General features: G+C 29.5%; 96 protein-coding genes, 8 tRNA genes, 3 riboswitches and 4 other annotated features (1 of these 111 running past the window's edge). Of the genes, 18 read left to right on the forward strand and 86 right to left on the reverse strand.

Features of this window, described 5'->3' with window-relative positions; translation table 11 throughout:
* Window positions 1-421: 421 nt before the first annotated feature.
* Window positions 422-1798, reverse strand: coding sequence for a UDP-N-acetylmuramoyl-L-alanine--D-glutamate ligase (gene murD / locus OIF33_RS13055; RefSeq protein WP_322504707.1), 1377 nt, complete (start codon window positions 1796-1798; stop codon window positions 422-424).
* A 305-nt stretch (window positions 1799-2103) separates the two neighbouring features.
* Between murD and hydE the strand changes: the two genes are divergently transcribed.
* Window positions 2104-3147 (forward strand): [FeFe] hydrogenase H-cluster radical SAM maturase HydE, encoded by a 1044-nt coding sequence (hydE, locus tag OIF33_RS13060; RefSeq protein ID WP_322504708.1) that lies wholly within the window; start codon window positions 2104-2106, stop codon window positions 3145-3147.
* Window positions 3148-3368: 221 nt separating this feature from the next.
* Here the strand turns inward: hydE and OIF33_RS13065 are convergent, their stop codons facing one another.
* The 40 genes from OIF33_RS13065 to purR all read right to left on the reverse strand — a co-directional run bounded on the left by OIF33_RS13065 (window position 3369) and on the right by purR (window position 42451).
* A complete protein-coding gene (locus OIF33_RS13065; protein WP_322504709.1) occupies window positions 3369-4610 on the reverse strand; it encodes an NAD(P)-dependent oxidoreductase in 1242 nt (413 codons plus the stop codon).
* 92 nt (window positions 4611-4702) lie between these two features.
* Entirely contained in the window at window positions 4703-5569 is an 867-nt protein-coding gene (locus tag OIF33_RS13070) for a S66 peptidase family protein (protein WP_322504710.1), read from the reverse strand.
* 222 nt (window positions 5570-5791) lie between these two features.
* Window positions 5792-6910 carry a M20/M25/M40 family metallo-hydrolase gene (locus tag OIF33_RS13075; RefSeq protein WP_322504711.1) on the reverse strand — a complete coding sequence of 373 codons (1119 nt, stop codon included), beginning with the start codon at window positions 6908-6910 and terminating at the stop codon, window positions 5792-5794.
* Window positions 6911-7235: 325 nt separating this feature from the next.
* The gene (locus OIF33_RS13080; RefSeq protein ID WP_322504712.1) at window positions 7236-8639 is read right to left on the reverse strand and encodes a glycine--tRNA ligase; all 1404 of its coding nucleotides are present in this window, start codon (window positions 8637-8639) and stop codon (window positions 7236-7238) included.
* A gap of 170 nt (window positions 8640-8809) precedes the next feature.
* Window positions 8810-8979 (reverse strand) — a binding site (T-box leader).
* Between the two features lie 119 nt (window positions 8980-9098).
* Window positions 9099-9173 (reverse strand) — tRNA-Asn (locus OIF33_RS13085).
* 165 nt (window positions 9174-9338) lie between these two features.
* Window positions 9339-10844 (reverse strand): lysine--tRNA ligase, encoded by a 1506-nt coding sequence (gene lysS, locus OIF33_RS13090; protein WP_322504713.1) that lies wholly within the window; start codon window positions 10842-10844, stop codon window positions 9339-9341.
* Window positions 10845-10869: 25 nt separating this feature from the next.
* Complete coding sequence (gene greA, locus OIF33_RS13095; RefSeq protein WP_322504714.1) at window positions 10870-11346, reverse strand: transcription elongation factor GreA; 477 nt, start codon at window positions 11344-11346, stop codon at window positions 10870-10872.
* 278 nt (window positions 11347-11624) lie between these two features.
* Window positions 11625-12605, reverse strand: a complete 981-nt coding sequence (dusB, locus tag OIF33_RS13100; RefSeq protein WP_322504715.1) for a tRNA dihydrouridine synthase DusB — start codon at window positions 12603-12605, stop codon at window positions 11625-11627.
* 6 nt (window positions 12606-12611) lie between these two features.
* Window positions 12612-13391, reverse strand: coding sequence for a type III pantothenate kinase (locus tag OIF33_RS13105; RefSeq protein WP_322504716.1), 780 nt, complete (start codon window positions 13389-13391; stop codon window positions 12612-12614).
* 201 nt (window positions 13392-13592) lie between these two features.
* Window positions 13593-15263 carry a formate--tetrahydrofolate ligase gene (locus OIF33_RS13110; protein WP_322504717.1) on the reverse strand — a complete coding sequence of 557 codons (1671 nt, stop codon included), beginning with the start codon at window positions 15261-15263 and terminating at the stop codon, window positions 13593-13595.
* Window positions 15264-15463: 200 nt separating this feature from the next.
* Window positions 15464-17269 carry an ATP-dependent zinc metalloprotease FtsH gene (ftsH, locus tag OIF33_RS13115; protein ID WP_322504718.1) on the reverse strand — a complete coding sequence of 602 codons (1806 nt, stop codon included), beginning with the start codon at window positions 17267-17269 and terminating at the stop codon, window positions 15464-15466.
* A 74-nt stretch (window positions 17270-17343) separates the two neighbouring features.
* Complete coding sequence (gene hpt, locus OIF33_RS13120) at window positions 17344-17895, reverse strand: hypoxanthine phosphoribosyltransferase (protein ID WP_322504719.1); 552 nt, start codon at window positions 17893-17895, stop codon at window positions 17344-17346.
* A 2-nt stretch (window positions 17896-17897) separates the two neighbouring features.
* On the reverse strand, window positions 17898-19307 hold the full coding sequence (gene tilS, locus OIF33_RS13125; protein ID WP_322504720.1) for a tRNA lysidine(34) synthetase TilS: 1410 nt from the start codon (window positions 19305-19307) through the stop codon (window positions 17898-17900).
* Between the two features lie 218 nt (window positions 19308-19525).
* Entirely contained in the window at window positions 19526-21916 is a 2391-nt protein-coding gene (gene spoIIE, locus OIF33_RS13130; RefSeq protein ID WP_322504721.1) for a stage II sporulation protein E, read from the reverse strand.
* Between the two features lie 335 nt (window positions 21917-22251).
* A tRNA-Leu gene (locus tag OIF33_RS13135) sits at window positions 22252-22340 on the reverse strand.
* 16 nt (window positions 22341-22356) lie between these two features.
* Window positions 22357-22433 (reverse strand) — tRNA-Met (locus tag OIF33_RS13140).
* Between the two features lie 3 nt (window positions 22434-22436).
* Window positions 22437-22512, reverse strand: a tRNA-Met gene (locus tag OIF33_RS13145).
* A gap of 7 nt (window positions 22513-22519) precedes the next feature.
* Window positions 22520-22608, reverse strand: a tRNA-Leu gene (locus OIF33_RS13150).
* Window positions 22609-22624: 16 nt separating this feature from the next.
* Window positions 22625-22701: transfer RNA gene (locus OIF33_RS13155), tRNA-Met, on the reverse strand.
* Window positions 22702-22704: 3 nt separating this feature from the next.
* Window positions 22705-22780 (reverse strand) — tRNA-Met (locus OIF33_RS13160).
* 6 nt (window positions 22781-22786) lie between these two features.
* Window positions 22787-22875: transfer RNA gene (locus OIF33_RS13165), tRNA-Leu, on the reverse strand.
* Window positions 22876-23200: 325 nt separating this feature from the next.
* Window positions 23201-23605, reverse strand: coding sequence for a S1 domain-containing RNA-binding protein (locus OIF33_RS13170; RefSeq protein WP_322504722.1), 405 nt, complete (start codon window positions 23603-23605; stop codon window positions 23201-23203).
* Between the two features lie 59 nt (window positions 23606-23664).
* Complete coding sequence (locus OIF33_RS13175) at window positions 23665-23985, reverse strand: septum formation initiator family protein (protein WP_322504723.1); 321 nt, start codon at window positions 23983-23985, stop codon at window positions 23665-23667.
* Window positions 23986-24079: 94 nt separating this feature from the next.
* Entirely contained in the window at window positions 24080-24454 is a 375-nt protein-coding gene (gene yabQ, locus OIF33_RS13180; RefSeq protein ID WP_322504724.1) for a spore cortex biosynthesis protein YabQ, read from the reverse strand.
* A 9-nt stretch (window positions 24455-24463) separates the two neighbouring features.
* Entirely contained in the window at window positions 24464-24763 is a 300-nt protein-coding gene (gene yabP, locus OIF33_RS13185) for a sporulation protein YabP (protein WP_322504725.1), read from the reverse strand.
* Between the two features lie 131 nt (window positions 24764-24894).
* A complete protein-coding gene (locus tag OIF33_RS13190; RefSeq protein WP_322504726.1) occupies window positions 24895-25155 on the reverse strand; it encodes an RNA-binding S4 domain-containing protein in 261 nt (86 codons plus the stop codon).
* 119 nt (window positions 25156-25274) lie between these two features.
* Window positions 25275-25550 (reverse strand): HU family DNA-binding protein, encoded by a 276-nt coding sequence (locus OIF33_RS13195; protein WP_322504727.1) that lies wholly within the window; start codon window positions 25548-25550, stop codon window positions 25275-25277.
* 216 nt (window positions 25551-25766) lie between these two features.
* Complete coding sequence (gene mazG, locus OIF33_RS13200; RefSeq protein ID WP_322504728.1) at window positions 25767-27218, reverse strand: nucleoside triphosphate pyrophosphohydrolase; 1452 nt, start codon at window positions 27216-27218, stop codon at window positions 25767-25769.
* A gap of 29 nt (window positions 27219-27247) precedes the next feature.
* Window positions 27248-28780, reverse strand: a complete 1533-nt coding sequence (locus OIF33_RS13205) for a polysaccharide biosynthesis protein (protein ID WP_322504729.1) — start codon at window positions 28778-28780, stop codon at window positions 27248-27250.
* Between the two features lie 211 nt (window positions 28781-28991).
* Window positions 28992-29540 carry a stage V sporulation protein T gene (spoVT, locus tag OIF33_RS13210; RefSeq protein ID WP_322504730.1) on the reverse strand — a complete coding sequence of 183 codons (549 nt, stop codon included), beginning with the start codon at window positions 29538-29540 and terminating at the stop codon, window positions 28992-28994.
* A 200-nt stretch (window positions 29541-29740) separates the two neighbouring features.
* Window positions 29741-30766, reverse strand: coding sequence for a peptidylprolyl isomerase (locus tag OIF33_RS13215; protein ID WP_322504731.1), 1026 nt, complete (start codon window positions 30764-30766; stop codon window positions 29741-29743).
* A gap of 100 nt (window positions 30767-30866) precedes the next feature.
* Window positions 30867-34376, reverse strand: a complete 3510-nt coding sequence (gene mfd, locus OIF33_RS13220; protein WP_322504732.1) for a transcription-repair coupling factor — start codon at window positions 34374-34376, stop codon at window positions 30867-30869.
* A 26-nt stretch (window positions 34377-34402) separates the two neighbouring features.
* Window positions 34403-34969 carry an aminoacyl-tRNA hydrolase gene (gene pth, locus OIF33_RS13225; RefSeq protein WP_322504733.1) on the reverse strand — a complete coding sequence of 189 codons (567 nt, stop codon included), beginning with the start codon at window positions 34967-34969 and terminating at the stop codon, window positions 34403-34405.
* A gap of 141 nt (window positions 34970-35110) precedes the next feature.
* Window positions 35111-36268 carry a S1C family serine protease gene (locus tag OIF33_RS13230; RefSeq protein ID WP_322504734.1) on the reverse strand — a complete coding sequence of 386 codons (1158 nt, stop codon included), beginning with the start codon at window positions 36266-36268 and terminating at the stop codon, window positions 35111-35113.
* A 21-nt stretch (window positions 36269-36289) separates the two neighbouring features.
* The gene (locus OIF33_RS13235) at window positions 36290-37699 is read right to left on the reverse strand and encodes a HAMP domain-containing sensor histidine kinase (protein WP_322504735.1); all 1410 of its coding nucleotides are present in this window, start codon (window positions 37697-37699) and stop codon (window positions 36290-36292) included.
* Entirely contained in the window at window positions 37699-38385 is a 687-nt protein-coding gene (locus OIF33_RS13240; RefSeq protein ID WP_300348576.1) for a response regulator transcription factor, read from the reverse strand. The genes OIF33_RS13235 and OIF33_RS13240 overlap by 1 nt, the downstream gene beginning before the upstream one ends.
* A gap of 285 nt (window positions 38386-38670) precedes the next feature.
* Window positions 38671-39630, reverse strand: a complete 960-nt coding sequence (locus OIF33_RS13245; RefSeq protein WP_322504736.1) for a ribose-phosphate diphosphokinase — start codon at window positions 39628-39630, stop codon at window positions 38671-38673.
* 56 nt (window positions 39631-39686) lie between these two features.
* A complete protein-coding gene (glmU, locus tag OIF33_RS13250) occupies window positions 39687-41051 on the reverse strand; it encodes a bifunctional UDP-N-acetylglucosamine diphosphorylase/glucosamine-1-phosphate N-acetyltransferase GlmU (protein WP_322504737.1) in 1365 nt (454 codons plus the stop codon).
* 211 nt (window positions 41052-41262) lie between these two features.
* Complete coding sequence (gene spoVG, locus OIF33_RS13255; RefSeq protein ID WP_003450704.1) at window positions 41263-41535, reverse strand: septation regulator SpoVG; 273 nt, start codon at window positions 41533-41535, stop codon at window positions 41263-41265.
* Window positions 41536-41647: 112 nt separating this feature from the next.
* Window positions 41648-42451, reverse strand: coding sequence for a pur operon repressor (gene purR / locus OIF33_RS13260; RefSeq protein WP_322504738.1), 804 nt, complete (start codon window positions 42449-42451; stop codon window positions 41648-41650).
* A gap of 369 nt (window positions 42452-42820) precedes the next feature.
* Here purR and murC point away from each other — a divergent pair, with 369 nt between their 5' ends.
* The 4 genes from murC (at window position 42821) to OIF33_RS13280 (ending at window position 47701) form a co-directional block, all read left to right on the forward strand.
* Window positions 42821-44194, forward strand: a complete 1374-nt coding sequence (murC, locus tag OIF33_RS13265) for a UDP-N-acetylmuramate--L-alanine ligase (RefSeq protein WP_322504739.1) — start codon at window positions 42821-42823, stop codon at window positions 44192-44194.
* Between the two features lie 236 nt (window positions 44195-44430).
* A complete protein-coding gene (locus OIF33_RS13270) occupies window positions 44431-45450 on the forward strand; it encodes a LacI family DNA-binding transcriptional regulator (RefSeq protein ID WP_322504740.1) in 1020 nt (339 codons plus the stop codon).
* Between the two features lie 114 nt (window positions 45451-45564).
* A complete protein-coding gene (locus OIF33_RS13275; protein ID WP_322504741.1) occupies window positions 45565-46383 on the forward strand; it encodes a purine-nucleoside phosphorylase in 819 nt (272 codons plus the stop codon).
* A gap of 91 nt (window positions 46384-46474) precedes the next feature.
* Complete coding sequence (locus tag OIF33_RS13280; RefSeq protein WP_322504742.1) at window positions 46475-47701, forward strand: NupC/NupG family nucleoside CNT transporter; 1227 nt, start codon at window positions 46475-46477, stop codon at window positions 47699-47701.
* Between the two features lie 82 nt (window positions 47702-47783).
* On the opposite strand, the gene OIF33_RS13285 is transcribed toward OIF33_RS13280, so the two are convergent.
* Window positions 47784-48860, reverse strand: coding sequence for a Xaa-Pro peptidase family protein (locus OIF33_RS13285; RefSeq protein ID WP_322504743.1), 1077 nt, complete (start codon window positions 48858-48860; stop codon window positions 47784-47786).
* 198 nt (window positions 48861-49058) lie between these two features.
* Between OIF33_RS13285 and OIF33_RS13290 the strand changes: the two genes are divergently transcribed.
* Window positions 49059-49757, forward strand: coding sequence for a metallophosphoesterase family protein (locus OIF33_RS13290; protein ID WP_322504744.1), 699 nt, complete (start codon window positions 49059-49061; stop codon window positions 49755-49757).
* A 37-nt stretch (window positions 49758-49794) separates the two neighbouring features.
* Here OIF33_RS13290 and OIF33_RS13295 read toward each other — a convergent pair whose 3' ends face one another.
* Entirely contained in the window at window positions 49795-51009 is a 1215-nt protein-coding gene (locus OIF33_RS13295; protein ID WP_322504745.1) for a cytochrome b5 domain-containing protein, read from the reverse strand.
* 106 nt (window positions 51010-51115) lie between these two features.
* Window positions 51116-51357 (forward strand) — a binding site (T-box leader).
* Window positions 51358-51424: 67 nt separating this feature from the next.
* On the opposite strand from OIF33_RS13295, the gene asnS reads away from it, so the two are divergent.
* Window positions 51425-52822: an asparagine--tRNA ligase gene (gene asnS / locus OIF33_RS13300; RefSeq protein WP_322504746.1), complete on the forward strand. Its 1398-nt coding sequence runs from the start codon at window positions 51425-51427 to the stop codon at window positions 52820-52822.
* A gap of 71 nt (window positions 52823-52893) precedes the next feature.
* On the opposite strand, the gene OIF33_RS13305 is transcribed toward asnS, so the two are convergent.
* The 3 genes from OIF33_RS13305 to nrdG form a co-directional block, all read right to left on the reverse strand.
* Complete coding sequence (locus OIF33_RS13305; protein ID WP_322504747.1) at window positions 52894-54375, reverse strand: leucyl aminopeptidase; 1482 nt, start codon at window positions 54373-54375, stop codon at window positions 52894-52896.
* Window positions 54376-54568: 193 nt separating this feature from the next.
* Entirely contained in the window at window positions 54569-55120 is a 552-nt protein-coding gene (locus tag OIF33_RS13310; RefSeq protein ID WP_322504748.1) for a YcxB family protein, read from the reverse strand.
* 133 nt (window positions 55121-55253) lie between these two features.
* Window positions 55254-55763, reverse strand: a complete 510-nt coding sequence (nrdG, locus tag OIF33_RS13315) for an anaerobic ribonucleoside-triphosphate reductase activating protein (protein WP_322504749.1) — start codon at window positions 55761-55763, stop codon at window positions 55254-55256.
* A gap of 108 nt (window positions 55764-55871) precedes the next feature.
* Here nrdG and OIF33_RS13320 point away from each other — a divergent pair, with 108 nt between their 5' ends.
* Complete coding sequence (locus OIF33_RS13320; protein ID WP_322504750.1) at window positions 55872-56480, forward strand: HD domain-containing protein; 609 nt, start codon at window positions 55872-55874, stop codon at window positions 56478-56480.
* A 56-nt stretch (window positions 56481-56536) separates the two neighbouring features.
* Here OIF33_RS13320 and OIF33_RS13325 read toward each other — a convergent pair whose 3' ends face one another.
* From OIF33_RS13325 to OIF33_RS13350, 6 genes are all read right to left on the reverse strand, one after another.
* On the reverse strand, window positions 56537-57892 hold the full coding sequence (locus OIF33_RS13325) for an MATE family efflux transporter (RefSeq protein ID WP_322504942.1): 1356 nt from the start codon (window positions 57890-57892) through the stop codon (window positions 56537-56539).
* Window positions 57893-58311: 419 nt separating this feature from the next.
* Window positions 58312-59307: an isocitrate/isopropylmalate dehydrogenase family protein gene (locus OIF33_RS13330; protein ID WP_322504751.1), complete on the reverse strand. Its 996-nt coding sequence runs from the start codon at window positions 59305-59307 to the stop codon at window positions 58312-58314.
* Window positions 59308-59325: 18 nt separating this feature from the next.
* Complete coding sequence (locus OIF33_RS13335) at window positions 59326-61245, reverse strand: aconitate hydratase (protein ID WP_322504752.1); 1920 nt, start codon at window positions 61243-61245, stop codon at window positions 59326-59328.
* A gap of 108 nt (window positions 61246-61353) precedes the next feature.
* Window positions 61354-62499, reverse strand: coding sequence for a homocitrate synthase (gene nifV / locus OIF33_RS13340; RefSeq protein WP_322504753.1), 1146 nt, complete (start codon window positions 62497-62499; stop codon window positions 61354-61356).
* Between the two features lie 138 nt (window positions 62500-62637).
* The gene (gene add, locus OIF33_RS13345) at window positions 62638-63630 is read right to left on the reverse strand and encodes an adenosine deaminase (RefSeq protein ID WP_322504754.1); all 993 of its coding nucleotides are present in this window, start codon (window positions 63628-63630) and stop codon (window positions 62638-62640) included.
* Between the two features lie 156 nt (window positions 63631-63786).
* A riboswitch (purine riboswitch) is annotated at window positions 63787-63886 on the reverse strand.
* A 220-nt stretch (window positions 63887-64106) separates the two neighbouring features.
* The gene (locus tag OIF33_RS13350) at window positions 64107-66224 is read right to left on the reverse strand and encodes an anaerobic ribonucleoside triphosphate reductase (protein ID WP_322504755.1); all 2118 of its coding nucleotides are present in this window, start codon (window positions 66222-66224) and stop codon (window positions 64107-64109) included.
* A 259-nt stretch (window positions 66225-66483) separates the two neighbouring features.
* Between OIF33_RS13350 and OIF33_RS13355 the strand changes: the two genes are divergently transcribed.
* The 3 genes from OIF33_RS13355 (at window position 66484) to OIF33_RS13365 (ending at window position 69141) form a co-directional block, all read left to right on the forward strand.
* Window positions 66484-67551 carry a DUF3048 domain-containing protein gene (locus OIF33_RS13355; protein ID WP_322504756.1) on the forward strand — a complete coding sequence of 356 codons (1068 nt, stop codon included), beginning with the start codon at window positions 66484-66486 and terminating at the stop codon, window positions 67549-67551.
* 286 nt (window positions 67552-67837) lie between these two features.
* The gene (locus tag OIF33_RS13360; RefSeq protein ID WP_322504757.1) at window positions 67838-68683 is read left to right on the forward strand and encodes a DegV family protein; all 846 of its coding nucleotides are present in this window, start codon (window positions 67838-67840) and stop codon (window positions 68681-68683) included.
* Between the two features lie 2 nt (window positions 68684-68685).
* A complete protein-coding gene (locus OIF33_RS13365; RefSeq protein WP_322504758.1) occupies window positions 68686-69141 on the forward strand; it encodes a PadR family transcriptional regulator in 456 nt (151 codons plus the stop codon).
* A 42-nt stretch (window positions 69142-69183) separates the two neighbouring features.
* Here OIF33_RS13365 and OIF33_RS13370 read toward each other — a convergent pair whose 3' ends face one another.
* The 11 genes from OIF33_RS13370 to OIF33_RS13420 form a co-directional block, all read right to left on the reverse strand.
* A complete protein-coding gene (locus OIF33_RS13370) occupies window positions 69184-69372 on the reverse strand; it encodes a ferredoxin (protein ID WP_322504759.1) in 189 nt (62 codons plus the stop codon).
* A gap of 143 nt (window positions 69373-69515) precedes the next feature.
* Window positions 69516-70370, reverse strand: coding sequence for an Mrp/NBP35 family ATP-binding protein (locus OIF33_RS13375; RefSeq protein ID WP_322504760.1), 855 nt, complete (start codon window positions 70368-70370; stop codon window positions 69516-69518).
* A gap of 20 nt (window positions 70371-70390) precedes the next feature.
* Window positions 70391-71230, reverse strand: coding sequence for a hypothetical protein (locus tag OIF33_RS13380; protein ID WP_322504761.1), 840 nt, complete (start codon window positions 71228-71230; stop codon window positions 70391-70393).
* Window positions 71220-71990 (reverse strand): prolipoprotein diacylglyceryl transferase, encoded by a 771-nt coding sequence (locus tag OIF33_RS13385; protein WP_322504762.1) that lies wholly within the window; start codon window positions 71988-71990, stop codon window positions 71220-71222. Before OIF33_RS13385 ends, OIF33_RS13380 begins: the two co-directional genes overlap by 11 nt.
* Before the next feature lie 102 nt (window positions 71991-72092).
* Complete coding sequence (locus OIF33_RS13390; protein WP_416173362.1) at window positions 72093-72674, reverse strand: hypothetical protein; 582 nt, start codon at window positions 72672-72674, stop codon at window positions 72093-72095.
* Window positions 72675-72816: 142 nt separating this feature from the next.
* Complete coding sequence (locus OIF33_RS13395) at window positions 72817-74457, reverse strand: hypothetical protein (RefSeq protein ID WP_322504764.1); 1641 nt, start codon at window positions 74455-74457, stop codon at window positions 72817-72819.
* A 98-nt stretch (window positions 74458-74555) separates the two neighbouring features.
* Entirely contained in the window at window positions 74556-75413 is an 858-nt protein-coding gene (gene rsmA / locus OIF33_RS13400; protein WP_322504765.1) for a 16S rRNA (adenine(1518)-N(6)/adenine(1519)-N(6))-dimethyltransferase RsmA, read from the reverse strand.
* Between the two features lie 11 nt (window positions 75414-75424).
* Window positions 75425-75973, reverse strand: a complete 549-nt coding sequence (gene rnmV / locus OIF33_RS13405) for a ribonuclease M5 (protein WP_322504766.1) — start codon at window positions 75971-75973, stop codon at window positions 75425-75427.
* A 232-nt stretch (window positions 75974-76205) separates the two neighbouring features.
* A complete protein-coding gene (locus tag OIF33_RS13410; RefSeq protein ID WP_322504767.1) occupies window positions 76206-77228 on the reverse strand; it encodes a ubiquitin-like domain-containing protein in 1023 nt (340 codons plus the stop codon).
* A gap of 237 nt (window positions 77229-77465) precedes the next feature.
* Window positions 77466-78239 (reverse strand): TatD family hydrolase, encoded by a 774-nt coding sequence (locus OIF33_RS13415; protein ID WP_322504768.1) that lies wholly within the window; start codon window positions 78237-78239, stop codon window positions 77466-77468.
* 18 nt (window positions 78240-78257) lie between these two features.
* The gene (locus OIF33_RS13420; RefSeq protein WP_322504769.1) at window positions 78258-79757 is read right to left on the reverse strand and encodes a DUF445 family protein; all 1500 of its coding nucleotides are present in this window, start codon (window positions 79755-79757) and stop codon (window positions 78258-78260) included.
* Between the two features lie 101 nt (window positions 79758-79858).
* Between OIF33_RS13420 and OIF33_RS13425 the strand changes: the two genes are divergently transcribed.
* Entirely contained in the window at window positions 79859-80539 is a 681-nt protein-coding gene (locus OIF33_RS13425; protein ID WP_322504770.1) for a Crp/Fnr family transcriptional regulator, read from the forward strand.
* A 260-nt stretch (window positions 80540-80799) separates the two neighbouring features.
* On the opposite strand, the gene metG (OIF33_RS13430) is transcribed toward OIF33_RS13425, so the two are convergent.
* The gene (metG, locus tag OIF33_RS13430) at window positions 80800-82344 is read right to left on the reverse strand and encodes a methionine--tRNA ligase (protein WP_322504771.1); all 1545 of its coding nucleotides are present in this window, start codon (window positions 82342-82344) and stop codon (window positions 80800-80802) included.
* A gap of 100 nt (window positions 82345-82444) precedes the next feature.
* Window positions 82445-84382, reverse strand: a complete 1938-nt coding sequence (gene metG, locus OIF33_RS13435; protein WP_322504772.1) for a methionine--tRNA ligase — start codon at window positions 84380-84382, stop codon at window positions 82445-82447.
* A 77-nt stretch (window positions 84383-84459) separates the two neighbouring features.
* Window positions 84460-84715: a binding site (T-box leader), on the reverse strand.
* Between the two features lie 157 nt (window positions 84716-84872).
* On the opposite strand from metG (OIF33_RS13435), the gene OIF33_RS13440 reads away from it, so the two are divergent.
* Window positions 84873-85454, forward strand: a complete 582-nt coding sequence (locus OIF33_RS13440) for an FUSC family protein (protein ID WP_322504773.1) — start codon at window positions 84873-84875, stop codon at window positions 85452-85454.
* Window positions 85455-85475: 21 nt separating this feature from the next.
* The gene (locus tag OIF33_RS13445) at window positions 85476-85985 is read left to right on the forward strand and encodes an FUSC family protein (RefSeq protein ID WP_322504774.1); all 510 of its coding nucleotides are present in this window, start codon (window positions 85476-85478) and stop codon (window positions 85983-85985) included.
* A 53-nt stretch (window positions 85986-86038) separates the two neighbouring features.
* Here OIF33_RS13445 and OIF33_RS13450 read toward each other — a convergent pair whose 3' ends face one another.
* The 7 genes from OIF33_RS13450 to OIF33_RS13480 all read right to left on the reverse strand — a co-directional run bounded on the left by OIF33_RS13450 (window position 86039) and on the right by OIF33_RS13480 (window position 95975).
* Window positions 86039-87754 (reverse strand): Na+/H+ antiporter NhaC family protein, encoded by a 1716-nt coding sequence (locus tag OIF33_RS13450; RefSeq protein WP_322504775.1) that lies wholly within the window; start codon window positions 87752-87754, stop codon window positions 86039-86041.
* Between the two features lie 164 nt (window positions 87755-87918).
* Window positions 87919-88093, reverse strand: a riboswitch (Lysine riboswitch).
* Between the two features lie 93 nt (window positions 88094-88186).
* Window positions 88187-89800, reverse strand: a complete 1614-nt coding sequence (locus OIF33_RS13455; RefSeq protein ID WP_322504776.1) for an AarF/ABC1/UbiB kinase family protein — start codon at window positions 89798-89800, stop codon at window positions 88187-88189.
* 182 nt (window positions 89801-89982) lie between these two features.
* On the reverse strand, window positions 89983-90321 hold the full coding sequence (locus tag OIF33_RS13460; RefSeq protein WP_322504777.1) for a hypothetical protein: 339 nt from the start codon (window positions 90319-90321) through the stop codon (window positions 89983-89985).
* A 108-nt stretch (window positions 90322-90429) separates the two neighbouring features.
* The gene (locus OIF33_RS13465; RefSeq protein WP_322504778.1) at window positions 90430-91674 is read right to left on the reverse strand and encodes an aminopeptidase P family protein; all 1245 of its coding nucleotides are present in this window, start codon (window positions 91672-91674) and stop codon (window positions 90430-90432) included.
* 156 nt (window positions 91675-91830) lie between these two features.
* On the reverse strand, window positions 91831-94428 hold the full coding sequence (gene adhE / locus OIF33_RS13470; RefSeq protein WP_322504779.1) for a bifunctional acetaldehyde-CoA/alcohol dehydrogenase: 2598 nt from the start codon (window positions 94426-94428) through the stop codon (window positions 91831-91833).
* Between the two features lie 438 nt (window positions 94429-94866).
* Window positions 94867-95385 carry a spore maturation protein gene (locus OIF33_RS13475; protein WP_322504780.1) on the reverse strand — a complete coding sequence of 173 codons (519 nt, stop codon included), beginning with the start codon at window positions 95383-95385 and terminating at the stop codon, window positions 94867-94869.
* 11 nt (window positions 95386-95396) lie between these two features.
* Entirely contained in the window at window positions 95397-95975 is a 579-nt protein-coding gene (locus OIF33_RS13480; protein WP_322504781.1) for a nucleoside recognition domain-containing protein, read from the reverse strand.
* A 113-nt stretch (window positions 95976-96088) separates the two neighbouring features.
* On the opposite strand from OIF33_RS13480, the gene OIF33_RS13485 reads away from it, so the two are divergent.
* Window positions 96089-96274 carry a hypothetical protein gene (locus tag OIF33_RS13485; protein WP_322504782.1) on the forward strand — a complete coding sequence of 62 codons (186 nt, stop codon included), beginning with the start codon at window positions 96089-96091 and terminating at the stop codon, window positions 96272-96274.
* A 40-nt stretch (window positions 96275-96314) separates the two neighbouring features.
* On the opposite strand, the gene OIF33_RS13490 is transcribed toward OIF33_RS13485, so the two are convergent.
* The 5 genes from OIF33_RS13490 to OIF33_RS13510 form a co-directional block, all read right to left on the reverse strand.
* Window positions 96315-97685 (reverse strand): MATE family efflux transporter, encoded by a 1371-nt coding sequence (locus tag OIF33_RS13490; RefSeq protein WP_322504783.1) that lies wholly within the window; start codon window positions 97683-97685, stop codon window positions 96315-96317.
* Window positions 97686-97873: 188 nt separating this feature from the next.
* Window positions 97874-98506 (reverse strand): hypothetical protein, encoded by a 633-nt coding sequence (locus OIF33_RS13495; RefSeq protein ID WP_322504784.1) that lies wholly within the window; start codon window positions 98504-98506, stop codon window positions 97874-97876.
* A gap of 120 nt (window positions 98507-98626) precedes the next feature.
* Window positions 98627-99319, reverse strand: a complete 693-nt coding sequence (locus OIF33_RS13500) for a cytochrome c biogenesis CcdA family protein (RefSeq protein ID WP_322504785.1) — start codon at window positions 99317-99319, stop codon at window positions 98627-98629.
* Between the two features lie 4 nt (window positions 99320-99323).
* Window positions 99324-99752, reverse strand: a complete 429-nt coding sequence (locus OIF33_RS13505) for a thioredoxin family protein (protein WP_322504786.1) — start codon at window positions 99750-99752, stop codon at window positions 99324-99326.
* A gap of 97 nt (window positions 99753-99849) precedes the next feature.
* Entirely contained in the window at window positions 99850-100848 is a 999-nt protein-coding gene (locus OIF33_RS13510) for a LacI family DNA-binding transcriptional regulator (RefSeq protein WP_322504787.1), read from the reverse strand.
* A gap of 331 nt (window positions 100849-101179) precedes the next feature.
* Between OIF33_RS13510 and OIF33_RS13515 the strand changes: the two genes are divergently transcribed.
* Window positions 101180-101509 (forward strand): rhodanese-like domain-containing protein, encoded by a 330-nt coding sequence (locus OIF33_RS13515; RefSeq protein WP_322504788.1) that lies wholly within the window; start codon window positions 101180-101182, stop codon window positions 101507-101509.
* Window positions 101510-101607: 98 nt separating this feature from the next.
* Here the strand turns inward: OIF33_RS13515 and ileS are convergent, their stop codons facing one another.
* On the reverse strand, window positions 101608-104727 hold the full coding sequence (gene ileS, locus OIF33_RS13520) for an isoleucine--tRNA ligase (protein ID WP_322504789.1): 3120 nt from the start codon (window positions 104725-104727) through the stop codon (window positions 101608-101610).
* Window positions 104728-104824: 97 nt separating this feature from the next.
* Window positions 104825-105106 (reverse strand) — a binding site (T-box leader).
* A 284-nt stretch (window positions 105107-105390) separates the two neighbouring features.
* On the opposite strand from ileS, the gene OIF33_RS13525 reads away from it, so the two are divergent.
* Entirely contained in the window at window positions 105391-105606 is a 216-nt protein-coding gene (locus OIF33_RS13525) for a (2Fe-2S)-binding protein (protein ID WP_322504790.1), read from the forward strand.
* A 201-nt stretch (window positions 105607-105807) separates the two neighbouring features.
* On the opposite strand, the gene OIF33_RS13530 is transcribed toward OIF33_RS13525, so the two are convergent.
* The 5 genes from OIF33_RS13530 to OIF33_RS13550 form a co-directional block, all read right to left on the reverse strand.
* Window positions 105808-106416, reverse strand: coding sequence for a DUF1643 domain-containing protein (locus OIF33_RS13530; RefSeq protein WP_322504791.1), 609 nt, complete (start codon window positions 106414-106416; stop codon window positions 105808-105810).
* Window positions 106417-106560: 144 nt separating this feature from the next.
* On the reverse strand, window positions 106561-108489 hold the full coding sequence (locus OIF33_RS13535; protein ID WP_322504792.1) for an ABC-F family ATP-binding cassette domain-containing protein: 1929 nt from the start codon (window positions 108487-108489) through the stop codon (window positions 106561-106563).
* A gap of 343 nt (window positions 108490-108832) precedes the next feature.
* A complete protein-coding gene (gene thiT, locus OIF33_RS13540) occupies window positions 108833-109441 on the reverse strand; it encodes an energy-coupled thiamine transporter ThiT (RefSeq protein WP_322504793.1) in 609 nt (202 codons plus the stop codon).
* Window positions 109441-110106 (reverse strand): thiaminase II, encoded by a 666-nt coding sequence (tenA, locus tag OIF33_RS13545; RefSeq protein WP_322504794.1) that lies wholly within the window; start codon window positions 110104-110106, stop codon window positions 109441-109443. The genes thiT and tenA overlap by 1 nt, the downstream gene beginning before the upstream one ends.
* Before the next feature lie 314 nt (window positions 110107-110420).
* Window positions 110421-110523, reverse strand: a riboswitch (TPP riboswitch).
* Between the two features lie 67 nt (window positions 110524-110590).
* Complete coding sequence (locus OIF33_RS13550) at window positions 110591-110905, reverse strand: hypothetical protein (protein WP_322504795.1); 315 nt, start codon at window positions 110903-110905, stop codon at window positions 110591-110593.
* 238 nt (window positions 110906-111143) lie between these two features.
* Between OIF33_RS13550 and OIF33_RS13555 the strand changes: the two genes are divergently transcribed.
* Window positions 111144-112319, forward strand: a complete 1176-nt coding sequence (locus OIF33_RS13555) for a class I SAM-dependent rRNA methyltransferase (protein ID WP_322504796.1) — start codon at window positions 111144-111146, stop codon at window positions 112317-112319.
* 445 nt (window positions 112320-112764) lie between these two features.
* Here OIF33_RS13555 and OIF33_RS13560 read toward each other — a convergent pair whose 3' ends face one another.
* The 3 genes in view from OIF33_RS13560 to OIF33_RS13570 are tightly spaced (at most 13 nt apart) and all read right to left on the reverse strand, a layout consistent with a single transcriptional unit that may run on beyond the window.
* The gene (locus tag OIF33_RS13560) at window positions 112765-113112 is read right to left on the reverse strand and encodes a DUF1667 domain-containing protein (RefSeq protein WP_322504797.1); all 348 of its coding nucleotides are present in this window, start codon (window positions 113110-113112) and stop codon (window positions 112765-112767) included.
* Between the two features lie 2 nt (window positions 113113-113114).
* The gene (locus OIF33_RS13565; RefSeq protein ID WP_322504798.1) at window positions 113115-114368 is read right to left on the reverse strand and encodes an FAD-dependent oxidoreductase; all 1254 of its coding nucleotides are present in this window, start codon (window positions 114366-114368) and stop codon (window positions 113115-113117) included.
* 13 nt (window positions 114369-114381) lie between these two features.
* Window positions 114382-115343 carry the 3' portion of an NAD(P)/FAD-dependent oxidoreductase gene (locus OIF33_RS13570; protein WP_322504799.1) on the reverse strand. 469 nt of this gene lie beyond the right edge of the window, so the window shows 962 of its 1431 coding nt (coding positions 470-1431); its start codon lies beyond the right edge, outside the window; the stop codon is at window positions 114382-114384.

Raw genomic sequence — 115343 nt, forward strand, 5'->3', positions numbered from 1 at the left:
TCTTCGTCGCCCTCAAGCGACTTACTTAGTTTAACATCACTTCGAAACTTTGTCAACAACTTTTTTTAAAAACTTTTAATTTGTTTTGTTAAGTTGTTTTTGGTGTGTCTCAGCGACAAGGATTATCTTATCACCATAAACATTATTATTCCACTATTAACAATTAGCTTTTTAAAATTTATCCCCAAAATACTTTATTTTTCTTCTTTTTATTACATTTTTTATGTATTGATACTCCTGGTCACGTTTTTATCTATTTTTTACTACTTTATATATTATTACTGGTTTTAAAATATTTTATTCAAAATTTCAATAAAAAATAATAAATAAAAAATGAGCTATATTAAAATTTTTGTTCTAATATTTTCTAAAGTAATATTAGATTTATTTTTAATATAACTCATTTTAATTTTTTATATTATTATAGGGAGTTTACTATATCCTTAAACTTATCCCCTCTTACTTCAAAGTTTTTAAACATATCAAAACTTGCACAAGCAGGTGAAAGTGTTATTATATCTCCATCCTTAGCTATAGATTTAGCTATATTTACTACTTCTTCTAATGAATCTCCTGAATATGTTGGAATTTCAATTCCTTTTTCTTCTTTTAATTTTTTAAAGGCAGCTTCTATTTTTTCTTTTGTTAATCCAAATAATACTATAGCTTTAATTTTTTCATATCCTTCATAAGCTAATGGTTCAAAAGGAACATGTTTATCATATCCTCCAGCTAAAAGTATAACTGGTTGTTCAAATGCTTTTAATCCTGCTAAAGTTCTTGTTGGAGTTGATGCTATAGAATCATTATAGTATTTAACTCCATCAACTTCTCTAATAAATTCACATCTATGATGAACTCCACCAAAAGTTTCTGCTACTATTTTCATTGATTCTATTGATACTTCATCATAAACAGCTAAAAATGCTGCTAAATAGTTTTCAACATTATGCATACCTTTTATAACTATATCATCTTTTTTACATACTTCTTTCCCATGAACATATAGCTTTCCATCTTTATAGTATGCATCTTCACCTTCTGTTTTCTTTGAACTAAATCTAACAACTTTACCTTTTGCTTCTTTATCTAAATTTTTAGTTATATCATTTTCATCATTTATTACTAAAAGATCATTTTCTTTTTGGTATTTTAAAACATTTTTCTTAGCATCAATATACTCTTGCATATCTTTATGCATATCTAAATGATTTGGAGTTATATTAGTAACTATTGCTACATCAATTTCAACATCCATAGTCATAAGTTGGAAACTTGATAATTCCAATACAACTTTGTCCTCTTCTTTTATTTCTTCTATGTTTGAAAATAATGGAGTCCCTATATTTCCTCCTGTCCAAGTTTTGTATCCTTCTTGTGATAATAACTTAGACACAATGGTTGTAGTTGTTGTTTTACCATCACTACCAGTTACCCCATAAACTTTACCTTTGCAATATCTTACGAATTCCTCCATTTCTGAAGTAATATACGCACCTTGATTTTTACATCTTACTAAAGCTTCACTGTCTATTCTCATAGATGGTGTTTTAAATATAACCTCAAAGCCAGTTAATCTATCTAAGTAACCTTCTCCAAGCTCTAATTTTACTCCAAACTCTTCAAATTCTTTTGAAACTTTTCCTAATTCTTCAGCAGATTTCATATCAAAAGCAGTTACTTTAGCCCCTAGTTTAACTAAAAACTTTATAAGAGGTATATTACTTACCCCAATGCCTACAACAGCTACATTTTTTCCCTTTATAAATTCTTTAAACTCATTAAAGTCTCTCTTCATTTTGTGGCCTCCAAAATTTTCACCAATATTATAATGGTCTTTATAAATTATATCCTATTTCTTTCTAATTATAACACTATGGAATTCCCCATTCCATATCATTATAACTTATTCAGAGTCATTCTATTTTGTTCTAGTGATGATTTTCTAAAAATATTCATGTTATAATAATTATTAATCTATTTTTAACTATATTGTTTAAAACAAGTTGTTCAATTATAATTATTAATTAATAACAATTTTAGGTTATAAAGATATATTCTTAATAACTAAAATCCTTATACAAATTAATTAGGAGGATTAATATGAATAGTATTATACAAAAAGCAAAAGAAACTCATGAACTTTCAAGAGAAGAAATCATAGCATTATTAAAAGATGATTCTATTAATGAAGAACTTTTTAAAGCTGCTGATGAAGTTAGAAAAAAATATCTTGGTGATGAAGTACATTTAAGAGGACTTATAGAATTCACTAACATATGTAAAAGAAACTGCATGTATTGTGGACTTAGAAGAGATAATAAAAATCTTAATAGATATAGACTTTCCCATGAAGAAATTATAGATTTTGCAAAAAAAGCCGTTGGTTATGGATATAAAACTTTAGTTCTTCAAGGTGGTGAAGATGATTATTTCACCGTTGAACGTTTAATTCCTATAGTTAAAGATCTTAAAGCCTTAGGTGTTGCTTTGACATTAAGTATAGGTGAAAGACCTTTTAAAGAATATAAAATGTTAAAAGAAGCTGGAGCTGATAGATTCCTTTTAAGAATTGAAACAACAGATAAAAAACTATATGAAGAACTTGATCCTGGTATGAGCCATGAAAATAGAATTCAATGCCTTAAAAACTTAAGAGAACTTGGATATGAAGTTGGAAGCGGTTGTCTAATTGGATTACCAGGACAAACAATAGAATCTATAGCTGATGATATCTTATTTTTTAAGGAACTTGATGTAGATATGAATGGTATAGGACCATTTATTCCAAATGAAGATACTCCTCTTAAAGATTCCGAAGGTGGAACATTTGAAATGGCATTAAAGGTAACAGCTCTAGTTAGATTACTTTTACCAGATATAAATATTCCAGCAACAACAGCTATAGAATCATTAAATAAACAAGGTAGAGTGATTGCTCTTCAAAGTGGCGCCAATGTAGTAATGCCTAATGTTACTGAAGGAGAATATAGAAAACTTTATGCTCTTTATCCAGGTAAAATATGTACAGGCGATACTCCAGCTCACTGTAGAGGATGTATTACTGGTAAAATTAGAGGAATAGGAAGAATAGTTTCTGATGGTCCTGGATTTAGAGCTAATGGATTCAAACCAAAAGATCGTTAATTATCATGACTCAAAGAACTTATAAATAGACTCCGAGAATTACTGAATTTTACTAACAATTTATAACTTTTATTATGGAGGCTTATATAAAAAAACTCTAGAACAATTTAGCATTTGCTAAATTAAATTCTAGAGTTTTTTCTTTAATTCAATATATAAACCTAAAACTTAAAATTAATAAACGAAACTTAATTAAAAAATCAGATGTATTTATCTATTATTTAATTATTCTTACAGAATTTATCTATTGCTTCAGCAACTTCCTTACTATTTGCAACTGCTTCTACAACAGTTTTGGGTCCACTAACAACGTCTCCTGAAGCAAATACTCCTTCAAGTGTAGTACTACCATTCTCATCTGTTACTAATAATCCATATTTATCTGTTGATATTTCTTTAGTCTTTGATACAATATTATCTCTTGGTGCCTGACTAATAGCAACAATTATTGAATCACATTTGAATATACCTTCACTGTCTTCTAAAGTTTTAAATGATACTCTGCCATCTTCAGAAATCACTCTTTCTGTCTGTACGTACTTTATACCATCTTCACAAACTTCTACAGGCGCTTTATAAAGTTCAAACTTAACTCCATCTTCTTTTGCTTCTTCTATTTCAACCTTTGTAGCTGGCATATCCTCAAAGCTTTTTCTATAAAGAACATAAGTATCCGCACCATTTCTCTTAGCAGTTCTAGCTGCATCCATAGCAACATTTCCAGCTCCAATTATAACTACTTTTTCTCCAAGGTTATATGATTTTGGGGCTTTTAAGTAGTCTATAGCATAATGAACATTTCCTAATGTTTCTCCTTTAACATTTAAAGTTTTAGGATTCCAAACTCCTGTTGCTATAAATATGGCTTTATAACCATCATTTTTTAACATATCTAAAGTAATTACTGATCCTATTAAAGTATTTGGTCTTATCTTAACATTTAATTTAATAAGTGCCTCTTCATATTTATCTATTATATCTCTAGAAAGTCTAAAATCAGGAATTCCATATCTTAATACTCCACCAATTTTATCATTTTCTTCAAATATAGTTACTTGATATCCCTTTTTAGCTAATATAAACGCTGCTGTTATTCCTGCAGGACCTCCACCTATTATAGCAATTTTATCTTCTAAAATAGTTTCTTGAGTAAGATCTAAATTAGCTAAGAACTCTGATGATATTTCTCTCTCTATTTCACTAAAGTTTACAGGTGTTTCCTTTATTCCTTTTATACAATTTCCTTTACATTGATCTTCATGTGGACATACTATAGAACAAACAACTGATAAAGGATTGTTTTTAAATAAGATTTCCCCAGCCTCTTTAATTTTATCTTCTTTAAATAAACCTATTATCTCAGGAATAGGCGTGCTTATTGGACAATTAGCTTTACATCTTGGATTCTTGCACATTAAGCATCTTAAAGCTTCTTCTTTTAAGTTTTGCTTATTTGATGTCATTTTAATAAACCCCCTGCTTTCTTAACAATTTATACAAATTCTTTATTGCTTGCATAATATATTATCTTATCAAAATAATTTAATCAAGTCATTTATTTAAAACTTAAGTATTTTCCTATAGAAATACATTTTGCATCTGATCCATGACCAAGCTCACTAGTTTTTAATATCGGAATATTAAATTCTCCTAAAGCTCTTTTTAGAATTTCTATTATATTAGGTGAGCAATTATCTCTTTCCATTTCAGTAAACTCTCCTAATATTATTCCTTTTATATCATTAAAGACACCTATATTTTTATATTGAGTAATATATGTAGCCATCTTTGCTGAATTTCCACTAAAACTTTCTAAAAATAATATTTTATCCTTAAAATTAGGCATATATTTAGTTCCTGCTAATTTTAAAAGACATCTTATATTGCCACCTACAACAACACCTTCAAGAGAATCTCCATTTATCCATTGATAATCTAAATTAAAGATATCATCTTTTCCTTCTATAAAAGAATCCTTGAAGTTTTTTAATTGCTCTTTTTGAAACTTCCCAACTAAGTTTCTTAATTGATAGTTATATGTAGTAATTTCACATTGAGAATAAATAGCATTAAGAATTACTGTTAAATCGCTATATCCAAAGAAAGGCTTAGAATTATTTTTTATTAAATCAAAATCTAAGTATTCTAAAACTTCATTTGCCAAATCTCCACCAGAAATATCAAAAATCATTTTTACCTCATCATTTAAAAATAATTCTTCTAAAGACTTAGCCCTTTCTTTTCCAGTTCCACTAAAAAGATTATATTCCTTAGCATATAGAGTTTCTGCTTCAACAATATCTATATCAATACTATTTAAATTATATTTTAATACTTCTATTATTTCCTTATTTTTCATACTCAAGCCATTAGAACAGCTTATTATTCCAATTTTATCTTTTTTATTTAAAAAACTACTCATAAAAAACCTCCAAAAAAATAAATGTTATTTACATAATAACATTTATTTTTCTTATTCATATTTTAAAATACTTCTATTAAATTAACCCCTATATTTTTAATAATATAAACTTTTATTAACTAACTTACCTAACTAAATACATATAAGAAAAAGATTTTTAGATATCTTTTGAATAAACATAAAAAATAGGTGAAGAAATATTCTTCACCTGTTTTTATTTAATTACTTGGCTATACTCTCTTTTATTAATTCAAGTACAACTTTTGATAATGTTCCTAAATCCTCGATTTTCATATGTTCTTCTAAAGTATGAGGTTTTCTCTCTCCACTTGAAAGATTAACTGCTTTTATTCCATTACAGTTAAATATATTTGTATCACTTCCACCACCTGAAGCTTTAGTTTTTCCTTCTATTTCTAAGTTTTTAAATGCTCTTTTTGCATGTAAAACTATGTCATCATTATCATCTACAACAAATGGTCCATACATTCTATTTACTTGAATATCAATTTCTCCACCAAATTTCTCAGCAGAAGCTTTAAAAGTTTCTACCATATGGTTTGTTTGAGCATCTAATTTCTCTGTAACTGTACTTCTTGCCTCTGCATCTATTATTACTTCAGGACAAACTACGTTGTTAGCAACACCACCTGAAATTTTACCTATGTTAGCTGTAGTATCTTCATCTATTCTTAAAAGTTTCATGTTTGATATAGCATCTGAAGCTATTTGAATTGCACTTATTCCAGACTCTGGTGAAACTCCAGCATGGGCAGGTTTCCCTTTTATAACCACCTTTAAAGTATCATGAGCTGGTCCTACTGTAGTTATAAACCCTGGATCTCCACTTGTATCAAAAAGGAATGCTTTTTTAGCTTTTATTTTTGAATAATCTAAGTTTTTAGCTCCTAAAAGACCTGTTTCCTCAGCTATTGTAAATACAACCTCTATATCCGCATGATCTATATTATTTTCTTTTATAATTCTTAGTGCTTCAACAATGGCAGCTATTCCACCTTTATCATCTCCACCTAATATAGTTGTTCCATCACTATATATAACACCATCTTTTATTACTGGTTTTATTCCTTTACCAGGTTTAACAGTATCCATATGACATGCAAAAAGTATTGTTTCACCCTCTACATTTCCTTTTAATCTAGCTATTAGGTTTCCTGAACTTGATCCTACTTTTTCTCCAGCATTATCAAATTCAACTTCTAATCCTGCATCAACTAAATCTTTTTCTAATCTTTTAGCAAAATCACCTTCACTATATGTTTCACTATCTATTTGTATATAATCTAAAAAACTATCTAAAACTCTTTTTTCATTTATCATTATATTCAAGCCTCCCTTAAAGCAATTCAATAAATTTTATCTAAATTATACCATAAAAATACACTTGTCCATAATAAAGAAACATAAAAAAGCCCTAAAAACACATAAACACTTATAAGTAGATGTAGAAAATATCTGGATGAGCTTTTGAATTTAAAATATTACGTAGAAGGATTTGTGTTAAAAAGCGAAGATTGTTCGACGTGAAGCTAGTTATCGTAGCTTTAACAAATCCTTCATAGTAATATTTATAAATTCTTAGCGAAATCCAGTAATTTTAGTAATCTACTTATAAGTGTTTTAGTTTTTAAGACTCAAAGATTTCTTAGAATTCTAAGCTTTTTTCTATTATAGCTCTTACGTCTTCTATTTTAACTCTTTGTTGTTCCATGTTATCTCTGTCTCTTACAGTTACACATCCATCTTCTAAAGTATCGAAGTCAACTGTTATGCAGAATGGAGTTCCTATTTCATCTTGTCTTCTATATCTCTTACCGATACTTCCTGTCTCATCATAATCAACATTGAAGTGTTTGCTTAATTCAGCATATACTTCATCAGCTTTTTCTGATAATTTCTTAGAAAGTGGTAATATAGCAGCTTTAAATGGTGCTAAAGCTGGGTGTAAGTGCATTACAGTTCTTACATCAACTTTTCCATTAGCTCCTTCTAATTCTTCTTCATCATAAGCTTCAACTAAGAATGCTAAAGCAACTCTGTCAGCTCCTAATGATGGTTCTATAACATATGGTACATATTTTTCATTTGTTGTTGGGTCTAAGTAAGTCATGTCTTGACCTGAATGCTCAGCATGCTTATTTAAGTCATAGTCTGTTCTATCAGCTATTCCCCAAAGTTCTCCCCATCCGAATGGGAATAAGTATTCTATATCTGAAGTTGCATTTGAGTAGAAGCTTAATTCTTCTTCTCCATGATCTCTCATTCTTATGTTATCTTTATTCATTCCTAAGTTTAATAGGAAGTTCCAACAACTTTCTTTCCAGAAGTTGAACCATTCTAAATCAGTTCCTGGTTTACAGAAGAACTCAAGCTCCATTTGTTCAAACTCTCTAGTTCTGAAAGTGAAGTTACCTGGAGTTATTTCGTTTCTGAAAGACTTACCAATTTGAGCTATACCAAATGGTACTTTCTTTCTTGTAGTTCTTTGTACTGATTTAAAGTTTACGAATATACCTTGAGCAGTTTCTGGTCTTAAGAATACTTCGTTTTTACTATCCTCAGTTATTCCTTGGAAAGTTTTAAACATTAAGTTGAACTTTCTGATTTCTGTGTAGTTCATTTTTCCACATTTAGGACAAACTATGTTGTTCTTAGTTATGTAGTCCATTAACTCTTCATTAGTCCATCCATCAGCTGTAGCTACTTCTACACCACTTTCAGTCATATGATCTTCAACTAATTTATCAGCTCTAAATCTAGCTTTACACTCTTTACAATCCATTAAAGGATCTGAGAATCCACCAACGTGACCTGATGCAACCCAAACTTCTCTATTCATTAATATAGCTGAATCTAATCCAACATTATATTTGCTCTCTTGAACGAATTTTTTCCACCAAGCTCTTTTAACGTTATTTTTGAATTCAACTCCTAGTGGGCCGTAATCCCATGAGTTCGCAAGTCCACCATATATTTCTGAACCTGGGAATATGAATCCTCTATTTTTACATAAGGCTACTATTTTATCCATAGTTTTTTCTACTGCCATTTCAATTACCTCCATTTATATTAAATAACTTGTTTTATATTAATTCTTCACTTTATAAAGAACTTTAAACCTTCCCGAAGAAATATTTCTAACAGTTTTAACTGCTAGAAATACTCATGTAGATTAACAGTATAAGGGCTTTGTTATAAAATAAAAAAAGCCATTACATTCAAAGGGACGAAATAAAATTCCGCGGTTCCACCCTTTTTAGCAAAAGCTCATCTCTCTTAAAACAATTGTACTCAAAAGCTCCCTTCATTTTAAATCTCTAATAACTTTCACCAACCGTTATCTCTCTAAAAAAGATTTTAAAACTACTCTTCTTTATCACAGTACATATTTAGTTATACTCTTAATTTTATCAAAACTAAATTATATGTCAATAAAAAAAGAATTTATAAATATATAAAAATTTATATATTTATAAATTCCTTCTTAATTAATTTTGAATAAAAAAAATGGCTCCTCGGAGAGGACTCGAACCTCCAACCTATCGGTTAACAGCCGAGTGCTCCACCATTGAGCTACCGAGGAACATTTACAATTTTATTATAGCATACTTTAAATAAAATACAATACTTTTTTTAACTAAATTTCAAGAAATATTTAGAAATTTTTTCTGAATATTTCTCTTTAACACCAGTATAGATTTATAAAAAAAATAGAAGTTTACTATTGAGTAAACTTCTATTATAAAAACTATTTTTGTGGTTTCATTGTTGGGAATAATATAACGTCTCTTATTGATGAAGAATCAGTTAAGAACATTATCATTCTGTCTATTCCTATTCCTAATCCACCTGTTGGAGGCATACCAGTTTCTAAAGCACTCATGAATTCTTCATCTAACATGTATGCCTCATCATCTCCGTATTCTCTTTCCTTAGCTTGTTGTTCAAATCTTTCTCTTTGAACTATTGGATCGTTAAGTTCTGAGTATGCATTACATACCTCTCTACCATATACGAAACCTTCAAATCTTTCAGTGAACATTTCATTTCCTCTCTTCTTCTTAGTAAGAGGTGAAATTTCAACTGGATAATCTACTAAGAAAGTAGGTTGGATTAATTTCTCTTCACCGTATTCTTCGAATAACATATTTAGAACTTCACCTTTAGTAACCTTATCTAATGGTTTAGGGAATTCTAAGTTTTTCTCTTTAGCTATAGCTTGTGCTTCTTCATCACTCTTAATTTCGTTAAAGTCTATTCCAGCGAATTCTTTAACAGCATCAACCATAGTTATTCTTCTCCATGGTGGTGTGAAGTCTATTTCAGTTCCTTCATAAGTAACTTTAGTTGATCCGTTTACTTTTTCACAAACATATGCAATCATGTTTTCCATGATTTCCATCATATCATTATAGTCAGCATATGCTTCATATAATTCTATAGCAGTGAACTCTGGATTATGTCTTACTGAAACTCCTTCATTTCTGAAGTTTTTACCCATTTCATAAACTTTTTCAAATCCAGCAACTATTAATCTCTTTAAGTATAACTCTGTAGCAATTCTTAAGTACATATCTATGTCTAAAGCATTGTGATGAGTTATGAATGGTCTAGCCGCAGCTCCACCAGCTATTGGTGAAAGAATTGGTGTATCAACTTCTAAGAATCCTCTATTGTCTAAGAACTCTCTTATAGCTTTTACTATTTGAGATCTCTTAATAAAAGTATCTTTAACTTCTGGGTTTGTTATTATATCAACTTCTCTTTGTCTGTATCTTAAATCTGGATCTTTTAATCCATGCCATTTTTCTGGTAATGGTTTTAAAGATTTACAGATTAATTCAAATGAAGTTACTTTTACTGAAACCTCACCCATTTTTGTTTTAAATACTTCTCCAGTTGCAGCAACCCAGTCACCTAAATCGAATGTTTTAAATTCTTTTAAAGCTTCTTCTCCAACATTATCAATTTTGATAAATAATTGAATTTTACCAGCTAAATCTGCTAAATCAGCGAATACAACTTTACCTTGACCTCTTTTTGACATAAGTCTTCCAGCAATTTTAACTTCTTTACCTTCTAACTCCTCAAAATTATTTTTTACATCAGCAGAAGAGTGTGTTCTCTCCACCTTGTATACATCAAATGGGTCCTTACCAGCTTCCTGTAATTCAGCAAGCTTTTGTCTTCTTAACATCTCTTGTTCACTTAATTGAGCTTCTGCTTCGTGAATATTCATTTCCTCATTTGACATTTAAAAATCCCTCCATCTATAATATCTATCTTCTTATTCCAAGAACTTCGAACTTAGTAGTTCCTCCTGGTACTTCTATCTCTATAACATCTCCAACTTTTTTACCCATTAAACCTTCACCAACTGGTGACTCGTTTGATATCTTAAAGTTCATTGGATCTGCTTCTGCTGAACCAACTATTGTATATTCAATTTCTTCGTCAAAATCAAAGTCCATAACTTTAACTATTGATCCAACTGTAACTATATCTGTTGATATTTCTGATTCGTCAACAACAACAGCATTTTTAAGCATATTTTCTAACTGAAGTATTCTTCCTTCAGTGAAAGCTTGCTCATTTTTAGCTTCATCATACTCAGAGTTCTCACTTAAATCTCCGTATCCTAAAGCAACTTTTATTTTTTCAGTTATTTCTTTTCTCTTTACTGTTTTAAGATATTCTAATTCGTCTTCTAATTTTTTAACACCTTCATATGTCATTATATGCTTCTTTTCGCTCATTTTCTTTCTCCCCTTTGAACATATTATTATAATATCATATTTAAACTTAACCTGTTAATATACAATTCATAAAAACTTTAAGATTATTAAGCCTGATTATTCAAATTATTATAATTCTTAAAGATTATTATGTCAAACCATATATTACATAAGATAGAATCTACTAAATAAAAAAACATTATTTAGCTTTCATTCTCACCTTTATTTGTATAAATTAAACATCTAATATTTGATTGATGCTTTATTATATCCAGTTATATTTCCATTTATGATAAATATTATAAGTTATTTTGCATTAAATATTCTTTATACTCTTTAAGAATATCCATAATTTTTTCTGGATTAGCTTCTAAGTTTAATTTGTTCTTAATTTCAGTACAATTATTTAAACCTTTTATATACCAAGCTGCATGTTTTCTCATTTCTCTTACAGCTTTATAATCTCCATCATATTTAAGTGCTAAGTTATAGTGTCTTATGCACATATCTATTTTTTCATCAGGAGTTGGCATATAAACCTCTTTTCCATTTAATTTCTGAACTATTTGCTTAAAAATCCAAGGGTTTCCCATACTTCCCCTTGCAACCATGATTCCATCACAGTTAGTTTCATTTTTAAGTCTTAAGGCATCATCTGCATTAAAAACATCACCATTACCTATAACAGGAACATTAACTGCTTCCTTTACTTGTCTGATTATATCCCAGTCAGCCTTTCCTTCATACATTTGAGCTCTAGTTCTTCCATGTACAGCAATAGCGTCTGCTCCTGCTTCTTCCATGATTTTAGCAAACTCAACAGCATTTATGTTATTCTCATCAAAGCCCATTCTAAACTTAACTGTTACAGGCTTTGTTGCAACTTTTTTTATGCTACTTATAATATCGTAAGCTAATTTAGGATCTTTCATTAAGGCTGAACCTTCACCATTTTTAACAATCTTAGGTGCAGGACATCCCATATTAACATCTATTATACATATATCTTCATTTGTATTGAAATGTTTCTCCGTAACATAAGCCATTATTTCCGGATCATTTCCAAACATCTGACAAGATACCGGTTTTTCTTCATCTGCAATTCTCATTAATTCTTTTGTATTTTCACTTCCATAGTACAATGCCTTTGCACTAACCATCTCAGTGCAAACAATCCCTGCACCCATCTCCTTACATAATCCTCTAAAAGAGATATCCGTAACTCCAGCCATTGGTGCTAAGAAAACATTATTTTCTAAAACTATGTTTGATATTTTCATCAGTTTCTACTCCTTGTTTTTTTCGTAAAGAACTTTAAGTCCTTCTAAAGTTAATTTACGATCTACTTCATCAATTACATCCGTTTCGCTATAAACAAGTTTAGCTAACCCTCCTGTAGCTAATACAAATGGTTCCTTTTCTCCTAAGTCCATCATTTCCTTTTTCATACGTTTAACTATATATTCAACTTTTCCAATATACCCATAAATTATTCCAGCTTGCATACTTGTAACTGTATTTTTACAGATTAAACTCTTTGGCTTTTCAAGCTCTATTCTTGGAAGCTTTGCAGCCCTTTCAAATAAAGCATCTGCTGAAATTTGAATTCCTGGACATATATTTCCACCTAAATAATCACCTTTTTCAGTAATAGCACAGAATGTTGTTGCTGTTCCAAAATCAATTATTATCATAGGTTTTTTATGCTTATCAAAAGCAGCTACAGCATTTACTATCCTATCTGCTCCAACTTCTTTAGGATTATCATATTTTATATTAATTCCAGTTTTTATTCCAGGCCCTACTATAATTGGTTCTTTACAGAAACATTTTCTAACCATATTCTCTAAAGAATGCATTATATTTGGAACTACTGAAGAAATTATTATTCCTTCGACTTCTTCTGGATTTAGTTTTGCTTGATTAAATAGTTGCATAACTTGTATTGAATATTCATCTGATGTTTTCTTAGAATCTGTAGATATTCTCCATGACGCTATATATTTTTCACCATCATGAACCCCTAAAACTATATTTGTATTACCTACATCTATTAATAAAATCATGTGTTTTACACCACCTTAATATAATTAAAGACAGCCAATAAAGCTGCCCGGAAAATACCATGTACCCTTTATATAACAATATTAATTTTAACAACTACTATCCATTTGTCAAGCAATTACAATTACTAGATTTTAAATAAAAAAAGCTTACACAACTATTTTTTCTCAATAGCCATGTAAACCTTGAAATTATCTAAACTTTTAGAATAATCCTACTATTTCTCCATTGTCTTTTATGTCCATTCTATTAGCTGCTGGAATCTTTGGTAAACCTGGCATAGTCATAACATCTCCAGTTAAAATAACTATAAATCCAGCTCCATTTGAAACTCTAACCTCTTTAACCGTTATATCAAAGTTTTCTGGTCTTCCTAAAAGACTTGGGTTATCTGATAATGAATATTGAGTTTTAGCCATACATATTGGAAGCTTATCTAGATTAAACTTCTCAATTTCAGCTATTTGTTTAAGAGCTTGCGGAGTATAGTTTACACCTTTTCCACCATATATAGTTTGAACAATTTTTAATATTTTATCCTTTATTGATTCCTCTGAATCATAAATCATTTTAAAGTTTGAAGGTTCATTTTCAATTGTCTTTATAACTTTATTAGCTAAGTCAATTCCACCTTCTCCACCTTTTTCCCAAACTTCTGTTAAGCTAACTTCTACACCTAAATTTTTACAGAAACCTTCTATAGCTTTAACCTCTTCATCTGAATCAGTTATGAATTTATTTATAGCTACAACTACAGGTACTCCATAAGCTTTTATATTTTCTATTTGCTTTTCTAAGTTTTCCATTCCTTTATTTAAAGCATCTACATTTGATATGTTTAATTCATCTTTCTTAATTCCACCGTGATGCTTTAAAGCTCTTATAGTTGCTACTAAAACTACACAATCAGGATTTAAGTTACCATATCTACATTTTATATCTAAGAATTTTTCTGCTCCTAAGTCTGCTCCAAAACCAGCCTCTGTTATAGTTATATCACTCATTTTTAAAGCTGTCTTAGTTGCTATTATAGAGTTACATCCATGAGCTATATTAGCAAAGGGTCCACCATGAATGATAGCCGGTGTATTTTCTAAAGTTTGAACAAGATTTGGTTTTATAGCATCTTTCATAAGTAATGCCATAGCTCCTTGCACTTCTAACTCCTTAGCATAAACTGGCTCTCCATCTAAGTTGTATGCAATTAAGATATTACCCATTCTTTCTTTTAGATCTTCTAAGTCTTTAGCCATACATAATATAGCCATTATCTCTGATGCAACAGTGATCATAAAACCATCTTCTCTTAAGAAGCCATTTATTTTACCACCCATTCCAACAACTATATTTCTTAAAGCTCTATCATTCATATCCATAACTCTTTTAAACACAATTCTTCTTGAATCTATTCTTAATGGATTTCCTTGATGAATATGATTGTCGATTGCTGCACATAAAAGATTATTAGCTGAAGTTATGGCATGCATATCTCCTGTGAAATGTAAGTTTATATCTTCCATAGGAACTACCTGTGAATATCCACCACCTGCAGCTCCACCTTTTATTCCAAAAACTGGTCCTAAAGATGGCTCTCTTAATGCTATAACAGTATTTTTACCTATCTTATTTAAAGCCTGTCCTAATCCTACTGTAACAGTTGATTTTCCTTCCCCTGCTGGTGTTGGGTTTATAGCCGTAACTAAAACAAGCTTACCATCTTCATTATTTTCTAGTCTATCTATTGCCTCTAAAGATATTTTACATTTATATTTTCCATAAAGCTCAATATCATCTTCTCCAAGGCCTATTTTCTTAGCAATATTTATTATTGGCTCCATTTTAGCACTTTGTGCTATTTCAATATCATTTTTCATAATTCCGCACCTCATTCCAAACTAATATATTTAATATTATAACCATAATTTCTTAAAAAACAAAGAGTTTTATCGAACATTTTTAATTATTTAATTTAAAACATTCGTATAATTCACTATTCTTTAGTCAATTATAATATAAAATAACCGTTAATTAAATATTAATATAAAAAAAAGAGGCATTAATTGCCTCTTTCTTATTAAGAATTTTTAAATATTTCTCTAAACTCATCACCATCAATCTTTTCTTTTTGAAGTAAGACATCAGTTACTGCGTTTAACTTATTAATATTCTCTTTTAAGATAGATTCTGCTCTATTATAAGCTTCATCAATTAATTTCTTAATTTCTTCATCAATTCTAGCACTAGTTTCTTCACTTATATTGCTACTTTTTCCAATATCTCTACCTAAGAACACTTCGCCACCATCACTATTACCAAATGATATAGGACCGATAACATCACTCATTCCATATTCCATAACCATACTTCTAGCAATGTGACTTGCTCTATCTATATCATTTTTTGCTCCAGCACTTATATCTCCAATAACTAATTTCTCAGCTACTCTTCCACCTAAAAGTTCAACCATTTTATCCTTAAGCTGTTTCTTAGATGTATGTGTTCTATCTTCTTCTGGTAAATTCATTGTATAACCAGCAGCCATTCCTCTTTGTATTATACTAATTTCATGAACTGGATCTGCATATTCTAAAACATTACTTACAACGGCATGACCTGATTCATGAACAGCAGTGATTCTTCTATCGTATTCACTTACAACTCTACTCTTCTTCTCTGGGCCAGCTATTACTCTTGTTATAGCTTCTTCTATATCTTTCATATCAATGCTACTTTTATTATTTCTAACAGCCAATAAAGCTGCTTCATTAGTTAAGTTTTCTAAGTCTGCACCACTAAATCCTGGTGTCATCTTTGCTAAAACTTTTAAGTCTACATCTTCTGATAGATTTTTATTTCTAGTATGAACTTTTAATACTTCTTCTCTTCCTTTAACATCAGGCGCACCAACTAAGATTCTTCTATCAAATCTTCCTGGTCTTAATAAGGCTGGATCTAAGATATCAGGTCTATTTGTAGCCGCTATCATGATAATACCTTCATTAACACCAAAACCATCCATCTCAACTAGAAGTTGGTTTAATGTTTGTTCTCTTTCATCATGACCACCACCAAGTCCAGCACCTCTTTGTCTACCAACTGCATCAATTTCGTCTATAAATATAATACATGGAGCATTTTTCTTAGCTTGCTCAAATAAGTCTCTTACTCTTGAAGCTCCAACCCCAACAAACATTTCAACAAAATCTGAACCTGATATACTAAAGAAAGGAACGCCAGCTTCACCTGCTATAGCCTTAGCAAGAAGCGTTTTACCTGTTCCTGGAGGTCCTACTAAAAGAACTCCCTTAGGTATTCTTGCACCCATTTCGATATACCTCTTAGGTTGCTTTAAGAAATCAACAATTTCCTCTAACTCACCTTTTTCTTCATCAGCACCTGCTACATCTTTAAATGTAACTTTCTTTGCATCTAAATTTGCCATCTTTGCTTTACTTTTTCCAAAATTCATTACTCCTCTATTTCCGCCACCGCTTTGAGCTTGTTGCGTAAACATAAAGAAAACAAAGAATAGCACACCTACTATAAGTAAAGTCGGAATAAAACTAATCCAAATACTCATATTGTTAGGTGGATTATATTTTATTTTAGTTTCTATCCCTTGAGTGTTTTGTAAAAGATGATCTAACATTTGATCTGAAACATATGCTGTAAATTTCTTTCCATCTTTAAGAACTCCCTCAACGGACATCTTATCTTCCTTGATTGTCATTGTTTCTATTTGATTGTCTACATATGCTTGTTGAAAATCACTGTATGATATTACTTTTCCTTGAGTCCCATTTCTATAAAAAGCAAATGCGAATAGAATTATTACAGCGAAAACAGCTATGTAAGTAATCACGCCTTGTATTTTTTTCATCTCTATGGCCCCCCTCTCTGACTATCATTTTTAAGAATTTTATCATAAGAAATATTATTTTACAATATTTTGAATTACTTCTTGTAAACTTCTTCTTTTAAAGCACCAATGAATGGTAAGTTTCTATACTTTTCAGCATAATCTATTCCGTATCCAACTATAAATTCATCTGGAACATCAAATCCTTTATATTTAGTTGAAACATTTGAAGTTCTTCTAGCTTCTTTGTCTAATAAAGCAACTATTTCTATACTTGCTGCCTTTCTAGCTTTTAAGTACTCTAAAAGATAGCTTAAAGTAGTACCTGTATCAACGATATCTTCAACTATAAGAACATGTTTATTTTCTATATCACTATCTAAATCTTTTAATATTCTAACAACACCTGAAGTTTGAGCAGAGTTGCCATAGCTTGAAACAGCCATAAAATCTATTTCACATGGTATGCTTATATTTTTTATAAGATCTGAAGTAAATACTACTGAACCTTTTAATATCCCTACAACTAATAAATCTTTTCCACAATAGTCTTCACTTATTTCCTCAGCCATTTCTTTTACACGTTTAGCTAACTGTTCCTCTGAATATAAAACCTCTTTAATATCATCTCTTATGTCTTTTTTCATAATTAATTTTCCTTTCCTCCAAAAGTAATTTTAATTACCTTTTTAGTTTTATTTGTAACTTTAAATGTTTCACTAACATTAGATCCTACAATCCATGCTATTTCATTATTAAACAGCACTAAGGGAATAAAATCTCTTTCTTCTTTAGGTATCTTATTATTTATAAATATATCTTTTATCTTTTTACTACTTTTCATTCCTAAAGGAATTATTTTATCTCCATTTTGTCTAAATCTAATCTCTATATTGGAAATTTTATCATAATCAAAAGACTTTATAAATCTATCTTTTGAAAATTTTTCACCTTTTTTAAAATCTTCTACTATTAGTTCATATTTTCCTAAAATTTTATCTTCTATTATAACTTTTTTCTTTTCATCTAACTCATTTTTAATATTTTCTAAATTTAAAACTTTATTCTCTTTAATCTTTGAAATATCAACTAACTTTATTCTTATTTGTCCATATTCATTTAAAGCAACTACGCCATTAGTTATATTTATTTGTTTACCTGTTCCTTTATCCTTTAAAGCAATTATGTCATATATATGTTTTAGTTCAAAGTTATTATGCTTTGAACTAACCTCAAACAAAGCTTTTTTTATTATTCTTGTTAATATGGTTTCCTTTTCATTAAATGCTTCTTCTTTAATGACTATGCTATTATTTTCTCTTACACACAATTTAGGAAATCTCTTTTCAACCTCTTCCTGTATGAACTCTACATCCTTACTACAACTATAAGCTAACCTATTTAATGCAGTTACTATATCAGGATTAAAGTTTTTTTCTATAAATGGTATAGCCTTTAACCTTATTTTATTTCTTGAATATATTTCTTCTAAATTAGTTTCATCTATTCTAGGTTTTAGATTGTTTATTTCACAGTATTCTTCAATTTCGTTTCTTCTTAAAATTAATATAGGTCTTATGAAAATCTCATCTCTAACTGGCCTAATTCCAACTAAACCTTCTATTCCAGTTCCTCTTAAAGCTCTCATAATAAGTGTTTCAGCTTGATCATTAGCGTTATGTGCTATAGCAATCTTATCTAATGAGTGTTCAGTTTTTAATTTTTCAAAAAACTTATATCGCTCTTCTCTTCCAGCCATTTCCGTGGAAATATTTCTTTCTTCACTTATTTTATTTATATCAACTCTCTTTATAAAACATTCTATATTTAAGCTTTTGCAAAGCTCCTCAACATAAGCTTCATCTTTTAAAGCACTTTCTCCTCTTAAACAATGGTTAACATGTGCTGCATATACTTCTATATGTAATAAATCTCTCAACTCACTTAAAATATGTAGTAGACATACTGAATCTGGTCCACCTGATAAAGCCACTAAAACCTTATCTCCACTTTTAATCATGGAGTTCTCTTGTATAAAATCTATAACTTTTTTCTTCATTGTAACTCACTCCATAAATATTATATTTTGCCCTAATATTATAACACATAAAAAAATCCATTAGGTTATAAAAAAAGTTCGTATAATTCATTTAAAATAATAAATTTAATAGTTTACTTAAAAATAAAAGAAAGTGCATAAGAACTTTTACTTTTAAATAAAACCTATAAATAACATATAAATATAGATTTTATTTTGTTCTTACCCACTCTCCTTTCTTAATTTATTCCAAAAACCTTAGATACAACAACAGTCATATCATCCTTGGCTTTTCCACCACTTAACTCTTTTGCCTTTTCTAAAATAGCCACTGATAACTCTTTAGGTTGTCTATACTTGGTATTTTTTAAGAATTCAATTAACCATGTTGTATCAAAGCTTCCATCATTTTTCACATCTAAAATTCCATCACTTATACTAACTATAACATCACCATTTCCTACTTGTTTTTCAACAGTATCTATATCAGGCTCCTCCAACACTCCAAAAGGAAGTGTATTAGAATTTATAACTTCTATCTTATTTCCTCTCTTTATAAAACTCTCTATAGCCCCAACCTTCATAAATTTAGCATCACCAGTGTATAAATCTATCTTATTCATATCTAATGTAGAAAACTTCTCATCTTCGCTAAATTTTATACTCATTATTGCATTCACTGCATCAATTGCTATTTTTTCATCAAAACCGACTTCCATAAATTTCTCTATTATTTCAACAGAAACTTTACTTTCTAATCCAGCTTCAGGTCCTGATCCCATACCATCTGATATTACAGTAATATAATTTCCATCTTTAGTTCTACCATATGAATATGAGTCTCCAGTAAATTTTTCTCCTTCCTTAGTTGCGACTGCAACATGAGAAGTAACATGATATTTAGGAGATTCTTCAATAACTACTTCACACATATTGTTTTTACTATTTATGTTACATCCTTCACTTCCAATGCTCATATTTTTTCCTATGGATTCACTTATTATAGGAAGTACAGTTTTAATACAGTTTTGAGCTCCCATACAATTTTCCATTTGCATTTTCACTTTAATTCTTCCATTTTTATCGTTATAACATATTAAACTTCCAAATTTAATTCCGTATTTCAAAAGAGATTTCTTTATATTTTTTTCTATATCTGTACATAAATGAAGTTCATTTCCAAACTCATCAACTATCTCACCGATTGTAACTGACATATTATTTATATGATTTGATAATATTTTTCTTCCTTCTCCTAATCTATTTCTCAATGTTTCATTAATCATATGGATATTCATTATATCTTCTAAATTTTTCATTAAAGCATATTTTTTAATACATTTTTTCTCAAGCTCATGAGGAAAAGTTCCTGAGTTGTTTTCATAGTTTATTATAAGCTCTGAAAAAGCATTATATGTTTGATGAAGTTCTCTCTTCCAACACATATATCTCATATCACACTCACTACAAGTTCTATCAGATAAATTTTCCACTAAAGCATTTCCTTTATTTTTTATAGCTAATTTATCATTGCTTACTAAATTGTTTAAAGATTTGCCCATTATAGATAAAACATCAGTAAAATCTTTAAGTCTATCAGTTAACTCATCCTTAATCTTACTAAATCTGACTTCACTAAAATAATCAACCTTTTTATCTTTATTTATTTCTAGAGAAACTTTATTGTATAATTTTTTAGGAATTAGAAGGAATATCCCTGTACCCACTAATACTTCAATAAATAGAATATTATTAAATATTCCTGAATATAAAGTTACTATTACAAAAATTATGTTAAATGATAGAGCCGTAAAAAACTTTCCTGATTCTCTAAAAATTCCAGCTACCAAACCACAAGCTCCATAAATAGCTATACTTTCCATAAGATTTCCTGTGGTAAATCCTAATATTATTCCCATAGTGATACCAGCGCTAGCTCCCATATTTGTATCTGAAATAAATGCTAAAGCTATAATGAAAAGTATCGCTACTATATTTCTAAAACTCACATCATATACTGATACAGTTCCGATACCAACAATTAGTAAACATAAAAATAATTCTATGCTAACTATTTCATCTATAGAGAAAAAATGTTGAGTATTTATTTCTTCTACACATTTTAATGTATAACTTACAACATAATATATAGGAAATGCTAAAGCTGTAACCGAAGCCGCGTTTATTAAATATAAAATGAAATCAGATTTTCCTACTAAAACCCCATAGGCAAATAATATAGAAAATATAATAATAAAACTTATTATATTTCTAGTTTTCTTGGCTACTTTACTCATAGAAATTATGGTAATTATAGCTGCTATTATTATGTAAGCTGGAAAACTTATAGGCTTATTAAACAAAGTAGCGTATCCCACTACTACGCCTAAACTAGAAGCTAGTATATATTTTTTTTCATAATTTGTTATTGCGATTAAATATGCTAATCCAAATGGAGCTAATACTTGTACTACTCCAAAGGTCATATCTAAATACACTCTACTTATTAATATCCCTGCAACCATAGACATAATAAGACCAACAGTAGAAGCTTCTATTTTTATATTATTTTTTACCTTTTCTGAATCCTTTACTCTTTTGTAATTATCAATTTTAACTCCATATTGCATATTTATCCTCCTAACCTTCTATCTTTATCAACATTATAGCAAGATTAAAAGGAAATATTTGTAAATTAATGGTGCTGTTTTTTTATTTTTTTAAGACATAATCAAACAAAAATTTTTAGGAAATTTATTTTTTTATACTATATTTATAATTTTATTTCCAGTTTAATGGAAATAATTGAATTTCTATAATCTTTTAAAGGATATATTATCTTTTTTTAGAATCTAATAAATATATTTTTGTTGAATAAAGTAATTTTTTATCTATTTAAAAAGATAATTAATTTAGAAAAAAAGAAGTGTAAAACAAAAAAACTCATCTTAATTAAGATGAGTTTTGGTGCCGAAGACCGGAATCGAACCGGTACGGTGTGTTAGCACCGCAGGATTTTAAGTCCTGTGCGTCTGCCAGTTCCGCCACTTCGGCATATATTAAGTTTAAATGGTAGCGGGAACAAGATTCGAACTTGCGACCCTTCGGGTATGAACCGAATGCTCTAGCCAGCTGAGCTATCCCGCCATGTGGTTGCGGGGGCAGGACTTGAACCTACGACCTTCGGGTTATGAGCCCGACGAGCTACCAGCTGCTCCACCCCGCGATATTATTGGTGCCGAAGACCGGAATCGAACCGGTACGATGTGTTAGCATCGCAGGATTTTAAGTCCTGTGCGTCTGCCAGTTCCGCCACTTCGGCATATATTAAGTTTAAATGGTAGCGGGAACAAGATTCGAACTTGCGACCCTTCGGGTATGAACCGAATGCTCTAGCCAGCTGAGCTATCCCGCCATGTGGTTGCGGGGGCAGGACTTGAACCTACGACCTTCGGGTTATGAGCCCGACGAGCTACCAGCTGCTCCACCCCGCGATGTTGTGGTGCCGAAGACCGGAATCGAACCGGTACGGTGTGTTAGCACCGCAGGATTTTAAGTCCTGTGCGTCTGCCAGTTCCGCCACTTCGGCATGTCATCGTGTTTCCCAACGACAAGATTTATTATACATAAGCATTAGGATACTGTCAACATATTTTTTAAAGTTTTTTATAAAAATTATTATAAATATTAACAAAAGCCCATGAAATCTAGCATATAACTTAAAAATATTAGAAAAAAACCTCTATAATTTTCCCTATCTTTTTTAAAACTAATAAGAAAAATAATAAAAATCTCTTCTAAAAACCTTTAATATATTTCTAAAATTTATTTTTACAATCATCATTTTCATATAACTTTCTATTATAAAATTTAAAATCCCTTAGAAAACTTCTAAGAGATTTTAAAAAATACTATTAAATTGATTTTCTTTTTCTTTGTTTAACGTCTTGATGTTTCTTTACATCTTGAAGTCTTTCTTCACTATCTTTTAAGAATTTTGACATTATATCCTCAAAGTTTTGCTTTGGCTTAGCTTTCTTTTCATTCTTCCACTCAAAATCTGCAGGTTTAACAGATTTCTTTTTTGGTGGCATAGCTTGCTTTATTGATAAGCTTATTTTGCCTTTATCATCAACTGATATTACTTTAACTTTAACTTTGTCATCCTCTTTAAGATGCTCTCTTATATCTTTAACATAAGTATCTGCTACTTCAGATATATGAACTAAACCTGTTTTTCCTTCCACTTCAACAAACGCACCAAAGTTTGTGATGTTAATTATTCTACCCTCTAATATGTTTCCTGCCATTAAGGTCATGTTTAAAAGATTCCTCCTTAAATTTATAAATAAAATATATGTTATTTTTAATAATAACCTTATTTATCTTGATTGTTTTTTGTTTCAGTATTATTTTGTTTGTCTTGAGGTGAATCTGAGTTTGTAATAACTTTCTCGCCTTCTTTAATCATACCTAATCTTTCTCTAGCCATTCTTTCTATGTATTCGTCTGTTGAAGATTGGTTTACCTCATTTTGTAACTTTTTATTTTTATCTTGAAGCTCATTAAGCTGAGTTTGCTTAGCTTCTATGTCTTTTTGTATTTTATTCATTGCAAGTTCTTGTCTCACATATGATATGCAGAATATAGCAATCAATATAATTATCACCAAATTCTTTAAATTCATTCTTTTCTTCACTCTTATACCCCCATACTTAGAATGGTATGTATAAGTCTATTGTAAACACTATTATACCTTAATTCAAGAAATTTTTCCCTTGCAAATTAACTTTTTAATTTGTGAATGTATTTTTTAAGACATATCTTATATTTTTAAATATTATTCTCATATTCTTTAATAGTATAGCTAAAATTCTATGTTGTATTCTTCTAAAGTATTTAGATAAACATTTTAAATAAATCAATAAAGTTATTCCCATAAATACATATACATATGCACCTAAAAATGCATAATTATATTTTAATAAAAATATGAATATAACTAAGCTACACCATATCCAAAATAAGATATCTTCTATTGTTATTAATATTTTATTTTTGCAAGCTCCCCTAAACTCTCTATAAATATCAAACAAAAATCCGACTATCAGTCCAGATATTATTGCAAAAATAACAATTCTAAATTGAATATTTATATCTAAAAGCATATCTACCACCTATTTAAATATTTTAGAAATTAAATTTCTACTTTTTTTCACTTTATTCTTTTTATTTAAATAATTAATGTTACTAATAAATCCTCCTATTATAACCTCCCCATTTTGAACATCTAATTTGTTCATCTTTAATCCAGACCCCTTAATCAATAATGGACCTAAATTTGTTTTTAAACTAATCTTTTCCTCATCAAAGTTTATAACTTCCTTTACTCCTGTAAGTGATAAAAGTTTTCTATTTTCTAAGAATAAGTTACTGGTACATTCTGTAGTTTTATTTTCATCTTTTTTATCAATCATAAGAAAGCCTCCTATGTAAAAAAATATTTTTCCTAACTTATGCTTATTCAATTGCATACAAAAAAATGACTAATATAACTTTTTCAAATTATATTAGTCATCCTATATAATAAATATTTAATTTAAACATATTACTCTTTATCTTCTTCGCCTTCTAAGATCTCGTACATCTCTTTAGCATTTTCTTTTCTAACATGCTCAGCAATATTTATAACTCTTGCTTTTAAAGTTCTGTTACCAAATAATATTTCTATTATATCTCCTTCTTTTATATCATTTGAAGGTTTAGCAAATTTACCATTTATTATTACTCTCCCACTCTCACAAGCTTCTTTAGCAACTGTTCTTCTTTTAATTATTCTAGAAACTTTTAAATACTTGTCTAATCTCATATCCTATCCTCCATATTAAAAATCCTATATTTGATTTAAATTCCTCAATATTGATAAAAAAGCCCGAGTAAGACTCGGGCTTCTTTAAAGTTCAATTAACACAACTTATTTATTATAAATTAAGCGTTAACTTTTTCTTTTAATTCTTTACCTGGCTTGAATACTGGAGCTATTGAAGCAGGTATTTTTATAACTTCTTTAGTTCTTGGGTTTCTTCCTTCTCTTTCAGCTCTTACTCTAGTTTCGAAAGTTCCAAATCCAACTAATTGAACTTTATCTCCATTAGCTAAAGTTTCGCTAACGCTTTCTATGAATGCTTTTAAAGCTAATTCAGCATCTTTTTTAGTTAAGTTGCTTTTTTCAGCCATGCTTGTTATTAATTCTGCTTTATTCACTTTTACATCCTCCTTAAAATTCCAGTTAATTTACTGCAATAATTGTTTACCAGTTATTAAACTCAACTAGTATCAACTTATATTATCATAATATATATTTCTTTCTTTGTATAGTCAATACTTTCAATTTTTGCCCTAAAAATACTGATATTTTTGCATTTTTTTTAAAATTTATGTTTTTTTGCATCTTAATAAACCATAAATTTCTAAAAACACTTATTTTTCACTTGTTTTAGCATCTTCCCATAGTTTATCCATCTCTTCTAAAGTCATATCCTTTAGGTTTTTATTATTCTTTATTGCCTCATTCTCGATGTAAGAGAATCTGTTTATAAACTTTTTAATAGTCTTATCTAAAGCTAATTCTCCATCAACTTCTAAGAATCTAGCTACGTTTATACAAGCAAAAAGTAAGTCACCTACTTCACCTTCTATTATTGACTTATCTTCACAATTATAAACATCTTTTATTTCATTTAATTCTTCTTTTACTTTATCCATAGCACAATTTATATCATCCCAGTCAAACCCAACCTTTTTAGCTTTCTTTTGAACCTTATAAGCTCTTGTTGTTGCTGGAAGAGATTTTGCTATGTTTTTCATTTCCTCTGTTAAAGTTTCAATTCCTTTTTCTTTTTTCTTTATTTCATCCCAATTAGCTAAAACTTCCTCTGAGTTTTCAGCTTCTCCATTTGAAAATACGTGAGGATGTCTATTTATCATCTTTCCTGAAATAGCACCTATTACGTCCATAATGTCAAAATATCCATCTTCTTTACCTATGGAAGCATGGAAAATAACCTGCAATAAGACATCTCCAAGTTCTTCTATTAAAGCATCATCATCTTCATTTTCAATTGCATCTATTACTTCATAGCACTCTTCAATAAGAGCACTCTTTAAACTTTCATGAGTTTGTTCCCTATCCCAAGGACATCCTCCTGGATTTCTTAGAGTTTCTATAATATCTAATAAATCTTGAAAATCCTTTTTATTCTCTAAATCTTTAGGTATATAAATTGAAGTTAAATAATCTATATCTTCTTGCCAATCTAACTCATATAAAGGTATTTTCCTTATACTTTCTAATCCTTCAATACCAGCTGCCCTTACAAAGATTATTTCAGTATCATCTTTGTATCCTTCTAAAAGTCTTAATTTAACTTCTGAAGCTATAAAATTATTATAAACCTGAGTTATTATAGTTCCAACACGCTTATCTAATATTTGATTCTTCATATCAAAAGCATCAACTATTTTTACACCTTCTATTGGATCTACTTGTAAGGCTTCCATCATAGCATCTACAAAACTAACTGCTGGTAATACTTCATATTGAATATCATTTTCCTTACATAAATTAATTAGATTTATTACAGACTTTTCAGCTACTAAAGGATGTCCTGGCACTGCATATATTAAATCTTCATCATCCTTAATCTTAGCTATTAAATCCTCTGCAATGTATCTATAAACATCATCAAAGCTATCATATTTTTCATATGCATGATCATATGATTCAAACTTAATTCCCTCTTCTTTTAAAAAATCTACTGTAGGATGTTTTTCTGTCCTAAAATATATATTCTTATTGTTTTTTAGTTCTTTCAAAGCACCTATTGTTAAAGCTTCATAGGCACCTGGTCCTAAACCCATTATCTTAAGCATTCCATACTCTCCTTCGCAATTTATAAAACTTAACTTCTTAGTCGTCCCTTTATTTCATCTACATTAAAAATTTTAAGCACTACCAATGATATCATATATATAATAATACCCATAAATATGGCTATTAAGCAAGCTATACTGTTACTTCCGCTATATTTCAAAGCCTGTGAATATAAATATAAAACTGTACCAATCATTAAAATTGATGCAAATATAGGTTTTACTAATACATTTTTTATATTAGGAGAATATTTAAATTTCTTGGACATGTATATTAAATTCAATACTAATACCACAGAATAAGATATTATTGTTGCTATTACAGCACCATAAATATTTAAAGATTTTATAGGTATTAAACTCATTGTTAAGATTACTTTTAAAATACATCCTATTAACAAATGAACTACTGGTCTATAATAATATCCCATACCTTGTAATATTGATGTTGTTATCTGAGTTCCAACTAAAAATGGAACACTTATTGATAAATACTTCAATATCATAAAGCCTTCTGATTTCCCTGGAAATAAAAGGTTCATTATAGGTTCAGCCATGAAAAATAATCCTAAAAAACATGGGATAGCAACTATCATACATAATTTCATTGTAGTATCTATTTTTTCTTTAACCTGAACTTTATTTTTAAGAACATATAATTCAGAAATTATAGGTATTATAGACGCTGCTAATGCAGTTGCTAAAGTCATTGGAACATTAGTAAACACAGTAGCTTTACCTGTTAACTGAGCATATAAAACAGTAGCCTCCTGCCCTGTAAATCCAGCCTGTAAAAGCTTTTGCGGAACTAAAACAGAATCTATAACTCCCATAATGCTTCCTACAGCAGCCCCTATAGATATAGGAAGTGCTATATTTATTATCTCCATAAATATTTTATGGCTACCTTTTATTTTTCCTAAATTAAAACTCTTCTTTATTTTTCTATACTTAGGTATTAAATATAATGCAGCTACAAAAGCTCCAGCTACAGCCCCAAAGGATGCTCCTCCTGCTGAGTACTCAATCCCTTTATCAATTAATATATAAGCTAGTCCAACACCAACTATCACTCTTCCAATTTGTTCTAAAATCTGAGATATTGCCGTTGGCGTCATATTCTGAAACCCTTGAAAAAAGCCTCTAATAGGTGTTATCAATCCTATTAATGTAGGAGCTAAACAGATACCTAAAATAGAATAATAAGCCTTATCATCCCATTTTAAAAATGGTAAAAGAAACTTTCCGCCTATGGCTAAAAATATGCTTGTCCCTATACCTAACAAAACCATTACTTTTAAAGCTTCTTTTATTACTTGAAAACTTTCCTCATATTTTCCTAAAGCATTTTTTTCCGATACCAACTTAGATACTGCTATAGGAATTCCTGCTGCAATAGCTACAAAAAGCATATATAAAGGATACGTCATCTGATAATAACCTAATCCTTCATCTCCTATAAGCATTATTAATGGCCATCTAAAAAACAAGCCAAGAAATTTGGCTAATATACCAGCACAAGCAAGCACAAGACTACCTTTTATAAGGGATTGTTTCTTCATAAAATACCTCCAAATTTTAAATAACTACTTTACCTTAAGATACTAGATTTATTTATGCTTAATTAAAAATTCCGCTAAACTTCTAGATATTACTTTAAAATTCAGAGGGAGCATTACTCTCTCTGAATTAAGTCTCATTTTATATTATTGTAAATTCAGAGGTATTATTACTATTTGAAATACAAATATTAAATTATGATAACTGGTTTGTTTATTGTTCCATTTGTTTTCCTAAAAAGGCTGCTGCTGTTTCTGCTAGCTTTTGTTCAACTTCTCCTAAAGTTTTTCCTTCTTTAGAAAGAATAACTACAGCCCCAATTGTATCTCCTTCTGCTAATATTGGTGCTATAACTTGACTGCTGTACTTACTTTCATCATCATCTCCATGCATTGGTATGATGTTTTTGTTATTAACACCTAGTATTACTGATTTTCTCTTATCCATTATATCTTCTAACTCATCACTTATTTTTCTTTCCATAAATTCTTTCTTGGATGTTCCACTTACAGATATAAATGCATCGTTATCTGATATGAGAATTATATGACCTGTAGATTGTTGTAAGGCTTCTGCATATTCCTTTGAAAAGTCTGTTAACTCTCCTATTGGTGAATATTTTTTAAGTATTACTCCACCTTCTCTATCAGTAAAAATCTCTAAAGGATCTCCTTCTCTTATTCTTAAAGTTCTTCTTATTTCTTTAGGTATTACAACTCTACCTAAATCATCAATACGTCTTACTATTCCAGTGGCTTTCATTTATATGTACCTCCCTTATATAAATACTAATCACTAATCTTTGTCTACAATAATAGTATTTAATTTATTTGAAATTTTATACACATTGATTATATTTATGTTATCTTTTAATTTAATAACCAATTAAAGAAAACTTTTATGAAAACTCTATAAAAAAAAGACTTATGGATTAACTTCCATAAGTCTTTCTTTTTTTTAAATTATTTGCTTAAATTTAAGCCTTCTTTTAATTTGTCATCATAAGTTTTAACATTTAAATCTTTTTTCCATTGATCTAAATCTTTTTGATAAGCTTCTTTTTTCTTTTGGTTTTCTAAAGCTGTTGTTATTTGATCTTTAGCTTGATCTAATGTTAATTGTGTTTCTTTATCAGTAACATTGTTAACTTGAATTATATGATATCCAAATGAACTCTTAACAGGTTTTGAAATTTCACCATCTTTTAATGGTTTTAATCCTTCCATAAATGCAGGATCAAAATTTGAATTATTGTAATCTACTCTTCCTAAATTTTCTGCTATTGGCTCTTTCTTAGGATCTGTGTTTTTCTCATATTTATTAAATAAATCATCAAAAGTTGTTGCTCCTGATTGTATTTCATCATATGCTTTTTGAGCTTCTTCCTCAGTTGGGAATAATAAGTGTTTTGCATCAGCACCAGCTTGAACTACAAACTGTTGTTTATTTTCATCATAATATTTTTGTATATCTTCGTTAGTTACTTTTACATCTTTAGTAGCATAATCTACTGTTGCTTCGGCTATAACTTGATCTTTTAAGAATGCTTTAAAAGTATCTTCTGTATATCCTTCTGCCTCTAAAGCTTTATTAAAGTTATCTCCCATACTAGTCTTTATCTTATCGAATTGTTCATTAACTTTTTTATTAATTTCATCTTCTGATGGTGTTATTCCTAATTTGCCCGCTTCAATAACTAAAACTTTATCAGTTACTAAACCATTTAACACACTTTGTCTTTGTTGTAAAATTTGTTGTGCAACTTGAGGATCTTCCATGTATTTATCCCCATATTGAGTTTGTAACTGAGTAAACATTCCTTTTAAGTGTGAATCAACCTCTCCTAAAGTTATCTTCTCTCCATTAACTGTAGCTACAGTAGTCTTATCAATAGCTGCTTGAGTTTTTTCTACCATGTTACATCCAACAGCTGTGAACATTAAAACTCCAACTAACGCAGATGCTACTAATTTTTTTACACTTACCATTTTAATACCTCGCCTTTCTCCGATTATAATTTACATAATATTCTAGTCAGATTCCATTTTAGTATATCAATGTTACAATAATATTTCAATTTATAAATTATTAATTATTTAACACCAATATATCGTCTAACATTTCTTTGAAAGTAGCTAATATATCCTCTTTTTTCTTATCTTTTCCTCTATATAAGAATGTTGGTTTATCACCGAACTCAATTAATATATCATCTCTATAGTTTTCTAAAAGCATCTTAAATATCTTCTTATTTGTTCTTTCTCTACTTTCAAAGATAAATATTATGTCATCATTTTTCTCTTTTATTTCTTCAATATTTAAAAGCTTAGCTTTACTCTTTATATAAGCTATATCCATAAGGTTATAAACCATATTTGGTATATTAGAGAATCTATCCTCTAACTCTTCTTTCACATATGCATAATCCTCTTCATTTTCTATAGCTGCAATCTTCTTGTATACTTCAATCTTTTGAATCTCATCTTTTATATAACTTGAAGGAATAAACGCATCGACCTTTAAATCTACAATAGTCTCAACAGGTTCTCTTTCTATTTCACCTTTTATAATTTTTATTGTATCCTCTAACATTCTACAATATAAATCATATCCTATAGATGCCATATGTCCATGTTGAGCTGAGCCCATCATATTTCCAGCACCTCTTATTTCAAGGTCTCTCATAGCTATTTTGAAGCCTGAACCAAGCTCTGTAAAATCCTTTAGTGCTTTAAGTCTTTTCTCTGCTACTTCAGTTAAAACTTTGTCCCTCTGGTATAAGAAATATGCATAAGCAACCTTATTACTTCTACCAACTCTTCCTCTTAACTGATAAAGCTGAGAAAGTCCCATTTTATCTGCATTATTTACAATCATGGTATTAACATTTGGAATATCTATTCCTGTTTCTATTATGGAAGTACATACTAATACGTCATATTTTCTTTCCATAAAATCTATCATTTCAGTTTCTAATTGTCTCTCTGTCATTTGACCATGTATAACTGTGGCTTTGCATTCTGGGACAAGTTCCTGTATATAACTAGCCACTTCTTGAATACTTTCAACTCTGTTATGAACAAAGTACACTTGACCCTCTCTATTTATTTCTCTTAAAATAGCATCTCTTATAAGTTGATCATTTTGTTCTACAACATATGTTTGTATAGGATATCTATTTTCTGGCGGAGTCTCTATTACAGATATATCTCTTACTCCAGTAAGTGACATGTGAAGAGTTCTTGGAATAGGCGTTGCACTTAAAGTAAGAACATCAACATTCTTTTTGAAACTCTTTATCTTTTCCTTTTGTGCCACTCCAAATCTCTGTTCTTCATCAACAATAAGAAGACCTAAATCCTTAAATTGAATATCCTTAGAAACAAGTCTATGCGTTCCTATCAGTATATCTACATTTCCTTCTTTTAAAGCTTTCAATGTTTCTGTTTGTTGCTTCTTAGTTCTAAATCTACTTATCATGTCTATAGTTATAGGGAACCCTGCAAATCTCTTCTTCATATTTTTATAATGCTGTTCTGCAAGTATTGTTGTAGGAACTAGGAATGCTACTTGTTTTCCATCCATTACAGCCTTAAAGGCAGCTCTTACAGCAACCTCTGTTTTACCATAACCAACATCTCCGCAAAGCAATCTATCCATAACTTTAGTTGCTTCCATATCTTCTTTTATATCTTCAAGAGCTGTTAATTGATCTGGTGTTTCTTCATAAGGGAATTCATCCTCAAATTGTTTTTGCCATTGAGTATCCTTAGAGAATCTATATCCTTTTACTGTTGATCTCTCAGCATATAATTTAACTAAGTCTCCAGCAATATCATTTATAGATTTTCTTACTTTAGCCTTAGCTTTTTGCCACTCATTGCCTCCAAGCTTACTTATCTTAGGTGAAGCACTATCTGAGCCAATATATTTTTGTACTAAATCTAATTGTTCAACAGGTACATAAAGCTTATCCCCTTTTGAATATTCAATATCTAAATAATCTCTCTTATGTCCTTGAACTTCTATTTGTTTTATCCCTTTATAAACACCTATACCGCTATTCACATGAACTACATAATCTCCAGGTTTTAATTCTGCAAAACTTTTAATTTTTGAAACACCTTTTGATTTTTTCTTCTTTGTCTTTTTAGCTCTTTTAGCATCTCCAAAGATACTTTTATCTGATATTAAACAAGTTTTCATATCAGGATATTCAAATCCTTTATTTTGATTTCCAAAGGTTATAACAACCTCTCCACCTTTTATTTCCTTAACATCATCCTTATAAACACTTTCTATTTCTAACTCTCTTAAGGTATCAACTAACCTTTCACCTCTTGGTCTTGTTCCTGAAAGTATTAATGTCTTAAATCCATTTTTCTTTTTTTCTCTTATGTCATCTATAAGCATATCAAGTTGTCCCTGATATCCACTCATAGTACTTTGCTTTAATTCAACCTTATTGAAGGACTCTATAAATCCTCCACCTCCACCAAATGGCACTAAGTTTATTAAGTTATTGCCCTTAAATAACTCTTGTACTTCTTCAGCACTTAAACTTAAATTTATTTGAGAAGGAAGGATATTTCCTCTTTCTAAAAAGGCTTCATAGTTTTCATTAAATTCAAAAATAGTGCTTTCTAACTTTCCCTTACATCTTTTGGCATCATCAATTATAAAAGTATAATTCTTTAAATAATCAAATAATGTGGCTGGTTTATCAAAGAAAAACGGAAGATAACTGTCTATGGTTTCAAAGCTCCAGTTTTCCTGTAAAGACTCTATATTTCTGTCTATTATCTTTCTTAATCTATACCTTATCTCTTTATCTGAAACCTTATCCTCAAAGTCTGAAAGCTCTTTTCTCATTTTATCTATAGCATAATCTATAGTTTCTTTATTTAATATTATTTCCTTAGCAGGGAATATTTCAGCCTTCTTAACTTTTTCTATACTTCTTTGAGACTCTACATTAAATGTTCTAATAGAATCAACTTCATCTCCAAAAAGCTCTATTCTAAAAGGATTAACTGAATTAGGAGGAAATACATCTAATATTCCTCCTCTTAATGAAAATTCACCCTTACCTTCAACAGTTTCTAATCTTTCATATCCTGATTCAACAAGCTTATTCGCAAGTTCTTTTAAATCAACTTCATCTCCAACTTTAACCTTTAATATGTGACTTTTATAAAGTTCCTTAGGTGTGTAAGTCGCTGCAAAAGCATCTATGGAAGTAACTATTATCTTTTTATTACTTCTTAACATCTCTTTTATAACTTTTAACCTTGCCCATCTTACATCTCCAGAAATAGCATCTATATTGTAAAATACAATTTCTCTTGAAGGTAAGTAATATACATTCGGTAGATAAAATGATAAATCTTCATATATATTTCTAGCTTCAATATCATTATGTGTAACAACAACTATAGGCTTATCTGACTCCTCATACACCCCATTTATAAAATAAGACTTACCTGAATCTGATAACCCATTCACCATTACTGGATAACTCCCGCTTTCCATAAAAGATTTAACCTTTTGAAAAGCATCACTATTTAATAAAGGAGTCATTAACCCCTGTAACCTCAATCTAAACACCGCCATTCTAAAATAAATTAATCTATCTTAACTCCATTAAACTTATTCATTGATTCCTTAGCATCATTTTTAACAATTTCAACAATTGCATCACTTACTACTGGAATAACTTTTTCTACATGTTCTCTATCTTCTTTTGAAAATTTTCCCAAAACATGATTTACTAAATTATCTTTAGGTTGTCCTACCCCAACTTTAACTCTTGGGAATTCATCTCCACCAAGGTTTTGTATTATGCTCTTGATTCCATTATGACCTCCAGCACTACCTTTTTCTCTTATTCTTAATTTTCCAATATCTAAACTTATGTCATCATAAACTACTATGATTTCATCATTTTCTAATTTATAAAAATTAGCAAGTTCTCTTATACTTTCTCCACTTAAGTTCATATATGTTAAAGGTTTTAATAAAATAACCTTATTATTTTCTATAAAACCTTCTCCACAAAGACCTTTAAATTTTTCCCTATTTACATCAATATTATACTTATTTGCCATATAATCAATTACATCAAATCCGATATTATGTCTAGTTTGTTCGTATTGTTTTCCTGGGTTGCCTAATCCAACTATTAAAATCATATTGTCCTCCATTATAATTATATAATTACGTTTCTAAATTATTTTAATTAAATCATTCTTTAATTATACTTTTACTATTAGTATAAAACAATAAAAAACCCTTCACCAAATTACGTGAAGGGTTATATTTCTTTTTTATAATTATTTTAAAGTTACAGAAATATCTTTTACAGATTCTCCTCTAATAACTTTAATCTTAACTATATCTCCTACAGAATGTTTTTTTAGTAAATCAGCTAAACTTTCTATATTTTTAACCTTTTTACCATCTACTTCAACTATTATATCCGTAGGCTTTATTCCTGCATTAAATGCATTGCTACCTTTATCAACATCTTCTACATAAATTCCATAAACATTATGTTTTTCATCTGCAACAGTAGTCCCTGTAACACCTAATGTTGTTCCAGTAGTAACACTACCTTCTCTTATTATAGAGTCAGCTATTCTTAAAGCATCATTTATTTCTAAGGCATAATATACTCCTGGTTTTGAAAACTTATTGGTAAAATATAAACTATTTATTCCAACAACTTTTCCATTGTAGTCACATAATATACCACTATTATTAGCTTCATTTATTAGTGAACTAGTCTCTATAACATCGACTACCTTTGAATCTGAATGATCTTCTTCACCTATAGTTACCTTCTTAATCGGTGCACTTACTATTCCATTAGCTACAAAACCTAACGGCTCTTCACATATTATATTTCCTAATGTTGCGACTCTTTCTCCTGTTTCTAAAACTTCAAGTTCAGAGGTTGATATACTCTTTAATCCATTGGATTCTACCTTTAATACTGCTATGTCAGTATCTTTATCGAATCCAACCAGTACTGCTTGGAAAGGACTTATATCATTACTTGATATTTTTACATATATCTCTGGAAAATCCTTTATAGCACTATAGCTAGTAATTATGTATCCATCAGTTCTAATAACAATTCCAGATATATTTTTATCATTATTTTCACCTATAGATAAATTCTTCTTATTATCTCCAACAGTAACAATACCACTTGCAGATTTATTAACTAAATTAGTTATGTCATATCTCCCATCTTTTATCTCATTTAAAAGATTAGTATTTTGACTCTCTATAGTTAAATCCTTAGTATAGTGCTTAAAAGCTATAAAGCTTGTAACTATAACTAACATAATAAAACTTGCTAACCTTAAAAAGCTTTTTATCCAGAATCTTTTCTTATCTTTTTTAATCACTATATTGTCATAGTTTTTTTCACTTAATTCATGGAGATCCTTCCCATTTTTAGAGTGCTTAAAAAACTTCCCCATAAAGACCTCCTATGCAATATTTTATTTAACCTTAGTCAACGTAAAATTAAATCTAACACCTTTTATATTTTCATTCTTATCTTTAACATTTTCAGCCCAAATATCTTCCTCTAGTTGCAGTATTATATTTCTAACAATGGATAATCCTAGCCCTGTACTAGTTTTATTACTTCTTGCCTTATCAACTTTGTAGAATCTATCCCAAATATGAGTTAAGTCATATTCGTCTATTCCCTTACTAGTGTTAAATATACTAACAACAATCTTACTTCCCTTTGTTTTAGTTGATATTTTTACTTCACCATTTTCATCACAATATTTTATAGCATTATCAACCAAATTAGTAATAACTTGTATTAACCTATCATTATCGCCATAAACATATACTCTTTCACTTTCTAAAAGAACTTCAATTTTTATGTTTTTACTTGCAGCTTTTTGATTCATTTTTAATACAGTTGTTTCTATTATTCTGTTTAATTCTAACTCACCTATGTTAAATTCTAATTTTCCTGCTTGCATAGCAGATAGATCTAACAAATCATTTATTAGTCTAGTTAATCTACTTATCTCATCATTTACTATTACAAGATAGTATTCTTCCTTATCCTTAGGAATAACTCCATCTAATATGGCCGTTATAAATCCTTTAATAGAAGTCATAGGTGATCTCAATTCATGAGATACATTAGAAATAAACTCTCTTCTATTGAGCTCTGCTTCCTCAATAGATGTGGCCATTATATTAAATGACTCAGCTAATTCACCAACTTCATCATCATAAGAAACATTAACTCTATTTCCTATTTCTCCACTGGCAATTTTCTTAGCAGCGTTATTTATAACATTTAAAGGTTTGATTATAATCTTTTTTGATATAAAGTATATTGCTAATCCAGAAAATATTATAGCTATGGCTACACACATCCAGACGATTTGATTCATTCTAACTAAAGAAGCAGAAAGAGTACTTAAAGGAGTAACTATAGAAACCGCTCCCGTAAAATATCCTTTATAGAAGATAGGTTTAGAATATATATATTCCTTTTTATTCTTCTGTTCTATTACTTGATTTTCTCTTAATGTTTTCATGTCTTCGTCATCTATTTTAGTACGTTTTAAATAATCATACTGCTCATTAGAAACTGAATATATGTATCCATAACTATCAATTACATAAACATCTACTTTTAATGAATCAGCTATAAATGATATAGACTTATTTAATTCATCTAAAGTAATTTTACTGTCCATGTATGAATTAACAACTTGCTCTATAACGTCTGCTTCTCCAGATAGACTATTTAATCTTTCTTGATAATATTCTTCTCTAAACAAGCTGGAAAGTATAATACCTACTATAAAGAAAGTAATACATATTGTTATGCTTAGTGTTAAGATTAACTTTGGTACTAAGCCACGATATTTCATTATTTCACCTCAAATTTGTATCCAACTCCCCAAACAGTTTCAAGCTGCCAGTCTTCTCCACCATTTAATTTTTCTCTTAATCTCTTTATGTGAACATCAACAGTTCTTGAGTCACCTGGGTAATCATATCCCCAAACTTCACATAATAATTGATCTCTTGTGAAAACTTTATTCTTATTACTTGCAAGGTAATGTAAAAGCTCGAATTCTTTAGGTGGAGTCTTAACTTCTTCTCCATTGTATATAACTTTGTATGAGTTAGCATCTATAGTTAAACCTGGGAAGTTTAATACCACATTATCAGGTTCTTCTCCTGAATATCTTCTCATAACAGCTTTTACTCTAGCTAATAATTCTTTTGGTTCAAAAGGTTTAACAACATAATCGTCTGCACCAATTTCTAAAGCTAATACCTTATCAAAAGTTTCTCCTTTAGCAGTTAACATAATTACTGGAACGTTACTATCTTTTCTTATCCATTTTAATACTTCCATTCCATCAATTCCAGGTAACATCATATCTAGTACAACTAGATTAGGACTAAAGTTAACAAACTCTTCCTTAGCAGCTTTTCCATCATGTGCTACTCTAACGTTATATCCTGTAGTCTCTAAATACATTTTTATAACTTCGCATATATTTTCATCATCATCTACAATTAAAATCTTTCCTAATAGACCTTCCATAAAATTCACCTCTTAAAATCCTTTCTGTAACTTTTTTACATTTGTCCTTATTTCATGTGCTTTTATACTTTTGCTTTTATACTTTAATAATATGAAATTTTTACCGTTTAACATATTATTAATGTATATAAATAAAGTGTAAAACATTTATTCATTTTTATCAATTTATAATTAACAAAATTATTTTTTTTTTACATTTTAATCAAATTTAAACGTTTTTGTTTAAAAAAAAGTTTCATTTTCTTAGTGATTTTACAAAAAAAGAGCGATTAAGACGCTCTTTTTTTAATCTTGGAATAATCCACTTAATGGTTCATCATCATAAATTCTATTTATAGCATCTGCCATAATAGGTGCAACTGATAATGATTTGAACTTATTTAAACCTTCTGCTTCTGGAAGAGCTATAGTATTTAACATAACTAACTCCTCAATAGCACTGTTATTTATTCTTTCGAATGCTGGTCCTGATAATACTCCGTGAGTACAACAAGCATATACATTTTTTGCTCCTAAATCTTTAAGAGCATTAGCTGCATTAGTTATTGTTCCTGCAGTATCTATCATATCATCTATTAAGATACAAACCTTATCTTTAATATCTCCTATTATATTCATTATCTCAGATACATTTGCTTTTGGTCTTCTTTTATCTATTATAGCTATTGGAGCATTAAGTTTATCTGCAAACTTTCTCGCTCTTGTTACTGAACCTAAATCTGGTGAAACAACAACTACATCGTCTCTATCAGCTAATCCTTTATCAACGAAATATCTTGATAATATTGGTGATCCTAATAAGTGATCTACTGGTATATCAAAATAACCTTGAATTTGTGGTGCATGTAAATCCATAGTAAGAACTCTATCTGCACCTGCTGCTGTTAATAGGTCAGCTACTAGCTTAGCTGTTATTGGATCTCTTGACTTAGCTTTTCTATCTTGTCTAGCATATCCATAATAAGGTATAACCGCATTTATTCTTCCTGCTGATGCTCTTTTAAATGCATCTATCATTATTAATAACTCCATTAAGTTATTATTTACAGGACTACAAGTTGATTGAACTATAAATACATCACAACCTCTAACAGTCTCTTTTATATTTACTGATATTTCTCCATCACTGAAAGTACCTACCTCTGCTTTACCTAGTGGGATATTTAGCGCCTCTGCAATCTCACTAGCTAACTCTGGATGCGAGTTACCTGTAAATATTTTAATGTTTTTTGAATGATTTTCCATTTAGTGAAGACCTCCTTAAAATTAAACCTAGCCTTTGGCATTTGTATATTTAATGCTTATTTAAGCTTTTTTCTTTCAACCCAGCCCTCTATGTTCTTTTGTTTAGCTCTTGCTATAGCCAAACTTCCTTCTGGAACCTCTTTAGTTATTGTTGATCCTGCAGCTATATAAGTATTATCTTTTACTTCTACAGGTGAAACTAAGTTAGTGTTACATCCTATAAATGAATCATCTCCTATGATTGTTTTATATTTTTTCTTACCATCATAGTTAACAACCACTGTACCACATCCGAAGTTACATCTTTCTCCAACTTCAGCATCTCCAATATAAGTTAAGTGTGATACCTTTGTATTATTACCAATTGTTGATTTTTTAATTTCAACAAAATCACCAATTCTAACATGGTCTCCAATATTACTTTCTGGTCTAACGTAAGCAAATGGTCCTACAGTTGTTTCCTCACCTATTTTACTATCTAAAATAACTGAACTTTGAATTTCAACACCATTTCCTATTATGCTATTATTAATTCTTGAGTTAGGATATAAAACACAATCTTCTCCTATAACTGTTTTTCCTTCTAACACGTTACCTGGATAGATTATAGTATCTTGACCAATAACTACATCTGGCTCTATATATGTGTTTAGAGGGTCTATTATAGTAACTCCATTATCTAAATGAGTTCTATTTATTCTGTTTCTCATTATACTCTCAACTTTAGCAAGTTCAGCTCTTGAATTAACACCTAAAGTCTCTTCAAAATCTGTAATCATAGCTCCAACTTTTTTACTCTCTTTCTTTAATATTTCTATAACATCTGTTAAGTAATATTCTCCTTGAGCATTATCATTTGAAAGTTGTTCTAAAGAAGTTAGTAAGCTTTCTATATCAAAGCAATACATTCCTGCATTTACTTCTTGTATCTTTATTTCTTCCTCATTGCAATCTTTATGTTCTACAATTTTCTCAACTGATTCACCATTTCTAACTATTCTTCCATAACCAGTTGGGTTTTCAATTACTGATGTTAATAAAGTAGCTGAATTTTTTTCATTAATATGTGTGTCAACTAAATTTTTAACAGTTTCTGGCTTTATTAAAGGAGCATCTCCTGTAAATATAGCTACTACTCCAGTTTTTCCTGCTAAAAAATCTTTAGCACATATTACTGCATGACCAGTTCCTAACTGCTCTGCTTGTAAAGAATAACTTACATTTTTTGATGAAGTTCTTTCTTTAACTAATTCTGCACCTTTTCCAATTATTACATTAACATCTTCTATCTCAGCTCTTCTCATAGCATCGATAACATGATTAACCATTTCTTTTCCACAAGCTTTATGTAGAACCTTTGGTAACTTAGATTTTATTCTAGTCCCTTGACCTGCTGCTAATATTATAGCACATTTGTTCATAAAAACACCTCTTTGTGATACTCATTTTATTATATAAGCTATACTATTTAAAATTAATCTCTTCTTTTGTTGTGAAATCTTCAAATTTCTCATTTTCAATTATATTTTAATAAATTACTTATTTCAATAATAAGTTATTAATGATATTAACATGAAATTCATTATGTTTTAGACAAAAAAATAAAAGGAAGGCATCTTCCTTTTATTAAAATTACTCTTGAACATCTAAATTTTTAACTTTCTCATACTCATCAAGAATAGCTTTTTGAATTTGCTCCCTAGTTTCTGTATTTATAGGATGAGCTATATCCTTAAACTCTCCATCTGGTGTTTTTCTGCTAGGCATAGCTATGAAAAGACCATTTTGTCCTTCTATAACTTTGATATCATGTACAACAAATTGATTCTCAAAAGTTACTGAAACTATAGCTTTCATCTTACCTTCTGCAGATATTTTTCTAATTCTTACATCTGTAATATTCATCATGGTACACCTCCAGTTGTTGTTACTATGTATATTCTATACAAAATATAGAAATCCTTCTTTTTTTAATATTTTTTGTAAATTATTCTTTAACACATAGTAACTTTAATCCTTAAACAGAAGGTACCATTTTTACTCCATCTTCATTTATTTCAACAATATCAATTAATGATACATAATCCTTAGTTATTTTATTAGTTGATAGTTTGTTATCTATTAGAACTCCAATTCCCATAAGTTCAGAATCAAACTCTTTTAATAAATCAACTAATCCCTTAGCAGTTCCGCCACCTCTCATGAAATCATCTATGAATATACATTTACTTCCCTGCTTTAATGATTTTCTAGATAAGCACATTTGCTGTATTTTTCCTGAAGTTCCTGAAACATAATTTATAGAAACTGTTGATCCCTCTGTAACCTTACTATCTCTTCTAGCTGTTATAAGTTGTACTCCTAAGCATTTAGCTACTTCATATGCTAGTGGAACTCCTTTTGTTTCAACTGTTATTACATAATCTATATCCATTTCTTGGAAATAAGATGCTAAAATAACAGAAGCTTTATTTATTATGCTAGGATCAAACATTATGTCTGTAACATATAAGAAATTTCCTGGAACAACTCTATTACTTTCACTTGCAATTTCGCATAATTCTTCTAAAAACTTTTTCTTTTCTTCTTCTCCCATTTCTGGAATATATCTTATTCCACCAGCTGCACCAGCTATTGTTTCAACTTTTCCCATTGAAAATTTAGCTAATATTTCTCTAACAATAACTATATCTTCACTTATTGTTGATTTAGCAGCATTTAAAAGTTCTGAGAATTTATTTAATCCTATTATCTTATTAGGATTTTCTATAAGAACCTTTGTTATAATCGATACTCTACTATTTCTACTTAGTTTCTCCATATTAATCACCTGACCTATATAAATTTCCAGTATATATTTTCCACTTATAATTCATATTTTATTCTTTATAAAACACATATATTTTTATAAATATTTCCCTTTTTATTCTGCATGTAAAATAATTATAGCAAACTTTATTAAGGCTGTTAACCAATTATATATTACACATTGCGAATTTTAATATTTTTTTCTTAATAATTATTAAGATGTCTTAATAATTATATAAAGATTAATAAATTCCTTTTGGTACAAAAGGCAATAAATTTTCATAAAATATTTTTAAAAATGCTTTTAAAAAGAATTTTTTTGTGTGCTTTTCTAAAAAAGTGTATATAATTATTAGTGTATATAAGTAAAGGAGTTGATATCTTGGCTTTCGATTTATTAAAAGATATTGATAAAAAAGTTCATTTCATAGGAATTGGTGGAGTTAGTATGAGTGGTTTAGCTGCCGTACTACTTAATGCTGGTTACAAAGTTTCAGGATCTGATTCAAAGGAATCAGAAATTACTAATAGATTAATAGAAGAAGGTGCCAAAATATACATAGGTCACAGTAAAGATAACTTACAAGATGTTGATGTAGTTGTATATACCGCTGCAATACCTAGCGATAATCCTGAAATAGTTAAAGCTAAAGAAGATAATCTTATCCTAATGGATAGAGCTGAATTTTTAGGACAAATTATGAAGGGTCATAAATTTAATGTTGCTGTAGCAGGAACTCATGGAAAAACAACAACTACTTCTATGATTTCACATGTTGCACTTAGCGCAGATTTAGATCCTACAATATTAGTTGGTGGAGATTTAGATATAATCCATGGAAATTTCAGAGTTGGAAATAGTGAATATTTCATAACTGAAGCTTGTGAATATAAGCAAAGTTTCTTAAGATTTTTCCCTTACGTGGGAATAATACTAAATATAGATGCCGACCATCTTGATTTCTATAAGGATATAAATCACATAAAGGATACATTTAAGCAATTTGTTAACTTAATTCCTAATGATGGATATATTATAGGAAATGCTGATGATAAAAAGGTTCTTGAAGTTCTTGATGGAGCTAAATGTAATGTATTAACTTATGGAATCAATGCTGGAGATATACAAGCTAAAAATATAGAGTTTAACGAAAAAGGTTGTGCTACTTTTGATGTATTTAAAGGTGAAGAAAAACTTCTTTCTCTTTCTTTAAATGTACCTGGTATGCATAATGTATCAAACTCATTATCAGCTGTATGTTTATCAGAAATATTCAAGATTCCTGCCGAATCAGTAATATCAGGGCTTTCATCTTTTGGAGGAGCTCATAAGAGATTCGAATATAAAGGTAAAAAGAATGATATAACTGTTATTGATGACTACGCTCATCACCCAGTTGAAATAAAGGCTACATTAAGTACAGCAAAGAAAATGTCTCACAATAAAACAATCTGTGTATTCCAACCACACACTTATACAAGAACAAAAACTCTTTTCGATGATTTCGTTAAGTGTTTTGATGACTGTGATGAACTTATTTTAATGGATATATATGCAGCTAGAGAAAAAGATTTAGGTGAAATAAATTCAGACCAATTAGGAGATGCCATAAGAGCTCATGGAGTTAAATGTATTAATGTACATTCTCATGAGGAAGCATTAGAATATGTAAAGGCTAACTCATCAAAAGGTGACCTACTTTTAACAGTAGGAGCAGGTGATGTAGTTAAAGTTGGTGAACTTTTTTTAAAGTAAATTTTTAAAAAGACTATTTTATTTAAAAAAAGGCTATTTTATTAAAAAAATAGTCTTTTTTTGTTTGCATTATGATAAAAATAATGTTATCATTTACATGTAGTATTTTTCTTTTCTTGTGCAGTTTGATGAAAGCGATAACATACTTAATTAAAATTTAATTTTTCTACTAAGGAAAATATTGTTTAATTATTTTCGCAGTTCATCTATAATAGTGTACAAGGAGGAAGAATGCCATGTCTGTAACAATTAATAATATTGCAAAAGAAGCGGGTGTTTCTTTAGCTACTGTTTCAAGAGTTATAAATAACTCTGGATACGTAAAAGAAGAAACTCGTGAAAAAGTTATGAAAGTCATAAATAAATATAACTATACTCCTAGCGCTATTGCTAGAAGTCTTTCAAAAAATGTTACTAACACTATCGGAGTTATAGTTCCTGATATTACTAATCCATTCTTTGGATCTATAATAAAAGGAATAAGTGATGTTGCAGAAGCGAATGATCTTAACTTAATTCTTTGTGATTCTAGTGAAGACATTAATAAAGAAATTAAAGCTATTAAGACACTAAAGGAACAAAGAATTAGAGGAATTATCATTTGTCCAACCTCTGTTGAAAATGATTTAAATAGTGAATACCTAAAGGCTATAACTAGTTTAGGAATACCTGTAATCTTAGTTGATGGTAGTCTTAAATATCATAATTTCAATGGTGTTTTTGTGGACAACATCAAAGGTGCTTTTGATGCCACCGAGGCATTAATTAAAGAGAATCATACCGACATAGCTATAATAACAGGTCGTATGACATCTAAGCCAGCTCAAGATAGGTTATTAGGTTATGAAAAAGCATTGATAATGAATAATCTTCATATAAATAGTGGTTTAATTTTTTATGGAGATTATGAAGAAGAAAGTGGATATGAATGTACTAAAAAAATCTTATCAATGGAAAATAGACCTTCAGCAATTTTTGTATGTAACAATCTTATGACTTTAGGTTGCTTAAAAGCTTTAAGAGAAGCAAACATTGAAATATCAAAAGATATTTCTTTAATATCTTTCGATAATATACCTATACTAGATACTTTAGGTATAAACCTTAGCCATATAAATGGCCCAACTAGAGAGCTTGGAGAACTTAGTATGAATTTATTGATAGATTCTTTAAGCAATAAATCAAAAAAAGAATTAAGTAGTATAACAATAACTCCAGAACTTATTTTAAAAGGTTCTGAGAAGTTAATAAAATAATTCTAAATTTAATTTAGAATTTCATACATTTTAAAGTAAGCGTTACCACATACTAGAAATATTCCAAAATTAAAATCGTTAACAAAAAAATTTTTATTAAGAGGTGTAAAAGTTATGGATTTATCAAGTAAAATTAAAACAGCTGCTGAGTACATAAAAGGAAAAAGTAAATACAACCCAACAATAGGATTAATATTAGGATCAGGATTAGGTGCTATTGCAGATCAAATCGAAGATGCTGAATACTATCCATACAACGAAATTCCAAACTTCCCAGTTTCTACAGTTGAAGGACATGCTGGAAGATTAGTTATAGGAAAATTCCAAGGTAAAGAAGTTGTTGCAATGCAAGGAAGATTCCACTACTACGAAGGTTACTCAATGCAAGAAGTTACTTGCCCAGTAAGAGTAATGAGATTATTAGGAGTTGAAACTTTAGTAGTTACTAACGCTGCTGGAGCAGTAAATAAAGATTATACTCCTGGAGATTTAATGATAATATCAGATCACTTAAATTTATCTGGTTCAAATCCTTTAATAGGTAAAAACTTAGATGAATTTGGTCCTAGATTCCCTGATATGTCAAATGCTTATGACAAAGAACTTAGAACTCAAGTTAAAAATATAGCTAAAAATTTAGGAATAGAAGTAAGAGAAGGTGTGTATGCTATGTTTAGTGGCCCAACTTACGAAACTCCTGCTGAAATAAGAATGGCTAGAACATTAGGAGCAGATGCAGTTGGTATGTCAACAGTTCCTGAAGTTATAATAGCTAACCATAGTGGAATGAAGGTTATAGGCGTTTCATGTATGACTAACATGGCTGCTGGTATATTAGATCAACCTCTTAACCATGAAGAAGTTATGGAGACTTCAGCTAAAGTTAGAAAAACATTCATTGAATTAATGACTAATATCATCAAAGAAATTTAATAAAGTTAATTAAAAATACATTTTTTAACTTTTATTAAATACAAAACTAGTATAAAATAAAATAAAAAAACTTAAGAAAAGGAGAACAAAAGTGGATAGGTTTATTGGTGTAATAGGTCTTATATGTATTATTGGTGTAGCAGTTCTTTTTTCTGAAAACAGAAAGAAGATCAACTGGAGACTTGTTGTAACAGGTCTTTTACTACAAATTATTTTTGCTCTAATAATTTTAAAGTTCCCTCCAGGAAGAGCTGTATTCGAAGGTGTTAGTGCTGGAATAACTAAATTATTAGATTTTACTAGGGAAGGTACTTCTTTCTTATTCGGTTCATTACTTGATACAAATCAGTTTGGTATGATATTCGCATTACAAGTTTTACCAACTATTATATTCTTCTCATCATTAATGAGCGTACTTTATCACTTAGGTGTAGTTCAAGTAGTAATTAAATTTGTTGCTAAAGGTGTTTGTAAATTATTAGGAACAAGTGGTGCTGAAACTTTCAGTGCTGTTGGTAACATATTCTTAGGTCAAACTGAGGCTCCGCTTCTAGTTAAACCATACATAAAAAACATGACTAAATCAGAGTTATGTGCAATTATGGTAGGTGGTATGGCTACTGTTGCTGGTGGTGTTATGGCTGGTTACGTAGCTATGGGTGTTGACGCAGGTAGCTTACTTGCAGCGTCAATCATGGCAGCCCCTGCTGGATTAGTACTTGCTAAAATCTTAGTTCCAGAAACTGAAGAGCCAGAAACTAGAGGTGGCGGAAATATCGATTTTAAAGTTGAAAGTGAAAATGTTATTGAAGCTGCTGCAAACGGTGCTTCAGAAGGTTTAGGATTAGCATTAAACGTTGGTGCTATGCTTCTTGCATTCGTTGCTCTTATCGCTATGATAAACGCATTATTTGGATGGGTTGGTGGATTCTTCGGAATGCCTTACATAAGCTTAAACTGGATACTTGGTAGATTATTTGCTCCTATAGCATTTATAATGGGTGTTCCAGCAAAAGATATCTTTACTGCTGGTGATTTATTAGGTATCAAACTTGCTGTTAATGAGTTCTTAGCTTACTCACAATTAGGAACTTACATACATGCAGGTACTTTAGATCCTAAGACAATTATGATATTAACTTACGCACTTTGCGGATTCGCTAACTTAAGTTCAGTTGCAGTCCAATTAGGTGGTATAGGTGGATTAGCACCTGAGAAAAAACCAACTATAGCTAAGTTAGGATTAAAAGCGCTTTTAGGTGGTACATTAGCTACATTCATGACTGCAACAATTGCAGGTATATTATTCACTCCTTAATAAATAGGAAAAAACGTTTAGATTGTAATAAGTAAAAAAAGAACATTCTTGAATTAAGAATGTTCTTTTTTTTTATTTAAAATTATTCTACTACAACTAATTCTTTGTTTAATTTATTCAATCTTTCACAGCCATCTTCAGTAACTAAAACTAAATCCTCTATTCTAACTCCCATATCTCCTTGAAGATATATTCCTGGTTCTACAGAGAAAATCATACCTGGTTTAACTTCATCAGTATTAGTTGATCCAACATCACCAAAATCATGAGTTTCTATTCCTATTGAATGTCCTGTTCTATGAGTAAAGTATTTCCCGTAACCTTTACCTTCTATAACATCTCTAGCCGCTTTATCTATATCACAGAATCTAACACCTGGCTTAATCATTTCTATAGCCTTTTTATTAGCTTCTAAAACAGTGTTAAATATTTCTTTTTGATGTTCTGTGGGTTCACCAAAGAATACACATCTAGTCATATCTGAACAGTAGTAATCTTTTCTACATCCAGTATCTATTAAAACGCCCATTCCTTTTTCTAATTTTTGCTCTCCTGATTCTGCATGTGGATCTGCTGCATTAGCTGCAAAAGCAACGATTGGTTCAAATGAGTATCCTTGACAACCATACTCTGCATAACCTTTTCCTAAGATTTCTACTACCTCTTTTTCAGTCATTCCTTCTTTAAGGCTATTTATTGCTTTTTCTACTACTATGTCATTTATTCTTGAAGCTTCTTTCATTAAAGCTATTTCTTCATCATCTTTTCTCATTCTAACTCTATCAACTATAGGTGATCCATTAACAAATTTCTTTGCTGATTTTCTATCTAATAATTGAATTAAGAAATGTGCTTTCCAATCTTTATCTATTCCTAAAACTTCATCATGATCTATTATTTCATCTAAAATATCTATTGGATTCATAGTATCGTTATACCATAAAATATCAATACCTAAATCCTCATTTATTGGAAATAGTTCATTTACTATGAACTTTTGCTCACCTTTTGTATTTAAATAAAGTGTTATCATCCTTTCTCCTGGTGATATCCACTTACCTGTTAAATAAAATATTGATGCAGGTGAAGAAACTAACATTTGAGGTATATTATTTGCCTCCATAGCTTCTAAAATTCTTTTTACTCTTCCTTCTTTCACCCTAATCACTCCTCTCTAAATAGTTAAAATTCTTTAAATAAATTATATCATAGTTTCAAATTATCTAATAATTTATATAACTTTACTATTTGTAATATTTATTTTTTTATTTTATCCATTAATTTTTTTATTTTGTCCATTAAATTGTTATATAATATTTATAGTAAAAAAATACTTAATAAACAGGAGGTCTTAAAATTGAGAATAGCAGTAATATCAGATATACATGGAAACTTATATGCCTTAAGAGAAGTTTTAGAAGATATAGATAACCAAAATATTGATTCTATAATATGTTTAGGAGATTTAGTTGGTTATGGACCTCATCCTAATGAAGTAATAGCACTTATTAAGAGAAGAAATATTCTATCCTTAAAAGGTAATTATGATGCTTCTGTTGTGGATAATGATTATACATACATTAGAGATACAGAGATAAACTCTTTTTCTCTTCCTTGGACAGCAGCCGAACTAAGAACACCAAATAGATACTATTTAGATAACTTACCTAATGATCTTTCTATAAATGTATGTGGAAAATCTATTAAATTTGTTCATGGTAGCCCAAGAAGAATAAATGAATATCTAAGTGAAGATTATTCTGAATTAGATGAAATAATGAGCGAACTTAAAGAGGATGTTTTAGTTTGTGCTCATACTCATATTCCTTACGCTAAAAAGGTGGGAAACAAAGTTATAATAAATGATGGTAGTGTTGGTAAACCTAAAAACGGTAAACCTCATGCAACTTATGTGATCCTAGACTTCTCTAATGAATTTAAATTAAAAGTAGAAATGAAAACTGTTCCTTATGAATTTAAAAGAACTATGAAAGATATGGAAATGAAAAACTTTCCTCAAAAATTAATTTATTCTTATGAGTCTGGAAAAGAATAAAAATAAAGCTAGATTAATTTTAATCTAGCTTTATTTTTTAACAATCCTTATAACTACAACTTAAAACTCCTGCAATACTTAAATTTTTTAGTGGTGTCTTATCATTTCCATAAGTCTCTTTATATTCACCTGTTAAGTCACATCCAACCTTTATATTTTTTTCTCTCCATCCTTCTACATCTGTTAAATCATAAACTGTACCAAATATAGCTATATATGGTGGATTTCCATTCTTACCATCATATTTGCTAAGTTCATTTATGTTAAATTCCTTAACTTTATTTCTTTCTAAATAATCTATCTTATCATAAACAACTGTTCCAATTATAGGTAATTCAATCAATATACTTCTATCTCCATTACGATATTCATTAAAGAATGAAGTAAGATCACTTCCTAATTTTAATTTATTATAGGGATTCTTTTTAAATGTATCTATATTGCTTACATCATAAATTACTCCATCTACTGCTATATAAGCTGCATTTCCATTTTTCCCATCATAATTTTTTAACTCACCTAATGTTAAATCTCTATTGATAGCTTGAATATGCTTGCCTCTTTGACTTTCTTCAAAATCATGTAATATTGCTACTATTCTAGCTCCTTTTAAAACATCTCTATTGTCTTTATAATATTCATTAAACTCTTTAGTTGCATCAACTCCTAAAGGTAATTTTTTATAAGACCTTAATTTTAAAAATGATAGTCCAGTTACATCATAGACCATATCATCAATAGCCATATAAGAAGGTTTTCCATCCTCTCCATTATATTTTTTTAATTCTTCTGAACTCATTATTTTTAATGTTTTTTGCGGATAATATTCTTCTACATCCTCTATAAACTGAATTTCCTCTGGCTCTGCCAATAATCCTACATTAGGAATCTTAGATAACAAAGACAAATCTCTTTCATTATATTCATTAAATTCCTTAGTTAAATCTCTTCCTAACATTAATTCATTGTATGGACTCTTTTTAAATAAATCTATGTTTGTGACATCATAAATAACACCATCTATAGCAACATATTCAGGTTTTCCATTTTTTCCATTGAAACTAGCCAATTCTTCTGGAGTAAGAATTAACATATCCACCTCTTTATTCCTTGTTCTAAATCCTTCAAACTCTTGGAAAACAGCTTCTATTTTGTCCTTATATATTTTAGAATTTTTATCTTTTCTTGCTAAAGTCATTAAGTACTTTAATTTATTTATTTGTTCAAACTTATCTTCAAAAAAATTGCACATAAAAACTCCCCTATTGCATACTATATCTATATATTTCTATGTGGTTAATATTGCAAATGTTAATGTTTTATTGTAAAATCATTATTAATCGAACTAAATAAGATTTTTATTTACTATGAAGAGAAGAGTAAGCTTAGGAAGTAGCTAACAGCGAGCAGATTATGGTGTGAGTTCTGCAGTGAAGCCTATTCTGAAGAACATCTCTGAGTTTCTAACCGAAATCCACTTTGGAGAGTAGACTTAGACGGATTCAAACCGTTATACTTGAAGAACATTTTTGTGTTCATAAAGCCGGCTATTTTTATAGCAATTTGGGTGGTACCGCGAATAATGCCATTCGTCCCATTATCTTAATGTGGATGAAGGGCTTTTTTATTTGGAATAAAAACTTAATTAAGAAAGAGAGGAAACAATAATGAAAGATGTAGTTTTAGTAAAAAGTCTTTACAGAAACACTAGTGAATATAGTGATAAAAAAGTAAAAATATCAGGTTGGATAAGAACTTTAAGAGCATCAAATGCTTTTGGATTTATAGAAGTTAATGATGGTTCTTTCTTTAAAAACGTTCAAGTTGTTTTTGATAGTGCTAAAGTATCAAATTATAAAGAAATTTCTAAATTACCTATAAGTTCATCAATCTCAGTTATAGGAACTTTAGTTGAAACTCCAGATTCAAAACAACCATTTGAAATTCAAGCAGAAGAAATAATAGTAGAAGGAATGTCAGATTCAGATTATCCTCTACAAAAGAAAAGACATACTTTTGAGTACTTAAGAACAATAGCTCACTTAAGACCAAGAAGTAATGCTTTCTCAGCTACATTCAGAGTAAGAAGTGTTGCAGCTTATGCTATACATAAGTTCTTCCAAGATCAAGGATTTGTTTACACTCATACTCCAATAATAACTGGTTCAGATGCTGAAGGTGCTGGAGAAATGTTCAGAGTAACAACTTTAGACATGATGGCTCCTCCAATAGCTGAAGAAGGTGGAATTGACTTCTCACAAGATTTCTTTGGAAAAGAAACTAACCTTACAGTTTCTGGACAATTAAATGCTGAGTGTTTCGCTTTAGCATTTAGAAATATTTATACTTTTGGACCTACATTTAGAGCAGAAAACTCAAACACAGTGAAACATGCTGCTGAGTTCTGGATGATAGAACCTGAAATGGCATTTGCTGATTTAGTAGATGACATGGAAGTTGCTGAAAACATGTTAAAATACGTTATAAAATATGTTATGGATGAATGTCCAGAAGAAATAGCATTCTTCAACCAATTTGTTGATAAAGGATTATTAGAAAGATTAAACCATGTTGTAAGCTCAGAATTCGGAAAAGTTACTTACACTGAAGCTGTTAGATTACTTCAAGAATCAGGTAAAGAATTCGAATATCCAGTTGAGTGGGGAATAGATCTTCAAACTGAGCACGAAAGATATTTAACAGAAGAAATATTCAAAAAACCTGTATTCGTAACTGACTATCCAAAAGATATTAAAGCATTCTACATGAGATTAAACGAAGACGGAAAAACAGTTGCTGCTATGGATTGCTTAGTTCCTGGAATAGGAGAAATCATAGGTGGTAGCCAAAGAGAAGAAAGACTTGATGTTTTAAAAGCTAGAATGGCTGAATTAAACTTAAGTGAAGAAGATTACTGGTGGTACTTAGAACTTAGAAAATACGGTGAAACTGTTCACTCAGGATTTGGTCTAGGTTTCGAAAGATTAATCATGTACATCACAGGAATGGCTAACATAAGAGATGTAATTCCATTCCCAAGAACTACTGGTTCATCAGAATTCTAATAAAAAAAGAAGTGGATTTCTCCACTTCTTTTTTATTTAGTTTAATATTAATAGAATGATTATTTATTATACTATTGGCATCTTTTATTTGCTAATTCATATAATGTTCTAACACCGGCACCTGTACCGCCTACTGGACAATAATCTCCTTTTTTATCAGAGAATGCTGGTCCTGCTATATCTAAATGTAACCATGGTTTATTGTCAACAAATTCACCAATGAATAAACCAGCTGTTATTGTTCCTGCATATTTTCCACCTATATTTTTCAAATCTGCTATGTTTGATTCTATAAGCTTATTGTAATCTTCAAAGCTAGGCATTTGCCATACCTTTTCTCCAGTTTCCTTTGCAGCTTCTCTTAATTCCCCATAAAATTCATCCTTGTTAGTTAATACAGCTGTAACATCTTCACCTAAAGAAACCACAGCGGCACCAGTTAAAGTAGCTACATCTATAACCTCACTAGCTTTTTCTTTTTCTATAGCATAAGTTACAGCATCTATTAAAGTAAGTCTTCCCTCAGCATCAGTATTTAAAATTTCTATTGTCTTACCAGCCATAGAACCAATTATATCTCCTGGCTTATATGCATGACCTGATATTAAGTTTTCACAAGCAGCAACTACAGCTATTACATTTATTTTTAGATTTTTCTTAGCTATAGCACTTATAGCTCCTATAACAGCAGCAGCGCCTCCCATATCAGCCTTCATTGTAACCATTCCTGCATTAGTTTTTAAAGAATATCCACCTGAATCATAAGTTAATCCCTTTCCTACTAATGCTAATCTATTATCCATATTATCTCTATCACCAAAATATCTCATTACAATAAGTCTTGGTAGATTATCTGAGCCCTTTCCTACTGATAAGAAAGATTCCATTTTTAATTCCTCTATTTGTTTTTCATCAAAGACTTCAACTTCAAAGCCATATTTTGAACCTATATTTTGAACTTCTTCAGCTAAAGTCTCTGGATACATCTTGTTAGCAGGTTCATTTACTAAATCTCTTGCTAAACAAGTAGTTTCTGAAAGTAAAATTGCTTCACTAACAGCTTTTTCACAACGTTCTATATCCTCTTCTTTAATGTTATGTCCACCAATATGAATAGTGACATCGGCCTCTTCTTTTTTATTACTCTTGTATTTATTAAATGTATATGATGATAAAGCTAATCCTTCTACCATTGCTTTTAAAGTATCTTCTATTCCTATATTATCTACTGAATCAAATCTTAAGAAAACACTTTCACTCTTCAATCTCTTAATCTCATTTACGACTTTACCAAAGGCTCTTCTTAATTTTTCTTTAGTTAACTCTTTTGATTTTCCAAGACCTAATAAAATTACATCTTGTATATCCTCATTAGTCATTCTATTTATACTGAATATTTCTCCATAAGCTCCTTTAAATTGGCCTTTTTTCTTAAGTATATCTATCTTACTGTTAATTTCTTCATTAGGTATCTTTGTTTCATCTTCAAAATATGGGATTAATAATGCATTTGTTTCTGTACACTTTGTTTTCTTTACTAAAAAATTATACATTTATTTTCCACCTCTTTAAATTTTTATAATTAATATATCACATTTGTTTTTAATAATCTATTTTTAATATATATCTAAAGTTAAAAAAAGTATGTAACCTAGATTACCAGATTTAATATAAAGGCTCTTTTTTAAATCAACACTCACTAAAAAAAGAATCAATAAAAAAAAAGCTTAACTATAAAGTTAAGCTTTATGCTAATCCAATAATAGATAATATACGTTCTCTAACATTATTTCTATCATTATTTATTTTGTTTAAGAAGGAAACACGCTCTTCACTATTTCTGAAAGCTTCCTGTGGAATTGAAATATAATCAATTGAAGATATAAATATATATATATTTCCCCTAAAAGAAGAAATTTCTCTTATGATTTTCCATGGATACATTCTTTCTTCAATTCCTTCATTGTATTTTATTTTTAACCCATGACTCATAACCTCAACTGTACACTTACCAAACATGTTTTTACTCTCTAGAAAGTTTACTTTTTCATTTATACTTTCCTCTATTATCTTTCTATTTTTAATATTGCATATTATAGAAAAAATAAGCCATGCTAGTAAGGTAATTGCATAAAAACTATTGTTAAGATTTTTACTAGCCTTAATGAACACCATGGTCATTACAAATACAAATACAGCTCCTAAGATCTCAAACAAAATCCATATGAAAAATTCTCTGCTTATAAATTCTTTTCGACACTTTACAAATTCATTTTTGCCTAAAATAAATTCTAACATATACGCTTTCTACTCCCCTTAAGCAATCTAATTCTCAACTTCCCAATATTTATATAAATAATTTTACCATAGCTTTTTCGCATAAACTATTATGAACATATTACAATTGAAGTTTTTTACAAAATCTTAATTCTTAAAATTCCAGTTCAATTATTCTTCCTTCTTTTAAACTTTTTTTAACGTCTATTATTCTTTGATTTGAAGAACCTCTAAATTTAAGTCCATCTTCTTTATTATCTATTTCAAATTTTCCATCAACCAATACATCTATATTCTCTAAAAATTCTTTCCACTTATTAAACTCATCAGCCTTTTCTAATAAGTGTTCAAATCTATATCCAGTATAGCTCCAAACATTTAATCCAAAGTCTTTAGCTGCCTTAGCTATATATATGAACTTATTAGCTTGTTCTAATGGATCTCCACCACTAAATGTTACTCCATCTATAAAAGGATTTTCTGATAAGTCTTTTATTAATTCATCTATGTCCATTTCCTCACCACCATTAAAGTCGTGAGTATCTGGATTAAAACATCCTCTGCAATTATGTCTACATCCTTGTGAAAAGAAAACTCTTCTTATTCCTGGTCCATTTACTAAACTCTCATAGGCGATTCCTGATAATCTAATGGTATTACTCATAAAAAATTACCTCCTGCTTTATTATATGTTCCTTTTTTTTAATTTAACTGTTTAAAAATGCTTACTATTGTTAATTATTAAAATAAGTATTTAATTAGGGGGTACACAATGAATAATCAAAACTTATTTTTAAAAATTGAGAAGCATTTATTAGAGGATAATAAACCATCCATATTCTTAAATCAAATTAAGGATGAAGAATCATTTAAAAATTCTTCTTTTAATATTTTCAACCAACTTAATAAAGAAAATCAAATCGACCAATCTAATCCTTGGACTCATACATTAAATGTAGTAGACCTAGCTTCAAAATACAAAGATTTATCTAACGACCCAAAAGCTTTTATGTGGTCTGCATTCTTCCATGATATTGGAAAAGCGAGAACTTTAAACCCAATACACGATAGAGTTGGAGGAGAAATAACTAGAAGAATCCTTAGAGAATATAGCGATGATGATACTCTAAATGAAAACATAATAGCACTAGTAAAGCATCATTCTGCACCGGCTTTTGTCCTAAATAGAATTTCATATAGCATTATAGATTTAATAAATACAACTGATATTCATGATGTGGCTTTATTATCCTTATGCAATAAATTAGGCAATATACATTCTCAAAAAAATAACTTAGAAACTTATCTTTTGGATAGCAATAAATTTCTTCAAGTCATGTCTAGTAAAACCTGTGTTACATTCAAAGAAATCATAATCTAAAAAAAGGGTTATATTAATAGAATCTTACTTTGAAACTATTAATATAACCCTTTTATTTATACAACTATTAAATTATCATCAACTTCATTTTTTTCGATGTCACTTATAACATTCTTTATCCACTTTCCAGACTTTAATCTTACTAACTCAAATATTATTTTTAAAAATTCTTCTGTACATATTAAGAAATAGACTCCATAAATAGGTAATGAAAATACAGTAGCACCTAAGAATGCCATAGGAACAGCATAAAGCCATATAGTTCCGCATTGAACTAGCATAGAATAAGTTGTATCTCCGCCACCTCTAAAAACACCAACAATCATAACCATATTAAAAGCTCTTATTGTGAAGAATAATCCTATTACTCTTAAAACCTTAACTGTATCTAAATAAGTACCTTGACTTACATTGAAAGGCTTAAGTGCTAATGGTGCTGTTATCCATATTAAAACTCCTAAAACAAATCCAACACCAACAGCTATAATAGCTATATTTTTAGCATATTCTCTTGCTATCCCCTCCTCATTAGATCCTATTTTATTTCCTATCATTATTGATGAAGCCGTAGCTAATCCTATTAATAAAACCATAAACATGTTATTTAAGGTAGTAGCTATTTGCATACTGGCAACAGCATTAGTTCCTATCCTAGCATAGGCAATAGAATAAGCTGTCATACCTAGTGACCATATAATTTCGTTTGCTATAACAGACCAAGAAGTTTTAAAATAAATTTTTACAAAGTTAAAATCAAAGGATATAAGTTCATTTAACTTTAATGCTACTTTATTCTTTCTAAAGTAAACAAAAGAAACTATAAATATCATTTCAATTAATCTAGCTATTGTAGTTGCTAAAGCAGCTCCACTAACTCCCATAGGTTCAAATCCTAGGTTCCCAAATATAAATACCCAATTTAAAAATGCATTTATTAAAACCCCAACCATACTAGCATACATAGGAACTTTAGGTTGCTCTGTACTTCTTAAAGCTGAAGAATACGCTTGAGTAAAATTAGTAAAAATACAACTTATAGCAACAATCTGTAAATATCGCGCTCCTAATTCTATTACTCCCAAATCATTAGATAGAATATTCATTATTTCATAGGAAAAAAATCCAGAGCCTAAAGCAAAAATAGTTGATACTATAAGTCCAATAGATATATCTAACCCTAAAACTTTTTTTATATTTTTCAAATCTTTCTTACCCCAAAACTGAGACATAAAAACGCTAGCTCCAGCATTTATTCCAAGAATACATAGTGTAAAAATAAATATATATTGGTTTGCTAACCCAACAGATGCTATAGCTTCTTCACCTAGTTTACCTACCATTAAATTATCAACTAAATTTAATGATGATGTAATAAAACTTTGTATAGTAATAGGAACAGCCATCATTATCATAGTAGATAAAAAATCTTTATTTTTAAAAGCTTTAACCAAAATTAATCCCCCTTTTTTAAAACTACATAAAAAAATAAAAGCAAATGGGTAGTCTTTAGCCGCCCATCTGCTTTTAAATCCTATTTATTGTCTAATAAATAAGGTCTATAGTCAATATGATTCCATACTTATTCACATTACTTTAAAATATTTATAATTAAAACCTTTAGCTACCCAAATTTTTACTGGAATCTCTCATAGTTTTTATTGTATAATATACATCTCACTGTAATTTTCAGTGAAAGTACACCAAATTACTAACAATAATACGTTCAAAAAATTATCCACAGAATATTTTTTTGAAACTTATCCACAGTTGTTAAAATAAAAAATAATCCACAGCCAATTAAAATTTATTTGTCTGTGGATTATTTTCAGTTTTAATTCATATTTCTTATAATTTCATTTCCAAATTCTTTAGTAGAAGCACTTCCACCTAAATCAATAGTTAAAACTTTTCCTTCCTCAAAAACCTTTGTTAAAGACATTTCTATTTTTTCCGCATATTCATATTTTTCTAAATATCTTAACATCATTATTGCTGATTGAATTAATGCTGTAGGATTAGCTAAATTTTTTCCTGCTATTTGAGGTGCGCTTCCATGCACAGCTTCAAAGACTGCAAAGTCATCCCCAATATTAGCTCCTGGAACAATTCCTAATCCTCCAACTAATCCTGCACACAAATCTGATAAAATATCTCCATAAAGATTTGGCATAACTAAAACATCATATTTATCAGGATTTAATACTAAATTCATAGCAGCAGCATCAACTATTAAATCCTCATGCTCTACTTCGTTCTTTTCACATTCTTTTCTAAACACATCTAAAAATAAACCATCAGTTAGCTTCATAATGTTAGCTTTGTGTACACCTGTTATTTTTTTTCTCTTGTTATCTTTAACATATTTACAAGCAAAATTAACTATTTTTTCACAGGCGCTCTTTGTTATTATTTTTATGCTCTCTGCGCCATAATCCCCTAGCTTATGTTCTATTCCTGCATATAAATCTTCAGTATTCTCTCTAACTATAACTAAATCGACATCTGAATACCTTGACTTTATTCCTTTAAAGCTTTTTACTGGTCTTAAATTAGCATAAAGATTTAATTCTTGTCTTAAAGTCACATTTACACTTTTAAATCCGTATCCTATAGGCGTTGTTATTGGGCCTTTTATAGCTACCTTATTTCTTTTTATTGATTCTATAACTTCTCTTGGAAGAACTTCTCCAGAGATTTCAATTTGCCCTTCGCCAGCTTGTACTTCTTCCCATTCTATTTCTGCACCACTAGCACTTACAACATTTTTCATAACCTCTACTATTTCTGGTCCTATTCCATCACCTGGTATTAAAGTTACTCTATTCATAAATTCTTCCTCCTTAAATTATCTTCTTCTCTTATGATAATTTATTTTTCCACCGGCTTTTATGATTTCTTTTTCTTCTTTCGATAAATTTATCTGAACAAGTATCTCCGTATTTTTAGTGATATTTTTAACTTGTAAAACACCATTTTCTAAATTATTAAAAATATCCTCAATAATAAACTCATCCATTAACTCTATAGAATCGTAATCTTCTTTACTACTAAACTCCATAGGGATTATTCCACTATTTATTAAGTTCGCCTTATGAATTCTAGAAAAGGATTTAGCAATAACTCCTTTTACTCCAAGATATAGAGGTGCTAATGCCGCATGTTCTCTACTTGACCCTTGTCCATAATTCTCCCCAGCTATTATAAAACCACCATTATTTTCTTTAGCTCTTTTAGGAAAATCTTCATCAATAGTATTAAAACAATACTCAGATAAGTATGGTATATTACTTCTAAAAGGAAGCAACTTAGAGTTTGAAGGCATTATGTGATCTGTAGTTATATTATCTTCAACCTTCAATAAAACTTTTCCACATATTTTCACTTCAAGCTTTGAGTTAACAGGAAAACTCTTTATATTAGGTCCCTTTATAATATTTTCACTCTTATCCATAGAAGGACTTAAAATCATACTATCATCTATCAAGAAATTGTACTCTTCTTTCTCTTCTAAGTTTATATTTAACTTTCTAGGATCTGTTAAAACTCCTTTTAAAGCTGAAACTGCCGCTACTTCTGGACTAACTAAATAAACCTTAGCTGATAAAGTTCCACTTCGTCCATAGAAATTTCTATTAAAAGTTCTAAGTGAAACTTCATTAGTTCCTGGAGATTGTCCCATTCCTATGCAAGGACCACAAGAATTTTCTAATATTCTAGCACCAGAACTTATGATATCTCCTAACGCTCCGTTTCTAGAAATCATCTCCATAACTTGTCTTGATCCTGGAGCAATAACTAAACTTATATCCTTGTTAATTTTTCTTCCTTTTAGTATTTTAGCTACCTTCATTAAATCTTCATAAGAAGAATTTGTGCAACTACCAATAGCAACCTGATCAATCTTTATTTCTCCAACATCTTTAACTTTTTTCACATTATCGGGACTATGTGGAATTGCAACTAAAGGCTCCAATTCACTTAAATTAATTGTCATTTCTTCATCATAAAAAGCATCTTCGTCTGCTTTTAATTCACGGTAGTCCTCTTCTCTTCCTTGTTTTCTTAAAAATTTTAATGTATTTTCATCACTTGGGAATATTGATGCGGTTGCTCCAAGTTCTGCTCCCATATTAGTTATAGTGGCTCTTTGAGGAACAGTAAGAGTATTCACACCATCACCAGCATACTCATATATTTTTCCCACTCCACCCTTAACAGTTTCTATCCTTAAAACTTCTAAGATTATGTCCTTTGCAGAAACCATGTTCTTAAGCTTTCCTGTTAAATTAACTTTACAAACCTTTGGAACAACTATTTTATATGGTTTTCCTGCCATAGCTAAAGCAACATCTAACCCTCCTGCTCCAATAGCTAACATTCCACATCCACCTGCTGTTGGCGTGTGACTATCCGACCCTATTAAGGTTTCTCCTGGACATGAAAATCTCTCTAAAAAAACTTGATGACATATTCCATTACCAGGCTTTGAAAAATGAATCCCATATCTATTAGCAACAGTTTTTATATACTTGTGATCATCTGCATTTTCAAACCCTTGTTGAAGCATATTATGATCAACAAAAGCTACACTTCTCTTCGTCTTTACTCTATCTATATCTAAAGCTTCTAATTGAAGATATGCCATAGTTCCTGTAGAATCCTGAGTTAAAGTTTGGTCTATTTTTATTCCAATAAAATTTCCTGTTTTAAGTTCGCCTTCTACAAGATGAGTTTTTAATATCTTATAAACTAAATTATCCCCCAAATTTATTCCTCCTCTTTATTTATTGCTCATTTTAAAATATTTTTATCTTTAAAAATATAAATATATTTTTTTACTGATGCCCCATTTATTTATCAATAAAAAAATTTTCTATTTAATACAATAATCTTTATAAAGTTGTACTATTTCTTTGTCAAATAAGCTTCTCTTCAGCATTACTGAAAGTTCTCTAACCTTTTCTAAAAGACAACTTGCCTCTCCTTCTTTTAGAATAATTCCATACTCTTTGAACTTATTTACCAAAGCTGCTTTTCCAGAATGTTTACCTATGACTATTTGTCTTTGTAACCCTACTTCATCTGGATTAAAAGCTTCATAAGTTTTAGGATTTTTAAGAGCCCCATCTGCGTGAATACCTGATTCATGTCTAAACATATTATCTCCAACAATAGCTTTCCATGCAGGTAATTGTCTTCCTGAAGCCTTAGATACATATTCTGATACCTCTTTAAACATTTCTGTTTTAACTCCAATATCATATCCATGAACATATTTTAAACCCATAAGCACCTCTTCTAAAGCCGCATTTCCAGCTCTTTCTCCAAGACCATTAACCGTAACTCCTATATGATTTGCTCCCCCTAAAATTCCAGCTATAGCATTTGCTGTGGCCATTCCAAAGTCATTATGAGTATGCATTTCTACATCAATATTAGTATTTTTCTTAATCATTTCGATCTTTTCTCTTATACTAAATGGATCCATAACTCCAACAGTATCACAATACCTAAATCTATCTGCTCCAGCCTTTTTAGCTTCCAATATAAATTGACAAAGGAAATCATCATCTGCCCTTGATGCATCTTCTCCATTTACAGAAACATATAAACCATTTTTCTTTGCAAACTCTACAGAATTAATCATATTTTCTAAAACCCATTCTCTAGAGCTCTTAAGCTTATGCTTTATATGGATATCAGATACAGAAATAGATATAGCAACTGCATCAACTCCACAATCAATAGATTCTTCTATATCCTTTTTATTTGCCCTATTCCAGGCCATTATGCTTGGTTTAAGATTTTTCTTACATATTTCCTTAATAGCCTTTTTTTCATCTCCTCCCATAGTTGGAATACCAACTTCTAATTGATCAACGCCTAGTTCACTTAACATACTTGCAATTGTAATTTTCTCGTGATTAGCAAAAACAACACCTGCAGTTTGTTCTCCATCTCTTAATGTAGTATCAACTATATAAATCTTTTCTCCAGTATTTTTATCTATAACCGCCAAATCAATTTCCCCCTTTCATTTTTAAAGAGTATCTTATCACAGTGATAAAGCTTTTTCTATATACTCTCATAATAAAAATATTTATATGTTTAAACTAAAAAAAGATGACTAAAAGTCATCTTTTTTAATTTCATATAATTATATAGCTAATTTTAATTGTTCTTTTAATTCATTTGTGCAGAAAGAAGCATCTACACTATCTAAATAAATCTTTTTATAGTCTTCAAAATCTATATTAAAAGCTTTATCTACATTTTCAAATTCTTCAGTAAGAGTTATATTAGAAACTGTTCTATTATCTGTACTTAAGTTAACTTTTATATCATCCTTATGATATTTATAGATAGGATGTTCTTCATATTTAGCTACACCCTTTGTATCTATATTACTCTTAGGACACATTTCTAATGTTACTCCCTTATTTTTAACTAAATTATACGCTTCCTCATCATTAAATATAAATAATCCATGACCTATTCTCTCGGCACCTAAAAGTTCAATGGCATCTCTAACATTTTTTCCGTAACCAGTCTCACCTGCATGTATTGTAACTCTAAATCCAGCTTCTCTAGCCACCTTCATTACTTCTTCATAAGGTTTAACGAAGTTTTCTAATTCACAACCAGCTAAGTCTATAGCAACAACACCTTTTCCTATGAATTTCTTACCAGCCTCAATAACTTCATAAACACTATCTACAGAGTGATGTCTTAAGCATGATAATATTACATTACCTCTTATATCATAAAGCTCCTCTGCTTTTCTTATTCCTTTTATTACACTAGATATTACCTCTTCTTGAGTCATGCCTTTTTCTAAGTGGAATAATGGAGCAAATCTTATTTCTATATACTTTACATTTTCTTTGTTTGCATCTTCCATTAACTCAAATGCTACTCTTTCTAGATTTTCTGGTCTTTGTAATATACTTACAGGAAGATCAAATCTCTTTAAGTAATCATCTAATGATTCGCACTCTTCTGGAATAACTAATAATTCTTTTACCTTATCATAATCATAGTTATCTAATTCAATTCCTTCTTTTTTAGCTAATTCAATTGCTGTTTCAACTCTTAATGATCCATCTAAGTGACAATGTAATTCTATCTTTGGTAAATTTAATAAATTCATTTAAATATCCTCCATTAACTTAATTATTTATCTTATTATTCAATCTATAATTTCATAACATAAAAGCTTAGCTTTAATTTTATTTAATATCAAAGAATTTAATATTTGAAACTAATTTAGATAAAAAATTCAAAAAAAAATTCTTGATTACGAAGAAAGCAAATAGGCTTTCTTCGTAATCAAGAATTCTCGGTTCTTGGTAGAAACCCCCAATCCATATCATTAGGGTTATACGAAGTAACGTTTATTTTTATTTATTTTACCACATAAAAATTTATAGTCAATAATATTTTGTTAAATTTAAGACAATTCCATTTTAAACATAAAAAAGAAAAATCTATACATATATTTTAAGATTTTCTTATTTTATAAAATTTATAATCCTATAACGGTTTTTAAACTAAATAATACATCTTCAAAATATAAATTATAGATTTTTCTATTTAAAACTTGCCTATATTCCTATTATAAAAGCATTAAACGCAATGGTAAGCTTTTTTATTACCTTCTAAGTGAGAACATCTATCTTCTCTTTCTTGGTATTTTCCTGGACCAAATCTTTCATCAAGACTTAGGTATCCAGTAACTCTTGATACTCCTTGAATATCTTGACTTCCACAATTAGTACATTTGCACTCATTGTTGTGAAGATATGTTCCACAGTTTTTACAGTATCTTATATGGAAGTTAATACCCATATAACTTATATTAGTTTCCTTATAAGCATAGTTAACTATTTTCATTATAGTTTCTGCATTTGGACAATCATCAACTTCTATATAACTAATATGTCCACCATTACATAATTTATGATATGGTGCTTCTATATCAATCTTATTTTTTATTGATATTGGACAATAAACTGGAACATGATAACTATTAGTGTAGTAATCTTTATCTGTTACCCCTTTAATAATTCCAAAAGCCTTTTGGTCTTGCTTTATAAATTTACCTGATAAACCTTCTGCTGGTGTAGCATAGCAACTCCAGTTAAGTTTAGTTTCCTCAGCTAATCTATCACAATATTCTCTTATTCTTTCAACTATCTTTAATCCTAGCTCTCTAGCTGCCTCATCTTCACCATGATGCTTTCCTGTTAAAGCTATTAAAGTTTCCGCAACTCCTATAAATCCAATTCCCCAAGTTCCTTGCTTTAAGATTGGTTCGATTGAATCATCTGGTCCTAAGTTTTCTGCACCTTTCATTAATCCTTGACCTGCTACGAAAGGTAGATCCTTAACTCTTAAGTTCTTAAGAACTCCATATCTATGCATTAAAGATTCTTTAGCTATTCTTAATCTATCATCTAATAGCTCAAAGAATTTATTAATGTCCTTCTTTGCTAATATTCCAAGTCTAGGAAGGTTTATAGTTGTAGGGGCTATATTCCCTCTTCCTTTACATCCTGGCTCACCATTAACATTTTTCATAAGATAAGTTCTACATCCCATAGTTGCTGGCATATATCCTTTATCATAATATTCCTTATTAAAGTCCGCATCGATATTCATGAAAGTTGGATTCATTCTTTTAGCTGCTACTCTACATGCTAATTCATATAAATAGAAGTATGGATCTTCAGTTTCTCTATTTACACCTTCTTTTACTCTAAAGATTATGTTAGGGAATATTGGTTGTTCTCCTCTTCCTAACCCTTTTTCGTATTCTAATAAGAATATTTCACAAACTAAAGCCGCATCTTCATTATATGGTATTCCTAAGTTTAATGAACTAAATGGAACTTGAGATCCAGCTCTTGAATGCATTGTATTTAAGTTATAAACAACACCTTGCATTGCTTGGTGTACTCTTTCTCTTAATTTCTTCTCTACTAATTCATCTAACTTAGCACCTTCTAAGCCTAAACCTATATACTCTTCTCTTATTTCTTGTCTTGTAGGCTCTACAAACACACTCATATCATTATCAAAGTCTGGGTGTGATTGACCTCCAAACATATCATTTTGAGTTGATTGTAATAAAATACATGATAATTCCGCTGCTGTCTCTATTCTTCTTGGTGCATTAATAGTTCCGTATCCAGTGTTAAATCCACTTTGTAATAACTCACCAGTTGGTATGTGTAAGCAGTTTGTAGTTAAGTTATAACTATCTAAATCATGATAATACACATCTCCATTTTCATGAGCTTTTGCTAATTCTTTAGGCATTGTAGCTAAGTTATACCATTTGTTAGATTCTGAAGCTATTCTTAAAAGTTTTGATGAGAAGTTATTTCCTACGTTAGCATTATCTCTATCTGTCTCTACTCCGATCTTACTTATAGCTTTCATTAAATCTGATTTAATCTCTCTAACTTTTGTTCTTTCAGTTCTATATGCCTTATATGCTGTTGCTACTTTATTAAACCCATTATCTCTTAAAGCTTTTTCTACTAATACTTGAATTTCTTCAACAGTAACATCTGTCTTACCAGACATCTCTATATAATTAATTACCTTCTGTATAGTATCTAAAACTTGACTTTCTCTTATTGTAATACCAACTTCATTGGCCGCTCTCTTTATAGCATTTGCTATTTTATCCGCATTAAATCTTGATTCTCTACCGTCCCTTTTCACAACATGTAGCATTCTTACTTCCTCCACTCCACTATATCTTGTACTCGAATCATTATACTCTACTATTAGTAGTTATGCTAATTTTTAAAAATCCTTATACTTAAAAAATTACTTATTATCTCCCTTTTTTCTTCTTTTTCTTAACCTATATTCAATTTTTCTTTAGTTGACATTAGTAAAAACTTATTCACTACTTCTCCATATGATGAATAATATTCCATATAATGTAACATAATAAATATATGAAATTTAATCCATAGGAGGTATTTAAATGAAAAAAATCACCTTAATTTCTTTTCAATTAATAATAAGTTTATTAATTGGATTATTTCTTGGGAATTTAATAATGCCCTTAAAAACTTCTGAAAAAATAGATACATTAAAAAAGATAGATTCAGTAAAACTTACATTTAACGAGGAAGATATAACTAATTATAATTCTGAAAATATATCTTTAGAAACTTTAAGTCCATATACAGGTAATATATTAGAATCAACCTCAATTGATAATATACCTTTTATATGTATAGTTGAAAATTCTAGAGAAGCTCGTCCACAAAGTGGACTTTCTGAAGCTGATATAGTTTATGAAACTATGGCTGAAGGTGGAATACCTAGATTCCTAGCTGTCTTTTATGAGAATTCTCCTGAAGTTATTGGTCCAGTTAGAAGTGTCCGTCCATACTTCTTAGATATATCTAAAGAATATGATTTACCTTTTGCTCATTGTGGTGGAAGTGCTCAGGCGTTAGCCACTATATCTAGTGATGATTCCTTAAACAGTATAAACGAGATAGCTAATGGAAGTGCTTTCTGGAGAGACAATACAAGAAAGGCACCTCATAACCTTTATACTTCTGCTAAAAATATAAGAAACTTTATTTCACAAAAAGATTATAATTATTCAAAAGATAATAACTTAGAATTCATAGATAATGCTCTTCTAGGTTCTTCAAATTATATATCTGAAATAGATCTTAACCTAAGTAATTATTATAATACATCCTATAACTATGTAGATGGATTTTATGAAAAGTATATGGATAAAGAGCTTTCTACTGATAAAAATACTGGAGAACCTTTAAAATTTAAAAATATAGTGATACAAATAACTGACATGAATGTTCAAGCTGATAATACTCATTTAGACATAGATTTAGTTGGTAGTGGAGAAGGCTATTTATTATCTAATGGTAGAATGGAGAAAATCCACTGGAAAAAAGAAGATTCTGATAGTAAAACTATATTAAAAACTGAAGATAATACTCCCGTATACCTATCAAGAGGTAATACTATTTGGCATATAGTAGACGAAAAATCTTCCATATCTTTTAAGTAATTTTATAATTAAGTTCATAAGTAAACCGTTTTCTCTATTAATAATCTGTTTTAATATATTATTAACAGATTATTTTCTCTTTGTACCATTATCAATATTGATAATGGTATCACTATTGATATATAATGCATTTAAAGAGAAAAATAAACTTAATTCTCACAGATTTAAATATCTGCTGGATTTTAGTAGAAATTATCTAAGGATACTAACTTGATATAAAGCCATTTATAAAATGAATTATTTTTAGGTTAGTAACTATACGATAAAATGATTGGGGGCATATAAAATGCAAAAAATCGCTATAATAACAGACAGTTCTTGTGACTTAACTATAAATGAAATAAAAGAATATAACATCAATATATTACCATTAAAAATAATATATAAAGACAGAGAATATAATGACATTTTTGATATAACACCAGATCAAGTTTATGAAAGTTTACATGTTGAAGTTCCAACAACTTCGCTATGCAGTCCTGATTATATAAACTCAGTATTAGATAAATTAGAAGCAGAAGGATATACTCATATAATAGGTATATTTATCTCTAGTGCATTATCAGGTACATTTAATGCTGCTAGATTAGTTATTGAGGAACGTACTTCTATCAAATCTTATTTATTTGATAGTAAGATAATAGGATATCCTTTAGGAGCTATAGTTTTAAAAGCTGCTGAGCTTGTTAAAGAAGGAAAAAGCTTTGAAGAAATAGTTGCAGCACTTCCAAGCATAAGAGAAGCTACAACAGGTTACTACACTCTTAATACATTAGAATATTTAAGACGTGGTGGAAGAATAGGTAAGGTTTCTGGAACAGTTGGAGACTTGCTTCACTTAAAACCAATAATATCAGTTGATGAACATGGTGCTTATTGTACTATTGCAAAGGCAAGAGGAAGAAAGCAATCATTAAAGAAGCTTACTAGCATAATTTTAGAACATCTTGATGAAAGTAAATGCGATATAGCAGTTCTTCATGGTATGGCAGAAGAAGAAGCTAACCAAATTCTTGCTTCAATAAAAGATCATCCTAATCTATTAAATTCTCAAGTAAGAGAAATAGGTGCTGCTATGGGTGTTCATGCTGGACCAGGAATGGTAGGAGTTTCAATTCAAAAGGAAATTTAATTATGTATAATGATGAATTTATAAAAGCTGAAGAAAAACGCCTTTATGATGAATATAAAAAACAGGTAGCTAATCTGAAAAAAGTACAAAAAGAAAAAGATGCAGTAGGACAAGTCTTTACTAAAGGACTTCTTCCTATATACGCCTTATATATACTTAGTATTAAGCCTACCAATGGAAATGATTTAGCTCAAAAAATTGGTGAACAGACTAATGGTCTTTGGATTCCTAGCACAGGAGGTATTTATCCTCTACTAAAAAAACTAGAAAAACAGGGTTTTGTAGTAGGTATGTGGGACGATCCCAAAAGAAAAATACAAAAAGTATATTCTTTAACACCAGAAGGTTTCAAGGAATTTGAAGAAAAAAAACATCTACTAAAACCTAAAATAAAAGAAGCTTTAGAAGTTTTCAAAATAATATATTCACATCTTTATAATGAAACGGAAAGATTCTAAAAGAGAAATCATCTCTTTTAGAATCTTTTGTTTTTAATAGTATTATTCAGCTTTAATAGCTGCTACTGGACAACTTTCTTCTGCTTCTTGTGCTGCATCTTTACTATTTTCTGGTACTTCATCAACAATTGCATGTGCTTTTCCATCATCATCCATATCAAAAACATCTGGAGCTATTGATGGACATAATCCACATCCAATACATGTATCTTTATCTACTACTGCTTTCATTTTTGTTTCCTCCTTAAAAATTTATTTTAACAATAATAGTATTCTCCAAATCAAATATTCTATTACTATTTACCATAATAGAATCTAAAATCTTTTTAAAAAAATAGAGATATAACTCTAGTGAGTTATATCTCTTATTTTTATTAATATAAACCTTCAAATATTAATGAATATAGTGAATTTTCAGCAACATAATCTTCTGCTTTTCCATTCTCTAAAGCTTCAGTTAAATCTACGTTTATTGGTAATTCTCCTATTAAAGGAAGACCTAAATACTCAGCATGCTCTTCTGAAGATTTTTTGCTAAATACTTTCATCTTCTTACCACAATCACACTCTATGTAAGCCATGTTTTCAACTACACCTCTTACATTGACATTCATTTTATGAGCCATAGTAACTAGTTTCTTAACTATCATTGATACCATGTCTTGAGGCGTTGAAACTATTATTAATTCCTTTATAGGGAATGTTTGCATTACTGTTAATGTTATGTCACTTGTTCCTGGTGGCATATCTATTAATAAATAATCTAACTCTTCCCAATCAGTATCTTTAAACATTTGATTTAATACCCCTGTAACCATTGGGCCTCTCCAAATTACAGGATCATCTTCAACTTCCATAAGCAAGTTCATTGAAATTACTTTTATACCTAAGTCAGTTTTTACAGGAACAAATTTAACTTGTTTTCCTTCACTGTCCATAGCAATTATATCTGCTCTTTTTTCATTTATACCAAAGAATCTTGGCATTGATGGACCAGTTATATCAGCATCTAAAACACCAACTTTATATCCCTTTTTAGCTAATTGAGTTGCTAATATTCCAGTAACAGTCGACTTACCAACTCCACCTTTACCACTTATAACTCCTATAACATTTTTAATGTTTCCATAGTTAGTTCCTAATTTTGCTGGTACTGATGAATTACATCCTCCATCTTTACTAGCTGAACTACATTTATCTTTATTTGCACAACTTGCACAACTTCCCATAAGAAAACTCCTCCATTCTTTTAGCTATCCCATTCCTTTTGAACATCTTGCCATTTGTCATAAACATTAATGTCCCAAGAGTTTTTATACACTCCATCTACATAGAATTTTTTCTCTGAATGAGTTTCTTTATTCTCAATCGTTATTATAGTTCTAAACATAGTAGAAGTGTAACCATAATTTCTTACAGTAACTATTATATCAAAATCATCCCTATTATGGTTCATTATTGAAGCATTTGGTACTATTTGTTTTATTTCTTTTTCAAAATTTTCAATATCTGCTGATAACATATACTTTGTACAATCTCTATCTCCAAGTATATCAATACCGACTTTAGCATTATCTTTATTTAATTCATCCTTATCTTTTTCTAAAACCTTAAGCACTGAATCATAATATATTTCATCAAAAGCTCTAGGCTTTCTTATTACTTGCATATTTTGCATTAAATAGTTATCTAATCTCTTAGATATTCTGTAAAAATGATCATCGTTATAGAAGTTACCTTCTCCATTATTTTTTACCCCTGTTACATAGTAAAAAGTTTTAACTTCATCTCCAACATGGATTTCAAAAATATAATCTGGAGGTAAGTCAGTCTTCTTGTTAACAACCTCAGCTTTAGATAACATACTATATATATTATCTATTACAGATTTTTCTTTAACCAAAAATCTGAATCCAGGGTCTCTTGTACTTTGAATAACTATTTTATCAACTTTATTTTCTTTTATATATTCAAAGTCATTATTTTTACTTCCCCAAAATTTGGTGGTCATTTCTTTAGCTGAACATCCAACAATGCCTAATCCTAGAATTAAACAAAGTACTATTAGAATCAATCTTTTATTTTTCACTTGTTTCTTTTCTCCCTTTTAATTTATTTATATTATATAGTGCTATCCCTCCTATTAATATAAATATTGATATAAATTGAGATGTTGATAATGCTCCTACATTTCCTCTAGGGTCATTACGTAAAAATTCTACAAAAAATCTTCCTATACTGTATATTATCATATACATACCAAGAGTTTTTCCCTTTTCCTTATTTCTATTACCATACCATAGTAAAAATAATGCTAATGCAAAATCAAAAATTGATGAAAAGATTTGTGTCGGATATAATGGCACTCCAGCTGGTGCTAATGAACCGTCTGGGAAAACTATACCTATAGCACTTGAAGTTTCAGCACCATAACAACATCCTGCGAGCAAACATCCTATCCTTCCAAACCCTTGAGCTAAGGCTAATCCAGGCACTATTAAATCTCCAAGTTCTAATATACTCCACTTATTTTTTATACAGTATATTGATATACCTAAAGCCCCTCCAAATATAGCTCCATAAATTACAAAGCCATTTCCAAAATCTTTAAATATCATGCTTGGATCTTTAATAACAAGTTGCCATTCAGTTATTATGTACAGTATCTTTCCTCCTAAAATACCTGAGATCACTGTTAATATGGTTGCATTGAATAATTTATCTTCGTTGTAACCTCTCTTAGTACCCAGCTTTAATAATAATAATACTGCACAGATTATGCCTATTCCTATCATAAATCCATAACTGTAAATCTTCAAGCCAAAGATTTCCCCTAAAACAATCCTCATAAATTCCTCCAATATTTATTTGTAAATTTAAAAGAGAAGCATATTAATATGCTTCTCTTTTAAATTTAATTATAATACTTATACAAAGCCAAATCAAATTTTCTATTGGCTATGCTTTAAACTATCAATTATAGCTTTATATATAATAGAATAATCTTCTTTATGCTTACTTTCACTTGCACTAAATAAGACCTTCACAACTTTATTCTCATCTAACTCTTTATAATAAATTGTATTTACGTAAATTATTCCTTTATCATTTTTTTCTTTAAAAACTACCTTTTTTACAAGCTCATTATCAATCTTTTCATCAGTTATTACATAATCGCTTACATTATCATTGTTTAGTTTTTTCTTATCATCTTCAATCATTTTTCCTAGATCTTCATTAGAATTTAATATTTGCACATATCCCCATAATCCCATACTATCACTTGTAAAATTATTATCATAAATAATATAATTGCCCGGATATTTCTTTTCTTCAACATCCCAACTATCAGGTAACTTATAAGTTAAAATACCATCAAGGGCGGTATATGTATTTAGCCCTTCAATATTGTTATTTATTAATGCAACCTTTTCTAAGTTTCCATTAAACATATTTTCTCCAGTAACTAATATTAACATAAGTAAAATTAGTATTAAGGTTATGCCTAATTGTTTTTTGTTCAAAAAAATCACCTCTTTTCCAATTTGACTAAAGTCTATATTTAAAATATATTCAATCCTTATATAAAAATTACTAAATAAAAGAATAATATTACATAAATAAAAAACTGTTTATATAGCTTTTTATTTCTACATAAACAGTTTCTAATCTAAATTATTTCATAGGAATTACTACAGATGAACTTTCAAAATCATAGAACATCATCCAATAGCCATTTTCTTTATCCTCATGTTCGTCCTCATATTTACCCCAACGTTTATCATCATATTTATCCCATGTAACAAATCCAGTTCTACCTCCATAAGGTTGATCCTCTCTATCCTTACTTCCTGGAATAGCATATAGCATATATTTTATCTTGCCATCTTTATCACACTTTATTCCGAAGAAGAAGTGCCCTGACCTACTTATATAAGGATAGTAATTTATCATAGGATAATACATCATGGTATATTTATTATAGTTTGACATATCGCACATATCATCAAAGCTATTCACATCCACTTTATACCATGCACACCTCTTGATATCCTCTGCAAATCCTGGAACCATTTTGCATCCTTCTAAGGCTCTCATTAATGCTTCTCCTATAGGACTATTGAAATCAACTTTATAGGTATCATCTTCTTTTTTCTTACACTCTCTAAATTTAATATTTTCTATTTCATTTTCATATTTTAAGAATCTTTGTTCCATTTCAGAGAATTTTCGCTCTCTTTCATAAGGTTCACCTTCATAAGATTCACATTCATGCTCTAAATCTACTTCACTTATAAATCCATCACAATCACACTTTTCTTTATCCTCGTGTTCTTTCTCTTTACATCTAAATTCATTATCTTTATCTCTCCACTTTTTCTCTTTATCTCTCCATTCCTTCTCTTTTTCTTGCCATTCTTTTTCTTTTTCTTCCCATTCTTTCTCTCTTTCTTGCCATTCTTTCTCTCTTTCTTCCCATTCCTTCTCTTTATCTCTCCATCCTAGCAATTTCTCTTTTTCCATTTCTTTTTGTTTTTTCATCTTCTTTTCTTTTTCCATTTCTTTCTGTTTTTTCATCTCTTCTTGTTTTTTCATTTCTTCCTGCTTTTTCATTTCTTCTTGCTTTTTCATTTCTTCCTGCTTTTTCATTTCTTCCTGCTTTTTCATTTCTTCCTGCTTTTTCATTTCTTCCTGCTTTTTCATTTCTTCCTGCTTTTTCATTTCTTCCTGCTTTTTCATTTCTTTTTGTTTTTGCATCTCTTTCTCTTTTTCCATTTCTTCACAGGATTTACTCTTATACTTATCTTCTTTCATGCTAGGATATTCTTTTTTAGTTTCTTCTTCCTTCTTATGTTTGTCATAATGGGCACATTCTTTACCTGCAACCATTTTAATCTCGTAATTCTTCCAATTATCCTTTGGCATTTGATTATTTAAAAATCCACACATAAAGAATACTGTTCTACCATTAATATCTTTTCCAATAGCTGCACCAACTATTTTGTCATAAGATATATTTAATCCCCCTATGTTGATAGAATCATATTCTAAACTCATTTCAGCCTTTCCCTGTTGACTTATGTTCATTGGACCAAGATTTATATTCTTTTTAAAATCTTTTTTGTTACAAATAAGCATCATGTAACAATCCTTGTATTCTTTCTTTAAATTCTGAGCATAAAAAGAAACCTTACATTTATCACTCTTAGTTTCTATCTTGGCATATCCAGTTAAAGGCTTGTCTGAAGCCATAGAATGTCCTTTTTCATCTTCTTGTAATATTATAAAACTTCTATATGATTTATTATGTGCCAATTCTCTGGTCCCTCCAATATAATTTTATTCTCTACAGTATATGAATAAATAAAAAAAAAGAGAATAAAAATTTAAAAATTCTTATTCTCTCATACTTACTAGTTATTCATATACTTGTCTATTGCATCTGAAAGAGCTCCAAATTCAGCTAAACTTAAAGTTTCTCCTCTTCTCTTAGAATCTATTCCTGCTTCTTCATATGCCTTTTCCATTAACTCTTTTGGAAGTTTTACATTCTTAGTAGCATTCCATAAAGTTTTTCTTCTCATATTAAACGCATGTCTAACAACTTCAAAGAATAGTTTTTCATTTTTAACCTTAACACTAGGTTCTTCTAATCTCTCTAGTCTTATTACTATTGAGTCAACCTTTGGTCTTGGTATAAAACATGAAGGTGGTACCTTTCTAACTATTTTAGTATTGCAATAATATTGAACTAAAATTGATAAAGCACCATAATCCTTACAATTTGGCTCTGCATTCATTCTTTCTGCAACTTCTTTTTGTATCATTATAGTTAATGATTTAAAGTTGTATCCACCTTTTAATAAATTTACTATTATAGGTGTTGTTACATAATAAGGTAAGTTAGCAACTAACTTAACACTCTTTTCATCACCTATAATTTCATTAAAATCAACCTTTAATGCATCCTTATGTATTAATTGGAACTTTGGATTATCTCCAAGTTCTGCTGTTAATATTGGAATCAGTGAACTGTCTAACTCAATAGCAACAACTCTTTTTGCCTTTTTAAGTAATTGTGCAGTAAGTGTTCCAACTCCCGGTCCAATTTCTATTACTAAATCATCTTCACAAACATCTGCCCCTGCAACTATATCTCTTGGAACAGAATCATCAATTAAGAAGTTTTGTCCTAAACTTTTTGAAAATCTAAAATTATACTTCTGAACAAGCTCTTTTGTCTTTATATCTTTTATATCATTTATATCCATTCACTATTCTCCTATAACATCTTTTCTATCTTTTCTATAGCTTTAACAAATTCCTCTTTTGTTATGCCATAGTTGTTTAGTCTAGAAAGAACTTGGTTTGCATTTCCATAGCCGATTCTTAACTCTTTACCAATTAATTCTCTTCTAACCTTAGCCTTTGGATCAGCTGACAATCCAAAATATATTAAATCTTGTATTGTAAATTCTTCTCTTTTTTCTTCTAAAGTTATTTTTGCACTTTCTAAAGCTCTTATTATAGCTTCTGGCGAAGCGTTTTCCACACCTATATTTCCATCTTTAGCTCTAGTTCCTTCCGCTCTACCTATGTAAGCATGCTTAACGCCTTTAACTCTTTTTGAAATTATTGCTCTTATTTTCTCACCAGCAAAATCAGGATCAGTAAGTACTATGACACCTTTTCTTTTTTGAGCTTCTTTTATTCTCTCTATAACCTTTGCATTTATTCCAAATCCACCCACAGCTATCATTTCAGCATCTACTGCTTTCTTTACTGCTGTTATATCATCTCTACCTTCAACTACGATAACTTCTTTAATCAAGGTCAAAACTCCCTTTCTTATTATATGTACTATATTTAATTTACCTATATCTTATTTAACTGTCAATAAAATACGCTTTAATTCAAGTATAGTTTCTTCTCGTATTAATAGTTTTTTTCCATACTATTACAAATATTATTATTAATAATATGATGTTATATATATCTATTAATTTTTAGATAGAAAAGAGGGAATCTAAAAGATTATTTCTTTTAGATTCCCTCTTTTAAGATTACCATTCACCAGGATAAGCTACTATATAAAGGTTAACATTTCTTCTTCCCCACTGTTTACATTCAGCTGAAGAATTTAAGAATAAATCTATTATGTTATTTTTTATAGCTCCACCTGTGTCTTCTGCTACTGCATAACCATACCCATCTATATAAACCTTAGTTCCTAAAGGTATTACTCTTGGGTCAACGGCTATTGTACTTAATCCATTAGGATCTCTTTTTGGTACTGTGCCTGTTGCTGTTATTCCATCACCAGCATAAGCAGTAGCTTCCACTACCATCATTTTTTTATAATCTATATTATCATTTCCTCTTGAAAGAACTAATTTTTCCATAGTTCCTTTTACCACTACTTCATCCACTGGTTCCTTAACAACTTTAGATTCTACTACTTCTCTAGATACTTCTTTACCATCTTCCATAACTAATTTCATAGTTATTTCTTTTTCTCCAGCAGAACCATCTTGAGTGGTCTTATTAACTCCACTCTCTAAGCTATTATCTTCTTTAACTACAGTTTCAAATTCTATTGGTTCCTTTTCAACTATGGTCTTCTCTTCAACTCTTGTAACCTGTATTTTCATATCCTTTGATAGTTCTGTTTCTAATGAAGGCTCTACTTTATCTAACTCATTTAGATCAATACCTTCTTCAACCAGCATTTTCTCTACTGAATCCTCTGCAGAATCTATCTTTATATTTTTTCCATCAACCATCACTTCCACTGGAACTGCCTTTTTGATTTTTATTACATCATTATGAGAAATCTCACTTGTTAAATCTGGCTCTATTTTATCTTTATCAGATAAATAAATTTCCTTTTGATTTAAAACTTCTTGTACATTTCCTTTAAATGTGGCAACCTCAATTTTTTCACCATCTAAATCAATGGTTATGTTCTTGTGTGCTGTAACTACTATTGCTATAAAACTTACTAAAACTATGCTAAATATACCTAATATAATCTTACCATTCTTCGAGGCAACCTTTTCCTTCAATGCCTTAATTATCTTTTTCATATAATTTCCCCCTTTTAGGCAAGAGTCATTTCGACATTATATATTACCTTTTCAAGTATGTCAAATTTACTGACTCCATAACTTTATACTTTTAATTGTAAATTATAATAAATAATTGACCTCTGCTTATACAGGGATTAGGTAAATAATGGTTAATTTATGTTTGAAAAAGTACACTATATTATATTAGTGCACTTTCCATATTATTACATTTATTTTCTTTAGTACTATCATCCGTTATTTAATTTTAAATAAGTTTCTTTTATTGTTTAATAAGATTTCATTCATCTCTTCTCCTGAAATTCCTCTTATTTCACTCATCTTATCTATTATATATTCTATATAATCTGATTTATTTCTTTTTCCTCTAAAAGGAACTGGAGCCATGAAAGGACAATCTGTTTCAACTAGTATTCTATCAGCTGGTATTTCTCTACAAACATCCACTATTTTTTTTGCATTTTTGAATGTTAAAACTCCCGTAAACCCTATATAATATCCTAGTTTAATACACTCCTTAGCAAATTCAACTGAACCTGAAAAACAGTGCACAACACCTATAACATTAGGAAATTCTTTCATAATTTCTAAAGTGTCTCCATGAGCATCTCTATCATGTATAATAACTGGTAAGTTTAATTCATCAGCTAATTTCATTTGTGCTCTAAAAACTTCCTTTTGAACTTCTTTAGGTGGGTTTTCATCCCAGTAATAGTCTAATCCTATTTCTCCTATAGCTTTAACTTTTTCATATTTAACATATTCTCTTATTTCTTTTACAACTTCTTCATTAAATTCGTCAGCATTTTCTGGATGTATTCCAACTGCTGCGTAAAACATATCAAAATCCTTTGCAAGTTCAACTGATTTTCTTAATCCATAAAGATCAGATCCGCAATTTAAAATTCCAATAACTCCATTTTCCTTTAGTTCTTTTATAACTGACTCTCTATCTTCATCAAAACTGTCTGAATCATAATGTGCATGTGTATCAAATATTTTATATTTCATAATTTTCTCCTTTGAATTTTACATATAAATTGTAGATAAAAGTGGTGAAAGTATGCCTAAAATTCCACCTAATAAAGCTCCAAGCCATGTTATTGCTTTAAGCTCTTTATTGGCTATTCCTATTATAATCTCTTCTGCATAATCCACTTCAAAAGCATTAATTTGCTCTTCTACAATTGAAGAAATATCTACAATTTCTAGTACTTTAGCTGATTTATTATCTACAAAGTCATTATATAAATTATCTAAAATACCCATAATGTTATCTTCTAGTTTTTGTCTATTATAACATATATCATTTAAAGAATTTTGTAAAAATTTATCAAATACCTTTTCAATTATTTCATTTATTTCTTTAGATAATTTTGAATCATTAACAAATTTTAAAATCATTAAATCTATATTATCAATTAAGATATTTTCATAATTATTAAATAACACTTTTATAATTTCTTCATAACTATTAAATGAAGAAATTTTACAATTTAATTTATCTATTAAAGTATTTATATTTTCTTCCTTAACTAACTTTCTTGAAACTTTCTCTCCTATAGACTCTGATATAATTTCAAGCTTTTCTTCTCCAATATTATTTACTATGTCACTAACTTTTTTCTTCATACTTTCATGTACAAAGGCTAAAGCAGCATCACATATGTATTCTTTATTTTCTTCTTCACTTAAAGCAACATCAACTAATGAAACTAGTTTTCCGTATATTATATCTCCACTTAAAAACATTGATACTATAGAAGGTATATTTTCATTTATAGCACCCTTTATTTTATTTGAAACCTCCTCATCTCTAAGAAGATTTTTAATTATATTTACAAGAGTATCCTTTTGAGATTTTACATATTCTTCTATACACGGTTTAATTTTTTCTGGAATAACTTCTTCAATAGTTCTATCCTCATTTTCTAAAGACTTTATTTCTTTAAGAATAATCTTTTCAATTGTCTTACTTGTTTTTTCCTCGGCTAAAGCATTTAATATAAGTTCTCTAAATTTTTCACTATTTATAAACTCAATTATTTTTTCAGGTTTCTTTTCTAATTGCTCTTTAATAGAGTCAACTATATATAATTTAATTTTATTTTTAAAAGATTCCTCCTGTACTGATCTTAAAATAGTTTTACTTATGTTCTTTATGGTTTCTTCCTTTAAGGAGTAATAACTTTCTCCTAAAACACTTTTTAAAGAATACTCTAAAGTAGCATGACTTTCCATAATTTGATTAATCTTTTCTTTAACTATCTCATTAAATTTTGACTTTATTTTTTCGTCTTTTAAAGCCTTATTTAAACTATCAGAATTTAATAAATGAGTACCTACAGTTTCTCCAACTTTATTAGCTATTCTGCTCTTCTCTTTAGGTATTAATCCTGGTGTAAAAGGAAGTTTCATACCCAAAATATATTTTGCTTTTCTAGGTCTAAATAACATCTTTATAGCTAACCAATTTGTTATATATCCTATTATTGCTCCAATTAAAGCTCCTATAAAATAAATCTTCACCTATTTTCACTCCTATCGATTAATTTTTTATTTAAATAGTGTAAAATATTATATATTTATATTAATATAATACTACTTATTTTATAAAGGTGGGCGATTAAATGAACTTAAAAAAACTACACAACATAAAAGATTGTAGCTTATTTTCTCACTTTAGTGATAATGATATCCAAGAACTATTTAATTCAGGTTTTGTTTCAATAAAATCTTATTCAAAAGACGATTTATTATTTTCTGAAGGAGAATATTGCAACTTTTTAAGCGTTATAATGAATGGAAAAATAGAAATTCAAAAATTAGATCCTAATGGGAATCTACTAGTTGTTGCCACATTAAATAAAGGAAATGTTTTTGGAGAGAACCTTCTTTTTGGTGATAGAAACTATTATCCAATGTCTGTTGTCTCTAAGGATAATACTGAAGTTTTTCACATAAAAAAAGAGTATATTTATAAACTCTGCTCCTCAAACGAATCATTTTTAAAAGAACTTCTTAGGATTCTTTCAAACAAAGCACTCAATCTTAGTTCTAAACTTAAACAAGTAACAATGAAATCTATCAGAGAAATGATTTGTCACTATTTATTAGAAAAATATAATGAAGAAAAATCTACTACTATAAAACTAAATTTCTCAAGAAAAGATTGGGCAGACAAACTAGGTGTTCAACGCCCTTCACTATCTAGAGAACTTATGAAAATGAGAGATTCAGGGCTAATAGAGTTCTCAAAAAACATCATAATAATAAAAGATTTAAATGGTTTAAAAGATAACTTATTTTAAATAAAATGTTAATATTTTTGTACACTTTTTGACACATAAATGCCACATAAGAGGCTTAATATAATAATTGTAACGTAGCTAAAACACTAATTTAATTTTACCCCTTAAATGGCCCTTGAATAGTTTGTCCCCCTTACGCAAATATCAAGGGCTATTAAGTTTAATCAATTAAAAAATTTCTATATAATAATTCCTAACCTTAAACCTTAAGATGTAAGATAAGCCTTGTTTCTAACGGATAGAAGCAAGGCTTATTTTATTTAAATCTTTTTATTTTTTAATCTATTTAATTCTTCTATAGCAACTCTTTTATCAATTCTATCAAATAAAAATTCAACTCTATTAACTTTTATATTATTTTTCTCTTCAAAATTCCATTTTGCATTATCTAGTTTTAAAAAGCTTCTTATTTTTTCACAAGTAAAAGGAATTATAGGATTCATTAAATCAGTTAATGCTATTACAATTTGAGCACAAATATATATTATCTCTTCGCATTTTTCTCTATCCTTATTAAGCAAAATCCACGGTTTATTTTTATCAAAGAAATCATTTCCTTGTCTCATAAACTCAAATACTTCCTTTATTCCAGATTTAAACTCTCCATTTTCAAATTTATTTCCTACAGAAGCATAAGTTCTTCTTATTAAATTCTTCCATTGAAGAGGAAGCTTATCACCATTAACATTTCCATTAAAATTTTTTCTTATAAAAACCAAAACTCTATTTACGAAATTACCTAATTCTCCTAGCAGTTCATTATTATTTGCATTTATAAAATCTCTCCAAGTAAAATCAGAATTCTTTTCTTCTGCTCCTCTACTTATTAAGTAATATCTTATAGAATCTATATTATACCTCTCTATAATATAAGGAACCCATACAGCCCAGTTTCTATTAGTAGAAAATGTCTTTCCTTCTAAAGTTAAGTATTGTGAAGACACTATTCTAATATTGCTTTTTTCTAATCCAATGCCAGCTAACATAGCAGGAAACATTGTAGTATGGAAAGGTATATTTTCTTTACCATGAACTAAATATATTCTACTTTCTTCATTATTCCAATAATCCTCTATCTTCTCGCCCCTATCTTCTATAAATTTCTTAGAAGCAGTGACATAGGCTAGTAAAGCATCTATCCAAACATAAACTCTTTTATCTTCGAAGCCCTCTATAGGCACCTCTATTCCCCAATCAATTTCTCTTGTTAATATTTTATCTCTAAGTCCACCCTCTAAATATCTACTGGTTATTTTAATAGCATTTTCTCTCCAACTCTCTTCCTTATTTAATATTTTCTGAATATGGTTTTGAAAATATGATAATTTAAAGAAAAGATTATTGGACTTTCTCACTTCAACCTCTGTTTTACATTCCTTACATGATCCATCTTTAACAGCAAATTCATCTAGAGTATCACAGCACTTTGGACAATAAAATTCCTCTGTCTCCTTCTCATATATAAATCCTTTATCATAAAGATTCTTTATAATCTTTTTAACATGCTCCTCATGATACTCAGTATCCGTTCTTGTAAATATATCAAAAGAAAATCCTAATTTATTAAAACATCTAATAAATTCTCTATGATACTTATTTATAAGATCCTCTGGAGACTCATTAAGCTCTTTTGCCCTATTTAAAATAGGTGATCCATGACAGTCAGATCCTGAAACAAAAACAACTTCATCACCTTTAGCCCTATGATACCTTGCTAAAACATCTCCAGCTAACCAAGAAGAAACTCTTCCTATATGAAGAGATCCATTGGCATAAGGCCATGCGTTACCTATAATTACTCTCAATTTACTAGCCCCCTTAAAATAATTCTATCCATAGCATATGCTATAAAAAAACTCTTATATTCCACAATATAGTATGAATATAAGAGTTTTAAAATTTTTACTATCTTACTTGGCTTCCAGTTAACATTTCACCTGGGTTAACTAATACAAGTTCTGAATCGTCAGCAGGTGCTGCTGCAAGTATCATACCTTGTGATAACTCACCTCTTAATTTAACTGGTTTTAAGTTAGCAACTAATACTACATATTTTCCAACTAATTCTTCTGGCTTATAGTATTGTGCTATTCCTGAAATAACCTGTCTTTCTTCTCCACCTAAATCAACTTTAAGTTTTAATAACTTCTTAGCCTTTTTAACTGGTTCACACTCTAAAACTTTAACTACTCTTAAATCAAGTTTGTCAAAGTCATCTATTGTTATTTCTTCTTTTATTGGGTTTTTAACTAACTCTTCGTTAGCTGGTTTAACTGGAGCTGGTTTTAAAGCTTCAAGCTCTGCTAATTTTTCCTCTACATCTATTCTTGGGAATATAACATCACCTTTAACAACTTTATCTCCTGGAACTGTTCCATTAAACGCTTTTAAACTTTCCCAAGTTGTAACTTTAGTGTTTAATTGAGTATTAATCTTAGCACTTGTTTCTGTTAAGAATGGTGAAATCATAACTGAAACAAATCTTAAAGTTTCTAATAAGTTATATAAAACTGTTCCTAATCTTTCTTTCTTTTCTTTATCCTTAGCAAGTATCCAAGGAGTTGTTTCATCTATATATTTATTAGCTCTGCTTATTAAAGTCCATATGCTTTCTAAAGCTTCTGGTATTTTTAATGCATCTATGCTAGCTTCAACTTTTCCTGGAGTAGCTAAAGCTAAGTTTATTAACTCATCATCAATAGCTTCCTTACATGTTGGTACTTGAATAACTCCATCAAAGTATTTTTCAACCATAGCTATTGTTCTTGATAATAAGTTACCTAAATCATTAGCTAAGTCTGTATTTACTTTCTTTATGAATATTTCATTATTGAATAATCCGTCTGAACCAAATGGTATTTCTCTTAATAAGTAATATCTTACAGCATCTGCTCCAAACATGTTAACTAAAACTACTGGGTCAACAACGTTACCTTTTGATTTTGACATTTTTCCTCCATCAACAAGTAACCATCCATGACCAAATACTTGCTTAGGTAATTCTAATCCTAGAGCCATTAGCATTATTGGCCAGTAAATTGTATGGAATCTTAAAATGTCTTTTCCTATTAAATGAACATCTGCAGGCCAGAACTTATTGTATAACTCTTGATTTTCTTGACCATATCCTAAAGCAGTAATGTAGTTTGATAATGCATCTATCCAAACATAGATAACATGTTTCTCATCAAAGCTTACAGGTATTCCCCAAGTAAAGCTTGTTCTTGAAACACAAAGATCTTGTAATCCTGGTCTTAAGAAGTTATTTAACATTTCATTTTTTCTTGATTCTGGTTGAATGAAATCTGGATGCTCTTCTATATATTGAATTAATCTATCAGCATATTTGCTCATTTTAAAGAAGTAAGCCTCTTCCTTAGCTTTTTCAACTGGTCTTCCACAATCAGGACAGTTTCCATTTACTAATTGAGTTTCTGTCCAGAATGATTCACATGGAGTACAGTAAAGACCTTCATAAGAATCTTTATATATATCTCCTTGATCATATAATTTTTTGAAGATCTCTTGAACAGCTTTTACATGATAATCATCAGTTGTTCTTATGAATTTATCGTAGCTTATGTTCATCATTTTCCAAAGATCTTTAATTCCAGCGACGATTTCGTCAACATGCTCCTTTGGAGTAATTCCCTTTTCGTTAGCTATTCTTTCTATTTTTTGACCATGCTCATCTGTTCCTGTTAAGAATATTACTTCATGACCTGTAAGTCTTTTAAATCTTGCTATAGCATCAGCTGCTACAGTTGTATAAGTATTACCTATATGAAGATTTGTTGATGGGTAATAAATAGGTGTTGTAATGTAATATGGTTTTTTACACATTATTTCTTCCTCCTTGTATTCTTAATTATTATTGTTTCCAATATTTCAAAAATATAAAAAACCCCTATGGGAAATCCCATAGAGGCGTTAATTACGCGATACCACTCTATTTTATATTTATGTCACCATAAATATCTCACTAAGTAACTCCTAAGTAAAAACTTATTTTATCACTTTGCAATATAACGGTTGCCACCGTACTCTTCTAAAATTAAAATTCTCAAAAAGTCTGCTCCAAGTCCATCTTCATAAAGTCTCCTGCATCTGGCTTTCACCTACCCCAGCTCTCTTTCATACATTCTTCTTTATTACTCTTCTCTTCATTGCATTTTCTTACTTAATTTAAATTATATGATTAGTTTTATATCAATGTCAATCGTTTTTATCTTTAATTTCTCTAATATTCTTCAATTATCATTATTTGTAATAATATAAAAATATTATATACTATCTATAATAGTATTTAAATTTATCAGGAGGTCTTGTTAAAATGAAAGGTTTAACCTTACCTAAAATAGGTGCGAGAAATTTAAAAACAGCTCTAGCTGTAACTCTATGTGTAGGCTTTTTTGAACTAATACATAGACAATACCCTTTCTATGCTTGTATAGCCGCAGTAATTTGTATGAAAGATACTGTTGAAAATTCATATAAAATGGGAAAAGACAGAATGATTGGTACAATTACTGGCGGTTTAGTAGGCTTATCATTCACTTTTTTAGCACTAACATTTAATCTAATAAAATTTCCAGGATTAATAACTGGTGCTGGAGTAGTGCTAACTATTTACTTACTTAATATATTTAACAAAAAAGGATCTGTTTCTATAGGATGTATAGTATTAATAGCTATCATGACAAACCTACATGGGAAAGCACCATATGCTTATGCTTTTGATAGAATTATAGATACCTTTATAGGTATAATAATAGCTCTATTAATAAATAAGTATATATATAAGTATGAAAATAAGGTAAAAAAGGATATAGAAAACATAGAAGAAAAAATTAATAGACTTGAGACAGAAATAAAGGATGATGTCAGAAAGTTAGAAAACAAGAAAAAAAGTTAATATGATTTAGGGGTGAAATATTTGTTTAACTTTAACCTGCAAACTATAGGGGCCAGAAATCTTAAAACATCTCTCTCGGTATTTCTATGCATCATAGTATTTGAGCTACTAGGACGTTCTAGTGCCTTCTTTGCTTGTATAGCAGCTATGATGTGTATGCAAGATACTGTTGAGAACTCTTATAAAATGGGAAAAAACAGAATGCTTGGAACTTCTATAGGTGCTGTTGTGGGACTAACTCTCACAGCAATATTTAATCTATTAGACTTACAACATTTTATTATTTATGCACTTTTAACAGCAATAGGTACTACTATAGCTATCTATCTATGTATCTTATTTAATTGTAAAGGTGCAGTAAATAGTGCTTGTATCGTTGTATTTGCTATAATGACCAGCTTAAAGGGAGTTGGCTCATATAATTATGCTTTTAATAGAATTCTAGATACATTTATTGGAGTTATAATTGGTATATTAGTTAATAGACTTGTATATCCTTATTCAAAGACAACAGAAGAGGATACCAATTAAAAATATGCTGCAATATAAAAAAGAGAAGGTTATAGCCTTCTCTTTTTTTATATTTAATTATTACTAGTAGTTTGTTCTACCTTCTTACCAAATATCATTGTTAATACGAATAAAGCTGTTAAAGCTATAGGTAAGACTATCCAGAAGCTTAATCCTAGACCAGCTGGTATATATCCAAATACTACAGTTATTATTCCAACAAAGATTGAATACCATATTTGTGTTCTAACGTGTTCTATATGGTCACAACCCGCTCCTGTTGAAGAAAGGATTGTTGTATCCGATATAGGTGAACAATGATCTCCAAAAATTGCTCCTGTTAATACAGCTGATGTACTAACTATTACAAACTGCCATTCTGGATTTATAGCAAAAGCTAGTGGAATTGCTAATGGCATTAGTATTCCCATGGTTCCATAAGCTGTACCTGTTGCAAAGGCTATTACTGAACCTAAAATAAATATTATAGCAGGTAATAAGAATGCTGGTATCGTATCTGATAAAACTCCAACTAAATAAGATGCTGTTCCTAACTCCTTAATTACAGAGCTTAATGACCAAGCTAATATAAGAATTACTCCTGTTATTAGAAGTCCCTTCATTCCTTCAACCCATATTCCTATACCTTCTGAAATAGTAAATATCTTTCTGCACACACCTAATGCAAGTGCAACTATAGTTGCTAACAATGCTGATTGGAATAAGACTACCGAAGCATCAGCATTTGAGAATGCTGCTTGTATTCCAGCAAAACTTAAAGGTGCGTTATTCATAAGTTCTATTATTGCTAAATCTTCTCCACCCATTACAGTGACCCATCCACTATAATAAAATCCTACTAAAGATGAACCTATTAAAACACCAATCGGTATTATAGCATTCCAAATGCTTAACTTGATTCCTTTTATAGGTTCTAAATCTTCACTATCTGATGAAGTTTCTGTTGTTGATAAAACTTCTCCTCTTCTAGCTCTTCTCTCAGCCTTAAGCATTGGTCCAAACTCTCTTAGAGTTATTGCTGATATTACAACAAAAGCTAAAATTAATATATTATAAAATCTATATGGTATTGTTTCTAAGAATACTCCAAAACCATCTGCTTGTATTCCAACACTTTTTAAAGCATCACCGATTAATCCAACCTCTAACCCTATCCAAGTTGATATTATAGCTAACCCTGCAATTGGAGCAGCTGTAGCATCTATAATGAAAGCTAATTTTTCTCTTGAAACTCCTAACTTATCAGTAACTGGTCTCATTATTGGTCCTACTATTAATGAGTTAGCATAGTCATCAAAGAAAACCGCTAATCCTAAAAGCCAAGTTGTAAGCTGTGCACTTTTAACAGTCTTAGCTTTTCTTGCTAAAGCCTCAGCTATGGCCTTTGCTCCACCCATTTTAGCTACTAAATGAATTACTCCACCAATGACTAAAACCTGAAGAATTATACCTGCATTCCAAGGATCTGCTAAAGAATTTAAAGCTCTATAAGTAAAATCAATAAATCCTTGTGTCAGAGCTGTAAGTATATTAAATCCATTCAATTGAAGCATTATACATCCCGTCATTGTTCCTATAAATAAAGAAACTATAACATTCTTAGTTATGAAAGCTAGAACAATTGAAACTAAAGGTGGCAATACTGTCCATAATCCAAATTTTGTTGAATTTACAGCTGCAACATCTTCTGTAGCGAAAACTAAAGTTGAACATAGCATTGTCATAACAAAAACTGCTAAAAACACTTGAAATCTTGTTCTGTTTCTCATTTTTAAATCCCCCTTAAATACTTAATGAATTAATTTAAAGAGGCATTCTTTTTAATTGCTATTTATCCCTAAATATAAAAAACCTTAGGCTTAATCAACCTAAGGTCTTAATAATTACGAAATTTATTTTATAAACAAATTAACCATTACTAAATGTATTACCCTAAGATGATAGCGCTTCACAATTTTTTTGTGACAGTGTTATATATATTTTATATAACCCCAGCATTTAGCATTAAAGCTTTAGCTAAAAACTTCGGCGATAATCCCTTTTCTAATACTTCTACGCTGCTTAACTCCATATTAGTACTCTTGATTTCTCGCGCCTCTACCTCTTTTAAAATTATTCACTTTTATAATTATTATATTGTATACATTTATACAATATAAATATATTTTTTTCAAGCATTTAAGAAGTTTATTAACTATTTGTTAAAAAAATCCCGATTTTATTATAGAAATCAATAACCATAAACCTAATATTCCTGCTACTACAAATCCTATTAACCCTAAAATAGGGACACCCTGAAAAGTTGGTCCTGTTTTAGCATTAACTATTAATGATGAGCCTATTATCATGCATCCTACAATAAGAGCGAATGCTATTCTATTCACCATTCTATTTAAATCTGTAAGAGGCTTATCTAAGCCTTTCATTTCGATTTGTAATTTAGCTCTTCCTTTAGTTAAACTATCTACAAGTTCTGAAAATTTAGTTGGAACCTCTAAACTTTTTGTGGCTAATTTATAAGCTCCTATGATGATTTTATCTTTATTTAAACTTTCTAATATTTCTTTTTTATTTTTTTCCTTTACATAAGGAAAAATACACTCCATAATTTCTAAATCAGGATCAATATTACTAACAACTCCTTCTAATATGACAGTTGATCTCACAAGAGTGGTCATTTCTTTCGGAAACTGGATATTATTTCTTCTAGATATTTCGAATACTTCTTTGAATAAATCTGATATTTTTATACTTTTCAAAGAAGCATTTATATATTTTAAAACCATATTATTTAAATCTTCATATAAAATTGAATATTCAACTGGTCCTTTTTTTATTCCTATAGCATTTACAAAATCAACTAAAGTATCAATATCTTCTAAAGCCACAGCTGTCATAGCTTTATTAAGCCAATTTTTTAGATTTGTATCCAATTCTCCGACTAATCCAAAATCTATAAAATATATCTTTTCGTCTTTAATAAGTAGATTTCCTGGATGAGGATCTCCATGGAAAAATCCATCTTCAAAAACCTGCTTGAAAAAAGAATTTGCAAGCTTATTAGCAATATCTTTACATTGATATCCCTCACTCTTTAAAACATCAAAATCAGTTATTTTATATCCTTCTATGTATTCCATAGTCAAAATTTTCTTTGAAGTAAGTCTATCTATGACTATTGGAACTCCTACGCAAGCTACGTTCTTATTTAATTCATGAAACTTTTCTGTATTCTTAGCCTCTTTCACAAAATTAAGTTCATTTAATGTATCATATTCAATCTCCTTAAAAGCCTCAAAAGGATTAATTAATGTATTTGATACATGAGAAGATGTAAATCTACTTAATCTTCTTAGTATGCTTAAATCTAACTTCATTTTTTCATCAATTTTATAGTGTTGAACTTTAACAACTACATCTTTCCCATTTATTAACTTAGCTTTATGAACCTGAGCAATTGAAGCTGAAGCTAATGGAGTTTCACTAAATTCTGAAAAATATGTATTTATATCAGTCCCAAAGGACTCGTAAAACATTTCTTTAACCTTACTGAAATCTGTTATTTCATTATTGTCTTGAAGCTTTTCTAATTCCTCAATGTAAGCCTTAGGAAGCAAATCTGGTCTTGTACTTAATATTTGTCCAATCTTAACAAAAGTTGCGCCTAACTCCTCAAGCGCTTCTCTAAAGGCTTGCGGTCTAGGCTCAACCTTTTTGCTATTAGGCAATTTTTTAGAAACTAAAAAGTCAAAACCATAGTAAGTAAAAACTCTCACAATTTCTCTTAGCCTTTGTACACCCTGTCGTTTACTCATGAACTCACCTCCCATATCTAAAACATTAAAATTATCTTTATTTATTAATAATATTAAAAAACTCTATAAAGTATATTAAGAGAATTCAGTATTTTCATTTAAGCTATTTTGCTATAGCTATAAACGTCTTTACTCCTAATCCTCTAAATACTTTATAGAGTTTTATTCTTTTATTTTATAGCCTAAATTTCTTCATCTTTCATTTTAGCTTCTAGCACGGCTACTCTTTCTCTCAATTTATTTATTTCTTCTAAAGTACCTTTATTAGCTTCATCAAACATAGCTTTAAAGTTATCTTTTGTGAAAGGCTTCATTTTTTCTAATTTACATGTTATTTCGTTAGTCGCTTCTGTAGTTTTTTCTTGGAAATTTCTTTTTAACTCTTCAGATAAAACTTTTCCATCTTCAACAGTCATCTTTCCTTTTGAAACCATATCTGCTATAAAACAATCTGCTTTTTCATAAGCAGTAGCAGCTGTTCCAACTCCAGCTAACATAACTTTTTTTAACTCATTAATCATGAAATCATCTCCTAAACCATAGTTTTCTCTATAAAAGTTTTATTTAATTCTACTCTTAATTTCTTCAAAATTAAAGCTTATTATTCTTAAAGTAATATTAATTCTAAATTATCTATTACTCATAAAATTTTCTATATCTTCTACAGATTTAATACAATCTTTTGTTAGAACTTCACAGCCATCTTTAGTTACCAGAACATCATCTTCTATTCTTATGCCTATACCTTCTTCTTCTATGTATAGACCTGGCTCTACAGTATAAACCATACCTTCTTCAAGTATTATATTTCTCTTACCAACATCATGTGTGTCAAGTCCTAAACTATGACCTATTGAATGGAAATAATATTTTCTATAATCTTTTTTATCTTCTATAAGACCTAATCTAACACAAGCCTCTGCTAAAAGATCATTTGCCTTATTGTTTATTTCAAAAAATCCTATTCCAGGTCTAATAGAATTTATTATTTCTTCGTTCACTTTTAAAACTTCTTCATAAACTTCTTTTTGTCTCTTTGTAAACTTACCATTAGCAGGGAATGTTCTAGAAATATCTCCATTATAATAATTTACTTGAGCACCTAAATCAAATAGAATTAAATCTCCATCTTTTATCTCACTATTATTATCTACATAGTGTAAAGTAGCCGCATTTACTCCAGCAGCTGCTATTGTTTTAAAAGCATAGTCCTTAACTCCATGTTGTTTTAAATAGAAATCAAAATATGCTTCTACCTCATATTCTTTCATTCCGGGTTTACATTCTTTCATTAAAAGTTCTACACCTTTTGCTGTTATATCTGCAGCTTTTTTTATTTCTTCTACTTCCTCTTTACATTTAATTTGTCTTAAAGCAGCTATATCACTATAAGCATCCTTTATTATTACTTGAGGATATTTTTCTCTAATATTCTTTGCAAATCTTTGACTTTTACTTATTTCTTCATCAAATGAAGCTCTTTCTAAATCTAAATAAAAAGTTTCTGCAATTCCATTAGTAAAAATCATATTTAAATCATTTTCAAAATCTTCTAAGAATTTTACATTTTCTATACCTGAGATTTCCTTAGCCTCATAGTCTCTTATAGTCTTTCCAGTCCATCTCTCTTGCTCTAAATTAGGCTTTAATATATAAAGAATCTCTTCAAATATTCCGTCTATTTTTTTAATCATTAATATATGCTTCTCTTCATCTACTCCTGTTAAGTAGTAAAAGTTTCTGTTAGGAGTAAATGGGAAATATTCATCTGCTGTTTTTCTTTTTGCTTCTCCTGCAAATAAAACTAATATTGAATTGTCATCTAGTTTTTTCAATAAATTCTCTCTATTTCTAGTAAAGACTAAGTTTTTCATTTTAATCCCTCCAATTCCTATTTATTAAATTTTATCATATATAAGATTTAAAATCTTACAATAAATTATACAGTTTCTTATTTTTTACTTAAACAAATAAAAAAATACTCACTAGATCAACTAGTGAGTACTTATTATTATCTTACTTCAAAGCTATTAAACTCTATCTTTTTTACCTTCGAAAGCATTGATGTACATTTGCTTAATTTCACTGATTAATGGGTATCTTGGGTTAGCACCTGTACATTGATCGTCGAATGCATCTTCGCTCATTTTTTCTAATGTAGCGTAGAATGCTTCTTTTGAAACTCCGCAATCAGCTATTGTTGCAGGGATTCCAACTTTCTTCTTAAGTTCATCTATAGCTTTGATTAAGTTATTAACTTTTTCTTCTTCGTTCTTTCCACCTAATCCTAAGTAGTCAGCTATTACTGCATATCTCCATTTAGCATTTGGATATTTGTATTGTGGGAATGCAGCTTGTTTTCTTGGGTTGTCAACAGCGTTGAATCTTATTACTTGGTCTATTAAGATTCCGTTAGCAACTCCGTGAGCTATATGGTGTTCTGATCCTAATTTGTGTGCCATTGAGTGACATACTCCTAAGAATGCGTTAGCGAATGCCATACCAGCCATTGTTGAAGCATGAGCCATTTTTTCTCTTGCTTTTATGTTTGTAGTTCCCTCATTGTATGCTTGAGGTAAGTATTTGAATATTAATCTTATAGCTTCTAAAGCTAATCCGTTAGTGTATTCTGATGCTAAAACTGAAACGTAAGCTTCTAAAGCATGAGTTAATGCGTCGATACCTGATGCAGCTGTTAAGCCTTTTGGCATGTTCATCATAAGCTCAGCATCTATTATAGCCATATCTGGAGTTAATTCGTAGTCAGCTAATGGATATTTTACTCCTGCTTCCTCGTCAGTTATAACTGCGAATGGAGTTACTTCTGAACCAGTACCAGCTGATGTTGGGATAGCTACCATAGTAGCTTTTTCACCCATAGTTGGGAATGGGTAAACTCTCTTTCTAATATCCATGAATCTCATTGCTAAATCTTCGAAAGCAACTTCTGGATGCTCATATAATACCCACATGATCTTAGCAGCATCCATTGGTGATCCTCCACCAAGAGATATGATTACATCTGGTTGGTAGCTCTTCATTGCTTCAGCACCTTTTCTAGCACAAGCTAAAGTTGGGTCTGGAGTAACTTCTGAGAATACTCTGAAATCTATACCTATTTCTTCTAAAACATTTGTTATTTTATCAACATATCCTAGGCTAGCTAGTACGTTGTCTGTTACGATAAATGCTTTCTTTTTCTTTAAATCTTTTAAGTCTTTAAGAGCAACTCCTAAAGCACCATATTTAAAGTAAACTTTTTCTGGAACTCTGAACCAAAGCATATTTTCTCTCCTTTCAGCTACACTCTTAATGTTTAATAAGTGTTTAGGACCAACGTTTTCTGAAACTGAGTTTCCACCCCATGATCCGCAACCTAAAGTTAATGATGGTGCTAGCTTAAAGTTATATATATCTCCGATGGCTCCTTGAGTTGATGGCATGTTGATTATTGTTCTACCAGTTTTCATAGTTGCACCGAATTTTTCAATTCTATCTTTTGATTTCATTTGATCAGTGTATAAAACTGAAGTATGACCAAATCCACCAAGTTCAACTAATCTTTCAGCTTTAACTAAAGCTTCTTCAAAGTTAGCAACTCTGTACATTCCTAATACTGGTGATAATTTTTCATGTGAGAATGCCTCTTCTAATTCAACTGATTCAACTTCACCTATTAAAACTTTAGTATCTTTTGGAACTTTAACACCAGCCATGTCAGCTATTTTCCATGCTGATTGACCAACTATATTAGCATTTAAGTTACCATTTATTAAAATTGTTTTTCTTACTTTATCTATTTCTTTATCTTTTAAGAAATAAGCTCCTCTATCAGCGAACTCTTTTCTTACTTCATCATAAACTTTATCAACAACTAATACTGTTTGCTCTGATGCACAGATAACTCCGTTATCGAAAGTTTTTGATAATAAGATTGAGTTTACAGCCATTTTTAAGTGAGCTGTTTCATCGATGATTGCTGGTGTATTACCTGCTCCAACTCCGATAGCTGGTTTTCCTGATGAGTAAGCTGCCTTAACCATTCCTGGACCACCAGTAGCTAATATGATGTCAGCTTCTGACATTAATATTTGTGACATCTCAACTGATGGTTCATCTATCCATCCGATTATGTCTTTTGGAGCTCCAGCTTTAACTGCTGCGTCTAAAACAACCTTAGCTGCTGCTATTGTTGAATTTTTAGATCTTGGATGTGGTGAGAAAAATACAGCGTTTCTAGTCTTTAATGATATTAAAGATTTGAATATTGCTGTTGATGTTGGGTTTGTAGTAGGAACGATTGCCGCTACAACCCCTATTGGCTCAGCCACTTTAGTGATACCAAATGATTCATCTTTTGATATAACTCCACAAGTTTTATCATCTTTATATTTGTTATATATGTATTCTGCTGCGAAATGGTTTTTTATAACCTTATCTTCAACGATTCCCATTCCTGATTCTTCAACTGCCATTTTAGCTAATCTTATTCTTTCATTGTTAGCTGCTACAGCTGCTTGTCTAAAGATTTCGTCTACTTGCTCTTGAGAGAATTTTGCGAACTCTTTTTGAGCTGCTCTTACTTTCTCTAATCTAAGCATTAATTCATCTACATTTGTTACTTTCATGATACCCACCTCATTATAGATTAGTTTCTGTTTTTCATAATATATGTAAAAATTAATTAAAAGCGTTTTAGTTAAGTTTTTAACTTTAATAATATTCCATTTAGTGATATTTTTTCATTCAATTTTGTATTTTTTTTCATTTGTAAGCTTTTCATACTTCCTTGTAAAGTTTTTTTCCAACCTTACGAGATTATAATATCACCTTTCAAATCTAAAATCCAGACTTTTTTTTACATTTCTTACATTTTATCGACAAAAATTCGTTATTTTTTTAACTATTTTGTGATTTTTTTATCAACTTTAAACATTTAAATTTTAGTTAAACGATTTCTGTAATATTTTGGATTATTTCTGTAGTATTTTCATATTTAAATTAAATTATCTTTTGTTTTTTTATATTCTAATATTATGTTGCTAAATTTTAATTATTTTATTCAACTAAAATCCAAAAAACATACTTACAATTAATACAGCCATTATTATAGCTGTTATATCAGCCATTAAAGCGGCCCAATAAGTATGTCTTATTTTTTTTATTCCAACAGCTCCAAAATAAACTGTTATAGTATAGAATATAGTTTCAGTTCCTCCCATTATTACAGAGGAAATTAATCCAGCTCTTGTATCTGGTCCCAATGTATTTATTAATTCGGTATATACTCCTAAAGCTCCACTTCCTGATAAGGGTTTAATTAACACTAAAGGAACAACTTCTTTAGGTAATCCGATTAACGAAACAATCGGCTCCATAAGATTATTTAATAAATTAAGTAAATTAGCATCCTTAAATATTCTTATAGCGATCATCATAGCTAATAAAGCCGGAAAAATCTTAAAACAAACCATTAATCCTTCTTTCGCACCTTCTAAAAACCACTCATAAACTTTTCTTCCTTTAAACATTCCATATACTATTATTAAAAGAAATATTATTGGAATTATGTTACTCGTAAACAAAACTATCCCTCCTAAAAATATCGTTGTAGTATTTTACAGCATATAATACCTACACAGCAGGCAGTAAAAGTACATATTATTGCTGGAATTATTATACTTGCAGGCTCACTTGATCCTGCCGCCGCTCTTATAGAAATAACCGTAGAAGGTACTAATTGAATACAGGCTGCATTTATAACTAAAAATAATGCCATATCATTTGATGCCTTGCCATCAGTTTCTTTATTAATCTTGTTTAATTCTGTCATTGCCTTTATACCAAGTGGAGTTGCTGCATTGGATAATCCAAACATATTGGCTGTTAAATTCATAACTATAGCACCCATAGCTTCATCACTATGAGAACTTTCCTTAAACAGTTTTCTTAGTATAGGATTTAGTAACTTTGCCACCTTAGATGTTAATCCACTTTTTTCTGCTATTTTCATAACACCACACCAAAAACACATGATACCAACTAATGAAATTATAAACTTTACAGCACCATCTGAAGATTCTGTTAAGCCTTTTGTAATCAACTCTCCCTGGCCTGTCATTATGCTAAAAATCAATCCTAAGGCTATAATTGCAAACCATATATAATTAATCATCTCTCCTCCTGAATCATAAGTAATTTCTGTATAATATATGCCTTGCATAGTTAGAATAGTAGTGTTACCATAAAACTACAAAGAACGAATTTACTTCAAAGGAGAATTTTTATATGAACGAAAAAAATTTAGAATTAGCTCAACAAGATATAGATGAAGTTTTAAAAACTGTTGAAGAGCTAGAAATCCAACTAGATTCAACTGATTTATCAAAGGATGATATAAAACAAAAATTCGTTACTCTAACAGAAAAAGTAAGAAAACTGGAAGATTTATTAAAAGATGAAGGTATTATATAAATAAAAAAGCTGAGTTTAGAAAATCTAAACTCAGCTTTTTTTAAATCGCTTCTTCGGCGTCTTCTATAACATCTTCTCTTTTGAATTCTTTAACTATAAACATTCCAGTTATTATTGTTGATAAGAAGTCTGATACTGGACCAGCTAACCAAACTCCTATTAATCCTAAACCTGCAATTTTAGGTAATATTAAAGTTAAAGGAATTAAAAGTATAACTTGTCTTAATAAACTTAAGAATGTAGCTAATTTAGCTTTACCTATAGATTGGAAGTAATTAGATCCAATTATAGATATTCCTATTATAGGCATCATGAATAAGTAAATTCTTAAACCTGGAACTCCTATTTCTAATAGTTTAGGATCCGCATTAAACATACTTATTGCAATCTCTGGGAATGTTTGAATGAAGATTCCTCCTAAAACAAGTATTATTGTAGCTGCAATAATTGCTAACTTCACTGTTTTTTGAGCTCTATCATACTTTTTAGCTCCATAATTATATCCAATTATAGGCTGTGAGCCTTGGTTAATACCGAATATAGGCATTAAGAATATCATTGATATTGAAGAAATTGCAGCCATAGCTCCTATAGCTAAATCTCCACCATAAGTCTTTAATGCATTGTTAGCTATTACTTGAACTACACTTGCAGCCATCTGCATTGAAAATGGTGCTACACCTATAGCTAAAATTATCTTAACTAATCTCCAGTCTAATTTAAGAGTTTCAAATTTTAATTTTAAATTTGATCCTCCTAATGTATAGTAGTAAAGCATTATTAATGTAGTAACTATTTGAGAAATTACAGTAGCCCAAGCAGCTCCTTTTATTCCTAAGTTAAATACAAATATAAATACTGCATCTAAAATTACATTTATAACACATCCAAGTACCATTACCGCCGCTGACATTTTAGGATTACCATCAGCTCTAATTGTACTATATAAAGAGAATGACATTAAATTAAATATAGTTCCTAAAAGAATTACATTTATATATTCTTTTGCATAAAAAATTGTAGCATCACTTGCTCCAAATAAATGTAAAATACTATTTGCAAAAGCAATTCCAACAATAGTTAAAACTAAAGATATTATTGTTATTAAAACTACAGAGTTTCCTAATATTTTCTCTGCATCTTTTCTATTATTTTGTCCAAATTTTATAGAGATGTTTGCAGTAGCACCTATCCCTATAAGCATTCCAAAACCAAGTAGTATAGACATAATTGGCATTGTTATTCCAACACCAGTAATAGCCATAGGACCAACACCAGGTATGTGTCCAATAAACATTCTATCAACAATATTATAAAGTGCATTTACAAGCATACCTATAATAGCCGGTACTGAATACTTAATCAAAAGCTTAATTTCTGATTCTTCCCCTAGTAATTTTTGATCTTTCATAAGCCTCTCCTCCTTTAATCCATATTTCTTAAATATATGTTAACCAATCTATTATACATTAATTTAAAATTTTTCGTCAGTAAAATTTTTTAAATAAAAAAAGCTATATATAAAACCTAACTATTTTAATCTACAAACTCTAAATATTTATAGATTTATAAGTCAGATTTTTATATAGCCTTTAAACTTTATATAGCTAATTCTTTGTATATTAAATTTCCTGATATTAAACTAAGAGCTGTAGCTATGTTTAATACTAATGAAAATATAATTATTGATGCTTGGCTTTGATTTAAAAACATTGCAAACATTGTTGTAGCAAGGTTAATTAAAATTACTAATAAAAATTGCTTTAAAAGAATATCTAAAAAATTATTTTTAACTAATGAAAAACTCTTTTTTATACTCTCTATAACATTTATATTTTCAAATATAGAACATTGCATAGCTATTATAAAAAATATTGATAATATTATTCCTGCTGGTGCAAATATACTTGATCCTAAAGAAATCGCAAAGTTTTGTATCATAAACACCCCTAAAGGAAATATAGGATTTTTAAATGATGATTTTATAGTCTCAATCCAAGATATCTTTTTCCCATTAATAAAATTATTAGCTAATTTTATTATAGCTATGGACGAAAATCCTAAGCTAAAAATACTTATTACAGAAAATATGGTATTTCCTCTTCCTATAAGAGCAGGAATTGCAAAAAGTACTGATATCATTGCTATATCTACTAAGTTTTTAATAAATATGTTAAATACAGATTTTAAAAATTGTCCAACTGATGATTTTTTATTCATATTTTGTTCCATAATAATCCTCCAAACAAAAATCTCATTAAATAATTAATATTAATCATATCAAAATTAATATTCTTTTTGTTTGTGTTCATTTTAATTTAACACTTTCTGTATATTTGATTTACATATTCCTTATACCCCTAAGTAGAATAGGTAAAAACCTACCAATATTATTATTACACCTAAAATATTTTTTAATATCTTTCCTGTTTTTTTCCCCTTTTCTGAATAAGCTATTTTTTCAACAAACCCAAAGGATGTTCCTGCAAGTATTATTAAAACGCTATGTCCTAATGAATACATAAGAAGCATTAATATTCCTAAGGCTAAGTTACCACTAGCTGCTATAAAAGCTATTATTGCCGCCATTATAGGTGTTGCACAAGGGGAAGCCAATACTCCACTTAATATTCCTAAGAAAAATGCATCTAAAATTCCCTCTCTTTTTTTAGGTATTTTACAAGAATCTTTTTTATCTCCAAATAAATTTATTACATCAAGAACTTGTAAGCCAGCTGCTATCATAATAAAAGCTAATACTATATACCAAAACTTTCCCGCTCCTAAAAAAGCTTTTCCTATTACAGCTGTAAATACTCCTATTAACGTGAAAGTTAATCCTAAGCCAATTGAAAATATTATGGAATATTTAAATGCCTTCTTATTATCTTTTACTCCACTACCTTGGACATAACCTATTAGAAGTGGAATAGAAGAAAGAGTACATGGGCTAAAGGAAGCCACAATACCTGCAAAAAATGATAGTATTAAGGCTAAAAAAATATTATCTGAAATCACACTATTAAAATATGATAAAAACTCCATAATTCTATTTAACCCCCAAAGAATTTAGAATAGTCTCTATACTACTAGCTCTCATAAGCCCTTGATGAGTGTAGAACTCTTTTCCATCTTTATCTAAAAACACTGTAGTTGGAACTACATTAGCTCCATATTTATAAGCTAAATCCATATTCTTATCTTCCTCTAATCTAGCATAATAAATATTGAAAGCTCCTTTTCTATCTTTTGCTACATTACTTAACTCCTTTTGCATTTCAACACAATAAGGACAAGTATCAGTTTTAAACATTATTATAGTTGGCACTCCGACTTTTGCATCTTCTAGGTTACTAATTACATTAATTTCTGAATCGCTTGTTTGTTTCTTTTTCTCAATATAGTTTTTTCCAAAATATATTCCTACTAACGAGAAAACGATTAGAAATAATATTATCACGTTTCTTTTATTTCTCATATAAATTTCTCCCCTACCAAATTAAATTTTTGTATAAAAAAAGGTAACATAACTTAATCTTATGTTACCTAATGATTATGCATTTTTTATGCATTAATTACTTACAACTATCTCTTTCTATTAAATCATGATCTAATACAAAGTGATCTTGGTCTAATGGTTTATTGTTTATTATTTTTATTAACATTCTCATAGCTATTGATCCCATATCATACATAGGTTGTGATACAGTAGTTAACTTTGGATAGAATACGTGTGCTAAATCTATATCATTAAATCCTATAACACTAACTTCTTCAGGAACTTTTATTCCTTTATCTCTTAAAGCGTTTATAGCACCCATAGCTATTTCATCAGAAGCACAAATTACTCCATCTATATTTTGATTGTTTTCAAGCATTGCTACAATAGCATCATATCCAGTCTTAACTTTTAAGTTTTTAAAGTAAGTTAATTCCTCTTTGAATTCTATTCCAGCATCCTCTATTGCAGCCTTATATCCTTTGAATCTTTTACCCCAAGCATTGTTTAAATCGCCTTCAACACCTATGAAAGCTATATTTTTCATGTCTTTATCAATTAAATGCTTAGTAGCTTCATATGTAGCTTTTTCATTGTCTATAGTTACACTTGGAAACTTACCATTTTGTTCATCGTTCTCAACTAAAACTGTTTTTAAATCTAATTCATTTATTAAATTTAAAGTTTCTTCTCCTAATGATGAACTCATGTAAAGAACACCATCAACCATTTTTTCCTTAAGAACTCTTAAGTATTCCTTTTCTTTTTCTAAATCTAAGTCTGAATTACATAACATAACATTATATTTATATATGTTAGCTACATCCTCAGCACCTCTAACTATTTCAGGATATATTTGATTTGATATATCTGGTACTAATATACCTACTGTTCTTGTTCTATGTGTTTTTAAACTTCTTGCAACTATATTAGGTCTATATCCTAATTTTTTTATAGCTTCTAAAACTTTTTTCTTAGTCTCTTCGTTTACAACGTCTATGTCATTTAATACTCTTGAAACTGTTGCTATTGATACTCCGGCTTCTCTAGCAACGTCTTTAATTGAAGCAGCCATCTAACTCAACTCCTATACTCTAACTTATTCCTATCTATTATCTTAGTACTTCAATATTATAATGATAACTTTACATTTATACAAGGAATTTGTGTATATTTGTGTAATTTGCTTAAATTCCTCTTAACTTTTTTAGTCGAAAAACGTTTTCTTATTAATAATTGTAATAAACTTCAAGTATTAATTCAATGTAAAAATTATTAGATACTATAATTTTTCTACAATAATTAAATTATGTTGTATAATCAAATATATTATTACTTATTGATATGTTAACCATACTTTTTAAAATTTATAATCACTAAAAGATAATTACTAGGAGGAAACTTTAATGTATAAAGACATAGATATAAAAGATTCTATAAAATTAATGAATGAGAATAAAGAATTATTAATTTTAGATGTGAGAACTGAAGAGGAATATAAGGAAGATGGGTTTATAAAAAATGCAAAGCTTATTCCTTTAGGTAGATTATTATTCTCTTTAGACGAACTTGATGGATATGAAGATTCACCAATACTAGTGTACTGTAGAAGAGGTTCTAGAAGTATGCAAGCTTGTGAAATATTAGAAGATAATGGATTTACCGAACTTTATAATATGATGGGTGGTTTTTCAAAATTAGTTAATGAAGGTCCTAAAGAACTTTACACTAAATAATTTAAATAAAAGGCTATGTTTTAAATTAATGTTGATTTTTAGCTAAAACATAGCCAAATAAAAAAGAGAGCAATTTAATTGCTCTCTTTTTTTATTTACTATGCTCTTTTTGCAACAGCCATCTTTAAGATTTCACCATTTATCTTAGCCTCTGAGTAATCAGCTTCTCCATTATAAATAACTTCTTCAGTTAAAGTTTCTTTCTTTATAACATCTTCAAACTTCTTGATTACATCTAAAAGCATATCATTGTCACCAACATAAAGAGTTATTTTATCAGCAACCTCAAATCCACTTTCTTTTCTCATGTTTTGGATTTTTGATATTATTTCTCTTACATGACCTTCTTCTCTTAGTTCATCAGTTATAGTTGTATCTAAAACAACCCCTACTGAACCTTCTCCAGCAAATGCGAATCCCTCTAATCCTTGCATTGTTACAAGTAAGCTTTCTGCATTTAATTCTATTTCATTTCCATCTATATTTATAACTTCTGTTCCGCCATTTTGGATTTTTTGAGCTAATTCCATTTGGTCTCTTGAAGCTATTTCTTTTCTTATAGCTGGTATTAACTTACCATAAGCTCTTCCTAAAACAGGTAGGTTAGGTTTGATTTCGAAGTTAACATACTTAGAAAGGTCAGCTCCTAACTCAACTTCCTTGATGTTTAACTCATCTTTAATTATGTCTCCATAATATTCAGGAAGCTCTGTAGTTGAAAGAAGCATCTTTGAAAGTGGCTGTCTATTCTTGATGTTAGCAGCATTTCTTGCACTTCTTCCAAGCTTAACTATCTTGTAAGCTAAATCCATTTTTTCTTCTAACTTCTTATCTATAGCCTTTTCATCAACTTCTGGCCATGCTCCTAAGTGAATACTTTCTAGAGCATTTTCATCTAAGTTAACTACTAAGTTTTGGTAGATTTCTTCTGTTATGAATGGTACAAATGGAGCAGCAACCTTACATAAAGTTACTAATACTCTGTATAAAGTAGTGTATGCACCAATCTTGTCATCAGTTAATTCTTCTGACCAGTATCTTGCTCTGTTTCTTCTTACATACCAGTTTGATAACTCATCTGTGAACTCTTCTATTTCTAAAGCAGCTTGAGTTATTCTGTAGTTATTTAAGTGATCATCTACATCTTTAACTAAAGTATTAAGTTTTGACATTATCCATTTATCCATCACGTTATCTGATACGAAATCTTTATACTCTAATGGATTGAATTTGTCTAACTCTGCATATAAAACATAGAATGAGTAAACATTCCATAATGTACTTAAGAATTTTCTTTGAGTTTCAGCAACGTCTTCTATTGAGAATCTAGTTGGTAACCATGGAGCACTAGCAGTGTAGAAATGCCATCTTGTAGCATCAGCACCTTGTGAATCAAGTACTTCAAATGGATCAACTACGTTACCCTTAGATTTTGACATTTTTAAGCCCTTCTTATCAAGAACGTGACCTAAAACTATACAGTTTTCAAATGGATTTCTATCAAATATAGCAGTTGATATTGCTAACATTGTGTAGAACCATCCTCTTGTTTGGTCAACAGCTTCTGATATGAATTGAGCTGGGTAGTTTTGATCAAATAACTCTTTGTTCTCAAATGGATAATGAAGTTGTGCAAATGGCATTGATCCTGAATCGAACCAACAGTCAATAACCTCAGCAGTTCTCTTCATCTCCTTATTACAATGAGGACAATTTAAGTGAACTTTATCAATGTATGGCTTATGAAGTTCTATATCTTCTGGAACATTTATTCCTTTAGTTTTTAGTTCTTCTATACTTCCTATACATTCTCTGTGTCCACACTCACATTCCCATATTGGAAGTGGAGTTCCCCAGTATCTATCTCTTGAGATACCCCAGTCTATAACATTCTCTAAGAACTTACCAAATCTTCCGTTCTTGATGTTATCTGGGTACCAGTTTATTTTTTCATTATTAGCTAAAAGTTTATCTCTTAAAGTTGTCATTGCAACAAACCAGCTATCTTTTGGATAGTAAAGAAGTGGAGTGTCACATCTCCAACAATGTGGATATGAGTGAGTATGCTTTTCAGCTTTAAATAATTTATTTTCTTCTTTTAAGTAATCAACGATTTGTTGGTCACATTTCTTAACGAATTTTCCAGCCCAAGGAGTTACTTCTTCTACAAAGTTACCACTTAAGTCAACTAAGTTTAAGAATGCTAATCCATTTTGCTTTCCTATTAAGTTATCATCTTCACCATACGCAGGAGCTATATGAACTATACCGGTACCATCTGATAAAGTTACGTAGTCACCGTGAACAACTACGAAAGCTTTTCCTTCAGTTGGAGTTACGAATGGTAATAATTGCTCATATTCCATTCCTAATAATTCTTCACCTTTGAATTCTCTAACTATTTCAAATCCTTCTCCTAAAACCTTAGGTGCTAAATCTTTAGCTAAGATGAATATTTCATCTCCTTCAACTTGCTTAGCTTCTACATAGTCATAAGCTTTATTTATACATAAAGCAACGTTTGAAGGTAAAGTCCAAGGAGTTGTTGTCCAAGCTAAGAAGTATTTGTTATCTTCTCCTTTAACTTTAAACTTAGCTATAGCAGTTAAGTCTTTAACATCCTTGTATCCTTGTGAAACCTCATGTGATGATAAACTTGTTCCACATCTTGGACAGTAAGGCATTGTTTTATAACCTTTATATAAAAGTTTTTTATCCCACATTTGCTTTAAAGCCCACCATACTGATTCTATGTATGGATTATGGTAAGTAACATATGGATTCTCCATATCTACCCAATAACCTATTTGCTCAGTCATTTTTTCCCACATGCTAACATATGTGAAAACACTATCTTTACATTCAGTTACGAATTTTTCAACACCGTAATCCTCTATTTGAGGTTTACCTGATATTCCTAACTTCTTCTCTATTTCAAGCTCAACTGGAAGCCCATGAGTATCCCAACCTGCTTTTCTTATAACTTTATAACCCTTCATAACTTTGTATCTTGGGATTATATCCTTCATAACTCTTGTTAATACGTGACCTACGTGTGGCTTACCATTAGCTGTTGGAGGACCATCATAGAATGTAAAGTATTCACCATCTTGGTTCATATCGAAGTTTTTTTGTATTACATTTTTTTCTTTCCAAAGGTTTGCAACTTCTTTTTCTACGCCTACAAAACCTTTAGGTAATTCAACTTTTTTGTACATATTGAAACTCCTTTCCTTCTCTTATTTAATATTTAAATTATTTACTTATAATTGCTTATCTAGACAAAACTTAGTGAAAAATAAAAAAACTCCATCCTAAAAGGACGAAGTTATATTCGCTATACCACCTAAAGTTCAAACCTATCTATATAATTCAATTATAAATATTAAAAGTTTACGTGTTTACGATAGGTAATTAAAAGCACTTACAATGCTCGCATCCTGTAACGTGGATATACGGGATAACTTAATCAGAATCTATTCCTTTCAGTCTCCAACTCCCAGGTGATTTTCCTTAGATATCCTTATAGTCTCGCACCAACCAACTACTCTCTGAATAAGGTTTTATATAAGTACTTGCCCTGTTCACAGTCTTTAAAAAAATTATATAATAGCACTTTTAAAAAGTCAACGAAACAAATCCATATATTTGAAAGCTTTGATTATTTATTTAATTTATTTCTTAATAAAAAATCTATTTTGGTACAACCTAATAATTATAAGTATCAACTTATATATTTAATAAATAAAATTAATTAATAATTTTTATTATTTAATGTTGACTTTTCTTATCAACTAACTTATAATTAAATCATCAAATACATTCCATTCCCTTTTGTTAATCGTGCTGTTTTACTTTGATGTATTAGGAGGAAAAATAGTATGACTGATAACAATAATTTAAATCAACAAGTAATTGATAAAATGACTAAAGTTTGTATCTGCAGAGCAATCTCAAGAGCAAAGATAAAAGAAGCTATCAAAAATGGTGCACACACAGTTGAAGCAGTAGCTGAGGTAACTGGTGCAACAAAAGGTTCTTGTAGAGGTTGTAGATGTAGAGACAAAATTGAAGAATTAATTGAAGACAACCAATAATTCTTTTAAGCAAAACTTATTTACTGTTTTAATTTTGTATCTCCCTAAAAAGAGTACCGAAAGGTACTCTTTTTTTTATTTTAACTTGCCCATAACTATTAACTTTTAAATAATATTTTAGCTTTATATAAGAATTAGCTTTAATTAAAAAAGCAAAAAAGTACGAGCAATAGGAGTATCATCACTACTGCTCGTACTTTTTTAAATTTCAAATTCGTTTAATGGTAAGTTTTTTGTCCAACCATTATAATGTCTAGGATATCCTTGATTTGTAAGTGCTCCTACAAAATAAAATTTCTTTACATCAAAGCAATTATTCTTAACCACTTTAAATCCTTTTAAAAGATAATGTAATCTATTTTCATATACTCTTCTAATATCTTTAGACGTTGGCTCTCCCCAAGCAAAGATTATATGAGTACTATTTATTAAACTTTCAAATATGATTAAATCATTTTTTAAGTACTCTCCATTCTCAATAAACCCATCATTTCCGCATAGGAATAGCTCGCCTTTGGTATTATAAACTTCTTCTAAAACATCTTTGCTGTATTCAATAACAGGAAATAGGAATACGAAATTTATTTCTTTTATTATTCCAAGTTCATCCTCATTGTTCATTAAATATTTTATAGCCTTATTTAATTCTTTTTTTAGATCCTCAATGTTATGTGATTTTGGAGCTCTAGTAATAACTAATATATTACTTTCACCCTCTTCATTAATAGGAAAAGTAACTTTAAACCCTCTTCCACTTTCATGATCTACTAAAACATTTATATTATTTGGATTTTTACAATACTTTTGCATAAGCGCTCCCCTTTTTACCAACTCTTGTTCCTCAAACTCAATATATTAGTATTAAGTATATTCTCACTTTAGTTTAGTATATAATCGAATCTTTAGAAATTCTACAAATTTATATAAATTTAATTTATTCACCTAAATAATGAACTATTTATTCTTCTTGTTTTCCTCTATTTGTGCAGCTAACTCATTAAGATATTCCCATCTCTCATACTTCTGAGCTAACTCCTCCTCAGTTTTTGCTTTATCTTCCATTAATTCTTGAAGTTTACCGTATTCTGATGCATGTTTTGCCATTAAAGAATCTAATTCCTCTATTTTTTCTTCAATAGCCATTATATCTTCATCTATAGTTTCAAATTCCCTTTGCTCTTTAAATGAGAATTTTAATACTTTATTTTTGTTTTTATTTTTATCCACAGATGACTCTTTTTTATTTTTATCCACAGCTACTTCTTTTTCTTTACTTTCAACAGCTTCTATCTCTTTACTTAGAAGATAATCCCCATAGTTACCAGTATAGATATCTATTTTTCCATCTCCTTCATAAGAGAATATCTTGTTACAAATTCTATCTAAGAAATATCTATCATGTGATACAGTAATAACAACTCCACCAAAATCATCTAGATAGTCTTCTAGTCTATTTAAAGTTTCAATATCTAAGTCATTTGTAGGCTCATCTAGTAAAAGAACATTTGGAGCTTCCATTAAAACTCTTAAAAGATGAAGTCTTCTTCTCTCCCCACCTGATAACATTCCTATCATTGTCCATTGAAGTGTACCATCAAATAAGAATTTTTCACACATTTGTGATGCTGTTATTCTTTCACCTGTAGCAGTCTGTAAATACTCTCCTGCTTCCTTTATGTAATCTATGGCTCTCATTTCTGGATGCATATGTGTATCCTCTTGTGAGAAACAAGCTATTTTTACAGTTTCACCTTTTATTATTTCACCATTATCTGGTGCTATCTTTCCTTCTATCATACCCATAAGTGTTGATTTTCCAGCTCCATTAGGTCCTACAATACCTATTCTATCACTTCTTAAGACTATGTAGTTAAAATCATCAACAATCTTTTTATCTCCAAAGCTTTTATTTAAATGTTCTATTTCTATTATTTTCTTACCTAATCTAGTTCCCATAACAGAGATTTCTATATTTTCATTTTCAATAAAACCTTCTTGATTTACTAATTCATCAAATCTTTGAAGTCTAGCTTTTTGTTTAGTAGTTCTAGCCTTTGCACCTCTTCTTACCCAAGCTAGTTCTTTTCTCATAAGGTTTTGTCTTTTTTCCTCACTTGCCTTTTCTATAGCTATTCTCTCCATCTTCTTTTCTAAGAAAACAGAATAGTTTCCATCATAGCTAAATAATCTACCTCTATCTAATTCTAATATTCTATTAGTTACTCTATCTAGGAAATATCTATCATGAGTAATCATTAAAAGAGCACCTTTTCTACCATTTAAGTAATCTTCTAACCAACTTATAGTCTCGTTATCTAAGTGGTTAGTAGGCTCATCTAATATTAATAGTTCACTAGGAGTTATTAATGCAGCTGCAAGCATTATTCTCTTCTTCTGTCCTCCAGAAAGATTTCCTACCTTTTCTTCAAAATTAGTTATTCCAAGCTTAGTTAAAACATTTTTTGCTTCACTTTCCATATCCCAAAGATTTAAAGCATCTATTTTTCCTTGAAGTTTTATTATCTTTTCTGAATCTATATCGCTATTTTCGCCTTTATTTATCTTTTCTAAAAGTTCTTCATAATCTCTTAGAATTCTCATTTCTTCTGAGTTACCTTTGAAAACTTGCTCTAAAACAGTAGCATTATCATCATAATCTGGTGTCTGAGAAAGGTATTCTATCCTTACTCTATTACCTTTTGTTATTGTCCCTTCATCAGGCTCTTCTACTCCTGCCACTATCTTTAAGAAAGAAGATTTTCCTGTTCCGTTAACTCCTATAAGCCCAATCTTCTCACCATCATTTATTCCTAATGATATATTATTAGCTAAAATTTTCTCTGAATAGCTCTTACTTATATTTTCAAGAGTTATTAAATTCATCAGTTATCCATCCTTTTCAAAACAAATCTTATTCTCATTATAATATAAAGTTAAAGTTCTTCCAAAAGTAAAATAAGGATTGTATCAAAAATAACTTAAAATAAAACTTATAAACATATTATGAGAATTACTGGATTTCATTAAGAATTCATAGCTATTCTCTTAATACTCTTTATAAATTTTATTTTAAGCTTTGATACAACCCTATACTAATTTAAATTATTCTATATTAATTTTCTAACTTGTTATATTTTAACTTGAAATTTTCCTTATCAAGTCTCCTAAATCCTCACAAAATTAATTCTACTACTCTTTCAAAATCTTTATAAAGCATATTTGCTTTCTAAATTCTATTAGACAAAGGTTTCATTCTCCTAGCTAACAATTGTATTGGCATTAAAGTTAATACTATGGTAGTCAGAAAACTTTCAACTCCTGCACTACTTACATTATAAATTATTGAATAAATCCATAAATTCATACCTGGAGGCGCATATTGGCCAAAGAAAACTACCCCTGAAACGACACTTATAAATGTACTTAAAGCGCCTGCCATAAATGATCCTAAGAATATTTTATACTTTTTATCTATTCCAAATGTTCCTGCTAATCCTAATGCCATATTAGCTAGTATGTAATCAAGAAAAAACTGTACTGGATGAACAATAAATGCTCCATTTAATGTTTTTAGAAGACCAAAGATTAATCCTCCTGTAACACCAACAGTTCTTCCATACACTAAGGAAAGAAGCATTATTGGTAGCATTGAAAAGAAAGTTATTCCTCCACCTTGTGGATATCTAACTAACGGAATAATATAAAGCACGTAGGAAATTGCTACATTTAATCCAATCATAACAATTTCTTTTGTTGTTATTTTATGCTTTCTTAAATCTAAAATATATAAAGCTAATAATACAAATTCTATTAAGGCTACTAAATAAACATCCATTACTCTTCACCTTCTTCATATGCCATATTCCAAAAGTCAAGTTCATATAAACTTGCCCTTTTAAATATCTCTATCAGTCTATTTTGTTTTTCCTCTGATAAATCTGAACAAGTTTTATCCACATATTCTAACCATCTATCAGTAAACTCAGCAAATCCATCTGAAGCATACTCTTCAATCCACGGTTTAAAAAAGTTTTTTTCTAGTTTATCAGCATATTTCTCAGCAATATATCTTCCTATATAGCTATAACTCCAAGTGCATGGTAATGTTGCTATAGCTATCTCATCTAAGTCACCTTTTAAAGCTATAGCTTGCATATAGCTTGTATAACTTATAGTAGTGCCTTTATATTCTCTTTTTTCAGCCTCTATTTCTGATATTCCAAAATCTTTTAAGTATTCTATATGGACTGCTGTTTCATCTTCCATTGTTCCTTTTGTAGAACTATAGAAAAATCTCATTTCTTCCATAGTTCTGGCCTTAACTACACCAATACAAAAAATCTTAGCATATTCTTTTAAATAAAGGTAATCTTGAACTAAATACTCTTTGAATTTATTCTTATCAAGAGTTCCTTCTCCAATTTCTTTTATAAATGGGTGTTCTAAATACTTGTCCCATATCGGCATAGCCTCTTTTAATAATTTTTCTGTAAATCTCATATTTGACATCTCCTTTAATCTTATGATTAAACTTAATAGCCCAAATAAGGATTACCTAAAAGTTTCATAAAAGCATATAAATCTTAAACTTTTTAAATAAAAACTCTACTTTAAACCATTATTAATTTTTAGGTAGAACTGTAAGTCATCTTAATGAGTAATACTTTACTAAATTATTTTAGTTTTGAAAGTCTAGCTAAAAATCAATATTTACTTAAAACATAGCTAAATAAAAAATAAAAGCTGCATCCATTGTAGGATGCAGCTTAATTTATAAAAAGTCATAATACTCTAAATATATAAAATACTATTATAAAACTTTCTACTGGCTTTCCTACGCTGGTATTACCCAGATCAGGTTTAAGGGTTAATAACAAAATGTTATCTCTCAGCCAAATGGCACCCCTAGCTATAAAGTCTATAATAATTATATATATTTTTTTTAATAAATTCTAGTTTTTTCTTTCTCAAGTAAAAATAAAGTCTAAAACCTCATATAAAAATTATTCCAATAATCTTTATTGCTCATCATCATCTTTCTGATTTCCTCATCATTACCATATTCATCATACCATCTTTCTAAAATTTCATAGGCAATACCATGGTATATTAAGCTTCCTATGACAAAAGGTTTAGCCGGCACATCACTTAAAGATATTACTGTTATACCAGTTCCTATAGTCCCATATATCATAGCTCTCTCTGGGGTTGCAAAGGTCTTTGCCTTCTTTTTAAAATCAGACTCTCTTATGTATTTTCTTAATCTTTTAGGTGTTGGAATAACGATAGCTTTTATCAATTTTATTCAATCCTTAAAATTACTCTTATTAAAAATATATATTCAGTATTTAATCTTTATTCTAAAAGTATTGTTTTTTAGCTGAATATATCTTTAAAAAATTTTTTAAAAATAAAACAGAAATAACCATGGTTAAACTTCATATTTATTTCCTACTCTTTAAATATATTTTTAACCTATTGAAAGACTTAATATGTGTTATAATCTTATAAGAATTATTTTGGAAGGAGCTATTTAAATGGCGAGTAAGTTTTATTTACACAAAGGGAAAAATAAAAAAGCTGAACAAGGTAGACCTTGGATTTACATTGATGAAATAAACGAATATGACGGAGATTACGAAAACGGAGATATAGTTGAAGTTTATAATCATAAAGGTTATTTCCTAGGAAAAGGTTACATAAATGATAGAAGTAAAATAACTATAAGATTAATGACTAAGAATATAGATGAAGAAATAGATGAAGACTTCTTCAAAAGAAGATTTAAAACTGCTTGGGAATACAGAAAGAGAGTTATAGACACATCTTCATGTAGATTTATCTTTGGAGAAGCTGATTTCCTTCCTGGTTTAACAGTTGATAAATTTGAAGATTATTACGTAATTCAAATATCAACTCTTGGAATGGATAAATATAGAGATTTAATAGTAAAAATCCTAGTTGATGAATACGGTGCTAAGGGTGTTTATGAAAGAAGTGATATAAAAACTAGGGAAATAGAAGGTTTAGAGCAAAGAAAAGGCTTCTTAACTGAGCCATTTGATACTGATATACAAATAGTTGAAAATGGTGTTAAATACATAGTTGATTTAGAAAATGGTCAAAAGACCGGTTTCTTCCTAGATCAAAAAGAAAATAGAGCTGCAATGCATAGAATATGTAAAGACATGGATGTTTTAGATTGCTTCACTCATACTGGTTCATTTGCTTTAAATGCTGGTATAGCCGGTGCTAAGTCAGTTTTAGGAATAGATGTATCTCAACACGCCGTTGATTGTGCTACAAGAAATGCTGAGCTTAATAATCTTCAAGATGTTGTTAAATTCGAAAAACACAATGCTTTTGATGTTTTAGGTGATTGGTCAAGAGAAGGAAAACAATTTGATGTTGTAATATTAGATCCACCAGCTTTTACAAAGTCAAGAAACACTGTTAAGCAAGCTATTAGAGGATATAAAGAAATAAACCTTAGAGGAATAAAGATGGTTAAAGAAGGTGGCTACTTCGCAACATGCTCTTGCTCTCATTATATGGATGAAGAACAATTAAAGAGAACTGTTGCTGAGGCTGCTCATGATGCTAGAAGAACTTTAAGACAAATAGAAGTTAGAACTCAAAGTTCAGATCATCCTATACTTTGGAACTCAGATGAGTCATACTACTTAAAATTCTTCATATTCCAAGTATTCTAAAAAAATTTTAAATTAAATGCATATTAAAAATAATACTGGTTAATATAATAGTGTAGCAAGAAAAGATTAAAAACTTAACCTTTTACTTATAAAAAAAGAGGTGCTTACAAAATGGCATACACTCAAAAATTTATATTTAAAATTTAAGTAATAATTAAATATTAAAATATATTATTACTATGAGGTGCTTTACAAAAATAGCATACACTCATTAAATAGTTATAAATATCTTTAGTATTTAACTATCTGTTTTAAGCTATGCACTAATTAGGAGTGCATTTTCTATCCTAATAATGTACATATAATATTAGATGTATTAAAAGGGAAAGGTATCTGAAATTCAGATACCTTTCTTCTTTTGTCTCTATATAATTATTTAAAAGGCTATGTTTTAACTAAATATAAAAATTTACCTAAAACATAACCTTATTAAAGCATTTATTTTCTATGAAACTGTTTTTGCAGAAACTATACTAACACCAGTTCCTAAAACATCCTCTATGATAACATCTCCAACTTTAATAGGAAGATTAATAGAAGCCTTATTAATCTCTTTCATAACATCAAATATCATTCCCTTTGGAATAGGTTCCTCTGTTTTAACTGGTATAACCATATTGTCACAGCCATCTATTTTAACAGTTGAGGTTACTATTCTTGTTGGATTTTTAACCTCATTTAATCCATAAATTTCTCCTCTTTTGCATGTATTTCCTGTAACTTTTTCTAAATCTGTATCTACTGTTAAATGACATCCTCTAGGACATACTATACAAATTAATTCTCTTACCATGATTATTCACCATCCTCTAATGAAATTGTTATTGATCCCTTAGCATCTTTAAGTTTATCTTTAAGTATTGTAATTCTCTCCATTTCTGCAGGTACAACATGAGGTTTTTTAAAGCTTTGAAGAACATTTCCTTCTTCATCTCTAACTATAATCTGTTTATTCTTAAATACATTTCTAACTCTCATAAACACATTCAAGTTTCCATCTAAAGATTCAATTTCAAATTTTTGAGGAACTGTATAACTTATATTTTCTCCATTTTTTATTTCAACAAAGTTATTTAATCTCTTTTTACCTTTAATATATTTTGCAGCATTCTTACCTGCATTTTTTGCTTCCTCAGTAACAAAATCAACTAGGTCATGAACATGAACTACATTACCACAAGCAAATATTCCCTCTCTATTTGTTTCCATACTTTCTGAAACCACAAGTCCATTAGTTCTAAAATCTAATTGAACTCCTGCATTTTTTGAAAGCTCATTTTCTGGAATTAACCCAACAGATAATAATAATGTATCAACATCAAACTCTATTTCTGTTCCTTTTATAGGTTCTCTATTTTCATTAACCTTAGCTATAATTACTTTTTCTAATCTTCCATTTCCTTTAACATCAACAACTGTATGAGATAGATATAATGGAATATCATAGTCCTCTAAACATTGAACAATATTTCTAGTTAAACCATTTGAATAAGGCATAAGTTCAACAACAGCCTTAACTTCAGCGCCTTCAAGAGTCATTCTTCTAGCCATTATAAGACCAATGTCTCCTGACCCTAAAATAACAACCTTCTTACCAACCATATATCCTTCCATGTTTATGAATCTTTGAGCCGCTCCTGCAGTAAATATTCCTGATGGTCTGTCTCCTGGGATACTTATTGCGCCTCTTGTTCTTTCACGACATCCCATAGCAAGTACTATAGCTTCCGCTTCTATTGTTAAATATCCTTTTTCAGTATTTATAGCATGTATTACTTTATCTTCAATTTCTAAAACCATTGTATCTAACATAACCTCTATGTTAGTTCCTTCTACCATATCAATAAATCTTCCAGCATATTCAGGTCCTGTAAGTTCTTCTTTAAAGGTATGAAGACCAAATCCGTTATGAATACATTGATTTAAGATTCCACCTAGTTCTTTATCTCTTTCTATAATTAATATTTTTTCTATTCCATTTTCATAAGCTTCATAAGCTGCTGCTAATCCTGCTGGACCTCCACCTACAACTACTAAATCATATTTCATAACCTTAATCCTCCTACTTTGTTTTTCCACTTATTATGTATGAACCATTTTTATCTAAAGTTACTTCATTTATCTTCATACCAGTTTCACGAGATATTATTTCTTGAACTCTAGGTCCACAGAAACCACCTTGACATCTACCACAACCTGGACGACATCTTCTCTTAACTCCATCAATAGTCCTTGCTCCTAAAGTTCTATTTATACTATCAACAATTTCTCCTTCTGTTATGTTTTCACATCTACAAATTATTCTTCCGTATCTACTATCTTCTTTAATTAAATTTGCTTTTTCTTCTGGAGAAAGTTCTATAAAATGTACTTGCTCTCTCTTCTCATTAAAGTTATCCTTCTTTTCTAAAGCTAGTCCACATTCTCCTAGCATTCTAACAACATCAACTGCAATAGCTGGTGCAGAACTTAATCCTGGTGATTTTATTCCTGCTACATCAAAGAATCCCTTTACGTCTTTAGCTTCTCCAATTATAAAATCAGGCTTATCAGCTATAGCACGAAGTCCTGCAAAGTTTCTTATATTTTCTCTAAAATTAATTGATCTAGTTGTTTTTAAAGAAACCTCCCTAACTTTAGCCAATCCTTCATACTCTGTGGAAACTGAATCTTTGTCATCAGTATCAATGGCATCTGGTCCTACTAATAAGTTTCCATGAACTGTAGGAGTAACTAAAACTCCTTTTCCAAGCTTAGTTGGACATTGGAAAATTGTCTTTTCAAATAGACTTCCTTGACTCTTATCTAAAACATAATATTCTCCTTTTCTAGGAGTTATTTTAAAGGCTTCTTCACAAACCATATTATGAATCTTATCAGCATAAATACCTGCTGCATTTACTATAAATCTAGCTTCTACTACATCTCCATTTTCAAGCTTTATTTTAAAATTTTCATCTTTTTCAATACTAACAACTTTAGAATTTAATCTTAATTCTCCTCCATTATCAATAGCATTTTCTG

It is taken from the genome of Clostridium sp. LIBA-8841 (assembly GCF_034439435.1).
Classification (GTDB): domain Bacteria; phylum Bacillota; class Clostridia; order Clostridiales; family Clostridiaceae; genus Sarcina.

What these genes read in the sequence shown, in the direction of transcription:
- glmU (WP_322504737.1), bottom strand. Translation starts at nt 41,051, where the DNA reads ATGAACAAATGTGCTATAATATTAGCAGCAGGTCAAGGGACTAGAATA.
- OIF33_RS13240 (WP_300348576.1), bottom strand. Translation starts at nt 38,385, where the DNA reads ATGGAAGGTCTATTAGGAAAGATTTTAATTGTAGATGATGATGAAAAT.
- OIF33_RS13560 (WP_322504797.1), bottom strand. Translation starts at nt 113,112, where the DNA reads ATGGTAAGAGAATTAATTTGTATAGTATGTCCTAGAGGATGTCATTTA.
- OIF33_RS13415 (WP_322504768.1), bottom strand. Translation starts at nt 78,239, where the DNA reads ATGAAATATAAAATATTTGATACACATGCACATTATGATTCAGACAGT.
- OIF33_RS13525 (WP_322504790.1), top strand. Translation starts at nt 105,391, where the DNA reads ATGACTGATAACAATAATTTAAATCAACAAGTAATTGATAAAATGACT.
- OIF33_RS13465 (WP_322504778.1), bottom strand. Translation starts at nt 91,674, where the DNA reads ATGAAAAACTTAGTCTTTACTAGAAATAGAGAGAATTTATTGAAAAAA.
- OIF33_RS13555 (WP_322504796.1), top strand. Translation starts at nt 111,144, where the DNA reads ATGGCGAGTAAGTTTTATTTACACAAAGGGAAAAATAAAAAAGCTGAA.
- OIF33_RS13355 (WP_322504756.1), top strand. Translation starts at nt 66,484, where the DNA reads ATGAAAAAAATCACCTTAATTTCTTTTCAATTAATAATAAGTTTATTA.
- tenA (WP_322504794.1), bottom strand. Translation starts at nt 110,106, where the DNA reads ATGAGATTTACAGAAAAATTATTAAAAGAGGCTATGCCGATATGGGAC.
- OIF33_RS13075 (WP_322504711.1), bottom strand. Translation starts at nt 6,910, where the DNA reads ATGATAAATGAAAAAAGAGTTTTAGATAGTTTTTTAGATTATATACAA.
- OIF33_RS13235 (WP_322504735.1), bottom strand. Translation starts at nt 37,699, where the DNA reads ATGAAATATCGTGGCTTAGTACCAAAGTTAATCTTAACACTAAGCATA.
- OIF33_RS13215 (WP_322504731.1), bottom strand. Translation starts at nt 30,766, where the DNA reads ATGGTAAGTGTAAAAAAATTAGTAGCATCTGCGTTAGTTGGAGTTTTA.
- add (WP_322504754.1), bottom strand. Translation starts at nt 63,630, where the DNA reads ATGAATTTATTAAATTTACCAAAGATAGAATTACATTGTCACTTAGAT.
- asnS (WP_322504746.1), top strand. Translation starts at nt 51,425, where the DNA reads ATGAAAGATGTAGTTTTAGTAAAAAGTCTTTACAGAAACACTAGTGAA.
- spoVT (WP_322504730.1), bottom strand. Translation starts at nt 29,540, where the DNA reads ATGAAAGCCACTGGAATAGTAAGACGTATTGATGATTTAGGTAGAGTT.
- OIF33_RS13350 (WP_322504755.1), bottom strand. Translation starts at nt 66,224, where the DNA reads ATGCTACATGTTGTGAAAAGGGACGGTAGAGAATCAAGATTTAATGCG.
- hpt (WP_322504719.1), bottom strand. Translation starts at nt 17,895, where the DNA reads ATGAAAAAAGACATAAGAGATGATATTAAAGAGGTTTTATATTCAGAG.
- OIF33_RS13245 (WP_322504736.1), bottom strand. Translation starts at nt 39,630, where the DNA reads ATGGAAAATCATTCAAAAAACATTAAAATATTTACAGGTAACTCGCAT.
- pth (WP_322504733.1), bottom strand. Translation starts at nt 34,969, where the DNA reads ATGATTTTAATAGTTGGATTAGGCAACCCAGGAAAACAATACGAACAA.
- hydE (WP_322504708.1), top strand. Translation starts at nt 2,104, where the DNA reads ATGAATAGTATTATACAAAAAGCAAAAGAAACTCATGAACTTTCAAGA.
- OIF33_RS13480 (WP_322504781.1), bottom strand. Translation starts at nt 95,975, where the DNA reads ATGATTAATTATATATGGTTTGCAATTATAGCCTTAGGATTGATTTTT.
- metG (WP_322504772.1), bottom strand. Translation starts at nt 84,382, where the DNA reads ATGTGTAAAAAACCATATTACATTACAACACCTATTTATTACCCATCA.
- purR (WP_322504738.1), bottom strand. Translation starts at nt 42,451, where the DNA reads ATGGAGAAACTAAGTAGAAATAGTAGAGTATCGATTATAACAAAGGTT.
- OIF33_RS13485 (WP_322504782.1), top strand. Translation starts at nt 96,089, where the DNA reads ATGAACGAAAAAAATTTAGAATTAGCTCAACAAGATATAGATGAAGTT.
- OIF33_RS13370 (WP_322504759.1), bottom strand. Translation starts at nt 69,372, where the DNA reads ATGAAAGCAGTAGTAGATAAAGATACATGTATTGGATGTGGATTATGT.
- dusB (WP_322504715.1), bottom strand. Translation starts at nt 12,605, where the DNA reads ATGAAAATATCAAACATAGTTTTAGAAAATAATGTTTTCTTAGCACCA.
- spoVG (WP_003450704.1), bottom strand. Translation starts at nt 41,535, where the DNA reads ATGAATATTACAGATGTAAGAATTAGAAAAATATCTGCAGAAGGTAAG.
- OIF33_RS13330 (WP_322504751.1), bottom strand. Translation starts at nt 59,307, where the DNA reads ATGAATAGAGTAACTTTAATACCAGGTGATGGAATAGGACCAGAAATA.
- OIF33_RS13275 (WP_322504741.1), top strand. Translation starts at nt 45,565, where the DNA reads ATGGATTTATCAAGTAAAATTAAAACAGCTGCTGAGTACATAAAAGGA.
- ftsH (WP_322504718.1), bottom strand. Translation starts at nt 17,269, where the DNA reads ATGAAAAAAATACAAGGCGTGATTACTTACATAGCTGTTTTCGCTGTA.
- OIF33_RS13515 (WP_322504788.1), top strand. Translation starts at nt 101,180, where the DNA reads ATGTATAAAGACATAGATATAAAAGATTCTATAAAATTAATGAATGAG.
- OIF33_RS13425 (WP_322504770.1), top strand. Translation starts at nt 79,859, where the DNA reads ATGAACTTAAAAAAACTACACAACATAAAAGATTGTAGCTTATTTTCT.
- lysS (WP_322504713.1), bottom strand. Translation starts at nt 10,844, where the DNA reads ATGTCAAATGAGGAAATGAATATTCACGAAGCAGAAGCTCAATTAAGT.
- adhE (WP_322504779.1), bottom strand. Translation starts at nt 94,428, where the DNA reads ATGAAAGTAACAAATGTAGATGAATTAATGCTTAGATTAGAGAAAGTA.
- greA (WP_322504714.1), bottom strand. Translation starts at nt 11,346, where the DNA reads ATGAGCGAAAAGAAGCATATAATGACATATGAAGGTGTTAAAAAATTA.
- OIF33_RS13080 (WP_322504712.1), bottom strand. Translation starts at nt 8,639, where the DNA reads ATGGCAGTAGAAAAAACTATGGATAAAATAGTAGCCTTATGTAAAAAT.
- OIF33_RS13385 (WP_322504762.1), bottom strand. Translation starts at nt 71,990, where the DNA reads ATGAGGATTGTTTTAGGGGAAATCTTTGGCTTGAAGATTTACAGTTAT.
- OIF33_RS13065 (WP_322504709.1), bottom strand. Translation starts at nt 4,610, where the DNA reads ATGACATCAAATAAGCAAAACTTAAAAGAAGAAGCTTTAAGATGCTTA.
- OIF33_RS13450 (WP_322504775.1), bottom strand. Translation starts at nt 87,754, where the DNA reads ATGAGAAACAGAACAAGATTTCAAGTGTTTTTAGCAGTTTTTGTTATG.
- tilS (WP_322504720.1), bottom strand. Translation starts at nt 19,307, where the DNA reads ATGAAGAAAAAAGTTATAGATTTTATACAAGAGAACTCCATGATTAAA.
- OIF33_RS13410 (WP_322504767.1), bottom strand. Translation starts at nt 77,228, where the DNA reads ATGAAAAAGATAATTAAGGCATTGAAGGAAAAGGTTGCCTCGAAGAAT.
- OIF33_RS13305 (WP_322504747.1), bottom strand. Translation starts at nt 54,375, where the DNA reads ATGTATAATTTTTTAGTAAAGAAAACAAAGTGTACAGAAACAAATGCA.
- OIF33_RS13510 (WP_322504787.1), bottom strand. Translation starts at nt 100,848, where the DNA reads ATGGCTGCTTCAATTAAAGACGTTGCTAGAGAAGCCGGAGTATCAATA.
- rsmA (WP_322504765.1), bottom strand. Translation starts at nt 75,413, where the DNA reads ATGGATATAAATGATATAAAAGATATAAAGACAAAAGAGCTTGTTCAG.
- OIF33_RS13490 (WP_322504783.1), bottom strand. Translation starts at nt 97,685, where the DNA reads ATGAAAGATCAAAAATTACTAGGGGAAGAATCAGAAATTAAGCTTTTG.
- OIF33_RS13070 (WP_322504710.1), bottom strand. Translation starts at nt 5,569, where the DNA reads ATGAGTAGTTTTTTAAATAAAAAAGATAAAATTGGAATAATAAGCTGT.
- OIF33_RS13455 (WP_322504776.1), bottom strand. Translation starts at nt 89,800, where the DNA reads ATGAGTAAACGACAGGGTGTACAAAGGCTAAGAGAAATTGTGAGAGTT.
- OIF33_RS13530 (WP_322504791.1), bottom strand. Translation starts at nt 106,416, where the DNA reads ATGCAAAAGTATTGTAAAAATCCAAATAATATAAATGTTTTAGTAGAT.
- OIF33_RS13320 (WP_322504750.1), top strand. Translation starts at nt 55,872, where the DNA reads ATGAATAATCAAAACTTATTTTTAAAAATTGAGAAGCATTTATTAGAG.
- thiT (WP_322504793.1), bottom strand. Translation starts at nt 109,441, where the DNA reads ATGGATGTTTATTTAGTAGCCTTAATAGAATTTGTATTATTAGCTTTA.
- OIF33_RS13375 (WP_322504760.1), bottom strand. Translation starts at nt 70,370, where the DNA reads ATGGGAAGTTGTGCAAGTTGTGCAAATAAAGATAAATGTAGTTCAGCT.
- OIF33_RS13460 (WP_322504777.1), bottom strand. Translation starts at nt 90,321, where the DNA reads ATGATTAATGAGTTAAAAAAAGTTATGTTAGCTGGAGTTGGAACAGCT.
- OIF33_RS13325 (WP_322504942.1), bottom strand. Translation starts at nt 57,892, where the DNA reads ATGATAATGATGGCTGTTCCTATTACTATACAAAGTTTTATTACATCA.
- OIF33_RS13190 (WP_322504726.1), bottom strand. Translation starts at nt 25,155, where the DNA reads ATGAGATTAGACAAGTATTTAAAAGTTTCTAGAATAATTAAAAGAAGA.
- spoIIE (WP_322504721.1), bottom strand. Translation starts at nt 21,916, where the DNA reads ATGCAATATGGAGTTAAAATTGATAATTACAAAAGAGTAAAGGATTCA.
- OIF33_RS13535 (WP_322504792.1), bottom strand. Translation starts at nt 108,489, where the DNA reads ATGAATTTAATAACTCTTGAAAATATAAGTAAGAGCTATTCAGAGAAA.
- OIF33_RS13495 (WP_322504784.1), bottom strand. Translation starts at nt 98,506, where the DNA reads ATGGAACAAAATATGAATAAAAAATCATCAGTTGGACAATTTTTAAAA.
- OIF33_RS13170 (WP_322504722.1), bottom strand. Translation starts at nt 23,605, where the DNA reads ATGACCTTAATGGCAGGAAACATATTAGAGGGTAGAATAATTAACATC.
- OIF33_RS13365 (WP_322504758.1), top strand. Translation starts at nt 68,686, where the DNA reads ATGTATAATGATGAATTTATAAAAGCTGAAGAAAAACGCCTTTATGAT.
- ileS (WP_322504789.1), bottom strand. Translation starts at nt 104,727, where the DNA reads ATGTACAAAAAAGTTGAATTACCTAAAGGTTTTGTAGGCGTAGAAAAA.
- OIF33_RS13500 (WP_322504785.1), bottom strand. Translation starts at nt 99,319, where the DNA reads ATGGAGTTTTTATCATATTTTAATAGTGTGATTTCAGATAATATTTTT.
- yabP (WP_322504725.1), bottom strand. Translation starts at nt 24,763, where the DNA reads ATGATTGATAAAAAAGATGAAAATAAAACTACAGAATGTACCAGTAAC.
- OIF33_RS13110 (WP_322504717.1), bottom strand. Translation starts at nt 15,263, where the DNA reads ATGAAAAATGATATTGAAATAGCACAAAGTGCTAAAATGGAGCCAATA.
- OIF33_RS13505 (WP_322504786.1), bottom strand. Translation starts at nt 99,752, where the DNA reads ATGAGAAATAAAAGAAACGTGATAATATTATTTCTAATCGTTTTCTCG.
- yabQ (WP_322504724.1), bottom strand. Translation starts at nt 24,454, where the DNA reads ATGCTTTTAGATATAAATATTCAATTTAGAATTGTTATTTTTGCAATA.
- OIF33_RS13360 (WP_322504757.1), top strand. Translation starts at nt 67,838, where the DNA reads ATGCAAAAAATCGCTATAATAACAGACAGTTCTTGTGACTTAACTATA.
- OIF33_RS13440 (WP_322504773.1), top strand. Translation starts at nt 84,873, where the DNA reads ATGAAAGGTTTAACCTTACCTAAAATAGGTGCGAGAAATTTAAAAACA.
- OIF33_RS13105 (WP_322504716.1), bottom strand. Translation starts at nt 13,391, where the DNA reads ATGATTTTATTAATAGATGTAGGTAATACAAATATAGTTTTAGGGGTT.
- mazG (WP_322504728.1), bottom strand. Translation starts at nt 27,218, where the DNA reads ATGCTTAAGATAATGGGTTTAGGACCAGGTGCCTATGAAGCTTTAACA.
- nrdG (WP_322504749.1), bottom strand. Translation starts at nt 55,763, where the DNA reads ATGAGTAATACCATTAGATTATCAGGAATCGCCTATGAGAGTTTAGTA.
- OIF33_RS13230 (WP_322504734.1), bottom strand. Translation starts at nt 36,268, where the DNA reads ATGGGGAAGTTTTTTAAGCACTCTAAAAATGGGAAGGATCTCCATGAA.
- murD (WP_322504707.1), bottom strand. Translation starts at nt 1,798, where the DNA reads ATGAAGAGAGACTTTAATGAGTTTAAAGAATTTATAAAGGGAAAAAAT.
- OIF33_RS13205 (WP_322504729.1), bottom strand. Translation starts at nt 28,780, where the DNA reads ATGAAGAAACAATCCCTTATAAAAGGTAGTCTTGTGCTTGCTTGTGCT.
- OIF33_RS13565 (WP_322504798.1), bottom strand. Translation starts at nt 114,368, where the DNA reads ATGAAATATGATTTAGTAGTTGTAGGTGGAGGTCCAGCAGGATTAGCA.
- OIF33_RS13270 (WP_322504740.1), top strand. Translation starts at nt 44,431, where the DNA reads ATGTCTGTAACAATTAATAATATTGCAAAAGAAGCGGGTGTTTCTTTA.
- OIF33_RS13295 (WP_322504745.1), bottom strand. Translation starts at nt 51,009, where the DNA reads ATGTGCAATTTTTTTGAAGATAAGTTTGAACAAATAAATAAATTAAAG.
- OIF33_RS13310 (WP_322504748.1), bottom strand. Translation starts at nt 55,120, where the DNA reads ATGTTAGAATTTATTTTAGGCAAAAATGAATTTGTAAAGTGTCGAAAA.